Annotated in this window: 56 protein-coding genes (1 of these 56 running past the window's edge); 32 read left to right on the top strand and 24 right to left on the bottom strand. The window is 42.8% G+C overall.

Annotated elements, in window-relative coordinates; translation table 11 throughout:
- Positions 1 to 179: 179 nt before the first annotated feature.
- From IH597_12550 to IH597_12615, 14 genes are all read right to left on the bottom strand, one after another.
- Positions 180 to 4,253: a T9SS type A sorting domain-containing protein gene (locus IH597_12550; protein MBE0663280.1), complete on the bottom strand. Its 4,074-nt coding sequence runs from the start codon at positions 4,251 to 4,253 to the stop codon at positions 180 to 182.
- Positions 4,254 to 4,560: 307 nt separating this feature from the next.
- Complete coding sequence (locus IH597_12555) at positions 4,561 to 9,360, bottom strand: T9SS type A sorting domain-containing protein (GenBank protein MBE0663281.1); 4,800 nt, start codon at positions 9,358 to 9,360, stop codon at positions 4,561 to 4,563.
- A 610-nt stretch (positions 9,361 to 9,970) separates the two neighbouring features.
- A complete protein-coding gene (locus IH597_12560; GenBank protein MBE0663282.1) occupies positions 9,971 to 11,584 on the bottom strand; it encodes a carboxypeptidase regulatory-like domain-containing protein in 1,614 nt (537 codons plus the stop codon).
- Positions 11,585 to 11,597: 13 nt separating this feature from the next.
- Positions 11,598 to 12,152, bottom strand: a complete 555-nt coding sequence (locus IH597_12565) for a hypothetical protein (protein MBE0663283.1) — start codon at positions 12,150 to 12,152, stop codon at positions 11,598 to 11,600.
- A 66-nt stretch (positions 12,153 to 12,218) separates the two neighbouring features.
- On the bottom strand, positions 12,219 to 12,740 hold the full coding sequence (locus IH597_12570; protein ID MBE0663284.1) for a hypothetical protein: 522 nt from the start codon (positions 12,738 to 12,740) through the stop codon (positions 12,219 to 12,221).
- Between the two features lie 31 nt (positions 12,741 to 12,771).
- Positions 12,772 to 13,599: a T9SS type A sorting domain-containing protein gene (locus IH597_12575; protein ID MBE0663285.1), complete on the bottom strand. Its 828-nt coding sequence runs from the start codon at positions 13,597 to 13,599 to the stop codon at positions 12,772 to 12,774.
- 286 nt (positions 13,600 to 13,885) lie between these two features.
- Positions 13,886 to 14,044, bottom strand: a complete 159-nt coding sequence (locus IH597_12580) for a hypothetical protein (GenBank protein ID MBE0663286.1) — start codon at positions 14,042 to 14,044, stop codon at positions 13,886 to 13,888.
- Between the two features lie 240 nt (positions 14,045 to 14,284).
- Positions 14,285 to 16,069 (bottom strand): tetratricopeptide repeat protein, encoded by a 1,785-nt coding sequence (locus IH597_12585; GenBank protein ID MBE0663287.1) that lies wholly within the window; start codon positions 16,067 to 16,069, stop codon positions 14,285 to 14,287.
- Positions 16,070 to 16,211: 142 nt separating this feature from the next.
- Positions 16,212 to 22,316: a T9SS type A sorting domain-containing protein gene (locus IH597_12590; protein MBE0663288.1), complete on the bottom strand. Its 6,105-nt coding sequence runs from the start codon at positions 22,314 to 22,316 to the stop codon at positions 16,212 to 16,214.
- Between the two features lie 781 nt (positions 22,317 to 23,097).
- Positions 23,098 to 28,062, bottom strand: coding sequence for a T9SS type A sorting domain-containing protein (locus IH597_12595; protein ID MBE0663289.1), 4,965 nt, complete (start codon positions 28,060 to 28,062; stop codon positions 23,098 to 23,100).
- Between the two features lie 390 nt (positions 28,063 to 28,452).
- Positions 28,453 to 35,238, bottom strand: coding sequence for a hypothetical protein (locus tag IH597_12600; protein MBE0663290.1), 6,786 nt, complete (start codon positions 35,236 to 35,238; stop codon positions 28,453 to 28,455).
- Positions 35,239 to 35,743: 505 nt separating this feature from the next.
- Positions 35,744 to 45,628 carry a choice-of-anchor J domain-containing protein gene (locus IH597_12605; protein MBE0663291.1) on the bottom strand — a complete coding sequence of 3,295 codons (9,885 nt, stop codon included), beginning with the start codon at positions 45,626 to 45,628 and terminating at the stop codon, positions 35,744 to 35,746.
- A 334-nt stretch (positions 45,629 to 45,962) separates the two neighbouring features.
- On the bottom strand, positions 45,963 to 52,691 hold the full coding sequence (locus IH597_12610) for a T9SS type A sorting domain-containing protein (protein MBE0663292.1): 6,729 nt from the start codon (positions 52,689 to 52,691) through the stop codon (positions 45,963 to 45,965).
- Between the two features lie 320 nt (positions 52,692 to 53,011).
- Entirely contained in the window at positions 53,012 to 59,041 is a 6,030-nt protein-coding gene (locus tag IH597_12615; GenBank protein MBE0663293.1) for a S8 family peptidase, read from the bottom strand.
- Positions 59,042 to 59,368: 327 nt separating this feature from the next.
- On the opposite strand from IH597_12615, the gene IH597_12620 reads away from it, so the two are divergent.
- The 5 genes from IH597_12620 to IH597_12640 all read left to right on the top strand — a co-directional run bounded on the left by IH597_12620 (position 59,369) and on the right by IH597_12640 (position 62,380).
- On the top strand, positions 59,369 to 59,773 hold the full coding sequence (locus IH597_12620; protein ID MBE0663294.1) for an OsmC family protein: 405 nt from the start codon (positions 59,369 to 59,371) through the stop codon (positions 59,771 to 59,773).
- Positions 59,757 to 60,227, top strand: a complete 471-nt coding sequence (locus IH597_12625) for a CoA-binding protein (GenBank protein ID MBE0663295.1) — start codon at positions 59,757 to 59,759, stop codon at positions 60,225 to 60,227. The genes IH597_12620 and IH597_12625 overlap by 17 nt, the downstream gene beginning before the upstream one ends.
- A gap of 11 nt (positions 60,228 to 60,238) precedes the next feature.
- Entirely contained in the window at positions 60,239 to 61,243 is a 1,005-nt protein-coding gene (locus IH597_12630) for a hypothetical protein (protein MBE0663296.1), read from the top strand.
- Between the two features lie 108 nt (positions 61,244 to 61,351).
- Entirely contained in the window at positions 61,352 to 61,708 is a 357-nt protein-coding gene (locus tag IH597_12635) for a carboxypeptidase-like regulatory domain-containing protein (GenBank protein MBE0663297.1), read from the top strand.
- A 210-nt stretch (positions 61,709 to 61,918) separates the two neighbouring features.
- Positions 61,919 to 62,380: a toxin-antitoxin system YwqK family antitoxin gene (locus IH597_12640; protein MBE0663298.1), complete on the top strand. Its 462-nt coding sequence runs from the start codon at positions 61,919 to 61,921 to the stop codon at positions 62,378 to 62,380.
- Between the two features lie 111 nt (positions 62,381 to 62,491).
- Here the strand turns inward: IH597_12640 and IH597_12645 are convergent, their stop codons facing one another.
- Complete coding sequence (locus IH597_12645; protein MBE0663299.1) at positions 62,492 to 65,383, bottom strand: TonB-dependent receptor; 2,892 nt, start codon at positions 65,381 to 65,383, stop codon at positions 62,492 to 62,494.
- Between the two features lie 120 nt (positions 65,384 to 65,503).
- Complete coding sequence (locus IH597_12650) at positions 65,504 to 66,946, bottom strand: hypothetical protein (GenBank protein MBE0663300.1); 1,443 nt, start codon at positions 66,944 to 66,946, stop codon at positions 65,504 to 65,506.
- A 462-nt stretch (positions 66,947 to 67,408) separates the two neighbouring features.
- Between IH597_12650 and IH597_12655 the strand changes: the two genes are divergently transcribed.
- The 8 genes from IH597_12655 to IH597_12690 all read left to right on the top strand — a co-directional run bounded on the left by IH597_12655 (position 67,409) and on the right by IH597_12690 (position 74,956).
- On the top strand, positions 67,409 to 69,178 hold the full coding sequence (locus IH597_12655) for a bifunctional metallophosphatase/5'-nucleotidase (GenBank protein ID MBE0663301.1): 1,770 nt from the start codon (positions 67,409 to 67,411) through the stop codon (positions 69,176 to 69,178).
- 36 nt (positions 69,179 to 69,214) lie between these two features.
- Positions 69,215 to 69,670, top strand: a complete 456-nt coding sequence (locus tag IH597_12660; GenBank protein MBE0663302.1) for an HIT domain-containing protein — start codon at positions 69,215 to 69,217, stop codon at positions 69,668 to 69,670.
- 5 nt (positions 69,671 to 69,675) lie between these two features.
- Positions 69,676 to 70,287, top strand: a complete 612-nt coding sequence (locus tag IH597_12665) for a YigZ family protein (GenBank protein MBE0663303.1) — start codon at positions 69,676 to 69,678, stop codon at positions 70,285 to 70,287.
- A gap of 219 nt (positions 70,288 to 70,506) precedes the next feature.
- Entirely contained in the window at positions 70,507 to 71,943 is a 1,437-nt protein-coding gene (dnaA, locus tag IH597_12670) for a chromosomal replication initiator protein DnaA (protein MBE0663304.1), read from the top strand.
- 307 nt (positions 71,944 to 72,250) lie between these two features.
- Positions 72,251 to 72,712, top strand: coding sequence for a low molecular weight phosphotyrosine protein phosphatase (locus tag IH597_12675; GenBank protein MBE0663305.1), 462 nt, complete (start codon positions 72,251 to 72,253; stop codon positions 72,710 to 72,712).
- A gap of 14 nt (positions 72,713 to 72,726) precedes the next feature.
- The gene (locus tag IH597_12680; protein ID MBE0663306.1) at positions 72,727 to 73,680 is read left to right on the top strand and encodes a pyridoxal-phosphate dependent enzyme; all 954 of its coding nucleotides are present in this window, start codon (positions 72,727 to 72,729) and stop codon (positions 73,678 to 73,680) included.
- A 19-nt stretch (positions 73,681 to 73,699) separates the two neighbouring features.
- On the top strand, positions 73,700 to 74,416 hold the full coding sequence (locus IH597_12685; protein MBE0663307.1) for an SAM-dependent methyltransferase: 717 nt from the start codon (positions 73,700 to 73,702) through the stop codon (positions 74,414 to 74,416).
- 105 nt (positions 74,417 to 74,521) lie between these two features.
- On the top strand, positions 74,522 to 74,956 hold the full coding sequence (locus IH597_12690; GenBank protein MBE0663308.1) for a hypothetical protein: 435 nt from the start codon (positions 74,522 to 74,524) through the stop codon (positions 74,954 to 74,956).
- A gap of 198 nt (positions 74,957 to 75,154) precedes the next feature.
- Here the strand turns inward: IH597_12690 and IH597_12695 are convergent, their stop codons facing one another.
- The 3 genes from IH597_12695 to glgP form a co-directional block, all read right to left on the bottom strand.
- Entirely contained in the window at positions 75,155 to 77,242 is a 2,088-nt protein-coding gene (locus IH597_12695) for a hypothetical protein (protein ID MBE0663309.1), read from the bottom strand.
- A 6-nt stretch (positions 77,243 to 77,248) separates the two neighbouring features.
- Positions 77,249 to 77,995 (bottom strand): 3-oxoacyl-[acyl-carrier-protein] reductase, encoded by a 747-nt coding sequence (gene fabG, locus IH597_12700; GenBank protein MBE0663310.1) that lies wholly within the window; start codon positions 77,993 to 77,995, stop codon positions 77,249 to 77,251.
- A 159-nt stretch (positions 77,996 to 78,154) separates the two neighbouring features.
- On the bottom strand, positions 78,155 to 82,402 hold the full coding sequence (gene glgP, locus IH597_12705; GenBank protein ID MBE0663311.1) for an alpha-glucan family phosphorylase: 4,248 nt from the start codon (positions 82,400 to 82,402) through the stop codon (positions 78,155 to 78,157).
- Between the two features lie 465 nt (positions 82,403 to 82,867).
- Here glgP and IH597_12710 point away from each other — a divergent pair, with 465 nt between their 5' ends.
- Positions 82,868 to 84,109, top strand: coding sequence for a DUF418 domain-containing protein (locus tag IH597_12710; GenBank protein ID MBE0663312.1), 1,242 nt, complete (start codon positions 82,868 to 82,870; stop codon positions 84,107 to 84,109).
- A 236-nt stretch (positions 84,110 to 84,345) separates the two neighbouring features.
- On the opposite strand, the gene sucD is transcribed toward IH597_12710, so the two are convergent.
- Entirely contained in the window at positions 84,346 to 85,215 is an 870-nt protein-coding gene (gene sucD, locus IH597_12715) for a succinate--CoA ligase subunit alpha (protein MBE0663313.1), read from the bottom strand.
- Between the two features lie 191 nt (positions 85,216 to 85,406).
- Between sucD and mnmE the strand changes: the two genes are divergently transcribed.
- The 3 genes from mnmE (at position 85,407) to IH597_12730 (ending at position 88,957) form a co-directional block, all read left to right on the top strand.
- Positions 85,407 to 86,813 (top strand): tRNA uridine-5-carboxymethylaminomethyl(34) synthesis GTPase MnmE, encoded by a 1,407-nt coding sequence (gene mnmE / locus IH597_12720; GenBank protein MBE0663314.1) that lies wholly within the window; start codon positions 85,407 to 85,409, stop codon positions 86,811 to 86,813.
- A gap of 118 nt (positions 86,814 to 86,931) precedes the next feature.
- Positions 86,932 to 87,267 (top strand): hypothetical protein, encoded by a 336-nt coding sequence (locus IH597_12725; GenBank protein MBE0663315.1) that lies wholly within the window; start codon positions 86,932 to 86,934, stop codon positions 87,265 to 87,267.
- 196 nt (positions 87,268 to 87,463) lie between these two features.
- Entirely contained in the window at positions 87,464 to 88,957 is a 1,494-nt protein-coding gene (locus IH597_12730) for a T9SS type A sorting domain-containing protein (protein MBE0663316.1), read from the top strand.
- Positions 88,958 to 89,089: 132 nt separating this feature from the next.
- Here the strand turns inward: IH597_12730 and IH597_12735 are convergent, their stop codons facing one another.
- The gene (locus tag IH597_12735; GenBank protein ID MBE0663317.1) at positions 89,090 to 90,049 is read right to left on the bottom strand and encodes a bile acid:sodium symporter family protein; all 960 of its coding nucleotides are present in this window, start codon (positions 90,047 to 90,049) and stop codon (positions 89,090 to 89,092) included.
- Positions 90,050 to 90,236: 187 nt separating this feature from the next.
- Between IH597_12735 and IH597_12740 the strand changes: the two genes are divergently transcribed.
- The 10 genes from IH597_12740 to IH597_12785 all read left to right on the top strand — a co-directional run bounded on the left by IH597_12740 (position 90,237) and on the right by IH597_12785 (position 107,564).
- Positions 90,237 to 90,707, top strand: a complete 471-nt coding sequence (locus IH597_12740) for a hypothetical protein (protein ID MBE0663318.1) — start codon at positions 90,237 to 90,239, stop codon at positions 90,705 to 90,707.
- Positions 90,708 to 90,710: 3 nt separating this feature from the next.
- Positions 90,711 to 91,280 carry a DNA-3-methyladenine glycosylase I gene (locus tag IH597_12745; GenBank protein MBE0663319.1) on the top strand — a complete coding sequence of 190 codons (570 nt, stop codon included), beginning with the start codon at positions 90,711 to 90,713 and terminating at the stop codon, positions 91,278 to 91,280.
- Positions 91,281 to 91,557: 277 nt separating this feature from the next.
- Positions 91,558 to 91,950, top strand: a complete 393-nt coding sequence (locus IH597_12750; GenBank protein ID MBE0663320.1) for a hypothetical protein — start codon at positions 91,558 to 91,560, stop codon at positions 91,948 to 91,950.
- On the top strand, positions 91,947 to 93,131 hold the full coding sequence (locus IH597_12755; protein ID MBE0663321.1) for an SIR2 family protein: 1,185 nt from the start codon (positions 91,947 to 91,949) through the stop codon (positions 93,129 to 93,131). The genes IH597_12750 and IH597_12755 overlap by 4 nt, the downstream gene beginning before the upstream one ends.
- Positions 93,131 to 95,128 carry a hypothetical protein gene (locus tag IH597_12760; GenBank protein ID MBE0663322.1) on the top strand — a complete coding sequence of 666 codons (1,998 nt, stop codon included), beginning with the start codon at positions 93,131 to 93,133 and terminating at the stop codon, positions 95,126 to 95,128. Before IH597_12755 ends, IH597_12760 begins: the two co-directional genes overlap by 1 nt.
- Entirely contained in the window at positions 95,125 to 98,451 is a 3,327-nt protein-coding gene (locus IH597_12765) for a leucine-rich repeat domain-containing protein (protein ID MBE0663323.1), read from the top strand. The genes IH597_12760 and IH597_12765 overlap by 4 nt, the downstream gene beginning before the upstream one ends.
- 10 nt (positions 98,452 to 98,461) lie before the next feature.
- Positions 98,462 to 103,756 carry a T9SS type A sorting domain-containing protein gene (locus IH597_12770; protein ID MBE0663324.1) on the top strand — a complete coding sequence of 1,765 codons (5,295 nt, stop codon included), beginning with the start codon at positions 98,462 to 98,464 and terminating at the stop codon, positions 103,754 to 103,756.
- A 9-nt stretch (positions 103,757 to 103,765) separates the two neighbouring features.
- The gene (locus tag IH597_12775; GenBank protein ID MBE0663325.1) at positions 103,766 to 105,526 is read left to right on the top strand and encodes a hypothetical protein; all 1,761 of its coding nucleotides are present in this window, start codon (positions 103,766 to 103,768) and stop codon (positions 105,524 to 105,526) included.
- A gap of 202 nt (positions 105,527 to 105,728) precedes the next feature.
- Positions 105,729 to 106,166: a thioredoxin family protein gene (locus IH597_12780; protein MBE0663326.1), complete on the top strand. Its 438-nt coding sequence runs from the start codon at positions 105,729 to 105,731 to the stop codon at positions 106,164 to 106,166.
- A 126-nt stretch (positions 106,167 to 106,292) separates the two neighbouring features.
- Entirely contained in the window at positions 106,293 to 107,564 is a 1,272-nt protein-coding gene (locus IH597_12785; protein ID MBE0663327.1) for a DEAD/DEAH box helicase, read from the top strand.
- Between the two features lie 253 nt (positions 107,565 to 107,817).
- Here IH597_12785 and IH597_12790 read toward each other — a convergent pair whose 3' ends face one another.
- The 3 genes from IH597_12790 to IH597_12800 all read right to left on the bottom strand — a co-directional run bounded on the left by IH597_12790 (position 107,818) and on the right by IH597_12800 (position 111,000).
- Positions 107,818 to 108,180: a hypothetical protein gene (locus IH597_12790; GenBank protein ID MBE0663328.1), complete on the bottom strand. Its 363-nt coding sequence runs from the start codon at positions 108,178 to 108,180 to the stop codon at positions 107,818 to 107,820.
- Positions 108,181 to 108,206: 26 nt separating this feature from the next.
- Positions 108,207 to 109,196: a dihydroorotate dehydrogenase-like protein gene (locus IH597_12795; protein MBE0663329.1), complete on the bottom strand. Its 990-nt coding sequence runs from the start codon at positions 109,194 to 109,196 to the stop codon at positions 108,207 to 108,209.
- A gap of 178 nt (positions 109,197 to 109,374) precedes the next feature.
- Positions 109,375 to 111,000, bottom strand: coding sequence for a S41 family peptidase (locus IH597_12800; protein ID MBE0663330.1), 1,626 nt, complete (start codon positions 110,998 to 111,000; stop codon positions 109,375 to 109,377).
- 456 nt (positions 111,001 to 111,456) lie between these two features.
- Between IH597_12800 and IH597_12805 the strand changes: the two genes are divergently transcribed.
- The 5 genes from IH597_12805 to IH597_12825 all read left to right on the top strand — a co-directional run.
- A complete protein-coding gene (locus tag IH597_12805; protein MBE0663331.1) occupies positions 111,457 to 113,544 on the top strand; it encodes a glycoside hydrolase family 97 protein in 2,088 nt (695 codons plus the stop codon).
- A gap of 92 nt (positions 113,545 to 113,636) precedes the next feature.
- Positions 113,637 to 114,053: a hypothetical protein gene (locus IH597_12810; protein ID MBE0663332.1), complete on the top strand. Its 417-nt coding sequence runs from the start codon at positions 113,637 to 113,639 to the stop codon at positions 114,051 to 114,053.
- A gap of 31 nt (positions 114,054 to 114,084) precedes the next feature.
- The gene (locus IH597_12815; GenBank protein MBE0663333.1) at positions 114,085 to 114,477 is read left to right on the top strand and encodes a hypothetical protein; all 393 of its coding nucleotides are present in this window, start codon (positions 114,085 to 114,087) and stop codon (positions 114,475 to 114,477) included.
- Positions 114,478 to 114,534: 57 nt separating this feature from the next.
- Complete coding sequence (locus tag IH597_12820) at positions 114,535 to 114,966, top strand: hypothetical protein (GenBank protein ID MBE0663334.1); 432 nt, start codon at positions 114,535 to 114,537, stop codon at positions 114,964 to 114,966.
- 65 nt (positions 114,967 to 115,031) lie between these two features.
- Positions 115,032 to 115,343: the 5' portion of a YceI family protein gene (locus IH597_12825; protein MBE0663335.1), read on the top strand. The gene runs 252 nt beyond the window's last position; only the first 312 of its 564 coding nucleotides appear in the window; the start codon lies at positions 115,032 to 115,034; its stop codon lies beyond the right edge, outside the window.

Consider the following 115,343-nt stretch of genomic DNA (forward strand, 5'->3'; position numbering starts at 1 on the left):
CGAAATAAAAGCATAGCAATTAATTGACAAATGATGTGGTTACTGACGTGGTTAATGTACCGCGGATTTTTTCAGAACAGCTTAGAATTAAGAAGCCCGCCAGGGATTTTAAATCCTGGCGGGATAATCTCAAATTCAATATTTCAAGACTATTAACGGAATGGCTCAACAACGATCAATTATTGTTTGATAATCTTCTCCACTCCTACCTCATCACCCATCATCACGCGGATCAGGTAAATGCCGGGCTGGTGTTCGGAAATATCGAAATGGTATTGCTCCATTGCCGGCAATTCCTGTTTCAGGATTCTTTCACCAAGAAGATTGTAAATTTCAGCTACAATTTTTGTTGGCTCATCAATATCTTTGACTTCCAGAGTGAAGAGGCCTGGAGTAGGATTGGGGAAGACATTAAAGAAAAGATCGTTAGCCAAGTCGTCTAACATAAATTCCCCGGCAAGTTCGTTTTCTTCTCTGATTAAACTATTCTCCAGCTCAAGCAAACAAGCTTCATCAGCAATAAACAAATGCGCATACGAACCTTGTTTGAAATGTGTATAATCAGTGACTTCAACCCGTTTTTTAGCGGCTAGCGTGACTGAGCCTCCATCTTCAACCACATAGGGGGTATCTCCTCCTGTTGTGATTATATCAGTGCCATCATGGCAATCTTCCTGCCCGGCAGGTACAGTTCCTGCAATCTGTTGTTGAGTGAACACGCGATCAACGATGATGTCCTTCCTGGATTTGTTGCCGTCTGTATCGAGAATTTCAATTCTGAGCCAATGTAAACCTTGGTTCGGGAAATTCAACTGAATCGATGGGGGGTTTGGACCAGCTTTTTTCTGACCGCCGTCAGGCAGGCGCTTGGTTTCTTTAGGGCAAACTATGATCGTCCAATCCAATCTACCTTCAGGCCCTGCTCCGGTAAAGTCAGTTACCTGTCCTGTAACCGTATCCAGTTCGCCATACTCTAGTTCACCGGTCCATGGGTCCATAAAGTCAATCTTCATCTTGCCGTTCTCAAGAGGTCTGTTCACTATTGAGTTGAAGGTCATCATGTGACCACCGCCATCGGGCCAGCGAATGCCTTGCAACACATCCTGCGAACGCTCAAGTTCATTCCGCATGGTTTTCCAGTCATAGCCCATTGGGCCCCGAACTGTATAATTGCCGCCTGTGTATGCAATCCAGGCGCGCAAGGCAGAGGCAATTTTGGAATAGTACGTTCCCCAGATTCCTACGTTTGTTCGTGCAAGAGCGGCCAACAGATCAACAAGTTGGTCGGGTGTGAGGCCATCCATAATAGAATCATCTCCGGCGCTGTCAGCAAAATATTTTAGGCAGGCTGCCGCAGCAGTGGGAACGCAATGATTATCGCCACCTTCCTTATATCCTGTGCGCCATGATCTGCGCTGACTTAAAGTGTCAATTCCTTTCTGAAATTCTTCTTGCTTTTTCTCAACGATTACCACAACCGAATCAATAACTGTTCCATTGGAATTGATCTGGAGTTCAAACTCATCTTCTTCAAGCACCTGGTGATCTTCAACATTCACGGACACGGCTGAAGGTGGATTAATATCAAGCATCACATCGAAAAATGAATCTACAAAAACCACTTCCCCATTGTCAAGCGTTACTTTAGCCCTGAACTCAGCCATTACACTGGAGGTAAGAACAGGCGCCACAAATTCACCACTCCAGCCATCAGCCATCTCATCGCAATCGAAATACGGAGAAGCTGTACATTCCTCACCATCATCATCTGAATCAAACATTACCCATCCGTCATTGTCAATGTTATGCTCAAATTCAACCAATTCAATCTGATCATCCGGATCATGCACATGAAGCTGGACGGGTGTCACCGAACCAAAACTTCCATCAATCCACTGGTGCCATGGTTCTGCTACCAGCCAGTCTCCTACCCTGAGTTCATAGTCTGAAGGTTGGGACGGAACAGGCGAGTTTTGTTTCTTGAAACAGCTATGCTGCAATGAGCCATTCAATATAAAATTAGCACCGCGTATATCTATTGATATCCATTCCGGATTATAGCCTTCAATAATAAAATCTTCGATCGCAAATGTCATATCATTTGAAATGGAACCTACAAAAATCGGGGCAGAGCGCACTATGTAAAGATCTTCGAGTGTGGGATCCGCTACATCACCAGGCAGTGGTGGTCTTTGTATTGCCGGCCAACCCTGCCATGCAGGCGTTGACCAGTTAAGTACTATTTCAGCGTAAGCTGGCAGGTTCATATCCCGTGTCTGAATGTTGATTGAACCATTAATTACCTTGTATCTTGTATCATCAACCGGATGATCAAAAAACCAAACATTCCACCAATCGGTATTCGGGTAATAGTACCATTCCCCGTTATTATAACCACTTCCTTCAGACTCAACAACTTCTCCCAACTCGTTCATTTCCATTACGAAATCATCATCCCGGGCAAGAAGGGAATTCAGGTAAAGGTTCGAACCTGCCAGAGTTTGCATAACATGAAAGCCTTCTGAAGAGGGATCAAATGTGCCTGGCATAGGTGAATGTGACCACGGATGAGGCGCTATTGAACTAAAGTCAAGCATTGGATATCCATGAAAGGCCGGATCAAAAACCACCACATGGTCCGGGTTTACTGTATTCACGAAAAGGATAAGTGGGTGAAGCGAAAACTCCATGGTATAAGAACCTCCATGCAGGTTTTCTTTCGTGATTTCAGCGGTTCCCGGAACCGGAGATGAAAGAGAATAGTATACATCAAAAAAGGAATCAACCGTCCAACTACCTCCATATGTAACCTGAATAGGTTGTGTGCTTACCAGTTGCAGTTCAACTATCTCTATGGGAATAGTTGCGGTAGATGGGTAAGGATAAGTAAATTCTACTTCTGAAAGTCTTTCGATCAGCACATCATGTGAGGGTTCTTGCAAGCCGTTTGAATTTGCACCTTTGAGCTTTATTTCCCCGATAAAAGGCTCAGATCCCGGATTGAAGAAGTCAGGAGGCAATTCCGGGTAATCGCCATCCACACCAAACTTCAAAATATCATATACAATAAAAGGCTCACTTCCCGGGTTAAAAAAATCAGTAGGTGAACCAACCTCAAATGTGGTTACAAAGACACTGCTATTCACTTGATAATCGTGAACCTGCAACATAAAAGTATGATTACCCGGAGGCAGATCAATGGCGAAATTACCTCGGGTCAGATAATGAGCTTCCCCATTTACAGTTAACATGGCTCTGAGTGGGTTAGGAAAGGGATAATCATGCAAACCTTGCCAATAAACATGCACCTTGCCATCAGGTGTCTGGAATATATTGCAGGGCGCATTGAAAGGCACCGGATCAGCCGGATTCTGGTGTACATAATGAAATCCGATAAATGATACCGGGGGCTGAGGAAAAGGCGGAAATATCTGAACATCAAGATAGTATTTCCCGGAACCATGCATAGGATGCAGGAAAACATCTACTACCAGCTGATCTCCATTAAGGAAAAAATTGTTAACTGTGAGTAGAGGATCTTCCAGAGACATCACATTTGCTTCAGTAGTTGGGGGATAAACTTCATCCAACTGAAAAACTATCAAACTATTTTGCCCTGGTAGTGAAGCCTTATTTGGGAAATTGGCCACCTTCTTCTTATCTGAAAGATCAGAAAGTGCTGTGATACTCGCCACAGCAGCCCTTAGTTCAGTGCTATCGTGCTGAGATAAGTTTCCATTTGTTCCGTTTGGCGGTCCTGAGCCTTTCATTACATCACCCGGATTGGCAGCCTGATCAACATCATCAAGTCCCAACGCATGTCCAAGCTCATGGGTCGCTGTTTCCACAAGACCCGGATTCGGGTTGTTGCGAATAGTGATTGTGCCACCGGTTACTTTACCGTCGGCATCGGTTTCCCATGCATATACTCCGGCATTCCCATCGCCAGGATTACCTTCAGTTACAGTAACATTAGCCGGCGGAGAGCTAACTTCTTTTAACGCAGGCACACAGCCGGCAGCATTCCATCTTTGAATCCCTACCCTCACAGAATCTTTTTCTGCTTCTGTGAAGGTACTATCAATATGAACAGTAAGTGTATCCGGATTGCCAGCCCAGCCAACATAACCGGGAATTACATCGCGTGGCTGCATGCTTTGTTGTGCCACAATTGCACTATTTACTGAAATCATCAGTAATAAAATGACAATAAAGCTAGTGGGCAATACCCAATAGTAAATTTGATTTTTCATATGATTTTGGTTTGGTTAATCGTTCCCCTTTAATACTTCACAAAGTTAACTCTCTGAAAGCCCTGATGTCAATAAAGTAATATCGGAAATATTGCTTACTGTCAGAATAGTATTGCTCCATAACGGAAGATATAATACCTCAAACAGGAAGAAATAATGCATGAAAACAATTGATAATAATCACCTGATTTAATCAAGTTAATCCATCGCTGGCTAACAGTTTAATCTGCGCTGGCAGTGAAATACCAATAACACCCTTTGTAAGCTTCAGCGGTGTATTAACTAGCGGAAACCTTATAATTACCAGCTATTGAAGGATCAGTTTTGTGATGATTGAATTGATTCCTGATGTTATCCTTATCAAATAAACACCCGGTTTTCTGTCGGACAGGTCAAATAAAATCTTATTTGTTTCGGGTAATTCAACTGTTATGATTTTCTCTCCGATCATGTTGTAAATTTCCAGATGCACTTTGCCGGAAGATTCACTGTCTAAGAGTTCTGCACTGAAATTGCCTAAAGAGGGGTTTGGGTAAATACGAATCATTTCCAAAACAGATTGTGCATCAGTATCTTCATCAGATTTATCATAGCCGGTGGCCAATAAACTCCTTGTATTGCTGCAATAGCCCGGTTCATCCGAAATCCAGCTATGAAAGTAAGCGCCTGGTTGAATAACAGTACCGTCAAGAAGCCGTACGTTTGCGCCAGCTACAACTTCAAGACTTGCGCCACTTTTTATTAATACTACGGTTCCACCTCCAGCCAGTGTAACAGTCTGCTCTGATTCATAACAATCGCTCTGGCCACTCATAAGCATCAGGTCAGGTGTATCATAAACTTCCGGAAAGCCGAGAAAAGGATAACCATTATTCTGTGTATTCCCGGCATCATCAGCCCAAATATTTATGAAATTCCAGCTTGAATATGTATTGTCTGCATAAGGATGAGTCATTTGTGTTGTGGTTTTCCCAATGCCTCCTACACTACTACTCTGACCCGAAGTTTCTGTATTCCAATAACTGTCAATGACGGTTCCTCCATTGGCTCTGCCAATCAATCCTCCCGGATTAGATGCACTGCTTACTGAACCTGAGGCGTAGCTATTTTGAATATCTCCGTAATAGTTCCAACCTATAAGCCCTGCAGCGTAGTTAGTACCAGAAACTGAAACCAGCGAATAGCAGTTTTGGACACTACCACCCGGACTATTAACGCTATTAATTAATCCTGCAAGGCCACCAACATAATTTGCACCCTGAACAATTCCATTTGCGTAGCAACTGAAAAGATTGCCGGAACATTTACCAACCAGGCTTCCGGTATTATTGTTGCCTGTAATGTTTACATTGAGCAATGCGAGCTTGCTGATGTTCCCGGCAGTATAATACTCTCCGAATAAGCCTACATTTTCCATAGAAGGCCGGTTAATATACAGGTTGCTTATTTTGTGCCCGTCACCGTCAAACAAGCCCCTGAACTTGTTCACTGTGTTGCCAATTGGTTCAAACCCTTCGCCAGTGGTAAGAGTTACTTTATATGCCTCCCAGCCCTCAACCTGTGCATAACTGGCATCGGCATTAAAATCAAGGTCGGTCATGAGCTTATAATGGCCATGCATAAAATTTCTCATATTGTCCAGATCCTGTATGGTATAGATTTCAATAGGCGTTGGACCGGGATAGGGAGTTTGGATGTTTTGCCTCAGCCATGGGTAGGATACATCCTCATTGATTTCCCAGGTATTTTCAAAATCCCAACCCGAACTCTGGAAAGTTGATTTCATCATCATCTGCCACGTTAAGCTTCCGTATCCATCACCGGCACTCGTGTTTTGACCACTGGATTCAATATTCCAAAAACTTCCGGTTACGCTTCCTGCGTTGGCGTAACCAACCAATGCCCCAACGTATGAACTACCCACTATTCCTCCAATAACATAACAATTTGTAATGGATCCATAATAGTTCCATCCGGTAATCCCGCCTACCCGTGCTTCACCTTCAATATACACAAAAGAATAGCTGTTCAAGATATTGCCCCCTGGAGAATTAATGGCATCAATTTTACCGGAAATGCCTCCGGTATAGTCTATTCCATTCAACAGTCCGCTTGCATAACAACCCACTATATTGCCATCGTTTTGACCTGCGAATGCCCCGGTATAGTGCTGTCCGGTTATCAATATATCTACAAGGCCAAGGTTTCTGATACTACTTGCGCTCCGGTAATATCCAAAGAGTCCGATATAATTTGTAGTCGGTCTGTTGATATAAAGGTTGCTGATAACATGTCCGTTTCCGTCAAAAAACCCGGTGTATTTATCATTCAAATTCCCGATAGGCGTAAAACCTTCACCGGTTGTCATGCTCAATTTAAAAGCTTCCCAACCTGCAAGCTGTGCATAACTACCATTGTCATTAAAATCAAGGTCATTCATCAGTTTATAGTGGCCGTGCAATAAGTTTCGCACATTATCTAAATCCTGAATGGTATAAATTTCAATGGGTATAGGAGCAGGAAAGGGTATTTGTATATTTTGTCTTAACCAGGGATAAGACTCATTTTCCTGTATGGACCATACATCTGTGAAATCCCATCCGGCATTTGTGAATGTTGACGCCTGCATCATTTCTCCGGTCAAAATTCCGGTTCCACCCAGGCTTGAGCTCTGACCGGTTGATTCAATATTCCAGAAGCTATTTAGGACCTCTCCTGCATTGTTATAGCCCACCAGTCCGCCATAGTTTGAAGCACCGTTTACACCACCGGCAACGTAGCAATTGGTGATTGTTGCATAATAATTCCATCCAATTGCACCTCCCACACGCTGGCTTCCTGATACATTGGTAAGTGAATAGCTGTTTACTACCAGACCTGGTGTGATATTTCCGTCGAGTCTGCCGGCGAACCCACCTACATAAAGGTTGCCTTGCAGATTGCCGGCTGTATAGCTTGTTGCGATTTTTCCGAGGCTTTGACCGGCAAATGATCCTATATAATTATGTCCGACGATATTTATCTGTTTCATCCCAACTTGTCTTATACCGCCTGCCCCTCCTATATATCCGAATAAACCTACATAATCTGCAGCAGGCCGGTTCACATATAGGTTAGCAATGACTTTACCGTTACCATCAAAAAACCCGATAAACCTGTTGGTAGAATTTCCGATTGGCTCGAACCCCAAACCTGTGGTCATTGAAGTCTTAAAATCCTCCCATCCTTCAATTTGAGTGTAGCTGGCATTCTCATTAAAATCAAGATTATTCATCAGTCTGTAATGCCCGTGAAGAAAAGTCCTGGTATTATTGAGATCCTGTATTGTGTTTATTGGAAAGGGATTAGGTCCAGGTAAGGGAACTGGCTGGCTGTCTTTTAACCACGGATATGTTACTTCGTTTGTGATTGACCAGGTATTAGCAAAATCCCAACCGGCATCTGTATAAGTGGAGCTTGTCATCATCTGTGCCATTGTAATTCCGTTGCCGCCTGCACTTGTTAATTGTGCAGAGGTTTCGGTATTCCAGAAGCTATTGTTATAGAACCCATTAATATTGTACCCAGCCAATCCTCCTGAATTAACGCCTGAGACACCCCCGGATGCATAAGCATTTGTAATAGTGGCATAATAATTTTCACCAACCAGGCCTCCCGATCGGCCAGTTGCACCTGTAGCAGCTATATAAGCCAGTGAATAGCAATTTATTACCAATCCGACACGGATTTCGGTGTTCCCATTATTGTATCCTGCTATTCCTCCAGCCCGATTGCTCGCAGTGACAATACCAGTTGAATAGCTTGTTGCGATAGTGCCTTCATTATACCCTACCAAAGCGCTTACATAGTTGTTGCCTGTAACATTTACACTCTCAACTCCAATTCTTCTTATTTTACCTGCGCCACCTAAGAATCCGAAAATTCCAATGTAGTCAGTAGAAGGTCTGTTTATGAACAAATTGCCTATTGCATACCCGCCTCCATCAAAAAGCCCGATAAATTTACCTGTGGAGTTGCTCAAAGGATCGAAACCAGTGCCTGAAGTCATCGCGGTTTTATAGGCTTGCCAATCATTGATCTGGGCATAGCTATTACCATCATTGAAATCGAGGTTTTTGGTAAGGATATAATGTCCGTGCAGCAAATTCCTGATGTTATCCATATCCTGGATCGTGTTGATATAAAATGGCCTGGGACCAGGTTCGGGCGATTGTGGATTGGCTTGTAATTTAGGATAGGATATCCCTTCAGTAATTGACCAAATGGTTCCAAAATCCCAACCGGCATTGGTGAATGTTGAAACGGTTTTCATTTCAGCCATCGTGATGCCGGTTCCGCCAGCGCTGGATAACTTGGCAGATGTTTCTGAATTCCAAAAGCTACCATTGTAACTGCCATTGTTATTATCTCCAACCAGTCCCCCTGAATTATTGCCTGAAACACCCCCGGATGCATAAGAGTTTGTAATTGTTGCATAATAGTTTTCACCAACCAGGCCTCCTGCACGACCAGTTGCACCTGTAGCAGAAACATAAGCTAATGAATAACTGTTGATTAACAAACCTACCCTGGATGCTGTATTTCCATTATTATACCCCGCGATCCCGCCAGCTTGTTGATTGGCAGATAGAATACCGGCAGAGTAACTTCTGCTTATCGTGCCTTCATTGTAACCAACGATGACGCCCACATAATTTTTACCTGTTATGTTAGCTTCAATAATACCAAGGTTCATTAATTCTGCTGTTCCGGTAATAAATCCAAACAAGCCGATGTAATCAGTAGCCGGCTGGTTGATGAATATGTTGGCAATGCTATAGTTCTGTCCATTGTAGCTACCAGTAAATTTGGATGAACTATTGCCGATTGGAACCCAGCCACCTCCTTCATTGTAAGGTGAAACATCCAATTCAATGTTCGCCGTTTGTATAAAATGCGATCCCAGATAATTTCTGACATTATTAAGGTCATTTGCAGTTGCAACCTGATAGGGATCCAATTGAGTTCCTGTTCCGCCAGAAAACTGGGCAGACAAACTGCTGGTAAACAATGTTATACAGGCAATGTATAACATCTTAGCTGTAAAGCTTCTTAATTTTGTTTTCATAACGATTGGTTTGATGGTGTTTGAGAAATTTATTAAAACATACAATATTCGTATTATGAATTTATAATCAAAATCCGACTTTGAAAGGAATGGAAGATCAGGATTAGGGATAAGAGGGGTGCTTGCACAATAATTCAGACTATATACTGCATGCACTCACGGTTTCGATAAGGCCAATAACCATTCGTAAAAACCTGTCTGTAAAATTAATACCAGAAACAGGCAAATGCAATAGCATTTCCATTATTTTTTCTTGCTTTCATCCCAATACTCAATTTAAATTATTATTCGCCCGCTTTCATTGAGTATTTGCTGGCAATGAATTATTATTTGCAACCCGTAGAATATGTTTTAAGGTCACAAAAGGATACATTCAATTAGTCAAAAGGCACGGATTCTAATGATTTTCAATTGTGATCGGAAAATAGTATCACAAGCTATGCCCGCATATTAGAATCTTTTCAAATTGCCGGTAAGACTTATTGATTTTATCAAACCGGCAATTTGTTCTGGCAATCAGTTCAGATACTAAGAGAAAAGCCGTGTTATTTCTTACCAGTTTCATCACTTCTGCTTCAGAACCTAACATTGTTTTCTGTTTTATTTTATTTTATTTTGAAGCTTTAACATGAGGTTTCGGGTTGATGAGAATGCGCACAAAATCAATGGCAAACCCATCGCCTATGCCGGTGGTAGCATCGTCAATCAGGATTTTAAACTTGCCGTCTTTCAGTTTTCCCACCTCTTCGGGGGTAAGCCGGTAGCTCACCATTTTACCTACCGGCCCGGTCATATCGGTTTCGTTAATCAGTTTCGAAAGTCCAACCGACATCACGCCGTCCAATTTAGCAGTGAAAAGGCTTTCAGACGAAACCGATTGGATATCGTTAATAAAAGCCTGTAAAATAGCGGAATTAATGGTAATGTCAACAGGCTGAAATTCGAGTGTCACCGGTTTCGGAAGATTGCCGGGACGTAGCGATGTTTCGGTATAGCCATCGGTCCATGCTTCGGATCCGTATTTATAGGATGAAGGCACCATGATGCGGTCAGTTCCTTCGGGATCGGTTTTGTCAACTTCCCAGGGAAATTCGTTCCATTCGGTCAGTTCACCGGAGAAAGGGTTGTAACCCTGGGCGAACCCGCTGTTGATGTTGTCAATATCGCCCACCCTTACCATCAGCTCAGCATCAGGTGTGTTTTTCATGATCACCCGTTTCTTTTTCCAGTCATCAACTTTGTCGTAAACAACCTGTGGAACAGGTTTAACGGTATCCGTAATAACAGGCTCAGCCACGGCTTCAAGCTGGAAATTCAATGTCCCTGCTTTGCTGTCCGATACTTCGACGGTGGTCATTGAGGATGCATAGCCTGTTTTCGAAGCCGTTACGTAATTGAACCCGCCCGGAACGCCGGTAAGGGTATAAACACCTTCGGATGTGGTAATCGCCTTCACAATTCCAGATGACGACACCGTTGCGCCTTCCAGCGGTTTGCCAGTGGTTTTATCGCTTACTTTACCCGAAATTTTTCGGTTTCCCGAGGCTTTGGGGTTGATCAGGATACGGGCAAAATCAATGGCATACCCATCGCCCGCGCCGGTGACGGCATCATCAATCAGGATTGAAACTTTGCCACGTCTAACAGCTTCCAGCATTTCGGGATGAAAGGTCACGGTCACCAGTTTTCCGACAGGCCCGGTTTGGTTCAAAGAATTGAGCACTTTCTCAAGTTCGGCGAAACGTATTCCGTTGACCGTGGCCGTGAATTTGGTTTTGAACACCGGGGCCTGAAAATCATCAACAAACAGTTGCAGCGAAGCCGCATTCACCGCTATGCCTTCGGTCGGAAAGCTGAAAACAATTGGCCTAACTGAATTTTCAGGCCGTGAAGTGCTTTGCGTATAACCATCGGTCGAAGCCGATGGGTCGCCTTTGAAACCTGATACCACCATGATGCGGTCGGTGCCGTCGGGGTCAGCGGGATCGGGTTCCCAGGGGAAGCCGTGTGGGTCGGTAGGTTCGCCCGAGAAGGGATTGTAGCCCTCTTCGAAATCAAAACCGAAATTGTCAATGTCGCCCACCCGGATAACCATTTCGGCTTCAGGAGAATTCTTTGTGATGGATGTTTTTAATTGCCAATCAGGATGTTGGGCAACCAGTATTCCTTGGGTCATCGCCATGAATGCCAACAAGGAAAAGATAACACGGCGTTTTGTTTTCATGGTTTGGGAAGTGTTAATATTTAAGGGTTCGCAACTGTTCCAATACATCTTCAAGCGAAGGCTTCACCACCTCATTCAATAGTTTATCCTCATTTAGTGGTTCTGCAGGCCTGGGGCCTTGAATATCAACTCTTCCCTTCCAATGACTTCCACCTTTGTCGTCGTAGAGAATGATGTTTGCCGGAATAAGTATTTCTTTATCGGTAACTTTTATTGACTCAAAAGATGCAAATAACAGATAGTTGTATTTTTCTCTTTTTACCAGTTCTTTGATGGCTGCCGCATTCAGGTTATCAGGATTGAGTTTGGGCATGCCCTCCAGGGCTAGCAATACATGCTCGCGTGTTAAAGGATTGACCTGGCCGACAACACCCAATTGAATGATTAAATGTTCCTGCATTTGCACAGCAAAATCATTCCATTGCTGATTGTTGAGTGCTGTATGCTGCACTGCACTGACGTTTACCGGTAAAACACCCATGCGCACCTGTGCACTGAGGGAACCGGAGATGATAAACACCAGCAAACAAATTGCCAGTTTAGCTGATAATGAACTATTTGTTTTCATTTTACTTGATTTAAATGGTTAAAGAAATTGACAGGTTTTGCTTTGATCAAAGTTTTTTGAAAATGATCAGGGATTCAATAAAGCAACCGTGAGAACTGCCCCTTCTTCCATGCTCATTAACATGATGGAGTATTTTTCATTCTCGGTGCTGATGGCTCCTTGTGAAGGCCCGAAGTTCATGAAGTTGGTCTCAAATCCTTTTTGCCGGAGCAGTTTGTTGTACTGATCCAGATAGTCTTCGGGCAGATCTTTATACATGATTGACCAGGCCCGTGTGCCATCATTAGAGATATTGAGTCCTATCCCGTCAATTCTTCCTGACTTGAATTCGGGAACATCGGCTGGGATTTCATCCGGCCATTTTTTTGCTTCTGCATCAATTTCAACCCGATGGCCATTGGTTTCAAAAACAGCTCCGTCCTTATTAAGTTTAACAGTTGCATCTTCGCCTGTTTCTTTTTCAATGGCCTGTTCGAGTAATTTTTCGCTTGACTTTGTAGAACTTTGCTGGCAGGAATTGAAGAAAAAGAAAAATAACAGCACCGATAAACTTAGTAATCTGACAATAGATTGGTTAAGGTGTTTCATGGTTAAGAAGTTTTTTGGTTGTTTTATATCATTAATGCTTAACGATCAATTTTTTATATCCGGTAACCTGATTTTCTCTCATTTCCTGAATGAAATAAACCCCTTCGCTAAGCCCAGAAACGTCAATTATGCCTGACTGCTGGTTATCGCCAAATTGCCTTTTATAAACCAGACATCCCATGATATTTATCAGGCTAATTGTTGCAGAACCTTTAATATTCAGGTTCTCAAAATAGAGTAGATCTGATGCCGGGTTGGGATATACTTTAATTTGGTTTGAAGGATCCCTGCTTCCGGAAGTCTCATCCGAGAACTCAAGCTTGTCTATTAGGTAATATGAACCAATATTACCTCCGATGAACTGCCCGAGTTGCATAGCGATAAAAGCCTCATTCGGTGTATCGGAGGTCGCGTAAACAATGTCCAGAATGAACTGAGTCCAGTTTGTATGGCTTTGCAGTGAACGCAATAATCCGAAGCCGATCATTTCCCCGTCAAGCCACATGCTGACATTGATCTTTAAGCTATCCAACCCAATAATGTTGCCTTTGATGTATCCTGTAAGTGACTGGAACCTTTCATTAACGGGGAAATTGCCATCAGTGAACATGAAGCCGGCAGTATTCATTTCCATACCTGGATCATAAACTACTTTCAATTCAACTGAATAATCTCCATTGTAACTTTCATTGCTTCGCAGAACATTCGGATAATCTTCGTCGCTGCTGATTGTCCATCCATCGGGCGCCAGGATTCCTAAATTCAATGTCCAATCTTCAAAACTGGAATTGGGTACCTGTGATAAAGCAGGTATGGCTAAAATTGCGATCCACAGTAATGGTAATATCTTTGTTTTCATTTTGCATAGTTTGTTTAATGGTTGATTGATTAATTTGGTTTGATTTTCGATAAAAAACTCGTCCTGACCATATCGGATCAAGGCATTTGTATGTAAAGCTTACATCATTAATCCTCCTTTCCTTTTTCTCGGTTCCGGTTTTTCCGTATCTGTATTGTGATTCTTCAAAAGGTTTTTGTTTCTGTTATTTATTGGCTTGTCTGTGTCTGTTTTATAAAATGTTTGCTGCCTGGATTCTACAAAAGGATTCACACGGATAACTATTTGATGAATTAAAAAAAACTGTTCACTTGTCATTCTTCTGATAATGCTTAATGATTTTTATCAGTGCTGAATTGCGATCTTCAGTTTTCTGCCTGGTTACTTCCAACTGATTCTTTTCAAAATCAAGATTATTTTCAGCCACCTTGGTTTCAGCTTTCCTGGGCTTCTTAACTGTTTTCATAACAGTGATTTATTCGTCGCAAAGCTAAGCCGGATCAAGAGGCAGGTGCAAATTTTTCAGGTTCCAAAAGGTGTTAATAGCGGTTTCAAAAAGTGACATTATTTTAAAACCATATTAAATTATGGAAAATGTATGCTGAAAATCACAGGCTCAACCCATGCCATAAACTGATAAAAAACCAATGACGCCAAGGCTGGTTCTAAGTAGAATATCTGAGCTATTGATTTAGCATTAAAGTGTTCAAAGTTGCATAAGAAAAGGGACGAGGTTATCGTCAGAATGCAGGCCTAGTTTTTGGCGTAACCTATATCTCGTTGACTTGATACCCGCTTCTGATTTGAAAGAAATCGCAGCAATTTCTTTACTGCTAAGATTCAATTTGAGAAAGGCTGCTGTTTTAATCTCCGACGGTGTGAGATCCGGGCAAACAGCAAGTAATTTCTGAAAAAACTCAGAGTGGATATTACGGAAAATCTTTTCAAATTCATTCCATGTGCTATTTTTAAGCTGGGCTTCTAAACCTGCAATAATGCTTTTGATTTGTATGGAAAGTTCGTTCTGATCTTTGTTTTTAAGATACTGTTGCTCAAGTTTTTCTATAACATCGCCCAGGGTTTCATTAATTCGCAGCATCTCCAGCGCTTTTGATGCCAATTCACGGTTTTTCGATTCCAGTTGTTCTTCCAGATATTGTTGTTCCCTTCTTTGTATTTCAGCTTTCTGCAGATTGTTTATTTTTTCCTGATCATTCAACATCTCCTGCTTTTTCAGCGCTTTGGTTTTTAGCTTGAAAAGAAAGTATAAAAGTAAAAGAATGGCCATCACCGCTATTACTGAAATGGTCAGTAAAAGGTTTTGCTTTCGCTGGATAGCATTTCTGCTTTTCAAAATTTCTATTTCATCGTTTTTCCTGGCTGTTTGAAATTTCATTTCTGACTCCCTGAAAACTTTCTCATTGTTTATAATTGATAAGCTATCCTTGATACCAGCACTCATCAATAGGTATTGATATGCATCTTCATATTTACCGGTTGAGGCTGATATTTGCGATAGAGTTTCATAACAATTATGAATCAGCAAAGGGTTCTTCATTTCCATAGCCAGGTCTAAGGCCATGCAAGCTTCAGATAGAGCTTCATTTTTCGAACCTGCTTTTTCGAGGGTTTGAGCCGTTTTAAGAATCGAGATACATACACCGGTTTGTTCATTGAGGGATGTATAATTTTTTTTTGCGGCATAAAGGCTGTGCAGTGCATCATCCAGCAGTCCCATTTGCAAATATATATCGGCTATAGTATATTCTGAGCTCGCCATCCCGCGACTATCCTGTAATTGTGATCGTATAGAGAAGCTTTGTTTCAGGCAGAGCAGAGCGGAGTCGTAATCATGCATGCTGGCATAAGCGCTTCCCATACCTGAAAGAATAAGTGCTTTAGCTCCTTTGTCGTTCAATTCCTCAACAATTCCAAGGGCAGTCATCAAATAGGACAATGCCAAAACCGGCTCCGAACGCTCGATGTGAAGTGTTCCAAGACTAATCAGGGATGTTGATTGAAGTTTTTTGTTCCCTGTTTGTTTACTTAGCATGTGCATTTCCTGGAAATTCTCAATAGCTTTGTTATAATTTCCAAGCAATGAATACACACTACCAACTGCGAAACGATAATTGGCAAGCCCATCATCATCACCGATCTCCTCAAAAAGTTTTCGGGCCTGCTCAAGATACCTGAGGGCAATATCATATTCATCCTTATAGTAATATACCCTTCCCTGAAAAAGAAAACTACCTGCAATTCCCTTTTTATATTCCAACTCAGTTGAAAGAAGGTATGCTTCATGCAGATAAACAAGGGCTTTCTCCTGATCAATACTTCCAAAATATTCCCCAAGCTGAATCAAGAGAATAACTTTTGATGTGTCGGAAGGCAGTTGCTTTAACAAACGCTCCTTCTCCAAGGGATCAAACGGAGCTGCACCTAACGTTAATGATGTTAAAAATAATGACAACAGGAACAAGCGGATCATACGGATATTATGATGTTCAAAAAACACAAAGTCATAGCAGAGCCACAAAACCCATCATGATATGCAGGCAAGGTTGTAAAAAGCTTACCTGCAATCATGATTATCACAATGTTGTTCAATAATAATAAGCACTAAAGCAATATCATTGCCTGATGACTTTCTCTATTCCAACATAACTTCCATTTGTAACCCTGATGAGATAAATACCCGGTTGGCTGTCGCCAAGATTAAAGATATAGCTTTTGGCTATCGGTTCTTCCACCGAAAAAACATTGTTTCCTATCAGGTCAAACACTTCAACTGAAATGCTTGTAAACTCAATTATATCATAGAGTTCCAAAGTAAATGTTCCCTTTGTCGGGTTGGGATATACTCCAAAACCAGGCTTATCTTTTATGATTTCATTTGCTGGCACTGCAAGTAATGCTTCGCTTGTAGCTAACATTGATGATCCACTGCCGCAATAGATGCCATTGGTTGTGATCCATGCATGCAAATAACCGCCGTTATGAATATGAGTGCCTTCAAGCAAACGTATGTTTTGCCCGGCTACAAGGTTCACATTCCCACCATTTTCAACAACAAAACTTTGCGAACCTCCCACCGTGATGGTTTGCAAGGCTTCAAAACACAGGTCCTGTCCAGAACCAATTAAAACACCATCAAGGTCAACAGTTGGCGATATTTGACCTGTCCAGTGAATGCGTCCATAAGTGTCCTGCTCATTTGTTGGTCCGGCGAAAACTCCACTATAATCGGAGAGGGTAACTACACCTGCATCCACCGTTTTTGAAACATTATAATAACCCGTACTTCCCGGAAAAACAACATTACTCAGCAACAGGCTTTGATTGTTGTTGATGGTTAACAGTCTTCCCCCACTTTGTCCGTTGCGGAAATTACAATTTGTAAACGACCTCGCCGGATCAACAATGCCACCTGAATTAACATTTACTCCATTGGTATTCATGTATTCGAAAATGGTATGCTCTGCGCTAATGGTGGCTCCGCTATTGATATTAAAACCATAATTTCCTGTGGAAATTCTGGATATGCGGGCTTCAGCGCCCAAACTTCCAATTGCATTTAGTGTTCCTCCGGTATTGATTGAAAGCGTTTTTGCGGAAGCCAGCAGAAGGTTGCTGTTATTGTTTAGAACAATTGTCCCGCCTGAATTTACATTCACATTACCGCCGGCTGAAACATCAACTCCGATCAAGTTTAAAGAGCCAATCTCAACTGTCAAATCATTATTTACTAATATGTCTGTGGTAACATTCACAGTGTTTGCTCTGGTTCCCTCGGTGATATTTCCATTTCTTTCTAACACTGGTTCTGATTTCAAACCATCTCCTCCGGATTTATTAATTAAAACATTGTGGAAATGTCCTGCACTTACTGCAATTCCGGCATCTGAACCTCCATAGAGTTCAACAGTTCCTCCTGAAGGTGTAAAATTCAGGTTGTTAACCGACATGTGCCCTGTGGTTCTTATAGTTCCAGCCGTAACATTTTCGGTAAAAGAATAGGTTGGTGAATTATAAACAAGAATGCCTACATCTTTAAAATCAAGAACACCACCGGTCATAAATACCGTGGCATTATCATAATAAGGCCAATAGCTGGTAGTAGCACCGCCAAAAACATTCAATTCTGCTCCACTTCCTATAATAACTGTACCATTGATATCTACGTACTGAGCACCATCCTGGTGGAGGTTCATCGTACCAGAATAAATGGCAAAGGTTCCAAACAGGCCGTTATCGGCCAGATCATAAGCAGTAAAGTTTCCGGGTGAAATCCAGATACCTCCACTTGTCCAATCGTAAATCTGGCAGTTTATATTATGCTCAGCAAGGTTGTAAAGCAACTCCATTGGTTTATTAACTTCAAGGATATGGAAATCCTCTGTAGAACAGAACTGCGCTGTGGTTCCATTGAATATCACCCTGCTGTTGGTTTCATTAAAAGCTGAAGTACCAACGTTGTTGTACCAATTTTCGCCAATACTGATAGTCTTATTGTTAGAGTTCAGTACGCCGTCATCAATAAATAAGCTTCCCTTTATTGTAAGGTTATCGTAAACCTGGAATGAAGAACCAGGTTTATCGAGCACCATGTTATGAAGATAATTTCCATTGGTTACCTGAACATAGTTGCCCGCACTTGTATTGACAAATTCAACAGTTCCGGCAAGGGGCTGGAACGTGCCGGCAGAATTTGCTGATAATGTTTTTCCGACCCTGAAAACTCCCCCGCTAATCTGGTCATTGAAAGTGCTGGAGATCGAAACTGACCGGTTTGGAAATTCAACAATGCCTTCTATTAGCTGAAGAGTTCCGGCTAATGATACGCTACTTGTGCTATAATTATTAGTAAAAGTACCCTGGTTTAAATTAAGCAACCCTGTTGACGGAAAGGCAAATTCACCCTGAACGCTCGCTGAGCACCCGTTAGAAACTGACAGCGTACCGGAAAGATTCAAAGTTCCGCCAACCTGAAAATCGGCAGCGCTGAAAGAAATGCTGGCCCCATTTTCAATAGTAGCATTCCCCGCCACAATCATACCAGCACCGGACTGTAAGAAAAATAATGAGGCCCCGCTTTTTACTGTGTAATAACCCATCACTTTTGTCGGATAATAGGTTTTTCCGGTTACGTTCACACTCAAATTTTTTGACAAAGGCCCCCTCACCAAATTACCAAATTCGGCGTCGGTACTTGTAGGATAAATCATGTTGGAGGTTATGTAAGTAGTATTGCCGGTACCAAGTTTTGCAGTAGTTCCTTCTCTAAATGCCCAGTTTCCGGAATGAAATGTACCTGCAGTGACATTCGCTGACGAACCATTTTCCCAATACATATTAACAGTGGTGAAATCATTTGCCGTATTGGTCATGATTAACTGTCCATAGATTGTTGTTGTTCCTTCTACATTACAGGTATAAGAACTCAAATTAAAACTGCCTGCATCAACATTTAAATCTCCTGTTATTACAAAATTGGAACCAAGGGTTATGGTGTTGGCTTTGCCACCATCAGTAAGCAAATGACCGCTGCGTTCGTCATACACCGGACCGTTGATATTGTTTTCCCCACTCTCTTTCGCGCTCTTATCGATTTTAACATTCGGTAATGTGCAACCATTGGCCTGGGAAATTAAATAATCACCAGAACCATAGAACTCAAATGTACCGGCAACGGGTGTAAAGTCTGCCCTTTCACCCAGGAATCCACGCGACATTCGGATGGTTCCACCTGTAATATTATCATTTAACGTTAAGGCCCCGGTATTATTTATAAGGATGCCATTATCCTTAAAATCAAGTACACCACCCGACATAGTAATGGAGGCATTATATCCAAAAGGCCAATAGCTGTATCCATTACCTCCATACACATTGATAGTTCCTCCACCATTAAAGTTGAGATGGCATCTTAGGTCAACATATTGCAAAGCATCCTGATAGAGGTTTATTGTCGCCCCTGGGTTCACCCAGTAGCCCCCGTCTAATCCGTTATCGGCCAGGTCAAGGGCGGTAAATGTACCGGTATCTACATCAATGGCACCTGCTGTCCAGTTATATTGATTACAGGTTACTGTGCCGGAAGACACCCTGAAGGCGCCACCCAGAGGCTTGTTCACTTCCAGATTATTAAATGTTTCGGTTGAACAATACTGATGATAGTTGCCCCCATTAAAAACAACCGTGCTGGTTCCTTCAACAAAGCCTGCCGTTCCGATATTATTAGTCCAGTTGCCCATGATTGAAAGGGTTGTGCTTCCTAGCCCCAGAGCTCCGCTTTCGATCAATAGATTGCCCCTGATTTCAATATCTTGGTTAAAAGTAGTTGTGCCGGATGAACTGATGGTTACGTTGTTAAAATAGTCTCCTGCAACGAAGGAGGAAGAGCCAGAGGATCCATCGAATATAAATGTACCATTGCCAAGAGCGATACTTCCGCTCATATTGTTTACAAAACTGCCAATGATGAAACTCTGGCTTGAATAACTGGTAAGTGTACATCCTGAATAGATATAGAGGTTACCCGTTAACCGGCACGGAAATGTTGAAGCAGCACTATGACTAAGTGAAGTCCCGCTTTTATGGTTTCGCACATGATAAAAGTGGCTGTCAGAGTCTTTAGACCGGATGTAAGCAAGACTGGTACCGTAAAAATCTACATAACCTGCTGTTAGATAAACATTTGCACCATCCATAAAATCCCAGTCTCCATATACATAAATCGTGGCACTTCCGGTGGCTGAAGCCGAAGAGCCTAATTGCCACCTGATATCATCATAAACATAAAGTCTAGATGCTGTATTGTTCATTGTGAGCGTTCCATAGATATCAGCATCATAATCTATTTCAAGATTGTATGCACCTATTGTTAAGGTTGCTCCTGAATTTAAAGTCAAATTTTTACACGAGGCATTGGCACTCGATACATAAGGTTGTCTTACAGCGCCTGTAGGAATAATAACATCAAAAGTATTATCAGGTACCACATTCCCATCCCAGTTACCTGCTGTGTTCCAGTTTGTGCTAATATCTCCCTGCCACGTTAATTCATCAGTTTTTTGGTATGCCATAGTGTAAGACCCACCTGCTCCAGACCAGCCTCTCACTTTTACGTAGGCATACCCTGAATAAGTAGCCATCCAGGTAACAATAGATCTGTGATCTTCGCAACCTTCATCGTTATACGCCACCTGATCGCAATTATTATCATAAACATGCATGTAAGTATCGAAGTTCGCAGTTGCACCATCTCCACATCCGGTTTTAAAGGTATAAGTTCGCCCCTGTTCCACTGAAATGCGATACATTTTACAACCACTTGCAGCAAAAGATGAAGCGTGGGTGGACCATGAATTTCCGGGACTAATCGCAAAATCATATCCGGGACATACAATACAATTGATGGTTGCTGTAGAGCGGTATGCTGCAATTACATGCTTGGTGTTACGAATAGCACGGGCATTATCACCATCGGTTGCATGTCCGGTAGCAACACCCATAAAGTTGACGGAAGGATTGGAGAAATGGCCAACCCTGGTTGAGTTCACAGGGTTTAACGGAAAATTTCCGGCAGCTGTATAACTCATTACCGATGAGTACCAAACGCCATCAGTACCTTGCCATCTCCATCCGGCTGCATAATCATATAATCCAGGACCAGCCTGAAAGTTTTGATCTTTGTGATGCCCGCAGCCCATGTTATGACCCATTTCATGAATTGGAGTATATGCAGTTGAAGTGCTAACACCGGCAATTGAAAATGCATCAGCAGGCTTTCCTGCAGTCGAATTCAACAACCAGCCAATTCCACCACCCATGGTTGAGAACAACTGCACCAGGTCGGCTCCATAAGTATTGCGCCAGGTGTGAACAATGTCCATATGTCCATCGGCGGTAAGGGTAAGACGGTTGAGATCCAACTCAACGTCCCCACTCTCAGTATAGGTTATTTCTGCCGTATGCACTAATCTGATAGTAAGAATGGTCGCACTATTGGCATGGGCTGTATTTCCGATTGCTACTGCCGTTGCAACGCAATTAAAGATGCCTCCGCCATTTGCATTGCCCCAGTTGCGGGCTGCCGGCGTGTAAACAATCATTACATCAATGGTGGCAGGATCGCCAGGTCCTGATTTTGTATAGTCCATTTCCTTCTCTATTCTTTTTTGTTCTTCAATATCTTCAGACGTAAGCTCACCCGGAATAAGTGAAGGATACTCAACAGTTGCAGTTATCAGGGATGAATTAATCTCAATCAGGTAGTGTTTGAGTGTAACCGGATCGCTTATGATCTGAAAATGACTGCCGGTTTCCGGGATAAAAACATTGATAAGCGATCGTCCTCCGTGTGTGCTAAGTATTGCATAAGCATAATTTGCCTCAATTATATCAGCAGTAATTACAACGGTTCCCATTACATTTTCTTCAATGCTCCTTACCTTTGCTGTATAAGTAGTGTTCTCAAAAAGGTTTAATAAAATCTTGTCATCAACACTAAAAGCATTAGGCAAGGAAATTAAATTATTAAGTTTAACTTCTCTGTAACGCACAATAGCCTGTTTTTCCGCGAAGAAGTTTAGATCAGTTTCAATGACTGACCCTATAGAAGTTGAAGATTCAATTAGCTGAGGAAAAGATTCCTGTGCCATAGCAGATGTAAGCATCATAAAGAAAACAATGCTTGCACCAATTTTTGTCAATTGTAGAAGTTGAGATTTCATTTCAGATGGGTTTTGTTAATGATAGGATAATAAGAATGTTATGATGTCAATTGATAATGATTTATAGATTACGAGCAGCTAATGATAACAGCTTCAATAAGCAAAATAAATGAGCTGAATTGGTTCAAAATTTCAAAACGTATTCTTTAGCTCACAATGGATTTCCGGAGACAAGGATAAGAGGAATGTATGCTCATTGAAAGGAAGTCTTGCCAGTTTGCATGCACTCGCGGTTACACGATGGGGCCGATAACCATTATATTACAAGCAATAAAATTAGTGCTTTTCTGAGGCCTTACGCAATAGCTTATCTCAATTTGGAATGAATCTGAGTAGGTAGGTTAGTGACCTGATATACTGGCACTAAGCATAAGACCTTTATATGAGTTCGCATGTGCAAATAAAAAACGAGCACTAAAGCTTATCACAAAAGCACTAATAAAGTCAAATGAAATTGGCTCTTTAAGTCTAAATAGCTGCGACGTTTCATCATCATGCCAGATCTGATTATTCATTCAGGACAGTTCCTGAACTAAATCTCAAAGTTTAGCTGTCTGATTATTTTTTCAACTCCAAGTTGATCACCTCTAAGCACTCTATAAGAAATACTCCTGGCTGCTGGTTAGTCAGCTCAAACTCGTATTTTCTTTCTTTGATATTCTGACATAATTGGGAATTCTTACTTATCGCAAAGCTAGCATTTAGCATTAAACAGAAATATAAAAAAACCATATCTGCAGCAGATGCCGCAGATATGGTTTAGAGTATGCAACAATAAAACCTATTGCCTGATCACCCTCTGAATTCCCATTTCATCACCGCTAATTACCCTGACGATATAAACACCCCTGGGTTGACCTGAAAGATCAAATTCGTAGAGATAATGCCCCGAAACTGATTGCTTCAGAATTTGTTCGCCCATAAGGCTGTATATCTCAACCAAAATTGCAGAGGTGGTTTGAACCAATTCAAGGTTGAATAAACCGGTTGTTGGATTGGGGTACACTTTAAAGAAATTATCCGGAGGCGTAATTTCCTCAGGCTGTTCTATAGGCATGATGATTTCATCCTTAACCGCTAACATGGCGGGTGGGGAAATAATGCCGCAATGGTCAACATCAGAAATCCAGGCATGCAGGTATGAACCACTGCGGGCATGTGTTCCTTCAAGCAACCTGATATTGTGCCCGGCTACCATGTTCACCATGCCACCGCTGAGAATAGTGTAATACTGAACCGTAATGGTTTGAGAGGCATTGTAACATTGGTAAACTCCGGGTGCTACGGTAAATGGAGGGACAGTAACATTGACCGGAATAACAACCCCTGCCTGGTGTACTGTTACTGTTACATCTGAAGCCTCAAATGCTGTTAGGGTAATTTGTCCTGATCTGGAAGCAAGCGCAGTGTTCTCAGTATAATTTACAGTAATTGTTCCGTTCATGGTGCCGCTCATGGGCGCAACAGTCAGCCAGGGTACACTTTCAGTGACAGTCCAGTCAGTGTTCGATGTAACATCGAAAGTGGTAGTTCCTGCTGCTGTTGACACATTCCTTTCCGGTGGCAACACAGTAAGGTATGGAGGAGCACCAACCTGATTTACAACTACAATAACATTTGGAGTATATGGCGCTGAAATTGTAATCTCGCCAGTTCTGGGAGTTGTTATTGCGTTCGCGTCGTAATTAACTGTCAATGTGCCATTACCATTTCCAAATACCGGAACAACACTTAACCAGGGTATACTTTCTGTTACTGTCCAGTTGGTAGTATTTGAAAGCAGATCAAAAGTTGTTGTGCCATTATTATATCCCACTTCTTGCTGATCAGGTGCAACGGTCAGGAATGGTAGTTCAAGGTTGCCTTTTTTATATCCCAGACGGCTGCAGGAGTTTTGAGCCTGACAATTAAATTTGTGTAAATATACCCTGACATCGCCTGTAAAGTCAGCAGTCCAGTCAATAAATGCGCCAAAATCACCCGGGCCGCAGTTATTGTGTGCATAATCAATAAACGAATTATCCGATGCCTTTCTTAATGTAAGCTGAGATTCAAAAGGGGCATTTGCTCCATGCGTTGCACATAATGACCAGTTGTATTTTTCGCCAATATTAACCGAAAAAGTAGTATATTCTCCGCCGAAGAGGCAAGTTATGTATTGCCAGTTTTCTGTTGGAACCACTGTTAGCCATGGATTTCCAGTGGCACAGTAATCATATTGAGATAATGAAGCAGTAACAGTCGGCCCGTAACTGGCTACTCCTGTGAAAGTAGCGATACGGCCACTGCCGGTATTCGGATCATAGTTCACAGTAATGGTAGCATCGCCAGTGCCTGAGGTTTGGCTCACAACAGCCCAGGGTTGATCACTTGAAAGCGTCCAGAAAGTGTTAGAGGTTATATTATAAGTTGTTGAGCCGCCCAAAGGACCTACTACCTGGACGACAGGTAAGATAGATATTGAAGGATTGGCAAGTGCTCCGCTTTTGTAGGCCAAACGCGTTGAACTGGCGTAACTGTCGCATGGCTCTTTCGTAACAATAACCTTAACTTCACCTGTAAAGTTAGCAGTCCAGCTTATTTTGCCATCATCGCCACAAAAATAACTGTTATAGGTGATATACGCATTGGTTGCTGCATTACGTAATGTCAGCCGTGAATCATAAGATGCATCACCTCCGTGTGCAGGACACAACGACCAGTGGTATTGGGTGCCGGATACAACGGAAAACCTGGCAAATTCTCCAGCCCACATTCCTCCATGATATTTCCATGTATTTACAGGCTCCAGCAAACCGCCCCACTGATTCACACTATTACATTGAGCGTCATTAGGCATTTGTGTTAAAGTTGACTGGGTTGAAAATGCACCACTACTGGCGGTAATGGTTCCTATACGCTGAGCACCAGTATTTGCTGTGTAAACAACTGTAATGGTTGCATTGCCTGTTCCGCTTGAGGGAGTAAGCGATGTTATCCAGGAAACATTTTTTGTCAATGTCCAACTCGTATTGGAGTTCACGTAAAAGTAAGTTGTTCCCGCTCCTGATAATACATCCCGGTTTTCGGGAGTTAGCGCAACAGCGATATTAACGAGTGCCCCACTCTTGTAGGCGATTTTTGTACTTGTAACCTGGCTTTCACAGGGGTATCTGGTTAAAACCAGCTTGACCAGTCCTGTAAATGTGGCCGTCCAACTTATCCTTGCATCATCTCCGCATACATCATTCGAGTGTGCGAGGTAAGCATTATTATCAGCGCGGCGCAAGGTTAACTCCGAATCATAGGAAGCACTTCCTCCATGTTCCGGACACAGCGACCAGTGATATTGAGTGCCACTGGTAACGTTGAAAGTAACAAATTCGCCTGCCCAAATGCCTGTGTGATATTGCCAGTCGTTTAATGGGGTAAGCGGGCCTCCAAATTGCGACAAGCTGTTACAATAAGCATCACCGGGAAGTTGTGTTACCGTGGCCGTGACATTGGTCATTCCATAGGCTGAAGCAGTGATGGTACCTACTCTTTGTGCTCCTGAATTTGCATTGTAATTAACAGTAATAGTGGCATTTCCGCTTCCTGATGTCTGGCTGAGCGAGCTTATCCAGGTTACATTTTTGCTTAGGCTCCAGGTCGTATTCGATGTTATACTAAATGTTGTTGAACCGGAGGAGGAGAATACGTCCCTATTGGCAGGAGAAATGGTAACATAAGGGTTCGCCAGCGTACCGGTTTTGTAGGCAAGCCTGGTTGCCGTACTTTCACCCAGGCAGTTAAATTTGTTTACCACAACTTTTACCTGGCCGGTAAATGTTGCTGGCCAACTAATAAAAGCATCCATTCCGCTGCCGCACTCATCATCAGAATAAGTGATAATACTGTTATCAGAGGCATTGCGCAGCGTTAGTTGTGAATCATACGGGGCATCGCCGCCGTGGTGACTACATAAAGACCAGTGATACGTTGTTCCGCTGGTAACATTAAACCTGCTGTATTCACCGGGAAAAATACTACTTTGATATTTCCAGAAATTCTCAGCGGTAAGGGTAGTAGAAGGATATTGAGTATTGCTGTTGCAACCCAGCGGGCGCTGATAAGCAAGGGTGTACGATCCTGAAGTTGAACCAAATCCCTTGACTACCAGGTAGGCATAACCATCATAAGTAGCTACCCACTCTATTTTTGATCGGAAGCTTTCACATTCATCATCATTAAAGGCTACCTGGCTGCAGTTGCTGTTAAGCAACTGAAGTTGAGTGTCGAAGTTAGCTGTTGCTCCGTTACCGCAACCTGTCTGAAATATATAGGTTCTTCCGGCAATAGCTGTAAATCTATACACCTTACAACCATTGCTTACAATTGAAGATGAAGTGGTTTGCCATGAACTGGATGGTGAGAAGGTAGAATTATACCCGGGACATGCGATGCAATTGATAGTGGCTGTGGAACGATACGCAGCGATTACATGTTTGGTGTTTTGTATTGTCCAAGCATTATCACCATCGTTATAGTGGCCTGTGGCAACTCCCATGTAAGTAACAGTGGGATTTGAAAAGTAGCCGACTCTTGTAGAATTGTATGGATTAGATGGGAAATATCCTGCAGCCGTATAACTCATCACTGACGAATAGAGCACTCCATCTGTTCCTGTCCAGCGCCAGCCTGCAGAAAAACTCCACAAGCCGGGGCCTGGTTGAAAGTTCTGCTGCTTATGATGCCCGCATCCCATATTATGGCCCATTTCGTGAATTGGAGTATAAGCAGTGGCAGTGCTTACACCGGCAAGGGAGAAAGCATATGTTGGACTTCCGGCAGCATTGTTCAATAACCAGGCGATACCACCACCCATGGTTGTGAAGAGTTGTACCATGTCAGCACCGTAAGTATTACGCAAGGTATGTATTCCGTCTATATAGCCATCACTGGTGCCGGTAAGGCGGTCCAAATCGAGGCCAACATCACCACTTTCTGTGTAGGTTACCTGTGCATTGTAAACCAGCCTGATGCTTGCAATTGTAGCACTGTTTGAAAGAGCGGTATTTCCGATAGCAACAGCAGTAGCTACCAGGTTTCTAATACCACCTCCATTATTGTTTCCCCATGTTGCAGCAGCAGGTGTATAAAGGATCATTACATCAATGGTAGCCGGGTCACCAGGTCCTGATCTGGTGTTTTCGATTTCCTCCTTTATTCTGTTTTGTTCTTCCAACTCTTCTTCTGTTGGGTCACCAGGAATTTTTGCCGGGTGATGCTCAACGTCAGGGATAAGTTCAGGATTGATTTCAACCAGGTAATGCTTCAGTGTAACCGGATCGCTGGTAATTTCATATTTCTTCCCTTCTTCTGGAACGTAAACATTCACAAGTGTTCTGCCCTCGGTTGTTGAAATGATCATGAATGCGTAATCAAATGAAAGTAGTTTGGCGGTTATGGTCACATTATCCTCCATAATTTCTTCCACCCGTTGCACCTCAGCAATGTATTCAACATCGCTGAAAAGGTTCAGATTGATAAGATCTTCGGATTCAACTGTGAACAGTGACTTAAGATTTCCGTTTAGTTCAACTTCCCTGAACCGGGTAACTGCATCTTTGTTTTCAAAGAAATGCAGGGCAGTATTAATATCCTGCTGTACATTGGTTTCATATTCAATGAGCTGAAGCTCCTTGAATTGTGCATTTGCCGGGTTTGTCACAAACAGCCCTGTCAGGCTGATGACCAACCCAATAAGTAAAATTCTTGGTTTCATGTTTCCTCCTTGGTTTTTATTAATAAATAATGCATTGAATAAGCACATCAAATGCATGATGAAATCTGCAAAATCTTACCTATGATGGCATTAGAGGAGGGTCAAGTTTGAAGAGCGAGCTAGATAGATAAAAAATTAAATAGCCATCTCAATAATCAAAACCTGAATGGATTTTCGGAGACTAAGGATAAAAGGAATGTATGCTCATCGAAAGGAAGTTTTGCCAAATTGCATACATTCACGGTTATACGATGGGGCCAATAACCATTCTTTCAAAGAATGATGCAAAATTAGTGAATTGTGAGGCTGAATACAATAGTTTTGGTTTATTTGGAATAAATTCACATAAGCATTGTTTCATCCTGAATTACAGATAACAAGGCGATAAACTCATCGCCTGATAACCTTATCAACGCCAACTTCTTTCCCTCTCATTACCCTGATGAGATAGATACCTGGCTGCTGGTTAGTCAGGTCGAACTTGTATTGTTTGAATTCAGGCAATTCAAAAGAAAGAATTTTTTCACCAACAACGTTGCAAATATCAACGTTTATTGATGAAAATTCCATGAGATCATCCATTTCCAAAGTAAATATTCCCCTGGTAGGATTTGGATAGATTCTAAAGCCAGATTGCCCGTTTGGTTTCTCAACGTCAGAACCCGTGAGGCTGTTTTCTTCAACAGCAGCAAGCATTGATGAACCGCTGCCGCAATAGATTCCATCTGTTGTTATCCAGGCGTGCAGATAAGCGCCGCTTTGAACATGAGTGCCTTCAAGCAAACGGATGTTTTGCCCCGCTACAAGGTTCACATTTCCACCACTTTCAAGTATAAAACTTTGCGAACCCCCAAGCGTGATGGTTTGCAAAGCCTCAAAACAAAGATCCTGACCTGACCCAATCAAAACACCATCAAGGGTTATAGTTGACGAGATTTCGCCTGTCCAGTGAATGCGGCCATAAGTGTCCTGCTCATTTGTTGGTCCGGCGAAAACACCGCTATAATCGGAGAGGACAACAACACCTGCATCCACTGTCTTTGAGACGTTATAATTACCAGAGCTGCCCGGAAAAACAACATTGCTCAGTAACAGGCTTTGACTGTTGTTTATGGTTAACAGCCTTCCACCGCTTTGTCCGTTGCGAAAATTACAATTGGTAAACGACTTCGCCGGATCAACAATAGCACCGGATTTAACATTCACCCCATTGGTGTTCATGTACTCAAAAATAGCATATTCAGCGCCAATGGTGGCTCCACTTTCAATATTCAAACCATAGTTACCGGAAATCCTCGTGATTTTCGGATAATCAGTTACAGTGCCTTGCAATGAAAGCTCGCCCCCATTGTTTACTGTTAAGGCTTTTCCGCTGCCCATAGCCATTGAGCCAACTCCTTCCATAGAGAGATTCCCACCTGAGTTTACAGTTACATTTCCGGCAATGGTAGCTTCATGCACAATCCTCAGGTTTCCCTCATCAATAACGGTATTGTTATTCACTTTCAGGTTGCCGATAGTAATAGCATAGTTGTCCGATCTGTCTAACGGTATTTCTACTTTGAGCCTTCCGGGTTCAGACATCCTCATTTGCACGACATCATTCTGTGTGTAATCAGCACCGAGTAATAAACCAACTTGCTTATCTATTTTCAGGTTATAAAAATGCGAACCACCAGTACTTTGAATCCCGGCTGGATTATTGCCATAAAGCTCAGCCGTTCCACCGCTTGGAATAAAGGTAGGATGAGTTACCAGGAACACTCCTCTAGTCTTTATTGTACCACCACTCACTGAGGCTGATATGGGTTTGCTGGCATTAATAGAAATGCCAGGGTTATTAAAATTCAGAATACCATCTGACATTGTAAAACTTGCAGGCGCAGCCCACCCCCACTCGCTATAACCATAGTTCCCATTCACAGTCATGGTTCCTCCGTGAATATTGAGAGAGCCATTCAAGTCAGTATATTGCAAATCAGACTGGTTTAGTATAATGCTGCCATTATAGAGGTCAATGGTTCCAAAAATACCATTATTGGTAATATCATTGCAACTGAAGCTGCCATTTGAAAGCCCCAAATTACCTCCCATGGTGAAATTGTTAACAATTACTGTCGGAGCAGCAGTTGTTAATACAATTATACCGGCTGAGAGATCCAGAAGGCCATTAACATTCAGATTAGCAGAAACCATATTGGAAACATTGGCCAGGAAATTATTAATTACTGTTACTGGTCCTTCAATCATCAATTGACCGTTACCGGTTTTAGCGTTCGTCAGGTTGTAGAACGTTTCACCATAAATCCTCTGGTGGTTAAAATCACCGCTGCCATTAAAATACACTGTTCCGGTATGCTCCAGAAAGCTTGCTGGCCCAGGTACGTTGGTCCAGTTTCCACCTACATACATGTTTTTAATATTTGTATTGAAAACACCGGAATTTAGAGTAAAGTAGCCTTTAAGCGTGAGGTCGTTAGCAATATATACGTCTGCAGACGGCTTAGTAATTAAAAGATGATTCAGGTAATTTCCGTTGGTTACATTCAAATAGTGCCCGGCATTTGACGACATCATCTCCAGGTTTCCCCAGTTAAGCTGGAAGTTGTTGGTAATGCTTGCAGTTAGCGATCTGCCAAAACGCAAATCACCGCCTCCTATATTATCGTCATTGAATGTTGTACCAATAATTACATTTCGTCCCGTCATCTCAAACACGGATCCGGCATTCATATCAATGCGTCCATTCAGTGTTATACTTCCTGACGCTGAATTCTGATCGCAGATAAAGCTTGACGCATCCAAATACAAGTATCCAGTTGAGGGGAATGTCAGCGAGCCATGAAGAGTTGCTACGCTGCCTCCGCTAAGCGATAAATTACCTGCAAAGTTCAACGATCCGTTGGTAGAAAAGTCGGCTCCGTTTGAGAAGTAGATGGAATTTCCGCCAGGAATATTTGAATTACCTGAAACAATCAAATCGGTTGCACCTTCAGCAAAAGTCCAGGTGGTGCCTTGCATATCAAAATTGCCCGCTACCCTTACCGGATAATAAGCTTTGCCACTTTCACCTCCTTCCAATACTTTTGAAGCAGGAACTGCTATCAGGTTACCAAACTCCGCATCATTATCGGTAGGATAGTAAAGATTGTAGATGTAAGCGGTATTTCCCAAACCAAGCTTTGCATTGGTTCCCTCATTGAAACGCCAGTTATTTGTATTAAAAGTCCCGGCAGTTACATTATCATTTGAACCTGATTGCCAGTTAATGGTTCCGGCAGTCAGGTCATTTGCGGCATTGGTCATGGTAAGTGTTCCATAAATATCAGTTGTACCGGAAACATTGCAGGTGTATGCACTCAGGTCAAATGTTCCTGCGGCAATGTTGAGATTACCGGTAATTGTAAAGTTTGAACTTAAAGCAATGGTATTGGCTTTGCCTCCATCGGAGAGTTGCATTCCGGATCTTTCGTCGAAAACAGGCCCGGTAATCTCAGGATCACCTTCCTTGGCAGCCCCTTTATTGATTTTTACGTTGGGGAGAGTACTTCCTGCTACCTGGCTAATATTGTAGTCACCTGTACCATAAAACTCAAATAGACCAGCCGAAGGTGAAAAATCAGCCCTGTTGGAATTAAAACCACGGCTGGTACTGATGATGCCACCGGTAATATTTTCGGTTAATGTATAGATGCCTGAATTATAAATATAGATTCCCTGGTCCTTAAAATCCAGCACCCCACCACTCATATTAATTGATGCATTTGCTGCAAAAGGCCAATAGCTGTAGGTCGTTCCTCCAAAAACATTAAAATTTCCTTCAAAAATATTCAGATTACCGTTAAGATCAACATAGCCATCAGTGTTTGTTAAATTGATTGTTCCTCCGGGATTGAGCCAGTAACCCCCATAAATCCCATTATCAGCAAGGTCAAGTGCGGTAAAAGTTCCTGCAACTACATCAATACCTCCAGTGGTCCAGTCATACTGGTTGCAGGTAACAGTATAGGCAGCATTAATAATTCTTAGTGCCGCTCCCATATTGGCTTCCAGGATGTTGAAAGTTTCATTGGAATAAACATATTGGTGGCCTGAACCATTGAATATCACCCTGCTTGTTCCTTCCACGAATCCGGTAGTTCCTACAGTATTGGTCCAGTTGCCTCCAACATGCATGGTTCTGTCTTGCAGGTTGAATATCCCGGATTCAATCACCAGGTTTCCATTTACATCCAGAATATTGCTTAAACTGTTACTAATTGTTACAGTGCCGGCTTGACTAAAGGTGAGATAGTTAAAGTAATCGCCTGTATTCATTTTTAGACTTTGGTTCGAGCCATCCAATACCACCGTGCCATAATTACATAAAAATGTTCCATTACTATTTACATCACCTTTAAGGATGACATCATTAGTGGAGTAAATCCCGAAAATTGCGCCGGGATGGACATAAATGTAGCCATTAATAGTAAGCGGCTGAGTTGAATAGTAACTTACTCCGATATGATAACCACCGGTTTTGTAACTTCCTACATGGTTGAAGGAGCTTGTGGAGGAATAGCTGCTAATATATTTATTAGCGTCACCCATAAACAACACCGTACCATTGGCAAGGTTCGCATTTGAACCTGATTCAAAATTCCAATGTCCATAAACCCTGAAAGGTGCCGTTGTAGTAAAGTTGGCAGTTGAACCGGAGTTCCAGACAACATCGCCCTGAACGTTGATTTCCCCGGAGGCATTGTTAGATGCAAGTGTTCCGTTAACCGTAAGGTTGCCGGCAACATTCAGTGCATATCCACCAACAGTCAGAGTTGCTCCTGTATTGATTGTGATGTTTTTACAATTGGCAATGGCAGTATAAATATATGGCTGGAATGGAGTACCAGAGGGAATGGTTACATCAATGCCAGCATCAGGAATAATGTGGCCACTCCAGTTATTCGCATTATTCCAGTTAGTGCTTACAAGGCCTGTCCATGTGCCCGGCGACTCAATCCTTAAAGTGTAGTTAGCTGTATTGGCGTCGTTGGACCAAAGGCATAATCCATACCAATCGGTTGAGATAACTGTATATGTGAAATATTCATCGCCACCGGCACCTCCACTGCTGGACATAGCTTTGTTAGAACCCCTGGGGGCATAATAGGCAGCACCATCTGAACCAAACAGGGCAAAGTCAAGATTAGCTGTTCCTGAAGTAACGTCCAATATGAAACCGTATGTACCGGGGTTGAGGTTAATATCATAGATTTCAACCACATCGTTTGCAGGCCAGGATGTATTCAACGCAACACCTGCTGATATAACATCGGAGCCACCTTCATATTCAACACGTGCCGTGCTTGTTCCTGAATATCTTCGTGCTTTGATTCCACGATCAGTAGATGGAGTATGATTGCCGTCAATGACGACAAAATCAACGGTGGTTCCACCGTATGAAGAAGACGCGATTACATCATTGAAAGCGGTCCCGCTATGCAGCTCGATATCCCAATCATCAGAACCATTGGTTGCCCTTAAACCTACTACACTCCAATAGAGTGAAGTGTTTGCAAACTGGTAATAATCGGGCACTGTGGTAGTCACTGTGGAGGCATCTTCGGAAAGGCTTGGTAAACTACCTCCTGAATGAAAATCGAAATTTCCATAGCTTCCATCTGCTGCCTGCACTGCTGATGTTCCTCCATCCCGAACTTCAACCTTTACCCGGCCCAGAGAAGAATTGGCCAGCCCTGAAGGAATGCTCCAGTCGAATAATCCATCATTTGGAGTATTGCTTGAAATAACTGTCCAGTTATATCCGCCGTTGGTTGAATAAAGCAATCGCGCGTAGGAGCCTGAATAGTAGTCATAATTCCAGGTAATTTCAAACCTGTCGCCGGCATACAAATGCTCACCCTGGCTTGGCGGAACTACATTATCCGTATAACGCGGATCTCCGAAAGGGCTTGTGATGTTGACAGCAGCGCCATATTGCCCACCCGGCACAATAGTACCTACCAGGTCGCAGCTTGTATAATAAACGCTGCTGTGTGATGGTTGCCATGTATCATGCCTGATAAGGTAATTGTCGCTGGTATAACCAACACCGGTATTGGAATGCCCAGGGGTTCCCATGTGGTATGGCCGACCGGCATCAATCTCAGTTTGAGCCCAGTCCAGGTATTGAGCTGAAGTTCCATACTTATCCGTTCCTGTGAAACTATAACCACGTGCATCGGTTTCGTTAACAAAACCACTTAGCCAACAACAGGAACCCGTGCTTCCAGTCATTGAATCAGTACTCATAGCAATGGCCAATGCCTTCTGAAGATCAGGAACATTTTTATCAGTATCGCCCTGTACATGATCATATCTTTGAAAATGATGCTTTACAAGATTTCCGTAATCATTGGCCGAAGGCATACCACGATTATCCCAATAAGCCAGCGCCATTGAAAAGGCGGTTGGAGTGCAGCCATAACTCCAGTCATAATAAGGAACAAAGTCTTCATCGGGAATTAGTGTATTGGACTTCCCGTTGAGTAATTTCCCATTCAGAAAGCTAGTCCAAAGGTTTTCATTATCTTCAGGAATTACCCATAAACCAGCTTTTGTGTAACGTTGCTGCACCGCTTCATTGAATTCTAATTCATTGTATACCTCAATAGGTGGAAATACTTTCACATAGGCTCTGTTTCCGTCACGATCAGAGTAAACAAACCATTTGGCCATATCACTCATAAAAATGATCTTCTCAAGGCTACAATTCTCTGATTGAAGTTTTTCAAATGCCAGTTCTTCGATCCTGGCTCCATAGGCATAGTCATCTGAAATTGCCCCTGAATATTTTAATATAGGTGTCATGTTACTACCCGCCGACACAAGCATGTTGGCAAACTGTCCGATTAACCACCTGTCAGTTTTTTCTTCCGAACCAGCCGGTGAGTTGCATCTTTCGATCAATGTTTGACGGGAAGGAAAAGGTTGCCCGATGGAAAAGTTAAAAGTATAAGCAATCAAGTCGCCATTGATTGAATACAGTGGAATAGGCTCATCTGCATACACATCTCCCCATAGTGATTTGGCATTCTCAATGGCAATGTGTTTTACATTTTCAAAAGGTAGATACTCTACCTGGGCAGTGATAGCCATACTCACAAGTAGCATTGCGGCGAGTAAAATCTTTTTCATAACAATTTAATTTTGAAGGTTAATGATATGTGGTTATAAGAATACCGTTACGTCTAACTTTAATACTCCAAAACAGAATCCAGTTTTTCCCAAAAGAAAACATTGGCTCATAAATCATTCATCACAATTATGTCAATCCTGATACAAAGCGCTTGTAAAATGGTAAGGTTGCCAAGATCATATGGTAAGGATGGGGTCACCCACGATCACCAGAGTTTGTAAGAATTGGAAACCGGGAGCAAGGATAAGAGGAATGCATGCTCAACGAAAGGAAGTCTTTCCAGAATGCATGCACTCGCGGTTACACGATGGGGCCGATAACCATACTTTCAAAGAAGGCATAAAATTACAACATTGTGAAGGCAGATGCAAGAGATGTAGTTTGATTTAAATTAAAGATCATATTGGCCAACATTTAGCAAGTAACCCGCTTCATATAAACCTGTTAGGTTGAAATTCAACGAGTAACCTAACAGGGAACCTCACATGCAAATTATACTCAACTTTATCGTTTTATCACTTTTTCTACTCCAATTTCATCACCCTTTATTATCCTTATGAGATAGATACCTGGCTGCACGGCCGATAAATCAAATTGATATTGCTTCATTTCAGGCAAATTAACATTCATGATACTTTCACCAACGAGGCTGAAAATTTCAACTTTGATGGTTGATAGTTCGGCAGATTCAATGAGTTCGAGGGCGAACAGACCGGTATTTGGGTTTGGATAGACTTTGAAAAACAAGTCGGTTGAAAAATTCCATTTTACATCCTCAATGGGCTTTTCAGAAATCACCGGTTCAGAAACAACGGAAGTAAAGTTTGAACAATATATGCCGTTGAGGTCAATAATAGCATGAACATAAGAATCGGTTTGGAAATGCGTGCCAGGCAACATAACAATGTTCTGGCCTGCTATAAGCAACACGGCAGCGCCGGGTTCAACAATAAAGTAAGAACCTCCACCGGCTGTTGTAATGGTCTGTTCCGCATCAAAGCATAAATCTTCACCTGTTTGAACCAATTCATCTGCGATGTAACGATTAACCGGCACAGCGGAAGGGCAGGCAGAAGCAAAGGTGTGAAAAACTGTAGTTCCGTCAAAAGTGGTTCCGGGCAATAATTCGAACACCAAAACACCATCAGGGTCATACAAAGCAAATCCTTTTTCATCAGTATAACCACCGGGATCAAGCACTACAATTTCGGTCATTAAATCGGGACACAATGAAATATTAACAGGTCCGTAACTGTACCCATTTTCAAAATCTTCACCAAAAGTTTCTATTATGCTACCATTCTGCCTGATCCCAAGTACTGTGCCATCCCATCCATCGCCATAGCTGTCAGTCATCAGAACTGTGTAGTTACATCTCTCACTTTCTTCACATAAGGTGGTAATACTCAATGGCCCGACCCATTCACTTACAAGTTCATCTTCACAACTGCTCCGAACATAGAAGTGATATGAAGTTGAGGCCGACAATCCGGTAAGCTCATATGGTTTACTGGTAATATCCCAGCGCATTGTGCCTTCAGTTTCCGGGTCGAATCCGGGCTGGCCAAATACCAGGTCCCACATACTTTCATCTGCCCCATTATTCCAGTATATCAGTGCCGAACCAGATGTTACGCCAAGCACAGCCAGGTTTGATGGCCTGATACATCCGGTCATAATGTCAATGATAATGTCATCGAGAAACAAGGTTCCGTAAGCATTTATTTGAAAAGCAATGTATTGATGATTGCCGGAATAGTTCTCAAAGTTGTAAGAACATTGTTCCCATGATTCGGTAAGTGTATAACTGTTCAAGAACTGGAATGTATTATTATCAGTTGGATCGCTCATGGTTCCAAGAATAAGAGAACCGCTTGTATAAGAGCGTTTTGCAAAGAATGAGATATACAGATCACTTATACTTTCAGTGAGTTCCGGTGATATCAGGTAAGCTTCATCATCCAATCCATAGCTTGTCATCATCAGGCAATTGGGAGGAGAATTTGGGTTGTTGTCAATGGTTTGAGCAAAAGAATTTTCGTCTGATAACGCAGACCAGCAAATTGGTATTTCTCCAGATGGAGTTGCATCAAAATTTTCGTAAACAGGGCATGCAACTGCTTCACACAATGTATTGAAGGTATGAGGTCCCACCCATTCGCTATGGTCGTTTTGTGCGCAGGCGGCTCTAACATACACATCATATATTGTGCTGTGCTGCAGGTTCTCAAGTAAATAGGGTTTAACCAGGATGTCTGTAACCAACTCACCTTCAATTAAAGGGTCGAACCCAAGAGGGCCATATTTGAGTTGCCACTCTGTTTCCTGGTAGCCTTCCTGCCAGTTGATGACAGCGCTTACGTTTGAAATATCCGAAGATTGAAGTCCGGTAGGGGGAATACATGATGGGAGGAAATCAATCAGAAGGTTATCAACATGCATATAATGGATTGACCAGTAACTGTAATTGGCTTTTAAGGCGATATGCTTGGCCGTTCCATTGTATTGATGAAAATAATACTCTAACCTCGTCCATTCTTCAACCCAATCCCCCGTATTGAATGTTCCCAAAAGAGTAAATGTATTCAGGTCTTCAGGATCGGACATCACTCCTACGCTGATTCCATTCAATGCTTTTGTTGATTTACGTCCGGGAAGAAAAAAATCAAAACTGATGGCAAGTGTGTTGATGCTTGCATTTAACTCGGGGGATATAAAAATGAGCGTGGGGTCAATCTCATAATAGTTGTAAAAGGTTAATACCCTGTTGTTGCTGTATGGGCCATACAAGACACCAATAAAATGACTGTTATGTTTCACGCTGCTTTCAATGAGCCGGCTCCAGCAAACCGGTAATTGATAATCAGGAATACTTTCAAAATCCTCAAAAATTGGAATATTGTAAACCGTATTACATAGGGTTTGTGCATAAGCATCAAGCCCTGCTGAATAGTTATTGGTGGCATTTACCGACCAGGCTTTGTAATAATACCCCATGCTTGCATTAAGGTTTGTATGAATATAATTTAAAAGGCTACCGTTATAAATGATGGTGCCACCTCCCACCAGAGTTTGATTAACAGCATATTCTGACCCATCTTCCGGTGCCCCGAACACTCCAATTGTATTGTATGCTATCATTACATCATCATTGTCAGGGTTCTGGAGCCATTCAAGAGTAATACTGTTCAGGCCTGTTGTTGTTGCCTGGAACTCTTGTGGTGTTGCAATTGGTAATCCAACGCCGTGAAGAGCAATCTCATGAAGCGTGCCACCCTCCTGATTGCTTTGAATCTTAAGGATAGCAGACTTTGTATTTCGCGTTGTGGGATTAAATATTACCTGAAATTCAAAGGAATTGTAGGTACTTAAATATACAGGCAAAGTTGGAAGGTTGGCCAATGAAAAATGGCTGGCATCAACACCATCAATAAAAACCTGGCTGATTGTTAATATTCCGCCTCCGATATTTTCAACCTTCATAGACTCAGGATCTGAAATGGTTTGAACCAACACCTGGCCAAAGTCAATTATTTCAGGTGTGAGAAAAGCCTGAGACGGAGGGTCTTGACTTTCAAATATCAATCGCAGGTTGGGTGTTGCCTCAATGAGTCCTCCTTCGGTGGGATTATCAGGATTCATATTATGCGAATCGCTGGAGTAAAGCAAGGATCTGAAACCTTCTGTATCCGTTGCATAAAACTCGCCCCAGTCATAGTTTAAAGTATTTTCATCCACTGCAACCACCAGGTTATCATCATTATTATATTGAAATGGTATGTCAAGAGTAATTTCGATCCAGCCAGATTCATCCGGCAAAACAACCTCGCCGTCAAACACTTTGACCATCTCTGATGTTGGAACCCAATCAAAATCATTGACAAATTCTGTTTTTTCCGTGTGGCCAAGGTAAATAACCCAGTCTTTGCTGTTAGGTGCGGCATCATTACTATTCCAGTAATAATAGATTTTTTCGATCCACTGCCCTCCTATACTAATCTCTGATTGGAAGTAAATACTCTGGCTGTATGTATAAGAATATTCAACATCAACCGGCAGTCCTGTCCAGGATTCATAGCCATAGCCAATTTGCACAGCCCCGTCAGGCAGGGTGCTAAACGACCATATGGGACAGTCAATAGCATCGCCGGCACTGTTTGTGGGTATTATTTTCCAGTAATAAACAGTATTATTACTGAGGGCTGGAGGTGTAAAGGTGTTTTGTGTAATCAACTGGCCATTGATCATGTTTGTTGGCGTGTTGATTCCTCCCCCATCGGTTCCAAAATATACTTTATAACCCGAAGGGATACCACCCAGCAATTCAGGATACCATTTTAGAGAGGTTTGAAGCGGCATCCAATCCGACTCATCCATGGGTTCGGGAAATTTAGCAGGGGCGGGCAGGATCGGAACTATATGAGGGCCAATTACATGGTCGAGATATACCCATGCACCACTTCCTCCTTCGGCAAAATAGGAACCAATACCCAGGTAATAATCATTACCCTCAAGTGCATTCAGGTCAACTGAGCAATATTGCCAATCGCCGGGAATAATACTGATCTCATTACCAATAGTGTTCCAGGTAGTTTTATTGGTAGAATAATAAACCTGCATCCGCTGGTAAGTTGAACTTGAAGTTCCTGCAAAAAACTCCAGCGTGCTTCCGGGATCAATACTCAGCAAAGGGGTGACAATTCTTGCCGGACTTGATGAAGTAAATTTATTAGCAGAATAATCTCCATGTAACACACCGCTGCCAGTTCGTCCCCAGCTACCGAGATTTGACCATCCTGTGGGAGGAAACCATTCATCCTCAAAACTCTCAGCAAGTTGACCGGCTGATATTGTACTGAACGACCAAACAGGAACAGCATTGGCATCACCGTTTATATTGTACGGCACCACTTTCCAATAGTATGTTGTATTGTGTTGCAGTGGCCCAGAGGTGTACGATAAGCCCAAACCATCAAAAACCAAATTAACCGGGTCAGGATTTGTGCCAAAATACAGCTTATATCCATCAATTGGAATTGAGGAAACGGGTGGTGACCATGAAAGTGTATTATTATTATTAAACGTAGTGATATTGTTTTCAGGCCAGTTGAGCAGTGCAGGTCCTGGTAAGAAGGTTTCAATCAGGATATCGTCAATTGTAAAATGGTAAGATGATGAGGTAGTGTAATATAAGTAAAAAGCCAGGTAAACGGTTTGACCCTGGTACAAACTGAGGTCAATTGACCGCATCTCCCAGTTGATATTGGTACAAGTAAAATCTCCCAACTCTGTTGTAAATGATTCCAGTTCCTTGTCAGTAGTGGATAACAGCACTTTGTAGGAGGTAATATTTGCAGCATTTGAAACGACTTCCCACCATGATAATGTCAGATCATCAATTGGCAAAACAAGCGGAGGTGAAATCAGGTAATCATTGCAGTTACCAATACCCAAGCCACGAACCCCTGCCGGTAATGAATGAGACATTGAAGTACTTCTGAGCCAGGTATACGTTCCACTTCCCCCAACATCTACTATGTTCCAGTTTGGAGGAGCAAGCGGTGAATGACTCCAGGAGGCATCAAGGTTTTGCAGGTAAGGAAAGTTTGTGACCGGGTTTGCGTATGTTATGGCATTGGTTGTTGATGCAGTAGAATAATAATCAAATGCATCGAACGACCAGCATTTGTAATAATACTGTGACCAAGTATTCAAACCTGTGTGGTCAAATTCTTCGGCCAGGCCTTTGTAAATAACTAAGCCCGCTGAAGGAACTGTTTCACCCACGCTATAGGAATTACCATTTACAGGATTGCCTACCATTGGCCCACTGCCTGAGGTTATCAAAACGTTATGACCAGCAAAGTTTAAATTCCAGCTTAGGTTGATTACTGTCTGGTTCACAGGTAATGCAGAAAAATTAGCAGATGGACTTACACCCGGAATCGCAGAGGTTGAGAGCCCGCTTGAATAACTTATGCCATTGTATGAAAAAGCCTTGTAGTAATATGAGCTACCGGCAGTTAATGTACCATGGATAAATGGAGAGTTCATACCAATATAAAGCACTGTTCCGTTGGCAAGCGGCTGTCCTGAAACCGGCTCGCCAGAAGGGAGCGAAAAACTTCCGCTCGTGTTGAAAACAATGACAACTTCATCATCATCTTCATTCATTTCGAAACCAAGGCTGATTTGCTGTGAACTGATAGCCAGTGCAATAAATGATTCCGGATTCATTACAAAGCTGGATATTCCGCCAAATTCGTCAGCGCCGATATCAGGCGTGGTCATTGAGCGATAATCGCCATCAAAGTCCTCATCTACAGCAATGGGATTGTTGATTCGCTGTCCGGTACCTTCAGCGAGGGTCGGAACTGTGCTTTGCAGATGAAGATCATAAGGCGTGCTCAGCACATTCACAAATGGCGGAAGTTCAGTGTGCGAACTGGCATCACGGGGAGCAACATGGGCCTGGTAGGTTTCGAAGGTTTGATAAGTTGTCGGGTTAGCATAAATAGGGTTGGAAGCGCCTGGAACTCCGGCATAGAGCAAGTTATTATCAGAAGTTTCAGAAAAATTGGCAAGGCTTGAACTGCTACGTCTGAATGCAACAGTTTTCCCGCTTCCAACAGCAGTTGAGTTGTTGACAACAATATTGTTTCGAAGATCTAATAGCGCCGTTGTGGCATTAGATTGTGCCGTATGATAAATTCCGCTGGTTCCAAAAGGATTTGCAGTTGAGGTAGCATTCAGATAAATTGTATTGTAGTAAAGCCCGATGTTTGAATTTGCCAACGTGCTGGTGATGGAAATTCCTCGTATAGCATCGGCATTGTTAGTGACGCTGGCCCTGAGGTCGGAAATGAAATTATTATAAACATATACGTTTGATCCTGACGCTATAAGTATTCCATTCAGCAAGCCAGCGGATGTTGAAGTTGATGTGGTTTCAATATTATAAATACTATTCCTGAAAATATGGCCATCCTGGCTTCCTGTTCTCAGGTTCATTACATTGATGACGCCACCACCGTTGATTGTGTGAACCTGGTTTCCATACACCATACGGCTATTGGCTTTACTCAGGTCAAAACAGTTAATGGCTCCGGTTCCTGATGTAATGTTGGAAATGGTATTATTAAAAACATTTTGCGTATGCGAGGCATGGGTATCGGAATAAATACCCGTAAAGGTTGAGGTTCCGGATGTATTAATGTTTGAGAAAATATTTCCTGATATATTTTCAATTCCGGTGGGACTCCCTGTGTTATAATAGCAATAGAAGGAACCTGATGCCCCAAGTTTGTTGATGGTTCCTGTTGTAGCATTATTTTGAATATTTACAATTCCCGGACTTACCCTGTTGTTGGTATTGCTTATTAAAACTGCCATTCCGGTGAAGGTAAATTCGCTGGCAGCAAAAGTGTTGCTACTGATGGTGATCGGCGCTTCAGATGCGATGCTTGAATTGTGATAAATAAAATAGTATTGACCCGAAGAAGAAACAGAATTGGTTAATGCGATGGTGTTATGCTCAATATGCACTTCTCCCAGAGCAGTATTTCGGATCCCATACATATAGTTGCCCGTGCCTTGCGAACTTAGATTTATTGTGTTGTGCTTCACAGTAAAAGAGTGGTTGGCTGTTGTGGCATAAAAAATGCCGTTTCCATATCCTGTGAAACCAACTCCACCTCCGGCAGCATTGTTGATATTGTTGTAACTGATGACGCTATTATCCAGGTTCGAGGTATAAATACCAAACGATTCATTGGCAACATTGCCCCCAAAATCCTGAATAATATTGCCCTGATCCAACGCTCCGATTGTAAAATCCTGATCAAAAAAAGTGCTGTGACCGCTTTGGTAAATACCGGTAAATACATTTTGGACGGTGTTTGATGTAAACGCAATGATTTCGTGCGCTCCTCCCGGGGTAGTAATTGTCAGATTACTGGTGGCGGTTCCATTGTTGGCGGCACAGAAACCAACCACATACCGGCTTGTTCCTCTGGTCATGGAGATGTTACAGTTTTTAATGGTAACAAATTTGCATGCATCGGTCACTGAAGCTTTACGAAGATAATAACCATATTCTATGCCCTGGTTCTGGGCTGCCACATCAATGCCATCAAAAGTTACATAATCCGAACCTTCAACGATAATTACGCCATCACCATGATAGCCCATTGTTGTTGTATTGATAGTTCCTGCATCGGTTCGGGTAATTACAGGATTGCTTCCTGCCCCGCTCTTCTGAAAGATCAAAGGCTTGTCAGATGTTCCGGTGGCGGTGAGCACGATAGGTGCTGTAATATTTTCTGAATATCCAGCTGCAACGTTTAATGTTACACCTCCTTCACCGATCACTGCATTGTTAAGTGCTGTAACGGCTGCTGCGAGGGTCACATAATCACCAGGAATGCTTTTTAAGCCGCTGATTATTGTGCCAATCTTCCTGTTGCCTGCCGGGTTAGCAATCTGTGGAGTTTTGTTCGATCCTGATTCCGAGGTAATAAATTGCGTGCACTGTGCATCTACCACATTGCCTGTTGTTGCTGTGGATCTTATATCATAGGCCAGCCAGAAAAAATTATTCCCTCCAGCCAGTGGCTGGCTTCCGGTGATAGTAAAAGTTCCTGACGGATTATTCAGGGTTGAACCAAACTGAGTGGTGGCTGAAAACTCGGGTGTGATTGTGTAGAACACCTTTGCTGCAGCAATATCGTTGGCTGCAATTGTTGAACCGGTAGTATTAAAAGTAATCGAAGTCATTGCAACAGGATTATCCGGCTTGTTTGTAACCACTAGCAGGCGGATAATTTCGTTGTCGGGGCTGTTGATTGCCACATGGCTGGTATTTGGCTGTTCTGTAGTGGATCCGGAATACATCATATTGGTTCCTTCTTCAATAAGAACATTGTCAATATCCACGAAATAGTCGCCGGTGGCCCAGGTCAGCAGGAATCTGATCCGGATAAATTGCCCGTTATAAGCTGACAGACTTAGAACCTTATTGGCAAAATCTGTGGTAGTAATATGATTGTTGACATCAATGACATGAAAAGTCGAGTAAGTAGCACCATCATCGGACGATAACTGGATTTCAATCTGATCACCTGCACCTAAAACATTGGCATTAAGCGGGTAACCAGCATTGTCAACGATGCGGTAATGAAAGCTTAGCACTGTGTTGGCAGAAATACTTCCTGCAAGCGGCGAGTCTGAATTGGCTGAAGTAGATGATGAATACATTCTTCTTGATAGACCACGGGTTCCGGTTATTCCATGACTGGCCATTACGGTCATATTGCCCGACCATTCCGCTGGAAAACTCGTGGCATTAAAATCCTGCAAATAAGGAAGGGAATAAGCCGTCCGGCAATTCGCAGTAGTTCCAACAGAATAATCATTTACGCCATCAAATGACCATAATTTGTAATAGTACAAAGTACTGTGATTAAGACCCATGTAGCTGAAGCCGGTATTGCCTCCTGTATAGAGGACTGTTCCACCACCGGTTATGGAGTTTCCAGCTGAATAAGTAGTTCCATCAACTGGTACGCCAAAGGTTGCTGTTGTGTTTACCGCGAGCATCACATTATGGTTGAAGGTGTTTTTAATCCATGATAAATCAATCTGGCTGAGATTAATACCGGCAGCAGCAAAGTCTGAGGGATTGTACAAGGCCTTCCAGGTATATGTCAGACCCAGTGAAGGCACAGTGCCTGATGTGGAACTATTAAAATACATTGTGTTACTGTTACCGGTTCCTTTCGCTGAATTGATCCAGTTGCCGCCGGCGACAGCAATCGTTCTGTTGTTAAAATCTGAATTTGACGATCCCCTTAAGCCAACCTGTGGATAAGTAGTATTGGAGCCGGGAGATATTGTACCGCCATATACGATGGAAATGAAATTGTTAGTTGCGTTCAACCGTATCTGAAAACTAATAATTTCCCCGGCAATACTCTTTCTTCTCACATCTTTCCACTGAATTACAAATTCGTTTCCCACTTGCTGGTATCTTACTGCAGGTGCCCCACCTTCAGAGTTTGTCAGATCGCGGCCAAATGCACTTATGGCGCCTTCATAAGCAACCGAACTGCTGATGGGTGTGTAAAGTGTTCCTGTTGGTACAGTGCCGAACGTAATAAATCCGTTGGCCGACACAAAAATTGATGTATAAGCTGTGGCATTAAAAACAAATGAAGGAATGGTAATTTCTCCGGATACTTCATTATCGAACGTTCCTGACCATAAAACGGTTCCTCCGGTGATTTCGGTGTAGGTTAAAGCTTCTTGTTTGAATGAGTACTCCGCAACCTGAGACCTTGCAACCAATAGATATGCAAAACTCACAACAGCAAAAACGAATAATTTCTTCATGGCATGATGGTATTTAAAGATTAATTATATTGCTTATTTACAATACCTTAAGATGGATATTGATTTTCGCGTTTACAGTATAAAGATACTGCATGATATAAGGTCAGGCAAATTTTTTAGATAGACAATTAATAGACAAACCAAAGAAAGTTTGATTCAGGACCTTTTGGCCTTACTTGTTTCTAAAATGGAATTTAGCTTCAAAACCAGAATCTCCAATCCACCCTTGAAAGCAAAGTTTATTCAAAGTCAGGATAGGATTGTTGCATAAAATATAAAAGCCGCCTCAGTGAACCGGAATAACCAGTTTCTGAGGCGGCTGCAACTGATTTGTCTATTGCTTTATCAACTTTTCGACTCCAATATCACTCCCTTGCATTACCTTTATCAGGTAAATACCTGGCTGTCTGTCAGAAAGATCAAAAAGGTATTGCTTCAATTCAGGCAATTCAACATTCATGATGCTTTCGCCAATCAAACTGAAGATTTCAACTTTGATGGTTGAGATTTCAGAAAACTCGCTGAGCTCAAGTGTAAACTGGCCAGTATTGGGGTTTGGATACACCTTAAAGAATGAATCCTTCTCAGCTATTTCAAACGGCAGAGGATTAGGCAAAGGTTCTTGTTCAAAAACTATTGCTTTTGGATTACTACAGTATTCTCCGGTTTGGTCAATATAAGCATGAACGTATGATCCGTTCTTAAAATGAGTGCCGTCTTTCATAATAATATTCTGACCCGCAATGAGATAAACCACTGCGCCGTTTTGAGCAATGAAGGTAGTTCCAGCTCCTGCTGTGGTAATGGTTTGTGCTGCTTCGTAACAAGTAGTCTGGCCGCCCGGAACAGTTATATTCTGCAAATTGATGTTTGGATCAGGCAAAACGAGGAAGATATAATCTTCTGTTTCGCCATCTTCAAATATACCTGAACCGTTCCAGTTTGAAGGAACCGGTTGTTCGGTAATGGAAATCCTGGCCCAAACGTAACCCGATGCCGGACCGATAAAGAACGGAGGGGGAAATGTTGCCGACAAGGGCCCTACAAAGCCATTGGGAATTATATGATTGACAAGAACATGTTCGGGAACCTGTTGACCACCCGTGCAGGTTGAAAAACCTGTCCAGATGCCGTTGTGATCCCAATCAAACAACACATTCACATACCCAACTGTATTGTTGGGCATGAGGTTTTGAAGATGGAATTCAATATTTCCGCCCCAGGAAGCGGTTGTACATATATTACCCAATGGCGCAGCTGGCGCTCCCGGACATGCAACAATAACCTCGGCACCCGGAGGGCCCACAATAGTAAAAGCACCTGGGTGTAGCAGTCCTGCATCTCCATCATTGAAACATTCGTCCTGATTGTACATGTTGGGGTTGAAATTCGGGCATAAACCTGCGTTGCCCTCTGGTTCAAAATCAACTGAAGGCCCAAAGAATGCCCCGAAATTATTATGTTGAATGAAACTTCCCGGAGGGCCAACATTGATACATGTAGGGAATTGACCCAACATGCCACTTGCAGGATATGCAAGTGCATCTTCCGGTGCATCACCAAAGTCAAATTCTTGCACAGGGTTGCCAGTAATCACGAACGACAGGCTTAAGCCCTCAAGTGTGATTGGGTCAATAAGCATTTCCCACACATCAGCCAAATCCGGTAATTGCCATACAGCAACATCATTAAAATGATCAGGCGATGTTTTCCACCCAATTCTAAATTCATCGCCTCCGGAAAGTTCTAATTGGAATCGGATTTCATGAACAATGCCTTCAAGCCCTTCAATCGTCAACAGATCAGGATTATATTGCATACCAAAGTTTGTTAATATCAAGGTTTGAAAACCTGTAATTGTACTTGCCTGTATGCCCACAACCATGCCCGCATCATACAATGTTGCAACCACATTGCCCGGAGTATGAGCTTCGGTGATATCAACTTCGACCCAGGAAATTTTGCCGGAATAGGCACTCAGATCAACCACAAGCATAGCCGGGTGTAAAATAATTGCATCGGATAAAATTGTAAAACTTGCAGGTGGATAAGTTGGATGATCCTGAATGCTCATCACAGCCTGATCTTCCATCCAGGTCTGATAGGCACTAATATTGGGATCAATATTATCGAGCGTCAGTATTACATCCTGATACACAATTCCGCCCCCGTCAGAAATGTGTGCTGTGATAACAAGCCAGTAAATGTTTCCTTCTTCCTGCAGGAAAGGTTCAGTAAAATTCATGATATCAATTCTGAAACAAGAGAAGTGATCAATAGGGTTGATTTCAGGCAAATACGGATCGAACCAGCCCTGTGGATGTTCAAAATCAAATTGCCAGTTATATTCAGACGGTGAAAAATCCCTTACCCACAAAAGGTTGCCCGGAATACTGTAGCCTGTTGGGCTCACCGCTGCCGGAATATCACTGTAAATCTGGATTTCAAAATTAACACCAAAATCAGGAGGTATCATATCACCGGGGAATGAAACCCAGAAGTGGAAATCCTCAACATAACCGGTTTCGGAGCACATCCAATCGTCACCAATTCTTGCAGGATGTGTGATGTTTATATCCCATCCATTGGGGTCAGGATATTGCGGGTAGTGCATTTTGTGGATGATGGGTTCGTTGATTTTAATCCGGTAGTCTTCCACTTCGCCGTCGGGTGCTGACCCATCGTAATTTAACCCCTGGATCGAACTATACCTGAACCTTGCATAAGTCATTCCAGGTACAGCGTTGGCTGGAACAGGGATTGTCCCGAAAATTCCAGGGGGAAACGGGAAACTTGCGGCCAGGTCAACCAAAACGTGTTCTCCCGGGTCAGCCCAGGTTCCGTTGCCATTCCAATCGAACCAGGCATTTATATATCCTGCACCTGCAATATTTGATAATGTGAAAGGTGTAGTTTGTCCAGGTACAAACGAACCTAAAAATATAATACCATCTTCATCATCGTTGCCATCCATATCATCGCCTATTGCAAAAAGGTCAGGCTGGCCGTCAAAATCAATATCAACACCCGATCCAAGGTGCATCCCAGATACAACATAATGCCTTGCCCCGTTATTTGCGAGCAAGGTTGGGTAAGGCCCATCAGGTGCATCCCCAAAATCGTTATCTACTTCCTCAATATAAATTGCGTAATCTTCAACTTCTCCATCCGTCGCGAATCCTGTAAAGCTTATTCCGGATATTGAACTGAAACGAAAACGGGCAAACGTAAGGCCTGCAACCAGGTTGTTCGGAACAACAACATTATATACGAAGTTGCCGGTATTCACCGGTTGGTCAATGATTACATGTTCACCAGGGTCAGACCAGATTCCATTGGCATCCCAATCAAACCAGCCATTTATATATCCCGTACCGTTTACCACAAACTGAACCGACACACTCTGAGACGGCACAAAAGCATTTAAAAAGGTTACGCCATCCTCATCACTAAGTCCATTCAGATCATCACCTGTTGCGTTAGGATCGGGTTGTCCGTCAGGCTCTCCATCAATCAAAGTGCCCAAATATATTCCGGGAACAATCTGGTGGTGAGCGCCACCATTTGCCAATAAAGTTGGATAGGGCATGTCAGGTGCATCACCAAAGTCAATTTCAAACTCTTCGGAGGTAATAACAAATGCCATATCGGAAAACCTTGGAGGTGGTGGTGTGGGCCAGACTATTGTTTGCCAGGGACCTCCTGAAGAACTAGCTGCTCCGCAGTTGATAGGCCACTGATCCCTATTTGCCTCCTGCCAGCGCCAGACAGCGGGGTTTAGCATATCATTTGGCATAGCCAGGATACGAACCCAATAGGTGGTTCCGGCAAGTTGCATAAATGGGGCAGGTAGTATAAAGTCATATTTATAAATAGGAGAACCATCAGAACTGTTCATTCCGGTAAACTGTTCGGATATGGTGTTAAAAGGAACAACAAAACCAGCAACTGTAGTACCCGGTAGACAACTGGCATCAGTATAAAATTCTATCAGGAAATGATTAATCCCAGCACCACGCTTTTCGAAACCATTTACATTCAGTTCATAATTTCCCCACCAATGAATGTCTGTTACCAATCCGCCATAGCAGATCCAGTCGTCTGCTATCCAGGAAGTAGGATCGGCATGCAAGCCGGGAAGATTAGGCTCAGGAAGCTGACGCCATTTAATATCACCGTACTCTTCAACAATAACATTGTAATCTTCAACTTCACCATCAGGCGCAGTCCCTGTAAACGAAAGACCTGGTTGCGTGCTATAGCGGAAACGCGAATAATTGAACCCTGGCAAAGTGCCGGGCGGAGCTATGAAGGTGAGATAGTTATCACCTGTTTGCAAAACCAGATCACTAAAGACATTTTCTTGTGGGTCAGCCCAGCTTCCATTCTGATTGAAATCAAACCACCCGCTGAAATAAGCATAGTTTGTTGACACATTTACTTTTATCTTGCAGGGGTTGCCAGCGGCCAGCGGCCAGAGGAAAGTAACTCCATCCTCATCATTCAGATTGTTTAGATCGTCACCGTCAGCATTGGGTGTAGGCTGCCCATTCGGTTCAGCGTCAATCAAAGATCCAAGATAAACAGTAGGATTGATTAAATGACGGGCGCCATTGTTTGTCAATAACGTAGGATATGGCCCATCGGGCGCATCTCCAAAGTCATATGGGTCCTGATCGTCACCAATATATACCATGTAATCCTCTACCTCACCATCATTAGCCGGTCCATTAAAGGATAAGCCTGGCTGTGTGCTAAAACGGAACCGGGCAAAGGTGTTACCAAAAACCGCATTTGCAGGAATCAAGAAAGTAACACCGTATGTTCCAATCATAGGTGAGTCTAACAAATGATGCTCACCAGGATCTGACCAGTTGCCATTTGCGTTCCAGTCAAACCATGCATTAACATATCCGTTGGTTGAAACCGTAACCCACATATGTGCCGATTGGCCGGGAATGAGAAGTGTATTAAAAACAACTCCATCTTCATCGTCATTGCCATCATTATCATCGCCTAAAGCATTTGGATCAGGTTGTCCATCAGGTTCTGAATCTATTGAATTGCCCATATGGATACCAGGAACAATCAAATGTCTTGCGCCGTTGTTCAAAAGTAGTGTTGGGTACGAACCATCGGGAGCATCGCCAAAGTCGTATGGGTCAGGTATATCATCCCCAATAAAAACCTGGTAGTCTTCAACTTCACCATCAGGTGCCGGGCCGTATTGATTATAAAACAGCAAGCCGCCAGTGGAATTAAATCTGAACCGCGCAAATGTATTTCCAGTAACAGCGTTGGGGGGAACTGCAAAACTCAGGCTATTAACGCCTGCAGTAAGGTTCACATTCTGAAAAATAAATTCTCCCGGATCGCCCCAAACATTTAACTGGTTAAAATCAATCCAGGCATTCAACACACCCGAAACCGAAGCAATTACTTGTACGGTAGCATTCTGGCCTGGAATGAGTGAACTGGTAAATATTACTCCATCATCATCGTTGTTGCCGTCGTTATCATCGCCGGTTGCAGTAGCATTAGGCTGACCGTTGGTTTCAGGATCAATAGAATAACCCAGGAAAGTCACACCATCAATAATATGGCTTGCTCCGTTGCTGCTTATAAGGGTCGGATAAGGAGGATCAGGCGCATCGCCAAAGTCCAGCTCGTCCACTTGTTCACCATATGTCTTTACGCATACATCCCATTCAAAACCTGTTATCCCCTGGCCAAGCTGAAACCAGGAACTACCATCATGGCTCATCCAGCAAGCCCCGGATTCAATAGTTGGGTAAGCATAGCTGGTCACCTGCCACTCTGTGGGAACAGGACTCAAATTAGTAGGCGTATTATAATAAACTTTCACAAAAAAATCATTTCCATTGCTTATACTAACCTGCGAAGGCAAATCCAATGTAACATAGCCTGCATTGGCGATGGTTTGATTGGCAATACTTCCAAGCAGGTTTGATAATACCCCGCCTGAAAAATCATCATAAATCTGAAATCCAATTGTTGTTCCATCTTCAACGATATAGGTTCCCAGTTTTTGAATATTATAGCTTTGGCTTGCAACATATTTTGCCAGGGCATATCCGGTAGTATTGGAATAACCTGCTGATCCGGTTGAACCCAGATGGTCATAATAATTAATCACCCTGGTTGAAGAATAATTGATTTTATTGGGCCAGTAAGCAACCTCATCATTTACTCTGGAATCTTGGTAGGCAATATAAAAATAACCAGCCTGGCCCCAGCCTGTGCCCCAGCTATTTTTTATAATCCATGCACCAACTCCCCCGGAAGTAACCTTGGTATCATTCCAGCCAACCAGTGTAACTGCATGGTTATGAACCGCACTTCCCGAATAGAAGTATGTATAATTGGACTGGTTGTAATACAACTGATCCCAGAAAAAAACAGTGTACAATGCTCCATGGGCCATAATGGCTTGTTTGATTGTGTTCATATTTTTCGGTAAGAAAACTGCATCCGTCATATACATTGCGGGCGGATTGCCATTATAGGTGGAATAATCGCTAGGGTAATAGGGGTCATCAGCTTCATATATCGGCCCAGAACCTCTTGACAGGTATGCAGTAGACATGTAGGAATTTCCACCCTGGCAAGGAGTCCAAAAGAAACCATGGGTTTGTTTCAGGTTGTTTTCAGAGAGATTATAAGTGCCTTGTCCTTTGAAAAGCAACATACTCTCGGAAGCACCCATGGTTGCAAATGCCCAGCATGCACCACATAAACCCTGATCTTTTACTGATGTCACAAAACTCTGACCGCCAACATTTCTTAGATCATAACTTGCCGGTAGTTGCCTGGTTTCCTCAGGCTCTTTATCAACAGTTTGAAACCGGAAAGGAGATGGAATATACCCAAGGCTGTAGCCTTCGTCAGTAGTATTTCTCCAAAGCCCCTGATCAACAAGTTCAAGGTATCGGATGTAATCAGGATTGATTGGTGAAGCCTCAGGTAGTTGAGCAACCAGCTTGTTAGATGCGATAACGGTAAGGATAATTACAATTATCCATTGTAAAGTTACTTTTTTCATAACCAGCAGTTTTTTGCAGGCTATGCCTGCAGGTTAATAATTAATTTTAATGAACATGTTCTGCAGTGAGTGGGCCCGATCAGGTGTTTGTTGCAGAACGAAGTGTGGAAGGATGCCAAGATGGGGTTGATGAAATCAGAATGTAAATTTACAACATTAAAAAGCTTATTGCAAATTTATTGGCATATTGGTGCGCGAGGTGTCAGATTAGAGAAACAAGCAGTTATAGCAACTTATTTACTCCTGAAAAGTAAATAATTAAAAGCCATCTGTGCCTGACACAGATGGCTTGTTTTTAACTGCACAAAAGTTCACTGAAACTATTGCTTAATCACCTTTTCAATCCCCACATCATTGCCTTGCATTACCCTGACAAGGTAAATACCTGGTTGCTTTGCTGACAGATCGAACAGGTATTGTTTCATTGCCAGAAGCTCGACATCCATGATTCTTTCACCAACAAGGTTGAAAATTTCAACTTTGATAGTTGAGAATTCAGAACGCTCACTGAGTTCAAGTGTGAACTGGCCAGTATTCGGATTTGGATACACCTTAAAGAATGAATCCTTCTCAGCTATTTCAAACGGCAGAGGCTTAGGCAAAGGTTCTTGTTCAAAAACTATTGCTTTTGGATTACTACAGTATTCGCCGTCTTGCTCAATATATACATGAACGTATGATCCGTTTTTAAAATGAGTGCCGTCTTTCATAATAATATTCTGACCCGCAACAAGATAAACCACTGCGCCGTTTTGAACAATGAAGGTAGTTCCCGATCCTGCTGTAGTGATTGTTTGAGCTGCTTCGTAACAAGTAGTTTGGCCGCCCGGAACAGTTATATTCTGTAAATTGATGTTTGGATCAGGCAAAACATGGAACATATAATCTTCTGTTTCGCCATCTTCAAAAATGCCAGAACCGTCCCAGTTTGCAGGGACTGGCTGTTCCGTAATGGAAATACGGACCCAAACGTAGCCCGAGGCGGGACCGATTGTGAAGGGAGGGGGAGATGTTGCAGACAATTGACCGCTAAAACCATTGGGAATTAAATGATTGACAAGAGCATGTTCAGGAACCTGTTGGCCACCAGTGCATGTTGCAAAGCCTGACCAGATGCCGTTGTGATCCCAATCGAACAGCACATTCACATACCCAACAGTATTGTTGGGCATAAAGTTTTGAAGTTGGATATCAATGTTGCCACCCCAGGAAGCAAGTGTACATATATTGCCCAGTGGCATAAATGGTATTCCCGGACATGCAACAATAACCTCGGCACCCGGAGGGCCCACAATAGTAAAAGCACCTGGGTGCAGCAGTCCTGCATCTCCATCATTGAAACATTCGTCCTGATTGTACATGTTGGGGTTGAAATTCGGGCATAAACCTGCGTTGCCCTCTAGTTCAAAATCAACTGAAGGCCCAAAGAATGCCCCGAAATTATTGTGTTGAATGAAACTTCCCGGAGGGCCAACATTCATACATGTAGGGAATTGGCCAATCACACCGCTTGCCGGATAGGCAAGAGCACCTTCGGGGGCATCACCAAAGTCAAAAAATGCGTCTATGATTTCAACGATATAATCTTCAACCTCGCCACTTGGCAAATATCCATCAAATATGTTGGCTGGCAATGTCCATGTACTCAGTCGGAACCTGGCAAATGAAGGCCCTGCAACTGCATTGGGCGGAACTATAAAATTATGAATAAATGTTCCTGTTGAAACAGGCAGGTTCAGCATGATTTGTTCGCCTGGATCACTCCAGCTTCCGTTACGGTTAAAGTCAACCCATCCTTGTAGCAGGCCTGAACCTGTTACTGTTACCTGAATAGCTACATTTTGCCCGATGTACAATGGACTCAGAAACACAATTCCATCTTCGTCTTGCAGGTTATTATTATCGTCACCCAATGCATTGGGGTCGGGTAGGCCATCCGATTCATAATCAATCACATTTCCAAGGTGAAGCGGTCCCCACCAATTTGAGTGACAGGCACCATTGTTGGCCAATGTTGTTGGATATGGTAATGGTGCATCGCCAAAATCCATTGCCGACATGATTTCGAATGCCATCTCCGAATGTGTATTATTACTGGCCCAGTATAATGGACTCCAAACAGATGGAACACCTACAACGATCACTCGCTGAACGGCTGGACAGAGTGCGGTTACACGGCTTCTCGAGGATTCCATCCATTTCCAGCGGGCCGGTACATTCGGATTATTGCAGCGAGCTGAGATATCCAGCCAATATGTACTTCCGGCTTGCAGTTGAACAGGAGTTGGTAAATAATACTCATACCTGTAGATCATTTCACCCATGCTATTGTAATTTCCTGTTGCAGTTTCATTCACAGAACCTAACAAAACATCAGCTCCCCAAATCTCAGGATCGGCTGGCAGGCAACCTGGGTTTGAATTGTGCAAACTCAGATGAAATCGGTTAATTCCCAATCCCGGAATTTCATAGCATCCGTACCACACAATTCCCGACACATTACCTTCGTAGCTGATGAAGTCATCAGCATTCACCAAAATCTGAAGTTGCCCGCTTACCACTGCATCATGGCAGTGTATTCCACTCCAGTTACTGTATGTTTGTTTGTGTGGTTGCGACCACTGATATAAAGTATTTAGGTTAAATGAGATAGCATAGTCTTCAACCTCGCCGTCGTTGGCCTGCCCTGTATAACTCAATCCTCCTGCAGTGCTGAAACGGTAGCGTGAAGAATATGGAAATGGAGTGAAACCTGTATTTGCATTGCGAGGAATGATAAAGCTGACATAATTATCGCCCGGGCTGAGTGGTACAGATGTAAATATTTGTTCTCCTGCATCATTCCAATCACCATCTTTATTAAAATCCATCCATGCATCCAACAATCCGCTGGTTGAAGCATTTACTTTCATGTTCATCGGATATCCTACCGACATATAGCTGTGCCAGTTTGTGAGCGCCCCATCTTCGTCTGCAAGATTATTTTGATCGTCGCCCAGTGAATTTATGTTAGTCAAACCTTCTACTTCTGCATCAATTAAATTTCCAAGATGAACACCAGAAACAATGAGATGTCTGGCACCATTGCTAGCCAGCAGGGTTGGATAGAAGTAATTGTTCCAGGGTTGATCGGGGGCATCACCAAAATCGTATTGCGGCAGGCCGGCAATTGTAAGCATGTAGTCTTCAACTTCACCCGAAGGAGCAAACCCATTATTACTTAAACCCTGCACCGAACTAAATCTTACCCTCACAAATGTATTGCCGGGTGTTGCATTTGCCGGGATTAAAATACTGAACCCCATGGTTAGATTGGTTGAAACTGCATCAATAACTACATGTTCGCCCGCGTCTGCCCAGTCGCCATCGCAATTAAAATCAACCCAAATATTTATAAAACCACCAAGCATTGAGGCTTGAACCAGCCAGTTATAGGATTGTCCCACCGTAGCAGGGGATGTATAACTTAGCCCGTCCTCATCCTGCAGATTGTTTGTGTCATCTCCGGAGGCATTTGGTGTAGATTGTCCGTCGGGCTCATAGTCAATTAATGCCCCCATAAAGTACCCCGGAGGATTATTACCATGACTCGCGCCATTGGAGGCAGCAAGTGTAGGATAGGTTGGATCAGGCGCATCGCCGAAGTCAAAATCCGGGGGTGGCGGAGCATCTAAGAGCAATAAATAATCTTCCGTTTCGCCATCTTCAAAGACACCCGAACCATCCCAGGGAAGCAACACAGGTATTTCGGTGATGCTGAACCTTGCCCAGACATAACCCGCATTTGGCCCTATCAAAAAACCAGGCGGCATCAGCATTGACAACGGCCCATTAAACCCGTTGGGAACAGGAAAGTTGATGAGTACATGTTCAGGAACATTTACACCTCCGGGGCAGGAAGATACTCCACCCCATATCCCATTCTGATCCCAGTCAATAATAACATTCACAAGGCCACCAGTCATGTTAGGCATAAAGTTTTGAACCTGAATGTCAATGTTCTGACCCCAGATGGCTTGTGTGCAGACAGGACCAAGGGTCATCCCATTTGACCCGGGACAGGTCACTACCGTCTCGGCTCCCGGAGAACCCACTATGGTAAATGCACCAGGAGTTAAAAGGCCGGCATCTCCATCCTGGAAGCACTCATCCTGATTATAGGTATTCGGGTTGAACATCGGGCACAAACCGGCATTGCCTTCGGGTTCAAGATCAACTGAAGGCCCAAAGAAAGCCCCAAAATTACTGTGTTGAATCCATGAATTCGGAAGGCCAACATTGATGCATGTAGGGAATTGACCCAATACGCCACTTGCAGGATAGGCAAGGGTACCTTCAGGTGCATCACCAAAGTCGTAAGGATCAGACATAGGTTCCTCTATAAAAACCTCATAGTCTTCCACTTCCCCGTCAGGAGCTGGTCCATAACCATCATAAAAGAGAAGTCCGCCGGTGGTATTAAATCTGAACCGCGCAAATGTATTTCCGGGAACCCCGTTGGGTGGAACAGCAAAACTCAGATTATTAACACCTGCAGCAAGGATTACATTCTGGAAAATAAATTCTCCCGGATCGCCCCAAACATTCATATGATTAAAATCAATCCAGGCATTCAATACACCTGGAACTGAAGCAATCACTTGCAAATTAGCATTTTGACCGGGCATAAGCACACTTGTAAATATGACACCATCATCATCGTTATTGCCGTCGTTATCATCTCCGGTTGCAGTAGCATTGGGTTGTCCGTCGGTTTCAGGATCAACAGAATAACCCAGAAAAGTTACGCCATCAATTATATGGCTTGCTCCGCTGCTGCTTATAAGGGTCGGATAAGGAGGATCAGGCGCATCACCAAAGTCCAGATCGTTTGAAGGAGGAGGAATATTGGTGATGGCCAAAAACAAATCCGGCCTTGGCCCAATGTTGCCACTTGGGCCAAACACTTGAGGCGTGCCGAAACTTACAAGCAGGTTTCTCATATTTATCGGCAACATTGGTGTTCCTGAAATATTGGCCACATAATATCCCTGAACACAAGCAATTGCCCCTGCAACACAGGGTGCGGCACTGGATGTTCCTCTAAAGTCAGCCCGATAATAATAATTGGGGCCCTGGGCTGAATAATAGGTGCCATAACCGGTGGTCATCACATTTTCACCCCATCCCTGCAAATCAAAGCGCTGGCCATAAGATGTGCCCCAACTTCCGGAATATGCAGTGGTGATGCGCTGTAGGTCATTTCCGCTGCTTGCAGTCCCGGCTCCGACGATTATTGCTCCGGAATTCCCATACCAATTTAGCATACCTGTATTCACCTCTCCGTTTCCGCCAGCTTGTACTACATGTATTCCATTTGCTACCGCAGTTTGAATGGCCGAGTAAACACCATTATTTGTTTGCGGATTCGGTGAGTAATTAAGCCACCATTCAATTGGCACAAAACCACCTGTTCCGGTGTAATCCCATTGCTGTTCGAGCAGGATAATATCGCCCGCAGATAGATTAGCTATGGCAACTGCGATGGCACCCGGAACATTCCATGTGGCGGTTGGAGAGCCATAATTGGTGCCACAGGTCAGCAGGTTTGCACCGAAACAGATTCCGGTAGTACCCCATCCATTATTATCGGCAACGAGCATGCCTATAACCGCAGTGCCATGATTATTATCGCTAAATGGATCAACAACATTGGTATTGATTTGCGATCCCACAGCTTTTGTAATGTCCGCATGATTATAATTCCAACTATATTCCAGATTGCAAATTGTAATACCTGAGCCGGTTCCACCGGGCACAGTCCAGGCATAATTGGCATCCAAACCAGAAGGTATGATGCTGGCCTGTTTGAGATATCCCTGCAATGATTGATAATTGCCAGGTAGTGGCAGTGCCATTGGTTTAGGAACCGGTCGGGCAGAAAAAATACCTGGCAGGGCTTCGAGCTTTGTCGAAAGTTCCCAGATATCATTCCCTTTGGGAATCTGAAGCCTGAAGATATTGTTCAGGTTGTAAAGTTTTTGTCCTGTATTTCGCTCCCCGTCTTCAGCCCATTTATCAATGAGGTCTTCATCCACTTCGCTGAAGCGCTGCCACTCAAACCAGAATAAAGTACTTAGCACCGCATCAACGCCATTCATCGCATCTGATGTAAGATCTGTGGTCAAACCATTCCGCAGCCTGACCCTGGATGATTCAACAAACATTATCTCAATAAGATCATCCTCACAAAGATAATAGGCCGGTTTAGGCTCATTTGCTTGAGCATCGTGGCTTTGTGAATTGCCGATTACTGAAACACTGTAGGTCAGTAATAAAATTAATACGAATTTTTGGTTGCTGTTTCTCATGGCAATGTTATTATCCAGGCAAAGCCTGGTGGTTAATAATTAATTGTAAATGAACTTATTCTGCAGTGAGTGGGCCCGGTCAGGTGTTTGTTACAGAACGAAGTGAGGAAGGATGCCAAGATGGGGATTGTAAAAACGACTGTAAATGTACGACAAAGAGGGGCGATTTCCAATACATTTCCAAAAAAATCAAGCTTATTTTAAGCTTTAGTCCTGATAATAAGTGCCGGAAACAAACGCATAAATATTCGAGGCATTACAGGATGGTTCTATACTTAAAATTTTTACCTTTGAAAAAACATAAAAAAACTCTTTAACTAAACTAACATGGAGATAACTTTCCCCGGAGGACTTAAAGTCCAGGCCAGCTATAAAGGCCACACCATTCTTACCGATCAGCCCGCTTTTGCCGGTGGCGAAAATTCTGCACCAGCGCCATTCGATTTGTTCCTTGCTTCCATTGGAACATGCGTGGGCATTTATGTTAAATCATTTTGCGAACAACGCGGCATTGACACCAAAAACATTGTGATCAAACAAAACATGCAAACTAACCCACAAAGCCGGTTGATCAGCAAAATAGCATTTGAAATGCACCTTCCCGACGAATTTCCCGAGAAATATAAAGATGCGCTGGTTCACGCTGCCAACCACTGCGCTGTAAAAAGGCATATGATGAATCCACCTGAATTTGATTACAATATTATTATAGGACATGAAAACAAAGAATAAAACTGCTTTGGCAGAAAAGATAAGGGAGTTTCTTACCCATAAAAATGTTGCTGTTGGAGGTGCTTCGCGCGATCCAAAGAAATTCGGCAACATCGTATTGAAGGATCTTTTGGCAAAAGGATATGCAGCCGTTCCGGTTAACCCCAATGCCGAAGAGATTGACGGACACAAATGCTATCCGAACCTCAGCGCATTGCCGAAAGAAATTGACGCACTTGTGCTTGTAACTCCTCCGGTCCAATCGCTCTTGCTCCTCAAGGAAGCCATAGCCAGGGGTTTTCAGCATGTATGGCTGCAGCAGGGTTCAGAAGATAATGCAGTAATTGATTTTTGCATACAGAACAACCTGAAGTATGTGAGCGGGAGATGTATTTTGATGCACCTTGAACCGGTAAAAGGGTTTCACGGTGTTCACCGTTTTATAAGTAAGGTTTTTGGAACTTTCCCCAACTAAACTGAACCACAATGGCAGCCGCAGTTAGCCCTAACCTCAGTCAGTGTTTAAAAGTAGGAGAATGCCTGACGCATTTTAAGTTCAGGGGCTGGTTCTATGAGCGGGAATTCCTGAATTTTGAGGCTCCGCTTGAAACACGCCTGAGAACCTATTTTTATTCGGTTGCCATCTGTCATCAAACCCAGAAGTTGTATAACAAAAAGCTAAAGTTATGGGGATGGGAGTACATTGAACACACTTTTACACAACTCGGAAAGAATAATTCCCCTTTTCTGCAACGGGGAATAATTGCTTCACTTCCGTTTAACGATTTATGCAACCGGCTGGCTTCAATGTTTTCTGATGATTTCAGCCCGCTGAATACTACACTCGATCGCGTGGCTGAACGCGCATCGTTCCTGGCCGAAACAGATTATATCCTCGAAAGTCAGTTCAAAGGCAGTATTCATTATATCATTAAACACTCGAAACAACGGCTGTTTGCTGACGGCATAGGGCTATATGAATTACTGGGTACATTCAAGGCATACTCCGACCCCATGCGCAAGAAAAGCACATTTCTGTTGAAATTAATACAGGATGCCGGGCTGCTGAAGGTAAAAGATCCAGAGAATTTTATCCCGATAATGGATTACCATATGCAACGCGTTATGCTCCGAACCGGTTGTGTTGAAGTAAACGACCATAAACTTGCATCAAAACTCAGGAATCGTCAGCCTGTTGATAGTGACGCAAAAGTTAGAATGGCATGCATTGAGGCTTTCCGGATCATCGCAAGTGTATCGGGCAAGCCCATTGTTGAACTCAATGATTTTTTCTGGTCATTAGGCCGCAGTTGTTGCAATAAGGAATTGTTTTGCCAGACTGGTCACTGTGAGAAAGATCCCTGTACTTTCGCCCGAATGGTAAACCACGACCCTCATGACAACTGCTCACTCGCTGATGTTTGCCTTGGCATGGAACAGGAAAGTTACAGGCAGATGTGGCAACCGGTGGTGGAGACACATTATTACTAGCTTTGGCATGTCTTAACAATTTCTTAATATTGAATTAAAGAAAGCTTAATACACATCTTAGCCCTTCCAACCAATCACAGTTCTATTTTTGCGTTTTGATTCTGAAAAATGCAAAACACAATTAAAACGTTCCTGGTACTATTCATTCTGCTGTTTATGTCAGCACATTCGTTTGCTGAAAATGATTCATTCAAAGACGAATCAAAATCAAATTCCACGGTTAGTTTAACAGGGATTGTCAAAGATAATGACACGGGCGAGGAATTGGTTTGTGCCGCAATTGAGATCACTGAATTAAAAAGAAAAGTATTTACTGATATTACAGGAAGATTTACCATTACAAATCTGAATCCCGGCAATTATACCCTTAGGATTTCCTATATCGCTTACGCTGAAAAGGAGATTAAAAAAATATCTGCCTCAACCCAGCAGGATGATCTGATCATTCAACTAAAGCAGCTCTAGCTTCATATTCTTTAGCACTTTACAAAAACCGGCTTAATTAATTAACTCGGTTTTTGTGTATTCTCAATATTTCAGCGACATACACAAAGCGTTAATCATCAGTCCATTGCGGAATAATATTATTAAAACGTTAATTTAATGTTAACTTTATGTTAACTTTTGATCAATTATTATTATATTTGCTGCAATATTTTAAAACCGGAGGGCAATATGAAGAATCTGTTTTTAACTATGGCGATATTGCTGCTTCTTACAGTAGCTGCTGCTTCTGCACAGAGCATCACTGAAAATGATGGCTTGTACTACAAGGATGGCGTGCTATATTCCGGTACAGTCACCGAATATTACGAAAATGGTTTGCTCAAAATGGAAATGAATTTATTTGAAGGTCAGAAGCATGACCTCACATTCATCTATTTTCCTGATGGCACAAAAAAAGAACAGCGTTCATACAAGCATGGTGTTAAGCATGGAACCTGGTACACCTGGGATGAAAATAAGAACCTTACCGCTGAAGCAAATTTTAAAGATGGTGACAAACATGGGAGTTGGCTTGTTTGGGATTCAAACGGAAACAAACGCTACCAGATATACTATGAAAACGGCGAAAAAAGTGGCGACTGGTTCATGTGGGATGAAGCAGGCAACCTTGCGATGCAAAGAACATATTAGTTTCTGCAATAAATAAAGTCTCTTGACCTACCGAAAATGCCTTTACTGCGACACAGTAAAGGCATTTTCGTCATAAGAAAAAGTTACAACGCTTTGAGAGACAGGCCATACTTAAAACTTATAGCTCATACCCAGCCCGAATGAAATCCCTGGATTGTATGAACTAAAATACTCATTTTCGGCCTTGTATGAATGATAAAAACTCTCAATTGATGATTTAAGGATATTTGAAACCTTAACATCTAGCACTAAATGATTATCTATAAATTTCTTATTCAGGCTAAAATTAAGACTATGGAAAGGGTGGTCAAAAATATCAGGAAACAAGCCTGCGCCAACAATAGCCAATGTGGGTCCTTTAATATTATAGAAAATCCCGGCTTCCACTCCCAGATCAAAATTACCGTATGTTAGCCCGGCATTAATCACATAAGGCGCCTGTCCGGCCATTTGCCTCACAGATTCAACAACCTGCCCTATTTTCTTGTACGTTGTTCTTGAGTTGAACTCACGATCAGACATATCAATTTTTGACTGCACCCATGTAAAATTGCCACTGAAATTAAAATTTGCGAGGGACTCAGAAATAAAATTCAAATCCTTTCTAAGTTCAAATTCCAGCCCTATTAACTCCCCATCACCAACATTGCGAACCTGATACTCAGTACTAGTTTGCTGTTCGGGTATTCTTACCATTTCAATCGGATCGTCAAAATTCTTGAAGAATGCACTTACTGAGAATATCTGCCCTCTTTCAAGAAACCACTCCCATCTGAAGTCAATGTTATCAATTCTTGTTTCAGTTAGTTTGCCATCCCAGTCAGCATAAGTAAAAAGGCTGCCGTTAAAGATTCTGTTGGTCAAAGGATCTATGATCTGTGCAAACGAAAGTTCTTTAAAGGAAGGCCTTGCTATGGTACGGGTATAACTTACACGCAGATTCTGTTCTTCTGTAAGGGCAAAGATGAAGTTAACAGAAGGGAAAAAATCCAAAGATTCAAGCACCTTATCGTTCACCAGATTTTTACCATTTGCAAAATCTCCATTTGCAAAAGTCTGATCCCGGCCTGTATGGCGTTGTACATAGTTCTCGATTCTCACACCAAGAATAGTTCTGAGCCTCGGAAGCGGGCTAAATTCGTTCTGGATATATGCTGCTGAATTTCGAATGTTCGATTCGTAGGCATTGGGGTTAGGATCATTATTTCCTGACTGGTAATAAATAGAATTTGGTTTGTTCGGATAAATGTGATCCGGGATTAAAATCTGGGTTGGATCGGATGTTTGCCATGACTGACTGCCTACAAATTGCATATCGAAAAACAAAATCTCATATTCGCGTTCTTTGTAGGTATAATTTACACCGAATTTGAGCCGGGCATCCCGATCAAATAAAGTGTATTTCTTATTCACATCAACTTTCCCTGAACCATTGATTTCACTTAATGACCGCCATATTCTGGATGGGTTTCCACCGGCGCCAGCCAGAAATAATGTATCAAGCGGCCTGTAAGTAAATGCTGTTTTCCGGATATCAGGATCGGAAGATGTTGACAAAGTCGGTGAAATCCGCCAGTCAATCTCCCAACCAGAATTCCCAATCAGATGATTGCCATTCAAAAAGAGGTTACTCAGTGCCCTCTCATTATACTCCAGATTATCAGAACCAGCAATATATCCAGATTGTCCTACCGCTTCACCGTCATTATTAAGTAAGAATTTTCCAGCCAGGGATTCTCCATTTTGCAGGTGCATAAAAGTAAACCTGATTTTCGACAATTTCGTCTTAAACGCCAGGCCGGCAATCGCTCCAATAAGAGTACTCCTTTCGCCATATTGTCCGTTTTGAATTGTCGCATATCTCATTTCATAACGGTCAGGATCAAAAAAGCGCTGATATTCGCTAAAAGTTACATTATCATAAAATTTATAATCATTTTTATAAGACAAGGCGAATATATAGCCCAATTTGGGATCTTTTGGACTTTCGGAATTCAGACTGATCTGATTACCAAGTGACAAACTAAAACTCAGATCAGCAAAGCTTTTCTCTCTGATTGCACCCAGGGTAGGGTTGAAGTTATTGATAAAATTTATCACCTCATCCTGCGGGTGACCGCTATATGGTGTTGGAACTTTGCTTTCTTTGGCTTGCCCGGGTATAGCCCTGGTCCCGTCATCGAATCCAAGGAAGTCGGTTTTACCTCCTTTATAGGTTAGGAAATCGGGATTGAGGTGCATATCTGGATTATAAGTTGTGCTTAACGAAACACTGAAAATTTTATCTTCGGGGAAGTCTTTGGTTTCAATATTCATAATTCCACCTGTAAAATCGGCGGGCAGGTCAGCAGTGAAATTTTTAACTACCATCATATTGTCAACCAGGTTGGTTGGAAAAATATCCATTTGTAAGCTATTCCGGTCAGGGTCAAGTCCCGGAATATCAACATGATTCAGCATTGTTTTTGAATACCGGTCGCCCAGCCCCCTGACATATACATATTTGCCATCTTCAATGGAAACTCCGGTTACCCGCTTTGCAGCTTCGACAGCTGTAGCATCGCCAATCAATTTTATTTTAGCTGACGAAATACCATCCATGATTACTACAGATTGTTTCTTCATTGTCATAAGCACGGCTTCAGTGGTTCTGATGGCTTCAGCCGATATAACTACTTCAGCAAGTTCGAATGAACTCTCCTGCAATAAAATATCATCAATCAAAGTAACCTCATTGAGTTTGACCCGCACATTCTCCAGTAAAACTGTTTGATATGAAATATAGGTTATCTGCAATTCATGCGAACCCACTGAAACACTGATTGAAAATTTCCCATCCAGATCAGTACTGGCTCCAATCGTTGTACCTTTCACCAATACAGTTACCCCAACCAAAGTTTCACCGGTTTTCCCGTCCAATACTGAACCCCTTATTGTGCCGTTCTGAGCCATTGTGCCTGACAGAACTAAAATCAATCCAACCATTAACAGGTACTTTATCATCGCAATAATTTTTTAAAATCTTAATGCAACAGACTTGCAAAATTAATTTTGCAAGTCTGTTGCATATTTTATGCTTGAATTGGTAAATAGTTAAAAATATTCCTGGGAAGTCGGATCATTTTATTTTGAAGGGATTTTACCTGCCTGAGCAGCCCATGTCCAGCCAAATACAGAAAGATCTGTGGTGTGTGAAGTACCTGCTGTAATTCCTGCCGGTACAGCTCCATTTACATAATTTGCAAGATCTGCTGCGGGCACATCAAGTAAAATTCCAGTGAAGTTAACTACACCGACATTATGAACAACTCGGTTGATTTTCTGGCCATCTCTGATAGAAGTGATGAAAATGTTTTCAAGATTGACCCTGGAATTATCGTCAGTATTAATAAGATCGGCAGAGAATCTTTCCAGATCAAAATCATTAGCAATCACATAACCATTCTTAATTGTGTGGCCGGCGGGATAAGAACCTTCCGGGCCGTCGAGCTCAAAGTTGTGGTCGCCAGGAGCAATGATAACAAAGTTATCCAGTGTACCAGCCCAGGACTGGTCAGTATCAATGGCGTCATCATTAACATTCCAAACCACGGCATTTGTAACATTCACTGTACCACCGAACCATTCGATGCCATCATCCTGGTTCGAAATAATTTCAATATTTTCAATGATGGTTCCCGATCCAACACCACCCAAAGTAAGACCATTAATCTCATTTCCAGCACCGATATTGGTTCCGCCATGACGAATGGAAACATATCTGAGAATACCTGAATCGTCAGAATCATCATTACCACCATACAGTCCGTTGGGATCTGAAGTTGGAATACCCTCAATCTGAACTTCGCTCACGTCACCGTTGTCATTTGAAGCTGAAATTCGGGCCCTACCCAGCACAAGCACACCGCCCCACAATCCATCAACATCAGGATCAAGGTTTGGGCTTCCAAAATTGCCGGCAGCAATATCTTCAGGTGATAATTCATCGGCAACTGATGTAAAGATAATAGGTGCGTCAGCTTCTCCGTCAGCAATCAGCTTTCCACCTCTTGCTATCAGCAAAGCCGTGGCATTTGCTCCGGTACCTGCTTCACCCTTAATGATTGTGCCTGCTTCTATAGTTAAAGTGGCACCGTTAAGTACGGTGATCCTACCAGCCAATTGATATACTTTATCACTGGTCCAGTCTGTATTTGTGCTGATGTTGCTTGAAACAACAACAAGTGTTTCCAATGTAACATTCACCACTGCGGTTGCATCATCTGTTTGGTTTTCATTGTCAGTTACAGCAAGTTTGATAGATGCTGCGCCAGCGGCATCTCCGGCAGTGAAAGCTACAAAAATATTACCTGATTCTGCATCAGCAGTTCCATTGGTTGTAATGGTTGCAGTTCCATTAACTGCACTTACAGTGGCTGATTTAAAACCACCATCAGCTGTGTAACTGAAAATGAGATCAACAACTGCACCGGCTTCGATAGTTTGATTATCGGGCGCGGTCACACTAGGGGCCTTGAAGTTGTCGCCCTTTTTGCAGGAATTTAATCCAACGACTAATGCTAACATGAAAAATGCCAGCTTAAAGAAATTTCTCTTTTGAAAATTGTTGCTTTTCATTTTTTTGAATAATTGGTTCATGAATAGATAGGTTTAGCAGATTTGATTTTATGCGGCAAAAGTAGGCTGGTCATGTTAAGGAAATATTAACACAAAGTGACCATTTCGTTAATAAAGCATTATCAAATTGTGAAGATTTAAAGGCATAATTCAAGGAATGCTAAGAAAAGCAACAGGAAAAGAAGACAATACGCAAGCCATCAAATAATTTACCTCATGCTAATCATATTCTACAGAACCGTTTCAGAAATGATAATCAAACCAACAATTCACCAATGAATATTTTTAGTGAAACAGGCAATTCGAATTAACCGATTTCTTCTCCCGATTGTTATTATTTTGTTCGTGTGTAAAATACCAAGCTGTTCTTTCGTTAATAATATATGTTTAATGTTTCCTAAGATTTCCGCAATGACCTTCAAAATGTCCCGCGCAGCACTATCTGCATTGGTTGCTTTTCTGTTTTCTACAGTAACTACAGCACAGGATACTACATACCTGAAAATCATAGTCAGCACCGATGTGCACGGCAGTGTTCTCCCTTACGATATTCTTGACGCCAGATCACGCCCCAATTCATTGGCTCAGGTTTATTCATACGTCATGAACGAGCGTCAGAAAAAAAACCAGGAAGTCATATTTTTAGATAATGGTGATATCCTGCAAGGAGACCCTTTCATTTATTATTACAACTTCATTGATACCTCCGGTATTCACCCCATGGCACGCGTTATGAACTTCATGCAGTACGATGCTACTACTATCGGAAATCATGATATTGAGGCAGGACATCCGGTGTATGACAAGCTTAATATGCAATTTGATTTTCCATGGCTTGGGGCCAACATCATTGACGAAACCACAGGGCTTCCATATTTTAAGCCCTACACTATGATTGAAAAAAATAATAAAAAAATTGCCATCCTCGGATTGTGCACACCGGCTATACCACAATGGTTACCTGAGGAATTGTGGAGTGGAATGCATTTTGAAGACATGCTAGTTTCGGCAAGAAGCTGGGTAAGGTATATTCAGCGTAATGAGAAACCTGATTTATTGATCGGACTGTTTCATTCAGGGGCACCTGATGTTGAGTACCCTGATGGAATACCGGCCAACCTTGAGCAGGCATCAAGAGTAATTGCACAGCGTGTTGCAGGATTTGATGTGGTATTTACAGGGCATGACCACCGGCGCTGGAACGAATTTGTTCCTAACCTGAGCGAAGGTTATACATTGCTGCTGGGCGGAGGAAACAATGCCAGGAATCTAGCTGTTGCCGATATTATCTTAATCTCAGATACTATTTCAAACTCAACCCGCAAAGAACTGCAGGGCAATATTGCAGATATGACAAAATTACCAGCCCATGAAGGTTTCCTCGATCAATTCTTTGATTATGTTTATCCCGTTCAGGATTTTGTAAAGCAGCCTGTTGGTGCACTTACGGATTCTTTGTTCAGCCGCGATGCACTTTTTGGAAGCTCAATGTTTGTGAACCTTGTGCACCATATCCAACTTGAGATCACAAAAGCCGATCTTTCATTTTCAGCGCCTTTAAGCTTTGATGCAGTGATTCCTGCAGGGAAGCTCACGCGTGGAGATCTCTTCAAACTTTACCGTTATGAAAATCAGCTTTACACCATGCAACTTTCCGGACAAGAAGTGCTTGATGTTTTAGAATTCAGCTACAGTAACTGGCTGAACCAAATGAAAACCAGCAGCGACCATCTGTTGAACTTTGTGAAAGATGAACAGGGCAAGCTCGTAACGGATCCTTATGGCAGACCCCAAACAGCAACGCCACATTTTAACTTTGAATCGGCTGCAGGCATCATCTACACTGTTGATGTCTCAAAACCTGCAGGCCAACGGGTGAATATTATTTCAATGATTGATGGACGGCCTTTCAGCGCCGATTCTACTTATGAAGTAGCGATCAACTCCTATAGGGCCAGCGGAGGCGGTGGGCATCTGACTACAGGTGCCGGAATTCCTCACGATGAACTAAACAGACGCATCACCTATACTTCGGGGCAAGATCTCAGGTTTATGATTATGGAATGGATCAGAGAAAACAAAGTTCCTCCATCATCACCTTATGTTAACTGGAGCATTGTACCAACAGATTGGCATCTTAAGGGAAAAGCAAAGGACGCCGCGTTGTTGTTTAAAAAGTAAGGAATTGAAATCATCTTCTCATAATAATTGCATTGTATGAACCAGCCTTGTCCTTTTTGCTCTTTATCCATTCAGGAACAGATTTTCTGGGGTTTGGACAAGGTGATGGCAGTTTATAATATTTCACCGATCCTGCCGGGTCATTCAATGATCATTCCGCGAAGGCATGTGGTTACAATCAATGAACTGGATAACGAAGAAATGACAAAATTTTTCACTTTCGCCCGGCAGGTAACTCAGTTGTTGATGCGTGCATTTGAGGCGGATGGTTTTGATTGGTCGTTGCAGGAGTCCGAAGCTGCCGGACAAAGTTTTGCTCATCTTCATCTTCACATTATCCCAAGAAAAACCGGTGATCTGAAACGGCCCGGCGATTGGTATGCGTTGTTGCAACAAAACAGGCATGTTATGATTGATAACCCAGACCGAAAATTGCTAGCACCCAATGAAATAAGTAACATCATAGAATTTATCAAATCACACAAACACTGACAATGCTGTTCGACGACACATATCGCACCATTGGGGGTGTATCTAGCGGCATCTACAAAGAAAAAGGCAGCAAATTCCTGGCATTTGCCGAACCGGCAGCCAACGAAAATGAAGCAAAGGCAATCCTGGAAAAATACCGTAAGCAATATCACGATGCAAGGCATCATTGTTTCGCATGGGCTATTGGCCCTGCCCGTGAATCGCAGCGAATGAATGATGATGGTGAGCCTTCAGGAACTGCAGGCAGGCCAATATTCGGACAAATCTTGAGCTTCGACCTTACGGATGTTATTGTAGTAGTTGTCCGATATTTTGGTGGAACCAAACTTGGGGTAGGTGGATTGATAAACGCATACAAATCAGCAACCAAAGATGCTTTTGATATGGCAGAAATCCTAACCAGGACCATTAATGAATTCTATGAGATTGTGTTTCCATACACTGCTACCAATGAAGTAATGAGGGTTGTAAAAGAAAAAAACCTTGAAATAATTGAAAGTTCTTACACAGATATTTGCCGGATTGTTATTTCGGTTCGGAAAAAAAATGCTATTTTGGCCTCCGATTCGATTTCTTCATTAATTAATGTCAAAATCAAATACTTACGTACTATCTGAAAGTTGCTGTTGACCGGGCTTTGGCGGCCTTTAGATACAACTAAAAAAATGTAAAATCAAGGCAAAAAAAATTTTTTTTTTAACTTTTTCTACTGCAATTTTGTTAAAAAATCGGGAGCGTAGCATCAGGCGCTCATCACCCCCGGATGTTTTTTTATCTCTGGCCTCATTATAAGTTGTTTAATTAGTTTAGGTCTGGTATTAGTTATTGAACAAAACATGAAAGTAGATCACGTTGCAGTATGGGAGGCTTGTCTTAAGGTAATCCAAGACAATATTAATCACCAAAGTTTTAAAACCTGGTTCCTGCCAATTAAGGCAGTAAAGCTTGATGATAACGTTTTAACCATTGAAGTTCCAAGCCAGTTTTTCTATGAATGGCTCGAGGAGCATTACATAACTCTTCTTAAAAAAACCATTAAAAAGGAATTAGGCTCAAAAGGCAGACTTGAGTACAGCATTGTTATGGAGAACAGCTATAACAATAACCCGGCCTATACAATAAAAGTACCTACAAGTCACAAGCAATCAACCGGCAATCAACCTGTTTCAATGCCTCTGGATATTAACAGAGGAATGTCGAAAGAAATTCCGAACCCGTTTATTATCCCGGGCCTCAGGAAGGTAAAAGTGAATTCGCAGCTTATTGACTCGTATTCCTTTGAAAATTTCATTGAAGGCGATTGCAACCGCCTGGCCCGTTCAGCCGGTTATGCCGTAGCTGCGAACCCAGGCAAGACAGCCTTTAATCCAATGTTCATATACAGTAGTGTAGGACTTGGAAAAACACACCTTTCGCATGCCATTGGCATTCAGGTTAAAAATAACTTCCCTGATAAGACGGTATTATATCTCTCAACCGAGCAATTTATCCAGCAGTTCATTGATGCAACAATGAATGGCAACCAAAACGACTTTGTACATTTTTACCAGATGATGGATGTGCTTATTCTTGACGACATCCACTTTTTAGCAGGTAAGGAAAAAACGCAAGATATCTTTTTTCACATTTTTAATTACCTGCATCAGAAATCAAAGCAGATCATCATCACTTCCGACAAGCCTCCGGTTGAACTTAAAGGCATTGAAGCCAGGTTGTTAAGTCGCTTCAAATGGGGTTTGGCTGCCGACCTGCAGGTTCCGGATTATGAGACCAGGGTGGCAATATTGCAGAAACGGCTTTACAATGATGGCATGACCATGCCTTCGGAAGTTATTCACTACATCGCCAATAATATTGCGACTAATATTCGGGAACTGGAAGGTGCACTTATTTCATTGATTGCACAATCATCGCTAAACAAAAAGGAAATCACTGTTGAGCTTGCCAGGCAAATTATTGACAAGTTTGTTAAAAGCACTTCCAAAGAAATTTCGATTGACTACATCCAAAAGCTTGTCTGTGATTTCTTTAACATTCCCAGCGAAGTAATCAATTCCAAAACCCGCAAGCGCGAAATTGTTCAGGCAAGGCAACTGGCCATGTATTTCGCAAAAAAACATACCAAAGCATCACTGGCAACCATCGGCCTGCACTGCGGCAACAAAGACCACGCGACTGTTCTGCATGCCTGCCGTACGGTAAACAATCTTATTGAAACCGATAAGCAGTTCAGAAACTACGTTGAAGAACTGGACAACAAACTGAAAATTTAAATTCTTGCTACGCTTGAGACTGTCTCAAAACTCGCGATTTTTAAGTTTTTGTCATTCTGAGCGAAGCGAAGAATCTGTTTTACACCTATTTGGAGATCCTTCACTTCGTTCAGGATGACAAGATTCAACCTTTTGAAAAAGCCTCGTGAAATTTCAACAGATTGCGAGGGTTTAGCCGCATATAACACTATTGGTCCAGGTTCTCAAAAAGTTAATAAATCCTGTTTTACCTCATTCAGTTTTTATTTTTTGTACATTAGCGACTGAATTCAAAACAGGCCATATTTTCATTACAAACAAAACCGCGATGACTAAAAAAATATTAATGGTTTGCCTTGGCAACATCTGCAGATCTCCCCTGGCTGCCGGGGTTCTGAGGAAAAAGATTCTGGATAAGGGACTTGATGCGACTGTTGATTCTGCCGGGTTTGAACCTTACCATATTGGCGAAGAACCTGATGCCCGCACCCTTGAAATAGCTAAAAAACATAGCATTGATATTTCCTCCCACTCCATGCGCTTGTTCAAAGTGGATGATTTTGACATTTATGACAGGATCTTCGTGATGGATCAGCGCAACCTGCGTGATGTACTGTTTCTGGCTCGCAACGAAGCCGACAAGAAGAAAGTTGATTACCTTATGAATCAGGCTCATCCAGGTAAAAATCAAATTGTTCCTGATCCATATTATGGGGATATTGCTGATTTTGAGCAAGCATACCGGATGATGGATGAAGCCTGCGAAAAAATTGCCGAATCACTTAAATAATTCACTTATCCTTCATGCACGACTTTCCCGGAAAAAATGACATTCTGGAAGCAGCTTCCAGAATCAGCCCTTATGTTCATCGCACGCCGGTTTTTACGAGCCAGAACCTGAACCAGATAACAGGCGCAAACCTATTTTTTAAGTGCGAAAATCTTCAGAAAACAGGCTCTTTCAAATTCCGTGGGGCTTGCAACGCTGTTTTTTCGCTTTCTGAACCAGAAGCCGTGAATGGCGTTGCAACACACTCATCCGGAAATCATGCCCAGGCACTTGCCCTCGCTGCCAGGCTCAGAGGAATTCCGGCATATATCGTAATGCCTGAAAATGCTTCGAAGCCAAAGGTTGCTGCGGTTCGCGAGTATGGTGGAATTATAACTTTCTGCCAGCCAAATCTAAAATCAAGAGAAGAAGTGCTGAAACTCGTTATCCAGCGCACCAATGCTTCTGAGGTGCATCCGTATAATTATTACCGAACTATCTGCGGACAAGCCACTGCTGCACTGGAACTTATTGAAGATGCCGGAGAAAATCTGGACATTATTATGGCTCCTGTAGGCGGCGGTGGATTGATTAGTGGAACTGCACTTTCGACCCATTATTTTTCTCCTTCAACTACGGTTATAGCTGCTGAACCTCAAAATGCCAATGATGCATTTTTATCTTTCAAGGCAGGACACATCATTCCGGCTCCACAAAAGCCAAATACAATTGCCGATGGTTTATTGACCTCATTGGGAAGCCTTACATTCCCTATCATCAGAAAGCATGTCAACGAAATCGTAACAGTTGAGGAAGATGAAATAATTGAAGCAATGAAGCTGATTTGGGAACGACTCAAGCTCGTGATCGAACCTTCAGCCGCCGTTGCTTTTGCCGCCACTTTGAAAGGAAGAGTAAATGTGAAAGGAAAAAATGTAGGGCTGATCCTATGCGGAGGTAATATTGACCTGCAAAAAATTCCGTGGTAATTAACTTAAAACCAACTTTATGAAAACCACAGGAAAAGGAACACTGTACCTGTTGCCAGTTCCGCTCACCGAAGGGAAACCCTCAGCTTCGCTGCCTGTCTCTACCTTGGAAATAATTCTTTCCCTGCAAATTTTTATTGTTGAAGATATCCGATCGGCAAGAAGGTTCCTCAGAGTAGCCGGGTACAGCGGTGACTTCCAGGATATAACTTTTCATGTGTTGAATGAGCATGTAAATGCTGCGGCAATCCCAGAAATGCTTAAGGAAACAATACAAGGTACAAACACAGGATTGCTTTCAGAAGCCGGTATGCCTTGTATCGCTGACCCCGGGGCATTGGTAGTGACTTATGCACATCAGCAAAAAGTAAAGGTGGTGCCTCTCATCGGGCCGTCATCCATTCTGCTTGCTCTTATGGCCTCAGGATTCAATGGCCAGCATTTTATATTTCATGGGTACTTGCCGGTAAAAAGCGTGGAGAGGTCAGCTAAAATTAAGGAAATCGAATCTCAGGTATATCGTTTGAACCAAACCCAGATTTTTATTGAAACACCTTATCGCAACCTGAACCTGTTTTCAGGCCTTATGGAAACATGCAAAGACCAGACATTGCTATGCATTGCATGCAATCTGAATGCTCCCGACGAACTGATCATCAACAAACCAGTTTCATGGTGGAAAAACAATGCTCCTGAGATTCATAAAAAACCTGCTGTTTTCTTATTGTACAGGTAAAGTAAAACAATGATGCCATGAGTATCTTTAACTCTTCAACCTACAATACCTGTAACTTTTGGTTAATGATAGCGTTATAATACACAAAGCAAAACTCGAGAAATTATGACATTGAAAGGACGTGCTGCCGCCATTATCTCCATTACAGTACTGTGTTTAGTTTCTATTTATGGCAAGGCACAAGATACAGCGATTGATTTTTTAAGGTATGCAGTTGAAGCAACTGAAAAAAAGGATTATGCCGGCGCTATTGCACTATGCGATCGCTCTATTGCATTGGATAAACGTAATGAACTTGCATTCTATCACCGCGCTTATAACAGGTTTCTGCTTGGCGACTTTAAAGGAGCCATTGAAGACACTACAAAATCCATTGAACTGAACGACCAAATCGCCGACACCTATTTATTGCGGGCAGAAGCAAACCTGAAAATTGGAGCACGATTTTCTGCAATTTCTGATTATAACAGGGCCAGGCGGCTTGATGGCTCAATCACAGTTGCCCACATTGCGCAAAATCTGTTTAATGCGATATTCTAACCTGATAAATTCTTACCGCAAGGACGCAAAACTTTGATTTTAAACAGAAGAGAGAGATTGCTTATATCACCATAACACACCGCTCTACTCTCTATACGTCCTAAACCATAAACCTTCTAAACATTCTAAACATTCTAAACATTCTAAACTTCCTTGGCGACTTCGCGTCTTAGCGAGAGATTTTAAGAATTCAACATTTTAATACCCACCTGCAATCCTCCGGAAAATCCATTCTGCAGTAAGCAAGGCAATCAGTAAAACAAATAAGTACTTCAAATCAATCAGTTCAAGATAGGATTTCTCAAAGTAAAATACTGGTTTTACATCTCCTCGATCCCGTATAATATCGGCGATCTGACCCATATCAGCAGGTAAAAACATTTCACCGCCAAAGCGTTCAGCCACGGAATTCATCAGTCTGTGATCCGCTACGAGGTTGGTAAACTCAACCTGCAATGGCAGCACGCTGAAAGCGCCGCGGGCCTCCAATCTTTCGGTTTGCCATTGAGTAGCTGCCGTGTAAGTATAATTGCCTGGCGCGAGTGAACCAGCCTTCATTGAATAAGCATTCCGCGTTCTGGAAAATGTGAAGGGAAATTGCTTTCCTTCTACATCGCTGATTACCAGTTCTATCTCTGGTGTATTAATCGGTTCGAACGATGCATTGTAAAGCTCTGCTGAAAATTCAATCTCTTCATTCTCGTTCCACCTGTTTTGAGTTTGAACCCTGAACCGGTCCTTTTGTTCCCTGAGTGCCAGGTACTGAATGCTTTTTGTGAGCCACTCGTTGAATGCATTGTGGTTGCCGCGACGCGAAAAGTTAACCAGGCGCCAGCGCCAAAGGCCCTCGCCCGCGATCACACCAATTTTCCTTCCTGAAAGATCAGCAAAGGTCATGAGGGGTGCATCGGTAACCAGGGATCCAATCTGCCTGTAGAACAATGCGTTACTTGCCAGCGACTCACGATAGGTTCCGAACGGGCTGAACAATGGCGGGAAAAAGCGGAGCGTTTCGGTAAAATCATCACTTAAAGAAAATAAGGTAAATGCCGGGTTAAGCGCCGGCAGGGTTTCATCCACTCGGCTGGCTGATCCGCTTATACTCAGTCCATAACCAAGTGTGTTGAACACATTGAGGTCAGAACCTGAACCGAGAATATGCAACAACGGCAGATCTGCATCATTGAGTTTGCGAATGAGGGAAGTAAATGCCTGCTGCCGCGATGGAACCTGGTGTAGCACAGCCAGGTTGAACTCTTTTGGATTTCCATTGTATTGCGAAGCTTCAAAAACTTCAACTGAATAATTTTCCTGTGCTTCCAGTGTTTGCCGGATGGCGGTAATATCGGGATGAGGGGAGCTGTAGAGCACAAGTACTTTTTGGCGTGCTTCAAGGACTTCAATATAAATATCCTTAACGTTGTTGCTGAGAATTATTTCACCGTCAACAGGCAGCAGTTCAATTCTATAGCGTTGCAAACCAGCTTGCTCTGCAGTCAGCTCAACAGGAATAAAACTGTTGTCATTGTTCCCGGAAAAAACAATTCGTTCTGAAAACAACACTGTACCATCTTTTATGACCCTAAGCGTAGTGTTCAGACCATTACATAAAACGCCCCTAACATGAACTTCTAAAGGGAAAGTATTATTTAAAAATGCGATCCGGTTATGCGCTACGTTCACAACTACTGCATCCTTCACAACTGTGGTATCGCCCAATGCCACAGTATAAACAGGAAAAGGCAGGTATTGCAATGCATATTGCGGATGAATACCCTGGTTGAAAATACCATCACTGGCAAGAATGAGCGCCCCAACATTGCGGTTCAGATAACGGGATTGAACCTCGGCAAGCATATCCGTAATATTGGTTTGCTTGTCAGTAAAATCAAAATTGATACCCTCGCGGATATGATCGCCAAATGAAAAAGTATGCACATCGAAGTCCTTGCCGAGTTCTTCCACAAGGCTGTTTACCAGAGCCGGATAAGATTCCGAATAGAAAACCGAATCCCTTGCCGTAGAAATTGAAGCCGACTGATCCTGTGCCACAATAATAACCGGTTCTTCAACTTTTTTCGTTGTATTTCTGAAAAGCGGTGAAAGCAGGAAAAAAGCGATGAATGAAACAGTAAGTGCCCTGATGGTTCCCATTACGATGCGCTGCAAGCCGGAAAACTCATTGCGGCGTTCACGATAGTAAAGGGCAGCCGCGTAAAGCACACCTGCGAGGATACATACAGGCACAAACCATGCCCCGGAACTTATGATAATTTGTTGGATCACAAAATATTACTTACTCATTCCTCCACAAACGCTGATCACCTGGCCGGTAACATACGACGAAAGATCGCTAGCGAGATACAGCGCAACATTGGCCACATCTTCCGGATTTCCTGCACGGCGTAGCGGTATGGTTTTGATCCATTCTTCACGCACATCCTGCGGTAACTTAGCGGTCATATCGGTTTCGATAAAACCCGGAGCAATGGCATTGCAGCGGATATTGCGCGAACCAAGTTCCTGCGCAATTGATTTTGTAAAGCCGATCAACCCGGCTTTGGATGCCGCATAGTTCGACTGGCCGGCATTGCCACCCAACCCAACAACAGAACTCATATTGACGATGCTGCCAAAGCGCTGTTTCAACATCACCTTCTGGATGGCCTTGGTCATGTTGAAAATGGATTTCAGGTTTACTTTGATCACAATGTCCCAGTCGGATTCGGCCATCCGCATTAGGAGGTTGTCGCGGGTGATGCCGGCATTATTGACAAGGATATCAATGACACCGAAATCATTCATTACTTCAGTTACAAGCTTATCCGAATCATCAAAAGAACTGGCGTCGGAGGCATAGCCTTTGGCTTTTACGCCCAGTGCAGTGAGATCCTGCTCCAGCGCTTGCATTGATTCATCATTTTTGATGTCGGTAAAAGCAATATTGGCGCCTTCGGCTGCAAACTTCAGGGCAATGCCTTTACCTATCCCACGCGCTGCGCCGGTGATGAGGGCGGTTTTTCCTTTTAGTAAATTCATAAGTTAATGTGTTGATTGGTTAATTGGTTGATTAGTTCCTGGTTGCTGGTTGCTGGATTTGGGTCATACAATTGTTATACGGTTGCCATACAGTTGTTCTGGGTGCTGGTTGCTTGTTGCTTGTCTCTTTTTCCCTTCGTCCCTAAGTCCCTAAGTCCCTTAGAACCACGTCACCATATACAAATCCTGCCAGTGAGGCAAGAGTTCATGTTTAGGGAAAATTCTGAATGCATAATCAAAGACGCCTGATTTTTCAGAAGGAAATTCTACAGCGAAAACAACACCATTGCTTTCCGATTTCACTAACTGAAGTTCCTTATTAAAATGAATCGTTTTCACTTCATCGTTTTCTTTCTGGCCAAAAAGTATCTCAACACCAATATCGCCTGGTGAAATTCCATTCAAGTCGAGGGTAACTTTTGCACTAAAAACATCCCCGATATTCAAAGGTTCGTTTCTTGAATCAGGCACCTCAACTTTCAGCACTTCAATATGGTTCCAATCCCTCATCATACGTCTTTTCCAGGCAGCCATATCCCTGATAAGCTGATAATTATCGGCCTTCATTTTATCAGAACGTTCTATCAGTTTATTATAGTATTGCTTCACGTAATCATCCATCATCCGCTTCATAGTGAAGTGCGGTGCAATCCCAGAAATTGTGTTCTTAACATACGTAATCCAATCCTTTGACAAACCTGAAATATCTCTTGTGTAAAATGCTGGGATAATTTCATTCTCAAGAATATTATAAATGGAAAGTGAATCCAGCTCGTCCTGAAGGTTTTGTTCCGTGTAAGTTCTTTCCTCGGGAAGTGCCCAGCCGGCTTCGGGCAGGTAACCTTCAGCCCACCAGCCATCCAATACGCTGAAGTTGATCACGCCGTTCATTACAGCTTTCTCGCCACTTGTTCCCGATGCTTCAAGCGGTCGCATAGGAGTATTAAGCCACACATCAACGCCCTGAACCAATTTGCTGGCCAGTTCCATGTCATAGTTTTCAACAAATGTAATCTTGCCAAGGAAATCGGGCATTTTAGAAATTTCCATTATCCTTTTTATAAGCTCCTGTCCGGCTTTATCAGCAGGGTGGGCTTTTCCAGCAAAAATCAATTGCACTGGTTTTCCGGGTTGATTTATCAAAGTTTTTAAACGTTCAAGATCTGTAAACATCATGTGTGCCCTTTTATAGGTTGCAAAACGCCGTGCAAAACCAATCGTAAGAGCATGCTCGTTCATTGAGCCTAAAATCCGCGCAATGGTTTTCGGGTTTTCCTGCCTGCGGCGCATATCGGTCTGCACCCTGTCCTTTACATACCTGATCATTTCACTGCGAAGTGAATTGCGAATTTCCCAGATTGTCTGGTTGGGTACTTCATGGATTTTTTTCCAATGCTCAGGATTGGATTGGTCGGTTGTGAAATTTTCGCCAAAGGTTTTTGCATAAAGCTCCTGCCACTGCGGCGCTGCCCATGTAGGGTAGTGAACGCCATTTGTAACATGACCGATATGTAGTTCCTCAGGGAAGTAGCCTTCATACATCCGGGCAAACATCTCGCGCGATACCCTGCCGTGGATCTTACTCACACCATTCATTTCCTGCGAAAGCCGGGCAGCCAGCACGCTCATTGAAAATTTTTCACCTGGGCTATCCGGAACCCATCGACCAAGGTTCATAAACTCTTCCCACGATATATTTAATCGTTCGGCGTAATGTGGAATATAGGTTCGCAACAAATCTTCGCTGAAGGAATCATGGCCGGCAGGTACAGGTGTGTGGGTTGTAAATAAAGACGTTGTGCGTACCAACTCCAATGCCTGCGAAAAAGTCAGCTTTTCCTCCAGCACGTGATACCTGAGCCGCTCAAGACCTGTAAAAGCAGCATGGCCTTCGTTCAGGTGATAAATATCAGGCGAAATTCCCATGGCATGCAAAACCCTAATACCGCCAACACCCAACAGCAGTTCCTGCTTGAAGCGGTTTTCCCAATCGCCCCCATACAGTTGGTGTGTTACTACCTTGTCACTTTCCTGGTTCTCAGGAATGTCAGTATCAAGTAAAAAGAGTGGAATTCTACCCACATTCACTACCCAAACCTTGGCGAACATCTTCCTTCCTGGAAGCGCAAGGCTTATAGTTACCCAGTTTCCGTCATTATCTCTTACAGGCTGAATGGGCATTTGGGTGAATTTCTGAGGAAGCAGGTTCGCAACCTGATCGCCAAGAATTGAAATATTTTGCTGGAAATATCCGTAACGGTACAACAACCCGATGCCAATCATATTCTGGTTCGAATCGCTGGCTTCTTTAAGATAATCGCCAGCCAACACGCCAAGGCCGCCGCTGAAAATCTTCAGCGAATCATGTAAGCCGAACTCCATGCTGAAATATGCAATCTGCCGCGCTGGCTTGTGTTCTGCTTCTTTCATGTACGCCCTGAAACGCTCAGAAACATGCGCAAGGTGGTGCAGAAAATCAGTATCAGACGAAAGCTCCTGCAATCGTTGGTAGGTAAGCGATTCAAACAAAGCCAGTGGGTTTTGTTGCAATGACTTCCATTTCTCCGGGTCAATGCTTTCAAAGAGGGCTTTGGCATCATTATTCCAGCACCACCAAAGGTTCCTGGCAAGGGCATCCAGCGCTTCAAGATTTTTAGGTATTGCAGAGCGAATGAGGATTTTCTTCCACTCATGTTTTTTCTTTGGCGGAGCCGGTGGCGTAAGCCTGATTTCGGTTTGGATTTTATCGCGGAACAGGTGCTTGCGGTTCTCAACCTTTGTCAGCGCCATGTGGTTTGCCTCCTTGAAACCGTCAATAAACCTATCCCAACCCGATTGTAAGGCAATTTCTGATGCGGCATTTCTGACGCTGGTAAGTGCGGTTTCATCCAAATCTATCGTTGCAAGAATCTTTTCAACAATTAGTTGTGGAATTTCATTTGAGTTATCATCCGATCGTTCAATTACGGAAAAGGCCTTCTTCATTTCCTGGAAATTCGCTTGCAGATGTAATCCAAAGCCCGATAATGTGGTCGTGATTGTTGGAACCCTGTTTGCAAGGCTTTCAAGTGAGGCGATGCCCCACGGTTCGTAGTAAGATGGATACACCGTAAGATCGAAACCAGGTAAGAGTTCATGGTAGGTCAAATTAAAGATTCCATCATAACCATTCAGATAACACGGTGCAAAAACTACTTTTACCATATCCTCTGGCTTGTTGGCTAAACCATTTTCCTTCAGTTTCTTAATCACAGGATCAACTTCGCGGTCAAAAAGCGTGTGAGTGATCATTTTGCCGGTGCTTGATCCCGTATAATCTTTTGTTTTGATCCTTTCAACAAGTTCCCTTCGTGGACCGGCCTGATTTGCCGGAAGTACGATCATCGCAACTACAGGCTTTTTAAGGTTGCCCTGGCTGTTCAGCTTGCCGAGTGCATCAATGAACAAGTCTATTCCTTTGTTGCGAACCTCATAACGGCCGCAGGTCAGGAAAATGAAAGTATCGTCAGGCAGTTCGCTGCTGATGATCGCGCTGGCAACCTCGAGCAGCCTGTATCTTGCTTTACTACGCTTTTTTGCAAAACTATCTGCATCGGTTATCATGCCTGCATCATATCCGGCCGGTGTGAGTAGATCGGGCGTGCGGTTCAGAAAATGCCGGCATTCCCGCTCAGAAAGGCTGCTAATGGTTGTAAACGTATCACAACCCAATCCAGCTGTTTTCTCAAGCGAATATTTAGCTGTGATGTTGAACCTTCGCGCCATGGCATCGGCCTGATACGTTTCCATTTCGTTGTAAAGAGGCAAACCATTTGAAGCAATGGTACGGCCAACAATTGTTGAATGTGTGGTAAAAACAGTGCCAATCTGAGGAATAAATTCCTTAATATAAAGAACCCCGGCGCCTGTCATCCACTCATGAAAATGTGCTACAATCCGATCCTGGGAAGTGATATAATAGTCATAAAAACTCTCAATTACTTTGGCTGCAGCCTGGCCAAACAAAGCCGGCTCAATATAATCCCATTGTCCAGACATAGAATCCACTTTGTGGCTTAACCACATTTCCTCAAATATTTTGTCTTTCGCTGAAAAGTAAGGTGTGAAATCAATGAGGATTACGATCGGGTTACCTGGTACATTCCATCTTCCAATCCTGAAATGTAGCCCCAGTGTGGCGGCTTTTTCTCGCCAAAGACGAAATATTGATTCATCGAGCGTAAATTCGGGATTATCTTGTGTTTCCTTCCATACATCAGGCCCGATGAGGATATAATTGTCTTTAAGTTTTTTCTGAATTTCCGGAACCTTAGTGGAAATAATGGTGTGAATGGCGCCTACCTTGTTACAAATCTCCCAGCTCACTTCAAATAAATAGTCTGGCCTCAATAAGTTGTTTTCCTTCATAGAAATTATAAATAATACTGTCAGTCAATGTGTTAATCAAAAACCAAAAAGTTTAACAGGGCACAAAAGTATGCATTTTGAGCGTAAACCTTAGGATCGCGATGTAAGCAATACAAACAGCTATAACGTTAAAATTGTTGCTTTGCTATTGCTCAACTTGTTAGAACCTCAAAATAATTTAAGGTCAGTTTTAAATGTTCATCGTTTGAATCAGGTAATTCACTGGTTGATTTGCCCCGTTCACCGGAATTCAGTTTCCGGTGAGGAGAAGCCGTTCTATTTTTGCTTCATCAAACATTGATTCATGCAGTTTTATATTCTCATAATTTTTGGTTTGTTGGTTTGGTTAATTGCACATCCCGGTTCACACAAGGACCGGGATGCTGCATTTAGTGCATACCCCCCATCAATGAAATAAAAAAACGTCATATTTTAGCCCTTTATAAATACAATCCAAAACCAACGATGACACTACTAATTACACCAACCGCATCTTCTCAACGCATTGAGTTGCTTGATGCCCTGCGTGGCTTGGCCATTTTCGGCATCCTGATGGTAAATATGCCATTATTTTTCAAACCTGTTTCTGCCATGCTTTTGGGTTATACAGGGTCGGGCAACATCCTTGAATTGTTTTCCCAACTGTTTATCAAATTCTTTTTTGAAGGGAAATTTTATGTGATTTTCTCAATGCTTTTCGGCTATGGATTCTGGCTGTTTATCAACCGCACCAGCCCGGACGGCAAGAGCATCATCCCAACATTTCGCTGGCGGGTATTTTACCTGATGCTTTTTGGAATTGCTCATATTGTTTTCCTCTGGGCTGGCGACATCCTTCTATGGTACGCTATACTTGGCTTTATACTACTGTTATACCGGAAAGTTTCGGATAGGGGAATAATAAAATGGGCCGCATGGCTGGTAATTATACCTACGCTGATGATCGGCCTTTTTACACTCCTTGCTTTACTTGCCGGCATGGATCCTTCAGCAAAGGAAGCTTTTGAAGCAGGCGTAAAGGAGAATGCTGCCGGCATGCAGATGCTTCATGATAAGGCGTATCAGGTCTATTCCAATGGATCGTATTCTGAAATTATTTCCACACGAATCACAGAATATCTTACATTAATGCCAGGCGCTTTTTTCTTTTATCCTGTAGTTCTGGCCATGTTTCTGGCTGGTGTTTGGGCTGCACGAAAAGGCATCATCAAAAACTACCATGATCATCTGCCTTTTTTCAGCAGACTGCTCAAATGGGGATTAATTATTGGCATACCTGTAAGTGTGGCGTATGCATATGCTTACACACAGGCACCCATGAGCGAGCCAGGTATCTGGAGTCTTCTGGGAACCGCAGGACATACAGTGAGTGGAATTATGCTCGGTATGGCCTATGTTTCAGCAATTGTATTACTAACTGCAAGAGGAAGTTTAGATAAATTCTTGAGTCTGATAGCAGCTGTAGGCCGGATGGCCCTGACAAATTACCTGCTGCATTCAATCATTTGCACGACCCTCTTCTTGCCTTATGGATTTGGATTATTTGGTAAAATTGAATACTGGCAAGGCATACTTTTAACTATTGTGATTTTTAGTCTGCAAATCCCATTCAGCATTTTCTGGCTCAAACACTTTAACTATGGACCATTTGAATGGCTATGGAGAAGTTTGACTTACCGGAAGTTGCAACCCTTTAGGAAAAGTTGATGAGGAGGTGTGTGAGGCGAGAGAAGAAGGGGAGAATTGGAGAGTGGGAGAAAGGGAGATGGGTGACGGGAATGGGGCGTGGGGAGTGGGACAAAATAGAATATGATTCCAATCTCAAGAAGCCTTGGATTTCGAGTTTTAGTCTTTATACTTTGAATTTTGGCCTTTGAATTTGAAACTTGGTTCTTGGGACTTGGAACTTTGAACCTGGAACATTGAACCTGGAACTTACCACGCTACCCGAGCAACTTCACCATCGCCCGTCCGATGTCGGCAGGTGAATCTACCACATGAATGCCACAGTCGCGAAGGATTGCTTTCTTTGCTTCAGCAGTGTCGCTATGGCCACCAATGATGGCTCCTGCATGGCCCATGGTACGGCCTTTGGGAGCAGTGGCGCCGGCAATAAAGGCAACCACAGGTTTTGTTCCGTTAGCCTTTATCCATTCAGCAGCTTCAGCTTCCATGCCACCGCCAATTTCACCAATCATCACAATGCCTTTGGTTTCCGGATCGCTCAAGAACAATTCGATGGCATCACGCGTGGTGGTTCCCACAATAGGGTCGCCACCAATACCAATAGCTGTGGTCTGACCCAAACCGATCTTGGTCAACTGGTCAACGGCTTCATAGGTTAAGGTTCCTGAGCGGGAAACAATGCCAACCACTCCTTTTTTGTGTATGAAACCAGGCATGATGCCAATTTTGGCTTCATCAGGGGTGATAATGCCAGGGCAGTTAGGCCCGATCAGTCGGCTATTTTTGTCTTTCAGATATTCTTTTACTTTTACCATATCCAGAACCGGAATGCCTTCGGTGATGCAAACAATTACTTTTATACCTGCTTCGGCAGCCTCCATGATGGCATCGGCTGCAAATGCCGGCGGAACGAAGATGAGGGAAACATCAGCACCGGTTTTTTTTACAGCATCTGAAACTGAATTAAATACTGGTCTGTCGAGATGGGTCTGACCACCTTTACCAGGTGTGACCCCACCAACTACATTGGTTCCGTATTCAATCATTTGGCCTGCATGAAAAGTACCTTCGGTGCCTGTGAAGCCCTGTACAATAACTTTTGAGTATTTGTTGACGAGTATGCTCATTGCTCAGTGGTTTTTAGATAAATTCAATGATGAAGCAAAGATAAAAGCTTTTGGGTATCTGAAAAACTTAATGCTGGTTCAAACAACAATATGTTTTAAAAGTTCATCTGGGTTCGGATATTACAAAATGTGAATGTTGAAAACCCTCAATGTAATTGTACCTTTGCGTAAATCTTAACAATTGGCATTCTATGCAAAGGGAAAGGAAAAATCAAAATACAGATACGATTTGCGCTATTTCCACAGCGCCGGGACGCGGAGCCATTGCCATGATAAGAGTTTCAGGTCCGGAAGCTATTAACGTTACAGAAAATTTGTTCGACCCGGCAACCAAAGACACAAAACTCTCAGAGCAAAAAGGCTATACCCTGCATTATGGGAACCTTTCAGTGAATGGGGAATTAATTGACCAGGTTGTTGTTGGCTTGTTCAGGGCTCCTCATTCCTACACATCAGAAGATGTGGTTGAGATTTCCTGCCATGGTTCGCCATACATCCAGCAACGCATTATGGAAGCGCTTATTGGCCAGGGTATCAGGGTTGCCGAGCCGGGAGAGTTCACTTTGCGGGCTTTCATAAACGGGCGCATAGACCTTTCGCAGGCTGAAGCAGTGGCCGATCTTATTGCCTCCAGTTCTAAGGCTTCGCATCAACTGGCGATGAACCAAATGCGGGGTGGGTTCTCAAAAAAGATTGAAGAACTGAGGCAACAGTTGGTTGATTTTGCAGCCCTCATAGAACTGGAACTGGACTTCAGCGAAGAAGATGTAGAGTTCGCTAATCGCGATCAACTGAATGAATTGCTTGTGGATCTGAAAACAGAGTTAAAATTGCTGATCGAATCGTTTCGCATGGGCAATGTGCTCAAACATGGCATTCCTGTAGCAATTGTAGGAAAACCGAATGTAGGCAAAAGCACCCTGCTCAATGCACTGCTGAACGAAGAACGGGCCATCGTTTCAGAAATTCCGGGAACAACGCGCGACAGCATTGAGGATGTGATCAGCATCCATGGTGTTGCCTTTAGGTTTATTGATACAGCGGGTTTGCGCGATACAACCGATACAATTGAAGGATTTGGCATTGAGCGAACCCATCAAAAGATGGAGCAGGCGGCGATTATCCTTTACTTATTCGATCTCAACGAATTCAGCGTTGCGGAGTTGAACGAAACATTTGAAAACCTGAACGAAAAATATGGCGACCAGGATAAACGTATTATTCTTATCGGGAACAAAACGGATATGCTGGTTGAGATTCCCCACGATTTCAATGAACTTGTTGAACACGAAACCATTTTTGTGAGCGCCAAACAAAAAGAAAACATCAACCTGATTATTGACTCATTGCTTCGCTCAGTGGAACATGGCGCTATTGACAGCGATACGATGGTCAGCAATGCCCGTCACCTGCAGGCATTACAGGAAGCACTGAAGGCCGTGGAAACTGTTGAAGAAGGATTTATCATCCGTTTATCGAGCGACCTGGTTGCCGTGGATATACGGATGGCTTTGCATCATTTAGGCACGATTACAGGAAAAGTGACGACGGATGAGATTTTAGGGTCAATATTTGGGAAATTCTGCATCGGCAAATAGGTGGACGCTGTCAGGTGCTGCGCACGCTGACAGGTACACTCGCACAAATTCCGCGAAGCGCAAAACTATTAATGAAATGAGTAGAAACAATTGGTATTAACCTCAAAAACAAAAAAATATGGAATTACTTTCTATTGACAAATCCAGGTTCAAAGAATTAAAAGAAGAACTGAACAGCAACGAAGAACTAGTTGGCAGACTCAAACAAAATCCTGAGAAAGTGCTGAAAGAATTTAGCCAACCTAACCCTTTGGAATCCGACAAGTGGATTTACAGGATCATAGTGATCGCTTTGGGTACAACGATTTTAGCAACTATCATTGGCGTATTAATCCTTATTGGCAATGGTAAGATTGATGATGACAACAGCGTGCCAACAATCCTTACAGCAATTGGATCAGCAGCTATAGGAGCGCTTGCAGGACTGCTGGCCCCACCGCCTAAAAAAGGTTAAGGAGCTAAGCTCGCATTCTCCACTCTTCAAAACCAGTGAGAATATTTACTCCGGGAAGGATTGCTTAACTTATGGTACTTAACCATCTACACTGCTGAAATACTGCATTGTGAGCCTGGCTGTACCTGGTGTTTTTCCATGAACAAAATGCATAATCATTGTGTTTCTAAAAAAACCAACCAACATGCAATCCAACATGAAGCACATATTTACCCTCACCCTCTTGTTGCTTTTCACTGCAACTGTTAATAGCCAGCAATTTATCTGGGCTGAATCATACGACATAAGCAATACCAACGAAGTAGCAGCCATGACAGTGGATGCCGACAGTAATGTGTACATTACAGGCATCCACAACGCCCCATCAACGTTGCCCTATAAAGGAGATGCGTACATTTTGAAAACTACGTCCGTTGGCGAGGTTCTTAGGACCGATTACATATTCGGACAGTTGCTGATCGGAGATATGATCGCAGTAGGAACCGATGTACTCATCGTTGGGCAATCAACAAATGCTTTTGTTTACCGTGGTTCGTCATACGAGGACGGTCAATATTTTATGTTCATGATGATGATTGATGCTTCAGGAAATCATTTATGGCATATTACTGACCAGAGTAAATGGGGCGCTTATGCCAGCATTTCATTAGGAAATACAGGCAATATTGCCGTGCATGTCCGAAACCAATCCAACCTTGGCGATTGGATCTTAATTCTTGATCCTGATGGCAACATTCTCAAATCAAAGCAGGTGTCCTCAGCATTCACGCTGGTAAAAGACATTGCCTTTTATAATGATAAAATTTATTTCAATGGTGGTTTTAACGGCCCGGGAACGGTTATGGTAGATACCATACTCATAGAATTGCCCCAAACCCAGAATGCTTCCATTACCATGGGATTGAATGAGGATTTGACTGCAGAATGGCTTTTTATGGACGAAACATTCAATAATGCTACCGGAAGGATCGTAGCCAATGAAAACGGCCTTTATGTTTACGAACAAGTGGTAGAAGGCGGATTTACACCCGAAAACACTCTTAAAAAACTAAGCTTTGACGGACAACTTATGGTCGAGGTTATTGTGCCCTTTTTCACGCATTTGGCAAGCTTCCGTGCTGACATGGTGAGCACTCCTACTTACATCGGGCTTTTCACACAAAATGCCTCCGATTTCAACAGCCATAAAGTAGTCCTCTTTAATCACGACCTTGCTCTGGAATCAGAAAAAATCATTAATGGCCCATCGGTATATTATTCAGGTCAGATTTCAAGCATTGGAGATGAAATCTTTGTTTCGCATGTTCACAAAGGAGATCTTGTATTTGTAGATGACCTGACGCTACCTTACAACGGGACTGGCAACAAGGCTTATATTTCAAATCTTAGTTTCTCTTCCGTAGCAACCTATGTTGAAAATCCCTTTCAAGACATTGGCTTTATGGTTTTCCCTAATCCTTCGAACCAGTGGATCAGCGTAAACTACGACGGTAATCTTTATAGTTTACAAAGCATCAAGATATTTGATCAGGCGGGAAGTGTAGTTCTAAATAATAAATTCAGTAAGCAGTTCAATAATATTGATGTAAGAAACCTTCCCAGGGGTGTTTATTATTTACATGCAGTTTTTTCAGACAAAAAATCACACGCGGAAAAATCGGTCTCAAGGAAAATAATTCTTGCCGATTAATTCCAGTCATTCGGTAATTTAGAATTTCAAACCAGTAAGCTTAAGCAATAAGCATTTTCTTTTGAGACGCTGACAGATCCTTTTATTCCGAACCTGACAGCGTCGCCAGACCTGTCAGCGTTCGCTCGCTCGCTAATCAGAACGAACTCTCAAAAAACCATATTCCGAAATGCTGATTTTTGATAAGATATAAGCCAGAGCCAGTCCTGTCACCATTTGCCAGATGCCCCACCAGGCAGCCATAAAAGCCATTCCGCCATTAGCATCAAAGAGTTTAGGGTTGAAAATTAGCACCAGTGCAAGGCCGGAGTTCTGAATCCCGGTTTCGATGGAGAGCGTACGCCTGTCAATCCGCGGAACGCGTCCGATGGTTCCCACAATATAGCCTGTAAAAAGAGTTTGGGCATTCAGCAGCATTACAACAATGCCGAGCGGGATAATCACGCCGGGAATATGCTGAGCATTGGCAGCCAGCGCACCGATGATAAAAGTCATGTATAGAATCACCGAAGTGATTTTGACTTTTTTCTTATATTTTTCTGTGGTCTGCGGAAATTTATAAGCAAACCACATACCTGCAAGCAAGGGAATGCCCAGAAGAATAAAAACGGTCTGAGCCATTTGCAGAAAATCGATATGGATCGGAATATTCAGGTGTTTGGCCTTTTCATAATAATTCACATACATATTACCCCAGAAAGCAAAATTCAAAGGTGTGACAATGGTTGCTGACAAGGTTGAAAAGGCTGTGAGACTAACTGATAACGCCACATTAGCTTTTGATAATGAAGAAATAAAATTTGAGATATTGCCCCCGGGACAGGCAGCAATCAGGATCATACCCATAGCTATGGAAGGAGGCGGATTAAGTATGATTACCAATAGGAAAGTAAGTGCCGGCAAAAGAAAGATTTGCGAAAAAATGCCCAGCAGTGCCGACTTGGGAAATAAAAAAATATTTCTGAAATGCTCGGTTTTAATGCCGAGTGCCACGCCAAACATGATGATGGCCAGCGTAATATTCATATACAAAAGCCCTCCTTCGCTGAAATTCAGGCGGGTTTGGTCAATGGCGGATAAGGATTCAAACATAGGCTTTCAATTTTTCTGCCAAAGTAACACATATTCCAATATGTGAATAATTTGCAGTCAAAAACACGTAATAAAAATTAAATAAAATGGGTGCCCGAGCGAAACCCGCATCAGTACAGCATCAAAAAGTGAAAATCTCCATCTCACAAAAAAGAATATTTTTGTCGGCTAATAATATAAGCTTTTGATGAAAAGCTTGGGTCTGATTTTAGCATTAATCTTTGCGGGTTGCATTCTGTCCAAAGCCCAGGACTATAACACCGGGATCGGCTTAAGAGGTGGCTGGTTCAACGGGATCACGGTTAAGCATTTCATTGATGATAATAAAGCCATTGAAGCAATAGCAAGCACCCGCTGGGGTGGTTATGATTTCACTGCATTAGTTGAAATCCACAAGCCAGCTTTTGATGTTGCCTGGCTTTACTGGTATTTTGGTGTTGGTGGTCATATAGGTTTCTGGGATGGCTCAAGGGTTAAATGGAGCACTGCCGACAAACCTTATAAAGTGCTTGGTGTAGATGCTATTTTCGGGATGGAGTACGTCTTTAATGATGTTCCCATCAACCTCAGTTTGGATTGGAAACCGGCTTTCAATCTCGTGGGAATCACCGGTTTCTGGGGCGATGGTGGCGCATTTTCAATACGTTATATCTTCTGAACCATGAAAAAACAAAGCTGCGAATGGCCACTCAATGATCCGCTCATGATTGCCTATCACGACACTGAATGGGGAGTACCCGTGCATGATGACAAAAAATGGTTTGAATTCATCGTGCTTGATACCTTTCAGGCAGGTTTGAGTTGGCGAACCGTTTTACACAAGCGCGAAAGCTTTCGCGCTGCACTGGATGGTTTTGATTTTGAAAAGATCGCTCTGTATGGCGAACCAAAAATCGGAGCATTACTTGAAAATCCAAGAATTATCCGGAACAAGCTAAAGATCAGGTCTTGTATCTCCAACGCTCAGGCTTTTATCAGGGTCAGAGCAGAACACGGATCATTTGATAGTTTTATCTGGAAATTTGTTAACGGAAAACCAATCATCAACAAATGGGCATCCACAAAGCAAATCCCTGCCACCTCTCCTGAAAGTGATCTGATGAGCAAGGAACTGAAAAAACTAGGTTTTAAGTTTGTCGGTTCAACAACCTGCTATGCTTTCATGCAAGCCGGCGGCATGATAAACGACCACCTGACTGACTGTTTCAGATACCGAGAAGTAGGAAGCTAAGTAATGGAATTCAATTGGCAAGTGGCAATTGGCAGTCGGCAGGAAGCAGAAGACAGCAGCCAGAAGTCCGAGTCTCATGACCTGCTGAAATCACTCATGCAGTAATCAAAAATCAAAGCTCCCCGCCCCTCGTCCCTCGTCCCTCATCTCTCGCCCCATCTCCCATTCTCCCATTCTCCTCTTCTCCCCTGCTCATCTAATCATCTCGCCCCTTCAAGCGCCTCAGAAACAATCCATGACTTGGTTTGTTTAGAAAGTTAAACAAAAGCAAGTTATTATGATGGAAATAGTTGCATTAGCGGGAGTGGTTCTAAACCAGGCAAACAAATTAATGGAAAACGAAGCAGTTGGTAGTGCTGTAAAAGGCGTGATGAATTGGATCGGAGGAATCCTTGGAAAACCTTCAGCCAGCGAAAAACTTCAACAGATTGAAGTAAATGAAAATGTTGAAGAAAATGTAAACAGCATCAAGAGCAATCTTGAATTTGTACTCGAAGACAATCAGGAACTACAGCGCCAGCTTCAGGCCAAACTAGAAGAACTTCAGCAAATCATGCAGAAAGAGGGCGTTCCGTTGGCAACTAAAACCAATACAATCAATATCAGTGGTAATTCAAATATAGCATTCCAGGACATTAACACCAAGGGAAATATCACCATAGGACAATGAACGAGAATACCAGTAATATAACTGGCGATAACAACATCAACCTGCAGGAAATTAGTGCGCGCGATATCATTATCAATATTGCCAAAGACCTGCCGGCGGAGGTTAAGCAACAAAAACAGGCGTTGAATGAAAAGATCAAAAGCCTCGTTGAAAAATTAGCTGCTATTGATGAAAAAATTTCTGGTCAGCCTCAGGCAAATTCTTTCACTCCACCCGAGAATGACCCAGGCTATGATGCCGTTCGCTGGCGGAGATTGCTACAAGCATTAAGGCACCAGGGATGCGTGCTTTTTATCGGGCCTGAAGTTTCGACCAATGCCGACGGAAAATCGTTGCATACTGAGTTTTACAAGGCACTGGCAAAGGATTTTGATGATATTCAGTTTCTCGAACACGAAGGTTTTTTCTCCCCCGAATCAGATGAAGAAATTCTTTACGACATCCTTGATTTCTACAGCAAAGACTTCCCCAAAAAAAATATTGCCGGCCGCAAAATCCTCGAAAAACTTGCAGAGGTTCCCTTCAGCCTGATCATCTCGCTTTGTCCGGATGATACAATGCACAAGGTTTTTAATGATTATGGCGTGAACCACGAGTTTCTGGCATACGATGGCACCAAACAGGAAGTGGATTCAATCAATCCTGAAAAACCTGTTATCTACAATATTCTTGGTAATGCCACCAGCAACGGGCGTTACATATTCACACACGAAAATTTCTATAATTACCTGAATAAGATCAGCGTACCCTCGGGGATCAAAAAGAAAATACAGGAAGCCACCCACTACCTTTTTATAGGTTTTGATTTTGATAAATGGTATAACCGCCTGTTGCTTTTCATACTTGATTTCGAGCAGAAGAAAAGCGGCGCACATCGCATGACGGTGGGAAACAAGAACATGCAGCAAGAAATTGAAAGGTTTATCGAGAAACAATTCAACATTACATTTATTGAAAATGATTACAGCCAGTTCATCGACTGGCTGCTGCACAATGTTGCCGAAGAAGGCATCAAAAAAAACCTGAACAAAGATTTTGTTCAAAACAATTTCACCAGGTTGAAGAGCCTGAGCAACAAGGTTGGTTCGGAAGATAATACCGACGAACTGCTAAAATTTGAAGAGCAAACGAGTGAAATTGGAAAAAGCATCGAAAAATTTCAACAACGAATTACAGCTTGATGTCAAGCCAACGAAGATATCCGGGAGCAACCCCTTTTACCAGCCGTCAGGAGAAGATTTTTTACGGCAGGGATAAGGATATTGAGAAGTTGCTCACGCTGATACTCGTTGAAAGGAAAATCCTGCTCTACTCAAAATCCGGTTTGGGTAAGACATCGCTACTCGAAGCCGGCGTTTTGCCAAAACTGCCACCAAACTATATTCCTGTCAGCATCAGGCTGTTTGCCTATAAAGAAGGCGCCGAAACTCCGGTTGAACGTGTAATCAATGCAATAAAATCGGTAATAGGCGATCCTGATGCCATCAGCAATACAGTGCTTGACACCCTGGCCGGCTCGGATAAAAGCAATAAGACACTGTGGTATTACTTTAAGAAATTACAGTTTTCAGAACCCAAAGCCGCAGCGGATGAGCCGGAAAAGATTTTTCTTTTGTTTTTTGATCAGTTTGAAGAGTTGTTCTCATTCCCGCAAAAAGATATCGAAGAGTTCAAAACCCAGATTTACGAACTTACCGAATTAAAAGTTCCTGACCGCTATGCAGTTTTGATAGCCAATGGCCGGGAAAACAATCAGGAACTCTTTAACCGCGAAACGATCAGCAATCTTCATAAGAAAATTGACATTAAAACTGTTTTCGCGATCCGATCTGATCGCCTCAGCCAACTTAACGCACTTTCGGATAAATTGCCGGGAATCCAGAATGTATTTCATGAACTTCAACCCCTGAACCCGGGACAGACCAGGCAGGCGATCGTTAATCCGGCTGCCGATACAGATCCTGGTTTTGAAACACCGCCTTTTAGTTTTCATGAGGATGCTCTCAACAAAATAATCAAAGAGTTAAGCGATGGTGGCCAGCAAAATATCGAAACCACCCAATTGCAGATCGTCTGCCACCGGATCGAAGAAATTGCAGCTGCAAAAAAAACAAACGGACCGGTTCAGATTGCGGTGGAAGACCTTCCTGAATTCAGAAATATATTCCTCAATTTCTACTTTGATTCAATCAATAAACTACCCGAAGAAAAACGCGCCAATGCCAACCGCCTTATTGAAGACGAGTTAATAAGGAACAAGCAACGAATTTCGCTGGATCAGGAAATTTGCAAGGAATACCTTGACGAACATGAACTGAGGACGCTTGTTGACACCCACTTATTACGAGCCGAGCGCAATACTTTCGGGCGTTTAAGTTTTGAAATTAGCCACGATACACTTGTTGAACCCATCCTTGAATCCCAGAAAAAATACCTTGACGAGCTCGAAAAAATAAGGCTCGAAAATGAAAGACAGGAAGAACTGCGTAAACTCAGGGAACAACAAGAACTTGAAACCCGCGAGCGGGAAGCAGAATTCAAACGCATCCGTGAAGAGCAACTGCGAAAGGAAAAAGAGCGGCAGCGTAAGATAAAATGGCAACGGACAATCATTGCCATTGTCAGTGTTTTCCTGGTGATTTCTTTAGCCATGATCTACCAGGTAAACGAGTTGAGAAAGGATGCCAGAAACGCAGAAGAAAAAGCGGTTCGGGCCCTCGAAGCCTTACGCGAATCAGAATATAGCCGGAATGAAACATCCGGATTGGACTTCCAACAAAAAGCCCAGTACGACCGCGCTGTTGACAGTTATAAAATCGCGAAAGACCTGCTTGACTCTGCAGATGACCGTCGCAACATAATGGATCAGCGCATTGCCGAGTGCCAGCGACTCATCGAAATAAAAGGCGACAATGAGAGAATTATTAACTATGCCGATGATCTGATCAGGAAAAGGGAATACCTCCTGGCAATGGCAGAGTATAACAGGGTGATTGAGGCAGGCTATGATACGGTTCGGGTTCATGCAAAAAGAAGAGACCTTGAACGCCGGGCAAAATCAATCTACACAAAAGACCTTGCAGATTATATGGAAATGCAGGACATGGCATGGGCTGATACAAGCAGGCAAAGACTTGAAAAACTGAATGGGTTGTACAACAAATTTTCTAATCCATGAAAAAACTACTCATTCTTATAATCGCCATGCTGGCTTGTTCCCCGCTGTTTTCGCAAACACGCGATTTCCTGCTACTTTACGAAAAAGCCCAGGAGCGTTACGAAAACAGGGATTTTATTTCGGCATTTATTTATTTCGATAAAGCGCTTGAAAAAGCTGTTGAAGACAACCACAGGGTAACTGCCCTGAATAAAAAAGAGGATTGCAGGCGCCGGATCAGACAGCAGCAGGACAGTTTGCACCAATCCCTGGTTGATACTGAAAGAGCACGCATGAAGGCCGATTCGGCATTGGGTGTAGCACGAAGTATTGTGAATGCATTCTACTTTTTTGATGAGAGGCTTGCCCTCGCTTTCAAGGATAACAAATATGGCTTTATTGATAAAACCGGGCGGCCTGTGATCGCATACAAATACGACGAAGCCTATCCGTTTGACCATATCGGGTTGGCTAAAGTGCGAAGAAACAGAAGATATTACCTGCTTGACAGTATTGGAACCGAATACATGCTGGCTGATGGAATAGGCAGTTTAAAAAGAGAAATTCAGGCGCTTGATCTCAGAAACAAACAAATTACTGAGTTCCCGGCACAAATTTTACAGAACCCGCAATTGAACATCCTTTTGCTCAGCGCTAATGATATCACATCCCTGCCCGATGCATTGGGCAACAATTCCGGTTTGCAGATTCTTACGCTTGCCGATAACCGCATCCGTTCAATCCCACCGGGTTTCGGCAAATTGAACCGCCTGTCAATTCTCGATCTGAGCCACAATTTACTTGATTCGATCCCTGGAGAAATATCAGGATTAAATAACCTTAAGGAATTATTACTGGCTGACAATAATATTTCCTCACTTCCGGAAGGAATTGCCAACCTCAGCAATCTCTATGTTATTGATCTCAGCAACAATTTATTCGATTCATTGCCGGCACAAACAGCAGGACTCTCGAAATTGATCCGGCTGCGTATGGGTGGTAACCAGCTCAACCATTTTCCATCTGAAATCTTTGGATTCAGCAACCTTGTTGAACTGGTTCTGAAAGACAACAGTATAACAGAACTGCCACTTGAAATCTGCGAACTCAACGAATTGCTTGTTGTTGACTTTTCAAATAACCAGATCAGGAACATCCCCGATGAGATTGGGTATCTCACAAAACTCAGGGAGCTATCACTTGGAAGGAACCAAATCACTGAATTGCCTGCCGGGCTTTTTGAGTTGACGAAACTTAGTTTCCTGAACCTGAATGACAACCAGATAAAGGAAATCCCTCCTGAAATAGGTAATCTTAGAAATATTTCCGTCTTGAATATCAGCAATAACCAAATCACAGGTATTCCACCCGAACTCACCAATCTCACTTATCTTACAAGTCTGAACCTCTCCAACAACCAACTTACAGAAGTGCCACCCGAAATTGGTGATTTGATGAGACTGCAGTTTCTCGACCTCAGCCATAATCAAATTTCGAAGCTTCCTGAAAAAACCGGCCTGCTCATCAACCTGAAATCCTTAAATATCAGCGAAAATGAGATCACAGACATTCCGGGTCAGATTGGTATTTTTTCCGATCTCGAAAAACTTGATGTCAGTTTTAACCGCTTGCGTGATCTGCCGGATGAGATAAGTTCACTTCAGAACCTTACAAGTTTGAATGCTTCGGGTAACCAACTGACAGCGTTTAATAAAAACCTGGGCAAGCTGTCAAGTCTTTCGGAACTGGATCTCAGTCAGAATCAGGTCTCTGAAATATCGCAACATATCGGAAATCTTAATAATCTTGCACGGCTTAACCTTAGCGGCAACCTTATTACTACGCTGCCCCCTGAAATTGGCAACCTGAGCAGGCTGGAATATTTTTCAGCAACCAACAACCAAATTGATTCATTACCGGCAGAGATCGCGAAATGTATCCTGCTCACCGAACTCGATCTCAGCAACAACCAATTGGTTCAACTCCCTGAACTAATTGGAAACTTAAGATCCTTAACAATCTTGAAACTTGCAGGAAACCAAATTTCATCCATCCCGGATAGCATTGCCTGGCTAAACAATCTTACAGAACTTGATTTGCGCGGCAACGGCATTGATTCCATTCCGGCTGCTTTGACACTGTTGCCAAAACTTAAAAAGCTCGACCTGCGCGATAATCCTCAGCTCAACCTCCAGGTTCTCTGCGAAGTGTTTGGCCAGTCGGATAGAAATATTATTCTAAGTACAGGAATGAACGATTTGGCTTATCTTACCGATGCCAATGTATTATTGATAACGCTCAATAATGTAAGCACCTTACCGGCCAATATGGCTGACATGAAAAACCTACTGCTGATTGATTTCACCGGAAACCCATTAATTACCCACAATGAAATCTCAACCGTATTTGCCGGATCCAAAAGGCCCACAGAGTATATCTCCGCTTCGCAACCCGTGATTGCTGATTTCGGCAAAACCCTTGTTAATGTTGACAAGAACCAATTGTTTGAACTGGATATCGCCCGGATATCGGATTTATCCTTCCTCGATTTATCCAACACCGGTTTAGATCATCTGCCTTCTAGCATCTTGAAAATGGCCAATCTCACAAGACTTGACCTCAGCAGCAACCAACTTGCTATCCTGCCTGAAGAAATTGGCCGGTTGACTAATCTCACCCATTTAATACTGAGTAATAACAAAATCAGTGAAATACCTCCCAATATTGGCAATCTGAAAAATCTGCGAAGGTTGGTTCTTAGCAACAATAACATTTCTACACTCCCTCCTGAAATCGCCGGACTCACCGAACTCAGGCAGTTGTATCTAAGCGGAAACAAACTTGGATTTTTGCCAGGGGAAGTCACCCAGCTTAAAAACCTTACTCACCTGGTGCTGGATAATAACCCAATAAACAACTTGCCTGATTCAATCATCAGGATGCAGGGCCTGCGCTACCTGAGCATCAGAATCTATCCGGAAACTGACACTGAACGCCTCTTTTCAATGCTCAACCAAATGCCAAACCTGCAAGGGCTGTATCTGAACCTGTATGATATGGAATCATTGCCTGCAAAGATGTATGATCTGCAACACATCAGCGAACTGCATATTTTCTCGCTGGCAATTGCCAGCCTGCCCGCTGAAATTGGCCAGATGAAAAACATTAAACAACTCAGTCTCTGGATGCCGGGATTAATGGAACTTCCTGCATCTATGAAGGAAATGACTGGACTTGAAGCGATTTACATCAAAAGCGACAACCTGCCGCTGAGCATGGTTGATCAGTTAAAGAGCCAATTACCGGCAAGCAGGATCATCACACGCGACCAGATGTTGAAGTAAAATGAGCAAAATGAATAGAATTATATATACGCTGTTTTCACTCTTTGCATTGATTTTGATCCAGCTTATGCCGTTGAAGGATATTGAAGCGCAGCAGCCCTCAGCGAATTTAAGATCATCGGAATACAAAGCAGCTATTGAGAATATTGTTGCTCAATCAAATGGATCAATCAGCAATGAGGAAGTTATTTTAAGTCTTAGTGATTTTGAGAACCAAAATTCGCCACCACCGTCCAATTCAGTCCTTTTATCTGAAATTTTCTTCCTCTTTCCTACTGTTGAACTAGTTTCCTTTGATGGCTCTGAGGCTGCTGAGTTTGGATTCTACTTATTTTTCCCGGTCGCAGTTGACACCTCATTATTTATTGACTGGACCGGCATTCCCGACTGGGTTGATACCTTATCCGCCGTGATCAGCTATCCCGACAGTTCTATAACCATAAATGTTCTTCCAAATTCAGAACCAATTGCACGGTCTGCCACAATTACAGCAAAAGTGATTCTGTTTGGCGATACACTAAGTTCCACGGCATTTATACTTCAGGCACCTGCTCCGCAGCCATACATTTTTGTTTCGCCGAATTTTCTCACAGTTTCACCCGAAGGTGGAGCCACGCCTCCGTTCTCGGTAATTCATTTCAACCTCGATAGCGGCTGGGAAGCCATGATTGCCAATGACTGGATCGAAGTAGATTCCAGCTCACTCACACCCAATTCCATCTCCTTTAACATTGCGGCAAACACTTCAGGAAATTTTCGTTCAGCAGTTATTGAAATAAGGGCAGTGGACAACCCGGAATTGAAAGATACAATTACCTTGTTCCAGTATGCCGGCGCAGAAAATTACCTTATTGTTTCCCCAACAAACATTAACATTGGCCCTGGGGGCGGTTTTGTTGAAGTGTTGGTTCAAACGAACCTCAGCAGTTGGAACGCGGAAATTACAGAAAATCCGGGTGGCATGATTGCTGGCCTGGTTCAGAATCCAACCAACGATACTTTACTGATCGCGATCAACCCGAACATGACTGCAAATCCCAGGGTTGGACATATTACTATTTCCGGTGGCGATCCACTTTTGAGCCAAACCATTCAGGTTTATCAGTCAGCAGCTTATCTTCTGCTGAACCCGGCTGAAGTGGTAGTTCCCTGTTCTGGTGACGATGTCGCTGTGGAAGTCGTAAGTTTTGGTGTAGATGAAATTCAGGTGGTTGAAACACCGTCTTGGGTAAGCGTAAATATACTTGATAGCAACAATTTGCTGATTTCGATTGCTGAGAATACAACTGCATCGGTTCGCACAGGATTTGTCGTAATCGGCAGTACATCCAATCCGCTAATTGTTGATTCATTGGAGATTCTGCAATATTCCTGCTCACAGGCATATATTTTTATTTCTCCCGGTCAACAGCTTGCCAACTGGAATGACACAGTTCTTGCCAGCCCGTTTATCATATCTTCAAACAATACCGGCACGCTAAGTGTGACATCATCTGCATCATGGTTAGAAACTCAAATTTCGGGCGATTCTGTTTTTGCAACGATTGAGGTCAACATTTCTGGCATAACCCGTGTAGCTGAAATAACGGTTTTCGACAGCTCTGATCCATTAGTTTCAGCGCAGGCAACTGTAGTTCAGGGAGGTGCACAGTCCCTCATTTATGTAAGCCCTGGGTTCCAATCGGTTTCACATACCGGAGGAATAACGTCGCCTTTCGAAGTATTTACCCTCAATATTGCTGAATGGGAAGTTTTCTTTGAGAATACACCGACCTGGATTACCAATATTCAGACAACCGGAAATACAATATTTTTCACTCTTGCGGCAAATAACAGCCCTGTTCTGCGACAAGTCACTTTCAGGGTACGAGATGTCAGCAATCCTGAACTTTACGACGAAGCCATTATTTTCCAGGAAGCAGCGACTTCATCTTATCTTTTCATGGCGCCACGCCAGCAAGTTGTTTCACACAGCGGAAACTCTGAAGTTAACTTCCAGGTTACTGCCGTGAATGTTGCCTTGTGGGCAGCCGACCTCACCAGTATTCCGGATTGGATCACAGTGAATGCTTCGGATCAGAACACATTGAGCCTGAATGTTGCTGAGAACCTTTTACTTGAAATAAGAACGGCGCTTATCAGAATTTTTGACACCGGCAACCCAGGCGTGAATGATTCCATTTATGTTTACCAGTATTCTTCGCTTGACAGCTACCTGCTTGCATCACCACCAACGCAACTGATTGGCTATGCCGGTAATCCGAACGTTCAATTTCAGGTTACGGCTGTGAATGTTTCCGGCTGGCAGTTCGATCCGTCCACAGTTCCTTCATGGATTACAGTCACAAATTCGGGAGGCGCTCTATTAAGCCTGAACATTGCGCCAAATCAAACGCAGCAAACCCGGCAGGCTGCCATTCGCATTTTTGCTACCGGGCAACCGGCAATCGAATCTTTTGTGACGATTTATCAGTATGCCGGCCCTGCCGCTTACCTGATTGCGGCTCCGCGTTCGAAAAGTGTTCCTCATACCGGCGATAGCGAAGTGGACTTTGCGGTTACAATGGTCAACGTGAGTGGTTGGGAATTTATTGACACAGCGCCTTACGAAGACTGGATCATTTTCCAGAATATCGGAGATTCAATCATGCGTTTAAGTGTTGATGAAAATACTCTGCTGCAATCGCGCGAAGCCCAGGTTGTGATCCAGGCGATTGGCAACACAGCAATAAAAGATACCGTTTATATTTACCAGTACTCAGCCCTTGATAGCTATCTGCTTGCTTCTCCCAGGGAGATAATCCTGACTTATCTGGGCGCTTCAATTGAATTTCATGTCCAGTCAGTAAATGTTGACAATTGGCTTATCGATACCAATCTGCTACCGTCATGGATCGCATCAGGAAACAACGTTCATGATACGCTGCGGCTTACAGTTGATTTAAACAATTCTTCTTCAGCGAGGGCAGCCAACGTGTTTATTTTCGACGAAACCAATCCTGCTGTCAGGGATTCCGTTGCGGTTTTTCAGCATGCTTCCGCGGGCTCGCAAATACTTGCCGCTCCCCGTGTTAGAAATGTCCCTCACTATGGTTCAGATAGCGTTGATTTTCAGATTACACTGGTAAATGTTGAAAGCTGGGAATTCACTGACACAACCGTTTATCAGGACTGGATTGATTTTTACAATATCGGCGACAGTATTATGAGGTTAAGTGTTGACTCCAATAGTTCGCTTGCAACACGGACCGCCAACATTGTGATCCAATCAGTTAGCGATCCACTTGTTCAGGATAGTGTTATTATCTATCAGTATTCGGCCTTCGATAAATATATTATTGTTGACCCGCGGGAGCAAATGGCCAGCCATTCTTCAAGCGATACCTTAGTTTTCAATGTACTAACGGTAAATGTTCCTTTGCCTGACTTTGAAATCATTTATGTGTCCGACCCAACAATGATAAACATTGAAGCCTCATCATTGACTGAAACACAGCTCAGCATCATTGTGACTCAGAACGTTGATCCTCAGCCCAGGCAAGCAAGGATCAGGGTTTTTGATACCGAACACCCGAATATCAGCGATACGGTCTTCATTTACCAGGATTTCCCTTACATGATTATCAGGCCGCCAGCAATGAATGATATCCACTGGACCGGCGAAATAATAACGCTTTACACATATTCTAATCTTACTGAATACTTTGTGAGCAAAGGCCATGGACTGGATTGGTATGACCTTAGCACAGATGCTGTTTCGTGGTCAAATGATCCGATCATGCTTAGCGGAAATGACAGTTTATATTTGCGGGTCCAGGAAAACAACAATGCTTATCTCAGGCGCTCGTCTTACCTCATGTTCCAATCTGGCAGTTCATTTGAAAATCAATTCTGGTTCGAACAAAACACCAGGCCGGGAGCCTTTTTTAACCTCAGCGGCCGGGTGCTGATCCAGGGCGATGAGTTCCAGCCACTTGAGGGTGTAAGGATCGCCATTTATGATATGATCCGGATCACAAATGCCGCGGGTGTTTACTACCATGATAAAATTCCAGAGAACTGGGTGGGAACCATCACCCCGCTTATTGATACTTCCCTGCCAGTTCCTTATTATTTTTATCCTCCGGCCATTGAAATTACCGGCGAGGGCATCACAAGCGATACAATTCTGGGCGCTTTTGCAGCCTATACAATTCAACCTTCCGTGGTGATAAATCCTAAGATTACTTCATCCTGTGCCGGCCAGGCCCTGGTGCCGGGCAGTGCAGATTACCCTGCAATCAGCATCAATTATACATACGGCCCAAGTACCTATTCCTGGACTTCAATACCCACCGATACGCTACTCGCCCTAAATCCGAATGTTCTCTATCCGCACTTTGGTCCGCAATCAACCACAGTTTACACGCTTGAGGTAACTAATTACTTCCGAACTGCTACTGACACTTTCACTATTGTGGTGAATAACCTGCCAGGCATGGTTGATTTTGAAGGGCCTTTAAATGTTTGCAGTAAGCAGGGCGGCGTAGTTTACCAGGTGATTGATCCACCGCCGGGATTACATTATAGTTGGAAGCTTGATGCTGAAAATCCCGGAGGATTTTTTGCCAACAGTTTCAACCTTTATGCAGTTGCCGGCAACATCGCCATTGTGAACTGGGGTGAGAACCCAGGCAATTATACCTTGCAGTTGTTTGCAAGCAATGAATTTGGCTGTACTCCGGTTCCCGTTTCAAAGATGATAGAAATAACAGCATCGGTGGCTTCACCTACAACCACGGTATTACGCAAGAGCAACGACAATATGCTCTATGCAACCGATACGCTGGCAGAATCTTATCAATGGGGATGGTTCACAAAAAATGAGGCAGGCGAACTCCGGGAAGAATTTCTGATACCGGGAAAAAATGAATGGTATTGCAGACTTCCCGATGGCCATCTTTTTGATCCCTTACGTTATTACTATTTTGTGATCACCTATTTTGATGAAGTTTTATGTGGAACACGGTCATTTTACAATGCGCCTGTTGGCATTGAAGAGATACATCAAAGCCAAATTTCAATTCATCCGAACCCGAACAATGGAATCTTTACATTGATTTTGAACGATGTTGCACAACTGCAAAACGGTGTAATAGAAGTGTATAATGCTATGGGGCAGAAAGTGTATGATAAAGCAATAGATTGGGTCAGGAAAGAACAAATCATTAATCTGAATGAAACAGGTTTTACCAGCCCAGGCATTCATCTGGTTGTGTTGCACTCTGCCGGTTTAATTTTCAGATCTAAAATAATTGTTCAATAAGCGCTGAAGATGAAGCAGAAAATCAATATACTGGTTGCCGGCCTGTTTTTCCTGGTGTTCATTCATCAGGCTTATGGGCAAAGCAGCGCTGAACAACTGAGAAAAGCGCGCATACTCATGAGCGATTACCAGGATGCAGCTTTATTTAAAGACATGAATGATGGCACTTACGACCCTTCGTGGGAGGGAATTTTCAAAAGCCTTTTCAGAACCAATGCAATTATCTTTGATATTCCTTTCAGGGTGGATGGCAAACGCTTCCGCGAGGGTTCTCTACCTTCAGAATCTGGAACTGAAACTGCAACAATTAAAATTTACCAGGAACAGCTAACGCCCGACAAATATATTGAAACCATAAGAAATGCTTACGACCTTTATAGCATCACCGATTTCAGCTACCTGTTTGTTGAAACAAAATTTGACACCACCAGCCTGGGTTCGCAAAACAAAATTCTCTTTGAGTTCAGGAAAACTTTTGGCAATACCAGTTGGTCAGTCCGGGATTCAAAGAGCTATCTGTTTGAGATACGATTTTTTGATGGCCAGCCTTTGATAACATCCGTAAGGGCAGTGGATGAAAATATAGCAAAAACAGATGTGGCGCTTACGTTTCTAAATGCCGATCTAAGCAGACCGTTGACAGATCTCGTGGCGCATATCCGGTTTGAATTTGACGAGAGTATAAATAATACGAAACTGCTTGCCAAAACAGACCAAACAGGTATTATAAAACCTGGTTTGATCGCAAACCGGGCTACCATCAAAATTGACTCAATAATAAGCGCTGATGGCCAACGATTTTCGATAGCTGACGATTGGAAATTAAATGGGTATAAGGTCAGCAACCAGCCATCGGGCGGGTTTGTTGTTCCGCTGTTCCCCTGGAAATGGAATGGATTTTCATGGTCACCAAAAAGTTATGTTGGCATAATCAGCCAAAGCGAAAATCGGCTTAAGAACTTTTCATCCGACTCTGACTTCAGCAATAAAAATGGCTACATGTTCGGCATAGGGATGGAAGTATCAAAACTCTTTAGTTTCTCGCAAATTTCATCAGTTTTTGCCCGGGGTTCTCAAACACCTGAAAAAAGAAATGGGAATCATCGTAGGAACTCCTACCTGGGAGCCGGTTCAGGGATTTATTATTACCAATATCATTACCGGATAACAAGCAAGGGTTTTCTTCAGAATCCTTACCCCTACCTCGACAGGCGGGAGGAACCGCTGGAGGTTATTGTGAAAGGGACAACTTTTGAGGAGAAAGTAACAAGCAAGGGAGTTTCAATGCCGATGTTTTTTGAATTTCGAAAAAACATGGCCAAACGCAATGGTTTATTACGGGCTTATTCAGTTCAGACTGGTGTGAACCTGATGATACTATTTAAAACTACTTCTGACCTTAGCGGAACCTTTACACGGCATGGTTATTATGAGCAGTTTAACCGGCAACTTATGATCAATGATTCTTTTTACAACTACTATACTAAGGTTGAAAAATCGTATAAAGATGATATCACAAGGAGTGAAGTCCAGCCAGCCTTGATAATCCGGCTAAACGGATTTTTCAATGTTTCTAAAAATAAAACAGATAACCTGCTGGATGTTGGCATTCAGGCGTTCGTTCCATTCCGCACTTCCTCATCAAATACATTTCACTTTGCAACCGGAAATGATGAGTTTCACAGCCTGAGCAATTCAAAAACGAAACCTTTCAATTATTTTGTGGGATTGAGCATAGGGTATAGTTTCATTAAGTACCGGCTCAATTAAAAATCGCAGCAAACTCTGCTTCCTGCAACAAATGGACCAGAACAGAATCAAATTTTATATGTTCTGCTTGAGTAATTGTCGGCAGCATGTGCAATAATTCTCTATTTTTGGCGGCGATATTTCCGAATTACCCCAAACCTTTATCCAAAATGAATGTTATATACGGGTTCACACAAACAAGCATAACTTAAAATTTAAAAAAATGAAGACTGTTTTTTCTTTATTCTCATTACTTATCATTCTTGGCCTTTCACCAGTCACAGCCGGTAGCCCGGTTGATGATGATCAAACCGGTATCAAATTCTTTGAAGGCACCTGGGAAGAAGCCCTGCAACGTGCGAAAAAGGAAAACAAACTGATCTTCCTTGATGTATATGCCACCTGGTGCGGGCCTTGCAAAAAACTGAATGCACAAACCTTCCCCAATGCTGAAGTTGGAAAATATTATAACGAACGATTTATCAATGTAAAAGTTGACGGCGAAAAAGGCGAAGGCCTCACACTCAGGCAGCGTTATAACGTGAGAGGTTATCCAACTTTGCTTTTCATAAACCATAAAGGCGAAGTTGTTAAAAGTACAGCCGGCTTCCGCGATCCTGAGCGTTTTATTGAGCTCGGAAAAAGCGTTCCTACACCTTAATCAGGCCAGCATTTCAAGCGCCGCAAGGTATCCACACTTATAATCGCTATCTTTGTACCCGGTTAATGTTCCGACCCGGATAACATTAACCATATTTTAATTATTTATCCTAATTCATTTTTTACATTGAATTTTACAAATTTCGGCCTGGACGAGCAAATCCTTGAAGGCATCCAGGCCATGAACTACGAAACACCCACACCTGTTCAAATACAGGTAATCCCCGAAATCCTTGCAGGCCACGATGTAATTGCCAGCGCCCAGACCGGCACAGGCAAAACCGCTGCATTCCTGCTTCCCATCTTACAAAACATTGTTTCTTCGCCATTTAACGATCAAATCAAAGCATTGGTGATCGTACCCACAAGAGAACTCGCCCTGCAGATTACCCAACAAGTAGAAGGCTTTGGGTACTTCACATCGGTAAGCTCGCTTGCGGTATATGGTGGTGGCGACGGCCAACTCTACGAAAATGAAAAGTCGGCATTGAAAAAAGGTGTTGACATAGTGGTTTGCACTCCGGGCCGCATGATCAGCCATCTCACCATGGGTTATGTCAACTTTCAGAACCTGAAGTTCCTAGTTCTCGATGAAGCCGACCGCATGCTGGACATGGGTTTTTATGATGACATCATGAAAATCATCAATCAGTTGCCTAAGGAAAGGCAGAGCTTGCTTTTTTCGGCTACCATGCCGGGAAGAATCAGGGAACTTACACGGAAAATACTTCGCAATGCCAGGGAAATCAACATCGCCCTTTCCCGCCCGCCTGAAAAGATTAAGCAGGAAGCCTATATCATATCCGAACACCAAAAAATTCCTCTGGTAAAACACCTGATCCAGGATTCATCACTTAAAAGCATTGTTATTTTTTGCGATACCAAATCGAAGGTAAAGGAATTGAGCAAGGTTTTGCAGAAAACCGAAACAGCTATAGAAGAAATCCATTCCGATCTTGAGCAAAAAGAAAGAGGCGAGGTGATGAACCGCTTTAAGAACCGCCAGATACGGGTGCTTATCGCCACGGATATAATTTCGCGGGGGATTGATGTGGAAGACATTGACATGATCATCAATTACAATGTACCCCATGATGCAGAGGATTATGTTCATCGGATTGGCCGCACCGCCCGTGCCGAAAGTGAAGGCCAGGCTGTAACATTCATTGGTGAAAGGGAGCGGGGAAAATTTGCCGATATTGAAAGACTTATTGCCCGAACCGTTGAAAAAGTTGCCCTGCCCGAAGCAATTGGTGCATCACCAGCCTACGAACCCTCCGGGAAGAGGCCTGAAAGGAAGCGTTATCCCGACAATAAATCTGGCAAAAAGCGCAACTATTCCGCAAATCAAAAAAAATCGTCATCAAGCTGGCATCACAAACGAAAAAGCCAGCAATAATACCTTGTGTTGTGCTTTAGCCTGCTGCACGCTTCACTTCATCTCTGAGGTGAATGTTAAAGGCATGGAAAATTCTGACCGTTTTTTTTGCCATACCTGAAATGTGGCAAGGATGGCTTAGCGGTTGAGGCTAAGCGCTGACGGGCAGTTATGAAAGCATTTCTTTCCGGCATGCACTATTATTGAATAAATTTACTATCTTTCTCCTTACCACCATGCGTCCGATAGCGTTTAGCCTTTGCTAGCAGTAGCTCTACTTTCTATAATGCTTTGTTATTCTGTCAATAATTATTTCTAATTCGATATCTTTATCTACAGTCTTGTTTTGCTCAAAGTCAAACAATTCTAATAAAGATTTTAATGATTCTATTTCCCAAAAATCTTTATCTGGTTCTAGCCTTTTTAAATATTTATCCAGATTATCGAAAGTGAGTTTTTCTTTTACTTGCAGCTTTAATTCACAAACCATTTCACTTGGTTCTTCTATATCTTGCGTTGGCCAATCTGTAAATGCTTCCAATAAATTATCAACTGCAGATTTATAATTATTATCTGTTGAATCATTTTCCAAAACATTAATTAGTTCAGCAAATGTTATTAATTTGTCTCTATGCACTTTCGTTCTTTTAAAGTTACTGCTAACTATTCAATGCCTGCAAAATGCTTCATAAACTGAACCCTTTCCCAGGCGGCAGGATTCTCGGCTTTTTTAAGGCTGAGCGCCCCAATAAACTCTTCGGTGGTATTATAACCTTGTTTCTCCATCCATGTTTCGAGGTATTTCAGCATTTCACCAATGCGTCCGAAACCATTTTTATATAATGTAGAAGCAATCTGAACAGCTTTAGCACCGGCAAGCAACTGTTTAACAACGCCTTTTCCGTCGTGCACGCCGGTAGAAGCGGCAATGTCGCAATACAAGCGATCGCTGAGCATGGCTACCCATCTGAGGCTGGTACTGATTTCTTCCGGTGTACTGAATATGTTTGATGGAATTACCTTGAGGGTATCAACATTAATATCAGGGGAGTAAAACCGGTTAAACAGAACCATTCCTTTTGCTCCAGCCCATGATAGTTTGAGCGCCGTTTTTGCAAGACCCGAGAAATGATAACTAATTTTCAATGCGATGGGAATATTGATTTGTCTCTTTACCTGATCAAGGATATCAAAATATATCTGTTCATTTTGCTCGCCGCTAAAGTTCGGATCGGCAGGTAGAATAAAAACATTCAATTCCAGGGCATCTGCACCGGCGTCTTCAATCTTTTTGGCAAAAGAAATCCATTCTTCTGCACTCACACAATTGATGCTGGCCATCACTGGAATTGAAACGGCTTGCTTTGAATCGCTGATGAGTTTGAGGTAATGATCAATATGGTGCGAACGCGAATAATTACTGATATAATCCTGCGCCTCAGGATAATGGCTATCGGGGCTATCGGTTTGGTTCATTGCCTTGTTGATCTCATAGCGGATTTGCTCTTCAAAAAGCGATTTGAGCACAATAGCCCCTGCACCGCTTCTTTCAAGTTCTTTTACATTGTCAAGTGAGGATGTTAGTCCTGAACTTCCAACAATAATAGGGTTCCTGAGATCCAATCCCATGTAACGCGTAGCTAAATTAGCCATGATGATGTAGTGTTTGTTCCTAAGTGAATATTTGAACAAGCAAATTTATGGATTTGGCTCAAAGAGCCAACATTGTACGGATATTTTTTTGGTGGTATTCGCGAAATTCAAGCCAGGCAGACAGTTAACAGCATTTTGTTATTTGCCTGCAACCAGCTTTTCGTTATGGTTCAAAAGCCTAATTTGCTACCAGAATATTTCTGAAAACCAAATCATCTGCCATTGTCTGTACTGCTTGCTGCAATTCACGGTCTATATCGCTGATGATCCTGTAATACGCATTGAGATCGAACAGATTCCGTCCGAGCAACGCTTTCAGCATTACAGCAAGGTGAGTCCCGGAAGCCTCAATGCCTTCGTTATCTCTTTCAACTCCTTCTTTTTCAGCAAAAGCATAAAAGCTTTCCATGAATTCCTCATCGGTTTCAAATTCAGCTATAAAAGCTTCTAAAACCGGATATTCCTTTTCCATCTCCTGGCGGTTCTGGTTCATAAACTCAAGCGTGAAACTATTTATAACTCCCTTGCGCGATAACAGCGAATAATACTCCGAAGTTCCTAAGGTATCAAAAGGAAGGAAGATATCTGGCATAATGCCTCCGCCTCCATAAACAACCCTTTTATTATTTGTTAAATATCTCAGGGAATCGGGGAAATGAATGCTGTCGGCATGAACCATTTCGCCATGTTCCAATCGTTTTGAAATATCTTTGTGATATTCGGCCACACCTTCATCATATGGTTTTTGAATGCTACGACCCGAGGGTGTGTAATAGCGAGCTGTCGTGAGCCTGATCACGCTGCTGTCAGGGAGATTGAAAGGGCGTTGCACAAGGCCTTTACCAAATGAACGGCGTCCAAGGACCAAACCTCGGTCCCAATCCTGTACTGCACCTGCAACAATTTCGCTGGCTGATGCTGAACCCTCATTAATCATTACAATAACCTTTCCTTTCAGCAGGCTGCCTCTGCTGGTTGCCCTAAAGTCTTGCCTTGGGCTGCGCAGGCCTTCGGTATAAACGATCATTTTATCGCGATCCAGGAATTCGTCTGAAAGGTCAACAGCAACATCAAGAAAACCACCGGAGTTATTACGCAGATCGAGGATGAGGTTTTGCATTCCTTCTAATTTCAATGCAGTAATGGCCTGGCGAACCTCATCCATGGTTGTTCTTGCGAACCGGTTAAGCCTGATATAGCCAGTTTCATCTGAAACCATATACGTTGCGTCAACGCTGTTAAGGGGGATTTTATCACGAATGATATTGAAATCCAGCAAATCATTTTTGCCCTGCCGGAAAATTGACACTGTAACTTCGCTTCCCTTTTTGCCACGCAAACGCTCCATTACATAATTGTTGTTAATGACCTCACCAACAGATTCTTCTCCATTGATCTTTACAATTTTATCTCCGGCCATAATGCCAAGTTTATCGCTCGGGCCTCCAGGGATTGGTGAAATGATAACAATTGTATCCTTAAAAATCTGGAACTGAACGCCAATGCCTTCAAAGTTGCCCATCAAAGGCTCATTGGCCCTGGTGACTTCCTCCTTCGTCATATATACCGAGTGGGGATCAAGTTCCTTGAGCATGCTCTTGATAGCCGTTTCGGTAAGTTCCTGATGGTTCACACTATCAACATAAGCCATGCTGATCAGTTGAAATGCAGCATTGTATTTCTGAGTAGTGGAACGGGAATCGTATAGTTGTGCCGTAAGCGTACTGAAACTAAAACTGACCAAAATCAGGACTATAATCAGAGGCGTAGGCAGAGACATTAAAATCTTATTGGTAGGTTTCATAATGTGTGAGTTTGATATTAAAACAACGTTTCAATTAAAAAGAAGTTGCAGGCAAATGTTAAGATTCCGCTTTCCAACAATTCAGATGCCATAGGGTGAACAAAAATCTTATCTACTCTTATTTGCTTATTGTGATTAAATTCAATTTTGCTCTTCACTCCGAACAATTGATATTCAGTGAATTGAGAGGATAAGACCACCTCAGTAAACATTGTGTATTGGTCACAAAATTACAACTTCTGGCCGGCAATAATATAGTGAAACAAGAGTTTAACCTTTTTTGGGTAAAAATGATTCAGAAAATATACAATGCCGGGATTCGGGATTATTTGTAATATTGTAGGACATCAGCTTAGAAACAGGCTGTGGAGAATAACAAATTAAATTGTTCACAAAACATTCATGAAAATGAAAAAAACAGACCCAAAAAGCAAGGTATCAATTCATTTCCAATTGATGGCTATACTTTTCGCCCTGCTAACAGCAAGTTGCCAGATGAAACCAAATACAGAAATCAAATCTCCCTCCAGAGAGCTGGTGGCCATTATATCCACACTTGAAAACGGGCAGGCAGCATATACAATCACTTATAAAGAAAAAACAGTTATTAAGGAATCTATATTGGGTTTTGATTTGCTCGACCAGCCTTCAATAAGCGAAAGACTTAAGATTACAAAAGCGACAACCCGTTCATTTAATGAAACCTGGCAATTGCCCTGGGGGGAACAACGCTTTGTTGAAAATAATTTCAATGAGCTTACAGTCAGTTTCCAGGAAAATGATAGCCTGCAAAGGACTTTCAATCTAATCTTCAGAATGTATGACGATGGCCTGGGTTTCAGGTTTGAATTCCCGGATCAGCCCAATCTGAAAGAAGTATTTATCACCGAGGAAAATACCATTTTCAATCTCACCGGCGATCATAAATGCTGGTGGACACCAGGAGATTGGGATATCTACGAACACCTAAACAACACGACCCGTTTCAGTGAAATTGATGCACTTAGCAAACGCGATCATCCGAACCTGGCTCAAACCTATATTCCCGTAAATGCGGTGAATACACCCGTTACAATGAAAACAGATGATGGCTTGTATCTGAGCTTTCATGAAGCCGCGTTGATTGATTATGCCGGTATAACGCTTCAAATTTATCCAGAAACCTTTTCGATGCGCTCAAACCTTGTTGGATCGTGGCGCGATTATAAGGTGGCTCAGAAAACACCATTCAGCACGCCCTGGCGTATAATACAGGTAACGGAAGAAGCTGGCAAACTCATTGAGTCGAAGCTGATCCTGAATCTTAACGAACCGAATAAACTCGGTGATGTTTCGTGGATCAAACCTACGAAATATGTTGGCATCTGGTGGGAAATGCATCTCGGGAAAGCAAGCTGGGATTACGGTATTGCCCCGGATAAGAGCTTTAAACCACATGGCCGCCATGGAGCTACCACTGAAAACACCAAACGCTACATTGATTTCGCTGCGCAAAATAATATAGGAGCCGTGCTGGTGGAAGGTTGGAATACCGGTTGGGAAAATTGGATCGGAACCGCCGACCGTGAAGGTATCTTTGATTTTGTAACGCCCTACCCCGATTATGACCTTGATGAAGTAGCGCGCTATGCCAAAGAAAATGGTGTCAGGATGATCATGCATCACGAAACATCTTCAGCTGTAAGCACGTATGAGCAACAATTGGACACAGCTTATGCGCTGATGGAACATTACGGCTTTGGAATGGTAAAAACAGGTTATGTGGGAACCATCATCCCCAAAGGCGAATATCATCATAACCAGTTTATGGTGAACCATTATATGCGGGTGCTTCAAACCGCTGCCAAACATAAAGTAGCTGTAAACAGTCATGAACCGATTATGGCAACCGGCTTAAGGCGAACCTTTCCCAATGATGTTTCACGCGAAGGATTGCGGGGACAGGAATTCAACGCCTGGGCTACTGATGGTGGCAATCCGCCGAAACATCTTCCCATCGTTGCGTTCACACGAATGCTTGCCGGCCCTATTGATTATACACCCGGCATTTTCAACATCAAGCTTGAACCATATAAAAAGGACAACCAGGTTAATACCACGCTGGCCCAGCAACTGGCATTGTATGTAGTGCTATATAGCCCATTGCAGATGGCTGCAGATTTACCGGAAAATTATGAAAACCATCCGGCATTTCAGTTTATCAGGGATGTAGGTGTAGATTGGGAACAATCGCAAGTGCTCAATGGTGAAATTGGCGAATATGTTACAATTGCGCGCGAGGAAAGGGAAACAGGCAATTGGTTCCTGGGCAGCATCAGCAATGAGGAAGCGCGCAACATCACAATAAAAACTGACTTTCTGAAACCGGGGATAAAATATACCGCCACACTTTATGCTGATGGCCCGGATGCTCATTGGGATTCGAATCCTGACAGCTATGCAATAACTTCATTCGAGGCAGATAATAAATCAGAAATCGAATTAAAAATTGCACCCGGAGGTGGGGCAGCCATCAGTTTTATTATTGCCGGTGAACCCAATTAGCATTTCCTGGTAGTATAATTTCAGGCAAAAAACAGCATCATGTCTCATTTTAATAAATAATTAAATACTTTTACGCTTAAATCAATTTTTCTATGAAGCCAGGGCATTTAATCTTTATTCCGGTAATTTTGGTTGCGATCCTCATCGTTCAATGCCGCCATGAACCGGAAAACGTGCCAATTGTAGGAGATCCATGCCACCCTGATACCGTGTATTTTGAACGGGATATACTGCCACTTCTGCTTTCCTCTTGCGCTTTTGCCGGTTGTCATGATGCAGCTACTGCTTCTGATGGTGTAATTCTTGACAGTTATTCTAATGTTAAGAACACAGGAGATGTTAAACCTGGCAATCCCAATGGAAGCGACTTGTATGAAGTACTGGTTGAAGATGATGAGGAAAAAAGAATGCCAAAACCACCATATCCCCGTCTTGGGAATGACCAGATAGCTATGGTAAGAAAATGGATATTACAGGGAGCTAAGGATCTTACCTGTGATGAAGAGTGAAGTTAACCTGAATCATTAATTGTCACGCAAAATGAAAAAGTATTGTTTTTCGTATTTTCCTCTGATTTTCTTCGTGTTGATCATCATTGTATCAGGATGCTACTATGATAATGAAGAGTACCTTTATGGCGATCCCGGTACTGGAGTGGTAGGATGCGATACACTCAATGTAACCTATTCCGGAACTATAGCTCCCATACTCTCAACGCATTGTATAGGTTGCCACAATCAGAACATCCCTAATGCAGGCGTTATCCTAAACAACTATAATGGCCTGAAAACTCAGATTGATAATGGCAGGTTCTGGGGAGCCATTAACCACCAGAATGGTTTCGCCATAATGCCACCTTCGGGGATCAAACTTTCAAACTGCAACCTCCTGAAAATTCAAAAATGGATTGATGATGGAGCACTGAATAATTGATAAATGGAAATTGAATTTTGAATCTGAATCTGGAATAATCATAAAAAAAAACCAACCATGAAAACCTGGCTAAAAATCCTTATCGGTCTATTCCTGCTCGGCATCATTGCCGGAGTTTTAGGCTATGTGTTTGTTTACAACAAACCCCACCGCGATTTTGCTGCAGCAAAACCGGAGTTCAATCTTACTGCAGCAGAGCTATATGATGCGTTTATCAACGATCCTGAAGGTTCAAACGAGAAGTATAGTGGGAAAATAATACAGATTGAGGGTAACCTCGATAATTGTGAAGAATCCGGAGAATTGGTAATCCTTGTATTCACCTTTGACGATGGAGCCTTCGGGCCTGAGGGCGTGCGTTGTACCGTACTTCCGGAAGCTAACGAGAAAGCCCACAGCATTCATATTGGAGACTTTATCAAAATCAAAGGATTGTGCACCGGCTTTACCGGTGATGTGATTATGGATAAATGTTCGATTGTGGAATAACTTTTGCAAGTGTAGGTTGTTATTTAAAATGAATTAAATATCAAAACCACTTAACACAATCAATTATGAAACGCAACCACTTATTGGCAGCTATTCTGCTTTCAGGCATTTTTATTTTAGTATCTTTTAGCGCTCAGGCACAAAAATATATGACCCGCAACGGGCATATTTCCTTTTTCTCAGAAGCACCTCTCGAAAACATTGAAGCACACAACCGCCAGGTTAATACGGCCTTTGATGCCGGAACCGGTGAGCTCGTATTTAGGATTCTGATGAAATCATTTGAATTTGAAAAAGCCCTGATGGAGGAACATTTCAATGAAAATTATGTGGAATCACATAAATTCCCCAATGCAACCTTCACAGGCAAGGTTTCG

It is taken from the genome of Bacteroidales bacterium (assembly GCA_014860575.1).
Taxonomy (GTDB): Bacteria; Bacteroidota; Bacteroidia; order Bacteroidales; family JAAYJT01; genus JAAYJT01.

Bases quoted from the DNA above. Each gene is read 5' to 3' on its own strand.
- IH597_12550 (MBE0663280.1), bottom strand. From the start codon at position 4,253: ATGAAAAATCAAATTTACTATTGGGTATTGCCCACTAGCTTTATTGTC.
- IH597_12555 (MBE0663281.1), bottom strand. From the start codon at position 9,360: ATGAAAACAAAATTAAGAAGCTTTACAGCTAAGATGTTATACATTGCC.
- IH597_12560 (MBE0663282.1), bottom strand. From the start codon at position 11,584: ATGAAAACAAAACGCCGTGTTATCTTTTCCTTGTTGGCATTCATGGCG.
- IH597_12565 (MBE0663283.1), bottom strand. From the start codon at position 12,152: ATGAAAACAAATAGTTCATTATCAGCTAAACTGGCAATTTGTTTGCTG.
- IH597_12570 (MBE0663284.1), bottom strand. From the start codon at position 12,740: ATGAAACACCTTAACCAATCTATTGTCAGATTACTAAGTTTATCGGTG.
- IH597_12575 (MBE0663285.1), bottom strand. From the start codon at position 13,599: ATGAAAACAAAGATATTACCATTACTGTGGATCGCAATTTTAGCCATA.
- IH597_12580 (MBE0663286.1), bottom strand. From the start codon at position 14,044: ATGAAAACAGTTAAGAAGCCCAGGAAAGCTGAAACCAAGGTGGCTGAA.
- IH597_12585 (MBE0663287.1), bottom strand. From the start codon at position 16,069: ATGATCCGCTTGTTCCTGTTGTCATTATTTTTAACATCATTAACGTTA.
- IH597_12590 (MBE0663288.1), bottom strand. From the start codon at position 22,316: ATGAAATCTCAACTTCTACAATTGACAAAAATTGGTGCAAGCATTGTT.
- IH597_12595 (MBE0663289.1), bottom strand. From the start codon at position 28,062: ATGAAACCAAGAATTTTACTTATTGGGTTGGTCATCAGCCTGACAGGG.
- IH597_12600 (MBE0663290.1), bottom strand. From the start codon at position 35,238: ATGAAAAAGATTTTACTCGCCGCAATGCTACTTGTGAGTATGGCTATC.
- IH597_12605 (MBE0663291.1), bottom strand. From the start codon at position 45,628: ATGAAGAAATTATTCGTTTTTGCTGTTGTGAGTTTTGCATATCTATTG.
- IH597_12610 (MBE0663292.1), bottom strand. From the start codon at position 52,691: ATGAAAAAAGTAACTTTACAATGGATAATTGTAATTATCCTTACCGTT.
- IH597_12615 (MBE0663293.1), bottom strand. From the start codon at position 59,041: ATGAGAAACAGCAACCAAAAATTCGTATTAATTTTATTACTGACCTAC.
- IH597_12620 (MBE0663294.1), top strand. From the start codon at position 59,369: ATGGAGATAACTTTCCCCGGAGGACTTAAAGTCCAGGCCAGCTATAAA.
- IH597_12625 (MBE0663295.1), top strand. From the start codon at position 59,757: ATGAAAACAAAGAATAAAACTGCTTTGGCAGAAAAGATAAGGGAGTTT.
- IH597_12630 (MBE0663296.1), top strand. From the start codon at position 60,239: ATGGCAGCCGCAGTTAGCCCTAACCTCAGTCAGTGTTTAAAAGTAGGA.
- IH597_12635 (MBE0663297.1), top strand. From the start codon at position 61,352: ATGCAAAACACAATTAAAACGTTCCTGGTACTATTCATTCTGCTGTTT.
- IH597_12640 (MBE0663298.1), top strand. From the start codon at position 61,919: ATGAAGAATCTGTTTTTAACTATGGCGATATTGCTGCTTCTTACAGTA.
- IH597_12645 (MBE0663299.1), bottom strand. From the start codon at position 65,383: ATGATAAAGTACCTGTTAATGGTTGGATTGATTTTAGTTCTGTCAGGC.
- IH597_12650 (MBE0663300.1), bottom strand. From the start codon at position 66,946: ATGTTAGCATTAGTCGTTGGATTAAATTCCTGCAAAAAGGGCGACAAC.
- IH597_12655 (MBE0663301.1), top strand. From the start codon at position 67,409: ATGACCTTCAAAATGTCCCGCGCAGCACTATCTGCATTGGTTGCTTTT.
- IH597_12660 (MBE0663302.1), top strand. From the start codon at position 69,215: ATGAACCAGCCTTGTCCTTTTTGCTCTTTATCCATTCAGGAACAGATT.
- dnaA (MBE0663304.1), top strand. From the start codon at position 70,507: ATGAAAGTAGATCACGTTGCAGTATGGGAGGCTTGTCTTAAGGTAATC.
- IH597_12675 (MBE0663305.1), top strand. From the start codon at position 72,251: ATGACTAAAAAAATATTAATGGTTTGCCTTGGCAACATCTGCAGATCT.
- IH597_12680 (MBE0663306.1), top strand. From the start codon at position 72,727: ATGCACGACTTTCCCGGAAAAAATGACATTCTGGAAGCAGCTTCCAGA.
- IH597_12685 (MBE0663307.1), top strand. From the start codon at position 73,700: ATGAAAACCACAGGAAAAGGAACACTGTACCTGTTGCCAGTTCCGCTC.
- IH597_12690 (MBE0663308.1), top strand. From the start codon at position 74,522: ATGACATTGAAAGGACGTGCTGCCGCCATTATCTCCATTACAGTACTG.
- fabG (MBE0663310.1), bottom strand. From the start codon at position 77,995: ATGAATTTACTAAAAGGAAAAACCGCCCTCATCACCGGCGCAGCGCGT.
- glgP (MBE0663311.1), bottom strand. From the start codon at position 82,402: ATGAAGGAAAACAACTTATTGAGGCCAGACTATTTATTTGAAGTGAGC.
- IH597_12710 (MBE0663312.1), top strand. From the start codon at position 82,868: ATGACACTACTAATTACACCAACCGCATCTTCTCAACGCATTGAGTTG.
- sucD (MBE0663313.1), bottom strand. From the start codon at position 85,215: ATGAGCATACTCGTCAACAAATACTCAAAAGTTATTGTACAGGGCTTC.
- mnmE (MBE0663314.1), top strand. From the start codon at position 85,407: ATGCAAAGGGAAAGGAAAAATCAAAATACAGATACGATTTGCGCTATT.
- IH597_12725 (MBE0663315.1), top strand. From the start codon at position 86,932: ATGGAATTACTTTCTATTGACAAATCCAGGTTCAAAGAATTAAAAGAA.
- IH597_12730 (MBE0663316.1), top strand. From the start codon at position 87,464: ATGAAGCACATATTTACCCTCACCCTCTTGTTGCTTTTCACTGCAACT.
- IH597_12735 (MBE0663317.1), bottom strand. From the start codon at position 90,049: ATGTTTGAATCCTTATCCGCCATTGACCAAACCCGCCTGAATTTCAGC.
- IH597_12740 (MBE0663318.1), top strand. From the start codon at position 90,237: ATGAAAAGCTTGGGTCTGATTTTAGCATTAATCTTTGCGGGTTGCATT.
- IH597_12745 (MBE0663319.1), top strand. From the start codon at position 90,711: ATGAAAAAACAAAGCTGCGAATGGCCACTCAATGATCCGCTCATGATT.
- IH597_12750 (MBE0663320.1), top strand. From the start codon at position 91,558: ATGATGGAAATAGTTGCATTAGCGGGAGTGGTTCTAAACCAGGCAAAC.
- IH597_12755 (MBE0663321.1), top strand. From the start codon at position 91,947: ATGAACGAGAATACCAGTAATATAACTGGCGATAACAACATCAACCTG.
- IH597_12760 (MBE0663322.1), top strand. From the start codon at position 93,131: ATGTCAAGCCAACGAAGATATCCGGGAGCAACCCCTTTTACCAGCCGT.
- IH597_12765 (MBE0663323.1), top strand. From the start codon at position 95,125: ATGAAAAAACTACTCATTCTTATAATCGCCATGCTGGCTTGTTCCCCG.
- IH597_12770 (MBE0663324.1), top strand. From the start codon at position 98,462: ATGAATAGAATTATATATACGCTGTTTTCACTCTTTGCATTGATTTTG.
- IH597_12775 (MBE0663325.1), top strand. From the start codon at position 103,766: ATGAAGCAGAAAATCAATATACTGGTTGCCGGCCTGTTTTTCCTGGTG.
- IH597_12780 (MBE0663326.1), top strand. From the start codon at position 105,729: ATGAAGACTGTTTTTTCTTTATTCTCATTACTTATCATTCTTGGCCTT.
- IH597_12795 (MBE0663329.1), bottom strand. From the start codon at position 109,196: ATGGCTAATTTAGCTACGCGTTACATGGGATTGGATCTCAGGAACCCT.
- IH597_12800 (MBE0663330.1), bottom strand. From the start codon at position 111,000: ATGAAACCTACCAATAAGATTTTAATGTCTCTGCCTACGCCTCTGATT.
- IH597_12805 (MBE0663331.1), top strand. From the start codon at position 111,457: ATGGCTATACTTTTCGCCCTGCTAACAGCAAGTTGCCAGATGAAACCA.
- IH597_12810 (MBE0663332.1), top strand. From the start codon at position 113,637: ATGAAGCCAGGGCATTTAATCTTTATTCCGGTAATTTTGGTTGCGATC.
- IH597_12815 (MBE0663333.1), top strand. From the start codon at position 114,085: ATGAAAAAGTATTGTTTTTCGTATTTTCCTCTGATTTTCTTCGTGTTG.
- IH597_12820 (MBE0663334.1), top strand. From the start codon at position 114,535: ATGAAAACCTGGCTAAAAATCCTTATCGGTCTATTCCTGCTCGGCATC.